Source organism: Bacteroidia bacterium, assembly GCA_033391075.1.
Taxonomy (GTDB): domain Bacteria; phylum Bacteroidota; class Bacteroidia; order J057; family J057; genus JAWPMV01.
The window spans coordinates 7,899,239-8,014,581 of the sequence record JAWPMV010000001.1; the positions used below are offsets into that span (position 1 = coordinate 7,899,239).

The 115,343-nt window shown below is 43.5% G+C and carries 86 protein-coding genes (2 of these 86 running past the window's edge); 47 read left to right on the plus strand and 39 right to left on the minus strand.

The genetic code is table 11. The features are described from left to right. A protein-coding gene (gene secA / locus R8P61_31400) for a preprotein translocase subunit SecA (protein ID MDW3651629.1) crosses the window boundary here: on the plus strand, window positions 1-859 show its 3' portion. The gene continues 2,429 nt to the left of window position 1, outside the view; only the last 859 of its 3,288 coding nucleotides appear in the window; its start codon lies off the left edge, out of view; it ends in the stop codon at window positions 857-859. A gap of 272 nt (window positions 860-1,131) precedes the next feature. Here secA and R8P61_31405 read toward each other — a convergent pair whose 3' ends face one another. The 3 genes from R8P61_31405 to R8P61_31415 form a co-directional block, all read right to left on the minus strand. Then, a complete protein-coding gene (locus R8P61_31405; GenBank protein ID MDW3651630.1) occupies window positions 1,132-1,446 on the minus strand; it encodes a BPTI/Kunitz domain-containing protein in 315 nt (104 codons plus the stop codon). Window positions 1,447-1,522: 76 nt separating this feature from the next. Continuing rightward, a complete protein-coding gene (locus tag R8P61_31410; protein MDW3651631.1) occupies window positions 1,523-4,615 on the minus strand; it encodes a proprotein convertase P-domain-containing protein in 3,093 nt (1,030 codons plus the stop codon). A gap of 1,409 nt (window positions 4,616-6,024) precedes the next feature. Beyond that, window positions 6,025-6,450 carry a type II 3-dehydroquinate dehydratase gene (locus R8P61_31415; protein ID MDW3651632.1) on the minus strand — a complete coding sequence of 142 codons (426 nt, stop codon included), beginning with the start codon at window positions 6,448-6,450 and terminating at the stop codon, window positions 6,025-6,027. Window positions 6,451-6,505: 55 nt separating this feature from the next. On the opposite strand from R8P61_31415, the gene xerD reads away from it, so the two are divergent. After that, window positions 6,506-7,408, plus strand: a complete 903-nt coding sequence (gene xerD, locus R8P61_31420; protein MDW3651633.1) for a site-specific tyrosine recombinase XerD — start codon at window positions 6,506-6,508, stop codon at window positions 7,406-7,408. Window positions 7,409-7,564: 156 nt separating this feature from the next. After that, window positions 7,565-9,682 carry a PQQ-binding-like beta-propeller repeat protein gene (locus tag R8P61_31425; protein ID MDW3651634.1) on the plus strand — a complete coding sequence of 706 codons (2,118 nt, stop codon included), beginning with the start codon at window positions 7,565-7,567 and terminating at the stop codon, window positions 9,680-9,682. Here R8P61_31425 and prmC read toward each other — a convergent pair. Next, window positions 9,661-10,548: a peptide chain release factor N(5)-glutamine methyltransferase gene (prmC, locus tag R8P61_31430; protein MDW3651635.1), complete on the minus strand. Its 888-nt coding sequence runs from the start codon at window positions 10,546-10,548 to the stop codon at window positions 9,661-9,663. The two genes, R8P61_31425 and prmC, sit on opposite strands and share 22 nt — an antisense overlap. Before the next feature lie 349 nt (window positions 10,549-10,897). On the opposite strand from prmC, the gene R8P61_31435 reads away from it, so the two are divergent. After that, window positions 10,898-11,776, plus strand: a complete 879-nt coding sequence (locus R8P61_31435) for a hypothetical protein (protein ID MDW3651636.1) — start codon at window positions 10,898-10,900, stop codon at window positions 11,774-11,776. A 400-nt stretch (window positions 11,777-12,176) separates the two neighbouring features. Here R8P61_31435 and R8P61_31440 read toward each other — a convergent pair whose 3' ends face one another. The 5 genes from R8P61_31440 to R8P61_31460 form a co-directional block, all read right to left on the minus strand. Next, window positions 12,177-13,409 carry an MFS transporter gene (locus R8P61_31440; protein MDW3651637.1) on the minus strand — a complete coding sequence of 411 codons (1,233 nt, stop codon included), beginning with the start codon at window positions 13,407-13,409 and terminating at the stop codon, window positions 12,177-12,179. A 92-nt stretch (window positions 13,410-13,501) separates the two neighbouring features. Then, on the minus strand, window positions 13,502-14,311 hold the full coding sequence (locus R8P61_31445; protein ID MDW3651638.1) for a hypothetical protein: 810 nt from the start codon (window positions 14,309-14,311) through the stop codon (window positions 13,502-13,504). An 86-nt stretch (window positions 14,312-14,397) separates the two neighbouring features. Further along, window positions 14,398-15,450 carry a sugar phosphate isomerase/epimerase gene (locus R8P61_31450; protein ID MDW3651639.1) on the minus strand — a complete coding sequence of 351 codons (1,053 nt, stop codon included), beginning with the start codon at window positions 15,448-15,450 and terminating at the stop codon, window positions 14,398-14,400. A 22-nt stretch (window positions 15,451-15,472) separates the two neighbouring features. After that, window positions 15,473-16,627, minus strand: a complete 1,155-nt coding sequence (locus R8P61_31455) for a Gfo/Idh/MocA family oxidoreductase (GenBank protein MDW3651640.1) — start codon at window positions 16,625-16,627, stop codon at window positions 15,473-15,475. Window positions 16,628-16,696: 69 nt separating this feature from the next. Then, window positions 16,697-18,487 carry an ABC transporter substrate-binding protein gene (locus tag R8P61_31460; protein MDW3651641.1) on the minus strand — a complete coding sequence of 597 codons (1,791 nt, stop codon included), beginning with the start codon at window positions 18,485-18,487 and terminating at the stop codon, window positions 16,697-16,699. A gap of 41 nt (window positions 18,488-18,528) precedes the next feature. Between R8P61_31460 and gldA the strand changes: the two genes are divergently transcribed. From gldA to R8P61_31495, 7 genes are all read left to right on the plus strand, one after another. Continuing rightward, entirely contained in the window at window positions 18,529-19,461 is a 933-nt protein-coding gene (gene gldA / locus R8P61_31465; GenBank protein MDW3651642.1) for a gliding motility-associated ABC transporter ATP-binding subunit GldA, read from the plus strand. A gap of 4 nt (window positions 19,462-19,465) precedes the next feature. Further along, window positions 19,466-20,170 (plus strand): ABC transporter permease, encoded by a 705-nt coding sequence (locus R8P61_31470; protein ID MDW3651643.1) that lies wholly within the window; start codon window positions 19,466-19,468, stop codon window positions 20,168-20,170. Window positions 20,171-20,258: 88 nt separating this feature from the next. Continuing rightward, window positions 20,259-21,947, plus strand: a complete 1,689-nt coding sequence (locus R8P61_31475) for a Gldg family protein (protein ID MDW3651644.1) — start codon at window positions 20,259-20,261, stop codon at window positions 21,945-21,947. Between the two features lie 42 nt (window positions 21,948-21,989). After that, window positions 21,990-23,489 (plus strand): acetyl-CoA carboxylase biotin carboxylase subunit, encoded by a 1,500-nt coding sequence (locus R8P61_31480; protein MDW3651645.1) that lies wholly within the window; start codon window positions 21,990-21,992, stop codon window positions 23,487-23,489. 32 nt (window positions 23,490-23,521) lie between these two features. After that, on the plus strand, window positions 23,522-24,256 hold the full coding sequence (locus R8P61_31485; protein ID MDW3651646.1) for a DUF434 domain-containing protein: 735 nt from the start codon (window positions 23,522-23,524) through the stop codon (window positions 24,254-24,256). A 34-nt stretch (window positions 24,257-24,290) separates the two neighbouring features. Beyond that, window positions 24,291-24,749: a hypothetical protein gene (locus tag R8P61_31490; protein MDW3651647.1), complete on the plus strand. Its 459-nt coding sequence runs from the start codon at window positions 24,291-24,293 to the stop codon at window positions 24,747-24,749. Window positions 24,750-25,280: 531 nt separating this feature from the next. Further along, a complete protein-coding gene (locus tag R8P61_31495) occupies window positions 25,281-25,706 on the plus strand; it encodes a rhodanese-like domain-containing protein (GenBank protein MDW3651648.1) in 426 nt (141 codons plus the stop codon). A gap of 31 nt (window positions 25,707-25,737) precedes the next feature. Here the strand turns inward: R8P61_31495 and R8P61_31500 are convergent, their stop codons facing one another. The 3 genes from R8P61_31500 to R8P61_31510 all read right to left on the minus strand — a co-directional run bounded on the left by R8P61_31500 (window position 25,738) and on the right by R8P61_31510 (window position 30,889). Continuing rightward, on the minus strand, window positions 25,738-28,956 hold the full coding sequence (locus tag R8P61_31500; protein MDW3651649.1) for a sialidase: 3,219 nt from the start codon (window positions 28,954-28,956) through the stop codon (window positions 25,738-25,740). A gap of 218 nt (window positions 28,957-29,174) precedes the next feature. Beyond that, on the minus strand, window positions 29,175-29,660 hold the full coding sequence (locus R8P61_31505; GenBank protein MDW3651650.1) for an NUDIX domain-containing protein: 486 nt from the start codon (window positions 29,658-29,660) through the stop codon (window positions 29,175-29,177). 5 nt (window positions 29,661-29,665) lie between these two features. Beyond that, window positions 29,666-30,889 (minus strand): S-adenosylmethionine:tRNA ribosyltransferase-isomerase, encoded by a 1,224-nt coding sequence (locus R8P61_31510; GenBank protein MDW3651651.1) that lies wholly within the window; start codon window positions 30,887-30,889, stop codon window positions 29,666-29,668. A 252-nt stretch (window positions 30,890-31,141) separates the two neighbouring features. Between R8P61_31510 and R8P61_31515 the strand changes: the two genes are divergently transcribed. Continuing rightward, on the plus strand, window positions 31,142-32,251 hold the full coding sequence (locus tag R8P61_31515) for a hypothetical protein (protein MDW3651652.1): 1,110 nt from the start codon (window positions 31,142-31,144) through the stop codon (window positions 32,249-32,251). Window positions 32,252-32,365: 114 nt separating this feature from the next. Beyond that, entirely contained in the window at window positions 32,366-32,674 is a 309-nt protein-coding gene (locus R8P61_31520) for an RNA-binding protein (GenBank protein MDW3651653.1), read from the plus strand. A gap of 5 nt (window positions 32,675-32,679) precedes the next feature. On the opposite strand, the gene truA is transcribed toward R8P61_31520, so the two are convergent. After that, window positions 32,680-33,456 (minus strand): tRNA pseudouridine(38-40) synthase TruA, encoded by a 777-nt coding sequence (gene truA / locus R8P61_31525; protein ID MDW3651654.1) that lies wholly within the window; start codon window positions 33,454-33,456, stop codon window positions 32,680-32,682. A 38-nt stretch (window positions 33,457-33,494) separates the two neighbouring features. Here truA and R8P61_31530 point away from each other — a divergent pair, with 38 nt between their 5' ends. Further along, window positions 33,495-33,968 carry a DUF4293 domain-containing protein gene (locus R8P61_31530; GenBank protein MDW3651655.1) on the plus strand — a complete coding sequence of 158 codons (474 nt, stop codon included), beginning with the start codon at window positions 33,495-33,497 and terminating at the stop codon, window positions 33,966-33,968. 165 nt (window positions 33,969-34,133) lie between these two features. Further along, window positions 34,134-34,442: an isoamylase early set domain-containing protein gene (locus R8P61_31535; GenBank protein ID MDW3651656.1), complete on the plus strand. Its 309-nt coding sequence runs from the start codon at window positions 34,134-34,136 to the stop codon at window positions 34,440-34,442. Window positions 34,443-34,503: 61 nt separating this feature from the next. Here the strand turns inward: R8P61_31535 and R8P61_31540 are convergent, their stop codons facing one another. Both R8P61_31540 and R8P61_31545 read right to left on the minus strand, forming a co-directional pair. Further along, window positions 34,504-36,951, minus strand: a complete 2,448-nt coding sequence (locus tag R8P61_31540; GenBank protein MDW3651657.1) for a hypothetical protein — start codon at window positions 36,949-36,951, stop codon at window positions 34,504-34,506. Window positions 36,952-37,174: 223 nt separating this feature from the next. After that, entirely contained in the window at window positions 37,175-37,615 is a 441-nt protein-coding gene (locus R8P61_31545; GenBank protein ID MDW3651658.1) for an Hsp20/alpha crystallin family protein, read from the minus strand. A 272-nt stretch (window positions 37,616-37,887) separates the two neighbouring features. Between R8P61_31545 and R8P61_31550 the strand changes: the two genes are divergently transcribed. The 7 genes from R8P61_31550 (at window position 37,888) to R8P61_31580 (ending at window position 45,789) form a co-directional block, all read left to right on the plus strand. Continuing rightward, window positions 37,888-39,231 (plus strand): saccharopine dehydrogenase C-terminal domain-containing protein, encoded by a 1,344-nt coding sequence (locus tag R8P61_31550; protein MDW3651659.1) that lies wholly within the window; start codon window positions 37,888-37,890, stop codon window positions 39,229-39,231. A 150-nt stretch (window positions 39,232-39,381) separates the two neighbouring features. Continuing rightward, entirely contained in the window at window positions 39,382-40,392 is a 1,011-nt protein-coding gene (locus R8P61_31555) for an alpha/beta hydrolase (protein ID MDW3651660.1), read from the plus strand. A 599-nt stretch (window positions 40,393-40,991) separates the two neighbouring features. After that, window positions 40,992-41,861 carry a hypothetical protein gene (locus tag R8P61_31560; GenBank protein ID MDW3651661.1) on the plus strand — a complete coding sequence of 290 codons (870 nt, stop codon included), beginning with the start codon at window positions 40,992-40,994 and terminating at the stop codon, window positions 41,859-41,861. A gap of 938 nt (window positions 41,862-42,799) precedes the next feature. Beyond that, window positions 42,800-43,231 (plus strand): hypothetical protein, encoded by a 432-nt coding sequence (locus tag R8P61_31565; GenBank protein ID MDW3651662.1) that lies wholly within the window; start codon window positions 42,800-42,802, stop codon window positions 43,229-43,231. 2 nt (window positions 43,232-43,233) lie between these two features. Then, window positions 43,234-43,908, plus strand: a complete 675-nt coding sequence (locus tag R8P61_31570) for a hypothetical protein (GenBank protein MDW3651663.1) — start codon at window positions 43,234-43,236, stop codon at window positions 43,906-43,908. A 38-nt stretch (window positions 43,909-43,946) separates the two neighbouring features. Further along, complete coding sequence (locus R8P61_31575) at window positions 43,947-44,771, plus strand: sensor histidine kinase (GenBank protein MDW3651664.1); 825 nt, start codon at window positions 43,947-43,949, stop codon at window positions 44,769-44,771. Between the two features lie 349 nt (window positions 44,772-45,120). Continuing rightward, the gene (locus tag R8P61_31580) at window positions 45,121-45,789 is read left to right on the plus strand and encodes a response regulator transcription factor (protein MDW3651665.1); all 669 of its coding nucleotides are present in this window, start codon (window positions 45,121-45,123) and stop codon (window positions 45,787-45,789) included. Between the two features lie 249 nt (window positions 45,790-46,038). Here R8P61_31580 and R8P61_31585 read toward each other — a convergent pair whose 3' ends face one another. From R8P61_31585 to R8P61_31595, 3 genes are all read right to left on the minus strand, one after another. Further along, a complete protein-coding gene (locus R8P61_31585; protein ID MDW3651666.1) occupies window positions 46,039-46,989 on the minus strand; it encodes a CFI-box-CTERM domain-containing protein in 951 nt (316 codons plus the stop codon). Window positions 46,990-47,214: 225 nt separating this feature from the next. Continuing rightward, a complete protein-coding gene (locus tag R8P61_31590; protein MDW3651667.1) occupies window positions 47,215-48,030 on the minus strand; it encodes a 2,3,4,5-tetrahydropyridine-2,6-dicarboxylate N-succinyltransferase in 816 nt (271 codons plus the stop codon). A gap of 925 nt (window positions 48,031-48,955) precedes the next feature. Further along, window positions 48,956-49,639, minus strand: coding sequence for a carboxypeptidase-like regulatory domain-containing protein (locus R8P61_31595; GenBank protein ID MDW3651668.1), 684 nt, complete (start codon window positions 49,637-49,639; stop codon window positions 48,956-48,958). Between the two features lie 144 nt (window positions 49,640-49,783). Between R8P61_31595 and R8P61_31600 the strand changes: the two genes are divergently transcribed. The 10 genes from R8P61_31600 to R8P61_31645 all read left to right on the plus strand — a co-directional run bounded on the left by R8P61_31600 (window position 49,784) and on the right by R8P61_31645 (window position 62,009). After that, window positions 49,784-50,740 (plus strand): GSCFA domain-containing protein, encoded by a 957-nt coding sequence (locus R8P61_31600; GenBank protein MDW3651669.1) that lies wholly within the window; start codon window positions 49,784-49,786, stop codon window positions 50,738-50,740. A 626-nt stretch (window positions 50,741-51,366) separates the two neighbouring features. Further along, the gene (locus R8P61_31605; GenBank protein ID MDW3651670.1) at window positions 51,367-52,533 is read left to right on the plus strand and encodes a DNA recombination protein RmuC; all 1,167 of its coding nucleotides are present in this window, start codon (window positions 51,367-51,369) and stop codon (window positions 52,531-52,533) included. Window positions 52,534-52,698: 165 nt separating this feature from the next. Next, complete coding sequence (locus R8P61_31610) at window positions 52,699-53,682, plus strand: beta-ketoacyl-ACP synthase III (GenBank protein ID MDW3651671.1); 984 nt, start codon at window positions 52,699-52,701, stop codon at window positions 53,680-53,682. Window positions 53,683-53,784: 102 nt separating this feature from the next. After that, on the plus strand, window positions 53,785-54,726 hold the full coding sequence (locus tag R8P61_31615; protein MDW3651672.1) for a hypothetical protein: 942 nt from the start codon (window positions 53,785-53,787) through the stop codon (window positions 54,724-54,726). 147 nt (window positions 54,727-54,873) lie between these two features. After that, complete coding sequence (gene efp / locus R8P61_31620; protein ID MDW3651673.1) at window positions 54,874-55,440, plus strand: elongation factor P; 567 nt, start codon at window positions 54,874-54,876, stop codon at window positions 55,438-55,440. 26 nt (window positions 55,441-55,466) lie between these two features. Then, window positions 55,467-55,976, plus strand: a complete 510-nt coding sequence (gene accB, locus R8P61_31625) for an acetyl-CoA carboxylase biotin carboxyl carrier protein (protein MDW3651674.1) — start codon at window positions 55,467-55,469, stop codon at window positions 55,974-55,976. Between the two features lie 50 nt (window positions 55,977-56,026). Beyond that, the gene (accC, locus tag R8P61_31630; protein ID MDW3651675.1) at window positions 56,027-57,382 is read left to right on the plus strand and encodes an acetyl-CoA carboxylase biotin carboxylase subunit; all 1,356 of its coding nucleotides are present in this window, start codon (window positions 56,027-56,029) and stop codon (window positions 57,380-57,382) included. Between the two features lie 79 nt (window positions 57,383-57,461). Then, complete coding sequence (locus R8P61_31635; GenBank protein ID MDW3651676.1) at window positions 57,462-59,297, plus strand: hypothetical protein; 1,836 nt, start codon at window positions 57,462-57,464, stop codon at window positions 59,295-59,297. A gap of 95 nt (window positions 59,298-59,392) precedes the next feature. Continuing rightward, entirely contained in the window at window positions 59,393-60,394 is a 1,002-nt protein-coding gene (locus R8P61_31640) for a tryptophan 2,3-dioxygenase family protein (protein ID MDW3651677.1), read from the plus strand. A gap of 205 nt (window positions 60,395-60,599) precedes the next feature. Beyond that, the gene (locus R8P61_31645) at window positions 60,600-62,009 is read left to right on the plus strand and encodes a tetratricopeptide repeat protein (protein MDW3651678.1); all 1,410 of its coding nucleotides are present in this window, start codon (window positions 60,600-60,602) and stop codon (window positions 62,007-62,009) included. Here R8P61_31645 and R8P61_31650 read toward each other — a convergent pair. From R8P61_31650 to R8P61_31660, 3 genes are read right to left on the minus strand one after another with little or no spacing between them, the layout of a single operon-like run. Next, window positions 62,006-62,941: a hypothetical protein gene (locus tag R8P61_31650; GenBank protein MDW3651679.1), complete on the minus strand. Its 936-nt coding sequence runs from the start codon at window positions 62,939-62,941 to the stop codon at window positions 62,006-62,008. The two genes, R8P61_31645 and R8P61_31650, sit on opposite strands and share 4 nt — an antisense overlap. Window positions 62,942-62,944: 3 nt before the next feature. Next, entirely contained in the window at window positions 62,945-63,817 is an 873-nt protein-coding gene (locus R8P61_31655; GenBank protein ID MDW3651680.1) for a DUF58 domain-containing protein, read from the minus strand. 34 nt (window positions 63,818-63,851) lie between these two features. Further along, window positions 63,852-64,646 carry a thymidylate synthase gene (locus R8P61_31660; protein ID MDW3651681.1) on the minus strand — a complete coding sequence of 265 codons (795 nt, stop codon included), beginning with the start codon at window positions 64,644-64,646 and terminating at the stop codon, window positions 63,852-63,854. A gap of 182 nt (window positions 64,647-64,828) precedes the next feature. On the opposite strand from R8P61_31660, the gene R8P61_31665 reads away from it, so the two are divergent. The 9 genes from R8P61_31665 (at window position 64,829) to R8P61_31705 (ending at window position 72,601) form a co-directional block, all read left to right on the plus strand. Next, on the plus strand, window positions 64,829-65,344 hold the full coding sequence (locus tag R8P61_31665) for an acyl-CoA thioesterase (protein MDW3651682.1): 516 nt from the start codon (window positions 64,829-64,831) through the stop codon (window positions 65,342-65,344). Between the two features lie 87 nt (window positions 65,345-65,431). Further along, window positions 65,432-66,061: an aquaporin gene (locus R8P61_31670; protein MDW3651683.1), complete on the plus strand. Its 630-nt coding sequence runs from the start codon at window positions 65,432-65,434 to the stop codon at window positions 66,059-66,061. Between the two features lie 338 nt (window positions 66,062-66,399). Continuing rightward, window positions 66,400-66,696, plus strand: a complete 297-nt coding sequence (locus R8P61_31675) for a hypothetical protein (GenBank protein MDW3651684.1) — start codon at window positions 66,400-66,402, stop codon at window positions 66,694-66,696. Between the two features lie 617 nt (window positions 66,697-67,313). Next, window positions 67,314-68,147, plus strand: a complete 834-nt coding sequence (locus tag R8P61_31680) for a MoxR family ATPase (protein MDW3651685.1) — start codon at window positions 67,314-67,316, stop codon at window positions 68,145-68,147. Between the two features lie 98 nt (window positions 68,148-68,245). Further along, complete coding sequence (locus R8P61_31685) at window positions 68,246-68,662, plus strand: hypothetical protein (protein MDW3651686.1); 417 nt, start codon at window positions 68,246-68,248, stop codon at window positions 68,660-68,662. Window positions 68,663-68,692: 30 nt separating this feature from the next. Continuing rightward, window positions 68,693-69,136, plus strand: a complete 444-nt coding sequence (locus tag R8P61_31690; GenBank protein MDW3651687.1) for a hypothetical protein — start codon at window positions 68,693-68,695, stop codon at window positions 69,134-69,136. A 30-nt stretch (window positions 69,137-69,166) separates the two neighbouring features. Then, window positions 69,167-69,703 (plus strand): hypothetical protein, encoded by a 537-nt coding sequence (locus tag R8P61_31695; GenBank protein ID MDW3651688.1) that lies wholly within the window; start codon window positions 69,167-69,169, stop codon window positions 69,701-69,703. 172 nt (window positions 69,704-69,875) lie between these two features. After that, the gene (locus R8P61_31700) at window positions 69,876-71,099 is read left to right on the plus strand and encodes a VWA domain-containing protein (GenBank protein MDW3651689.1); all 1,224 of its coding nucleotides are present in this window, start codon (window positions 69,876-69,878) and stop codon (window positions 71,097-71,099) included. Window positions 71,100-71,161: 62 nt separating this feature from the next. Next, complete coding sequence (locus R8P61_31705) at window positions 71,162-72,601, plus strand: pentapeptide repeat-containing protein (GenBank protein MDW3651690.1); 1,440 nt, start codon at window positions 71,162-71,164, stop codon at window positions 72,599-72,601. Window positions 72,602-72,666: 65 nt separating this feature from the next. Here R8P61_31705 and R8P61_31710 read toward each other — a convergent pair whose 3' ends face one another. Then, window positions 72,667-73,542, minus strand: coding sequence for a hypothetical protein (locus R8P61_31710; GenBank protein ID MDW3651691.1), 876 nt, complete (start codon window positions 73,540-73,542; stop codon window positions 72,667-72,669). A gap of 224 nt (window positions 73,543-73,766) precedes the next feature. Then, a complete protein-coding gene (locus R8P61_31715; GenBank protein MDW3651692.1) occupies window positions 73,767-74,618 on the minus strand; it encodes a hypothetical protein in 852 nt (283 codons plus the stop codon). A gap of 290 nt (window positions 74,619-74,908) precedes the next feature. Between R8P61_31715 and R8P61_31720 the strand changes: the two genes are divergently transcribed. Further along, on the plus strand, window positions 74,909-82,447 hold the full coding sequence (locus R8P61_31720) for a ThuA domain-containing protein (GenBank protein MDW3651693.1): 7,539 nt from the start codon (window positions 74,909-74,911) through the stop codon (window positions 82,445-82,447). A 234-nt stretch (window positions 82,448-82,681) separates the two neighbouring features. After that, a complete protein-coding gene (locus R8P61_31725) occupies window positions 82,682-90,676 on the plus strand; it encodes a ThuA domain-containing protein (protein MDW3651694.1) in 7,995 nt (2,664 codons plus the stop codon). Window positions 90,677-91,162: 486 nt separating this feature from the next. On the opposite strand, the gene R8P61_31730 is transcribed toward R8P61_31725, so the two are convergent. The 16 genes from R8P61_31730 to rpsF form a co-directional block, all read right to left on the minus strand. Further along, window positions 91,163-94,138 carry a CHAT domain-containing tetratricopeptide repeat protein gene (locus R8P61_31730; protein MDW3651695.1) on the minus strand — a complete coding sequence of 992 codons (2,976 nt, stop codon included), beginning with the start codon at window positions 94,136-94,138 and terminating at the stop codon, window positions 91,163-91,165. 124 nt (window positions 94,139-94,262) lie between these two features. Beyond that, window positions 94,263-96,599, minus strand: coding sequence for a S8 family serine peptidase (locus R8P61_31735; GenBank protein ID MDW3651696.1), 2,337 nt, complete (start codon window positions 96,597-96,599; stop codon window positions 94,263-94,265). Window positions 96,600-96,725: 126 nt separating this feature from the next. Further along, complete coding sequence (locus R8P61_31740) at window positions 96,726-97,580, minus strand: hypothetical protein (GenBank protein MDW3651697.1); 855 nt, start codon at window positions 97,578-97,580, stop codon at window positions 96,726-96,728. A gap of 13 nt (window positions 97,581-97,593) precedes the next feature. Further along, a complete protein-coding gene (locus R8P61_31745) occupies window positions 97,594-98,202 on the minus strand; it encodes a sigma-70 family RNA polymerase sigma factor (GenBank protein MDW3651698.1) in 609 nt (202 codons plus the stop codon). Window positions 98,203-98,564: 362 nt separating this feature from the next. Then, window positions 98,565-100,019, minus strand: a complete 1,455-nt coding sequence (locus R8P61_31750) for an arginine deiminase family protein (GenBank protein MDW3651699.1) — start codon at window positions 100,017-100,019, stop codon at window positions 98,565-98,567. A gap of 112 nt (window positions 100,020-100,131) precedes the next feature. Then, entirely contained in the window at window positions 100,132-102,024 is a 1,893-nt protein-coding gene (locus R8P61_31755; protein ID MDW3651700.1) for a tetratricopeptide repeat protein, read from the minus strand. A 208-nt stretch (window positions 102,025-102,232) separates the two neighbouring features. Continuing rightward, window positions 102,233-105,226, minus strand: coding sequence for an amidohydrolase family protein (locus tag R8P61_31760; GenBank protein ID MDW3651701.1), 2,994 nt, complete (start codon window positions 105,224-105,226; stop codon window positions 102,233-102,235). A gap of 107 nt (window positions 105,227-105,333) precedes the next feature. Further along, on the minus strand, window positions 105,334-106,308 hold the full coding sequence (gene rsgA, locus R8P61_31765; GenBank protein MDW3651702.1) for a ribosome small subunit-dependent GTPase A: 975 nt from the start codon (window positions 106,306-106,308) through the stop codon (window positions 105,334-105,336). Continuing rightward, a complete protein-coding gene (locus R8P61_31770; protein MDW3651703.1) occupies window positions 106,286-108,049 on the minus strand; it encodes a PDZ domain-containing protein in 1,764 nt (587 codons plus the stop codon). The genes rsgA and R8P61_31770 overlap by 23 nt, the downstream gene beginning before the upstream one ends. Before the next feature lie 337 nt (window positions 108,050-108,386). Further along, window positions 108,387-109,010 (minus strand): hypothetical protein, encoded by a 624-nt coding sequence (locus R8P61_31775; GenBank protein MDW3651704.1) that lies wholly within the window; start codon window positions 109,008-109,010, stop codon window positions 108,387-108,389. Between the two features lie 10 nt (window positions 109,011-109,020). After that, window positions 109,021-109,464: a hypothetical protein gene (locus tag R8P61_31780; protein MDW3651705.1), complete on the minus strand. Its 444-nt coding sequence runs from the start codon at window positions 109,462-109,464 to the stop codon at window positions 109,021-109,023. A gap of 30 nt (window positions 109,465-109,494) precedes the next feature. Beyond that, on the minus strand, window positions 109,495-110,139 hold the full coding sequence (locus R8P61_31785) for a hypothetical protein (GenBank protein MDW3651706.1): 645 nt from the start codon (window positions 110,137-110,139) through the stop codon (window positions 109,495-109,497). A gap of 175 nt (window positions 110,140-110,314) precedes the next feature. Then, entirely contained in the window at window positions 110,315-110,881 is a 567-nt protein-coding gene (locus tag R8P61_31790; protein ID MDW3651707.1) for a hypothetical protein, read from the minus strand. Between the two features lie 154 nt (window positions 110,882-111,035). Next, window positions 111,036-111,482 (minus strand): 50S ribosomal protein L9, encoded by a 447-nt coding sequence (rplI, locus tag R8P61_31795; GenBank protein ID MDW3651708.1) that lies wholly within the window; start codon window positions 111,480-111,482, stop codon window positions 111,036-111,038. Window positions 111,483-111,490: 8 nt separating this feature from the next. Beyond that, a complete protein-coding gene (gene rpsR / locus R8P61_31800; GenBank protein MDW3651709.1) occupies window positions 111,491-111,763 on the minus strand; it encodes a 30S ribosomal protein S18 in 273 nt (90 codons plus the stop codon). 22 nt (window positions 111,764-111,785) lie between these two features. Then, window positions 111,786-112,166 carry a 30S ribosomal protein S6 gene (gene rpsF, locus R8P61_31805; protein ID MDW3651710.1) on the minus strand — a complete coding sequence of 127 codons (381 nt, stop codon included), beginning with the start codon at window positions 112,164-112,166 and terminating at the stop codon, window positions 111,786-111,788. 108 nt (window positions 112,167-112,274) lie between these two features. Here rpsF and R8P61_31810 point away from each other — a divergent pair, with 108 nt between their 5' ends. The 4 genes from R8P61_31810 to R8P61_31825 form a co-directional block, all read left to right on the plus strand. Next, window positions 112,275-113,222 (plus strand): hypothetical protein, encoded by a 948-nt coding sequence (locus R8P61_31810; GenBank protein ID MDW3651711.1) that lies wholly within the window; start codon window positions 112,275-112,277, stop codon window positions 113,220-113,222. A gap of 20 nt (window positions 113,223-113,242) precedes the next feature. Next, a complete protein-coding gene (locus R8P61_31815; GenBank protein ID MDW3651712.1) occupies window positions 113,243-113,680 on the plus strand; it encodes an OsmC family protein in 438 nt (145 codons plus the stop codon). Window positions 113,681-113,756: 76 nt separating this feature from the next. After that, complete coding sequence (locus R8P61_31820) at window positions 113,757-114,572, plus strand: pirin family protein (GenBank protein ID MDW3651713.1); 816 nt, start codon at window positions 113,757-113,759, stop codon at window positions 114,570-114,572. A 26-nt stretch (window positions 114,573-114,598) separates the two neighbouring features. Continuing rightward, window positions 114,599-115,343, plus strand: partial view of an AraC family transcriptional regulator gene (locus R8P61_31825; protein MDW3651714.1) — the 5' portion only. The gene runs 125 nt beyond the window's last position; 745 of the gene's 870 nt are visible here — the first part of the coding sequence; it begins with the start codon at window positions 114,599-114,601; its stop codon lies off the right edge, out of view.

Below are 115,343 nucleotides of genomic sequence, written 5' to 3' on the forward strand. Positions count from 1 at the left end.
TGAGGTGATCTACCGCCGCAGAAGGAATGCCCTTTATGGTGATCGGATCAAGATTGACCTCGACAACATGCTCTACGATTTCTGTGGCGCCCTGATCAATTCTCGTTTGGATATGACGGATGCAGAAGGATTGAGAATGGATACCATTCGCTATCTATCTGTAGATCCTGAGATCACAGAAGTTGAATTGAATGATAATACGGAGGATCAACTCACAGAAAAAGTTTACGAAAAAGCTCAGGCATATTATAAGCGCAAATCAGCAGTCCTGGCTGATACCTTGCATAAAGGAATTGCCCGAATCAAAAAGGATAATCCTCAGATTGAGCAAATCCTGATTCCTTTCTCGGATGGGAGCAAGCAACTGCGTATCGTTGTTCCGGTTGACAAAGCACTTGAAACAGAAGGGAAAGCAGTAGTGGATGAATTGGAGAAAGTAGCGACACTCTCCATTATTGATGATAAGTGGAAGCACCACCTCAGAGATATGGATGAGCTTCGTACTTCCGTTCAGAACGCTGTTTATGAGCAAAAAGATCCATTGCTTGTCTATAAATTTGAATCTTTCCAGCTCTTCCAGCAGATGCTGACAGAGGTAAATCGTCAGGTTCTTTCCTTGCTATTCAAAGCCGATCTTCATGTTGGAGAGCAGCAGCAAAAGCAAAAAGCTGAGCCTCGTCGCGATGACTTCAGTAATCTAAATACCAAGCATGACTCTGCCCTTAATGAGAAAAAACGGCAGATGGAAGCTGAAAGAAAAGTGATGGCAGCAGCCGGAGGAGGAGAGCGTCAGCCGCAGCGAAAACTCAGTAGAGCAGAAAGACGCGCACAGGAACGTAAGGCAAAAAAGAAGAAATAATTCTCTTACGAAATAGAGCGGTTAAGCCTTTCAATTTGACCGTTCATGCAAAAAGGGGCCGAATCAAGCGATTCGGCCCTTATCTTTATGTCAACAGGTTAAAGTAAAGAATGAGCAAGGGTTAGGGTTGACTCATCCGCAAGGATTTGAGTCCCCTAATTTTTTTATGCCTATAGCTAAGGTATATGTGTTCTGGAGCGCCCCTGTTCTCGTGTTCTTGAAAAACTACATGAAAACAAGAATACCAGAACACAAGAACACAAGAACACGTCTTACTCTTTAATCTCTCCCTGATCCTCCATACAGATTTTACAATCCTTCAGCGTTTCAAAAGGAACTACGCCATCGCAACCTCCCCAGCTAAAGGATTCACATTTTTTGGTTTTAGGACTATAGTAATATCGGGTAAAGGCAGCTTTGCAACGACCGGGATCCGGACTGAGTAAACAACGAGATTTTGCTGATTCTACGATTCCGCTTTCTGTTGAGGCTGCTCCCTCAGGCTTTTCGGTGATTTTCTTTTTGCAAGCAGTAAAGGAAAGGAAAATAAATCCCAGTATGATGGGATAAGTAGTAAATAGTTTCATCTTGCTTTCTTAAATGTAAAAAAGGGCTGAGCAAAGCTTAGTTTTGCCCAGCCTTTTCTAGTGTGATGTTTCTTCGTTAGGGAGTCCTAACCAGTTTCTTGTTCCAGCTTTCAGTAGCTGATTGGAGATTGAGGAGATAAACCCCTTCACCGAGTTCGCTAAGATTAAGTTCTTTTTCTATAAGTCCTCTTTGCCAGCTGCCGCTGAAAATAAGTTTACCTTCCAGACTGTAGAGACTGTACTTTAAGTCTTCCATAGCTGGACTTGGAAGCTGTATTTTGATCTGGCCCTGATTGGGGTTTGGGAATAGATTAATAACTCCTCCCAGTTCATCTTCCAGACCGGTTTGAAAGTCAGTGCCAAAGGAACGAACTTCATTCGCCGCCTCTCCACATTCATTTATTCCTACCACTCTCCAGAAATAATTGGTTCCATATGCCAGGTCCGGTGTGGTCCAGCTCGTATCCGTAGTTACCTGAGAGTTGAGGATATTGGTGAATGCATTGTCGGAGGCAATTTCTACCCGATAGGAATTGGCATTGTCGACCGCATTCCAGATGAGAGTTGGATTGATACTTCTTCCTCCAATCTGATCATCCGGAGAAACCAGGCTGATATTGGGTACATCTTCAACATGCACTATGATATTTTGACTTCTGTTGTCAAAGCCATTAGCTGCTACAATTTCAACCGTATAATCTCCAGCCGCATTGAAACCAAACAGACGACCATTGGCCGTTGAATTGGCTGTACCTGAACTGGGATCAAAACTTGCAGCGGCTCCCAGTGGGAGATTATTAGCTGTGAGGCTGATAGGAGCTCCCTGGAAGGAGTTTCCGAGCGTCAAGCTAAAGTCAACGGTATCTCCCGCACAGATTTCTACTTCTTCTGTACTTATTGCAAAAGAGCTTCCTGTTACGGTGCAAATCTCCAGGGTCCACTGGTCCAGGCTTCCCCCATCTCCATTTGCATTATCTTCTACTTCCAGGGTCCAGAGTCCATTGATGGATTCTCCTACGAAAGCCGATAGGCTTTCCTGAGGTTGGAAGGTTCCGGAGATAGCAGGAGATGTCGTATTGCAGATACCTTCCAAAACGGAATAAGAATTAAAAGCATCATCATCAAAGCTTAGCAAGAGATTGCCTTCATCACAAAAAGGTTCTGCATAAACCGTTACGGAAGTCCCCGCGGGCGAAATCAAGCGAATGATTAGGTCTCCCACCCAGGTATGGGTGATGCCCAGGTTGCTGATTTTTATTCCACTGACTGTGCCATTATCCTGAACCAATTGAGCAGAATTTACCGTACTGGTTCCATTCGGGCTGATCGTAATTCCGAGATTACTTACTGTATAGGGATCACAAAAGAGAGCGCCTGTAGTAAAACTGAAGGTACTTGACCAGGCACTCTCTCCACATGGATTCGTGCTTCTGACTCGCCAGTAATAAGTAATTTCTTCCTGAAGGACACCGCTGGAAATCTGGTAACTATTCGCGCTCAGATTGCTGCCACTCGAAAGGATATTGAGGAAGTTACTATCGCTACTTACCTGCACCTCATACTCCATGCCTGCCTGATTTACCCATTCAAGACTAGCTACTGTAGATACATTGGTCGCATCGTCAGCAGGAGAGCTGGGGCTAGTCGCCACCGGACTTACATTGGTCGCGTTGATTGTCAATGGGGTAGTGGAGTTTTCAACACCATCTGTTGCATTGATGTCAAAATTCACAGTCCCATTGTATCCCATCGGTACCTGAACACTGAGACTGGTAGTTCCTCCAGCTACTATAGGGTTTTGGCTAAAGGTTCCACTAAATCCAGCAGGTAACCCACTTAAGCTTAAGCTGACATTTCCAGTGAATCCCTGTCCCGCTTCCAGACTGAAAACTACTTCAGCAGGCGAACAAGTGCTTGCAACTGAAGGGCTAGCCAGAATCGCATTGGCACAATTTCTCCCATCAAGAACTTCAACTCCGCTGCCTGTTGGGTCCAGCCAGTCACTGAGTCGAGTACTTGAGCTTCCTGCTCCGGTCCATGATCTTCTCATCCAGCCGAAAGAATCGTATTGGCTATTATTACAGGCAGCCAGTCCTCCGAAAAGCTGACCGATTACTTTTCCATTTTTATCAAATAAGGGAGCACCTGAAGAACCTCCTTCGGTGGTCCCCATATCCCAATCAGAAACAACAATGTAATTAGAATTGGGATCGGAATTTCCACCTTGGGTACCTATAAAGGTGTTGTCATATTCAAAACTGATTCTCTTCTCGTCTGTATTTGGGTGATGGACACAAACTACGGAGTCTGTACTAAAGCTGGTAGAGATGTCCCATCCTGCGAAATAAGCATTAGCTGCAGGATTGATCGGATCATCTAATTCCACAAGTGCAAAGTCTGATCCTGACCATCCGGCTCTGTAGATTGCTCCGGAATTTGAAGTTGTCAGGGTTCCATTACCATTTCCCCCACTAGGACCACTACCCGGAGTACGGCATGTACTATTTTGGAAGTTCCAGTAAACAACCATGGATGGGGCATTTCCTGCAGTTACTCCACAGTGATCAGCCGTCATGAAAAAAGGACGACAATCCTGGGCAGTATTGTTCACCAGGAAACCCGTACAAAAAGTACTTCCATTAAACCCATAGACCCCTACGGATTGAATGATGTCTCTATATCGGTCGATGATTCCAAGTCCATCTGCTGCCCCACAGATGACATCTATATTGCACGAACCTGAAAGCAGAGTCGAGAATCCCAAAAAGTCATGATTGATAGAATTGAGGGTCAGTTGAAGATTACTTTTCTGTGCTTGAGGTATTTGAACCTCTATAACCAATTCCTCTCCCTTTAAAACCGGTGTCCAAAGCTGGGCATGGTCTTCATTATCTGATGGGGTAAAAGGTCCCAAAATCTCTTTCTTATCGGGAGTATAAAGAATCATGCTTCCTCCTTTGGGCATTTGATAGGAAGTAAATCCCAGATTGAGGGATTTTGCACCCGCAGAAGAAATGCGCATCCTCCAAAGGCTATTTCCATTAGGAAGAACTTCCCAATTTCCGTGAGTGGAAGGCTTGATATTGCTATAAACAGTCTTGGCGAATTTAGGGGCACGTCCGGGAGCTCTTCTTTCCATCTCCTCTTGCATAAGAGCTTTGTTATCCATCACTGGTAAGCTATGGAGCTGTACCTTGCTGAGTGGAAATTTCGCTTTCGCTATTCGAGGATCATTTTGACTAAAGAGCGTAGAGCAAAAAAGGAGGGACGTTAGCAAACAGGTTAATAAATGCTTCATGTGGATTGTAAAAATTTTGATAGCAGGTTCGGCTTTATTGTAAGTATGGGACAGTTGACTTTTCATTTTCCCCTATGTAAAAAGCGAAAATCCAAAATGCTAGCAGAGTAGAAACCAGCTATTGAAAGACATGATTAAAACTTTGTATACCCCTGTTTCCCCCAAGCTGCTATTTAGAAGTCAAGAAACAAATTTAGTGAATAGGATTCACATTTATCTATGGCGAAATCTTAGGCATTCTAAAAAACCATTTAGCCCTGATTTTAGATGCTTGAACACGAAAATTGACTACTTATACAATATATACTGGTAAAACTAATGGATATTTTTACCTTTGAATTAACAGGTTAAAGTAAAGAATGAGCAAGGGTTAGGGTTGACTCATCCGCAAGGATTTGAGTCCCCTAATTTTTTTATACCCACCCGTAATTAATTCTGTTAATAAATTCCAATATAATAAGTATCCTTCCTGTGGTAAATTTGCTGACTGATAGCATTAGATTCCCATTCACTCAGTATTTCGGACATCTAAGCAGCAAAAATGCCCATTAAAGCAAAATAGAGCATCAAATGCAGCTTTTGCCTGTATATTTGTATCAACAGGTTAAAGTAAAGAATGAGCAAGGGTTAGGGTTGACTCATCCGCAAGGATTTGAGTCCCCTAATTTTTTTATGCCTATAGCTAAGGTAAATGTGTTCTAGTGCGCCCGTGTTCTTGTGTTCTAGAAAAGACTACCCGAACACAAAAATACCAGAACACAAGAACACGAGATTTCCTCCCTTCCAAGTCCGGCTTCCTACATTAGGAAAATTGTTTAAATAATTGAACATTCTTTTATGTAAACAAAAATCCATCTCTTTCTCAAGCCTGATTTCCTTTCCAAACCGGATTTTGTACAACCAACCCTAAAAAATGCCCATTCATGCACTTTCACATATCAAAAGCGGCTTTTGCCTGTATATTTGTATCAACAGGTTAAAGTAAAGAATGAGCAAGGGTTAGGGTTGACTCATCCGCAAGGATTTGAGTCCCCTAATTTTTTTATGCCTATAGCTAAGGTAAATGTGTTCACGTGCACCCGTGTCCTAGTGTTCTTGAAAAGACTACATGAACACGAGAACACTTCCTCCCCCTCCAATCAAAAAGAAGAATGCGCATAATCATTATGCCCATTCCCCTTCATGCGCTATCAATAAATTCAATGAAAGTCTTGACTTATTTTGCAAATATGCTGCGATCAATGCTTGAGTTGAATTTGATCCAATAAGCATTTTCCCATTTATTCCTCTCTCAATCCCTCAACTGCTAAAAAGTATCCTTTTGTCCCCATACCGGAGATCATGGCCTTGCATACCGGGCTGATAACGGAAGTATGTCTGAATTTCTCTCGGGCAAAAATGTGAGAAATATGGACCTCAATAATGGGAATGGAAAGCATGCCCAAAGCATCTTGCAAGCCATAACTGTAATGAGCAAAGGCTCCAAGATTTACCACCATGCCATTGAGTTCGCTGTCATGAAATGCCTCCTGTATGCGATCAATCAGAACTCCTTCTGAATTGGACTGAAAATAATGAATGTCCATATCCGGATATTTGGCTCGGATAGCAGCCAGAATATCCTCGAAAGTTTCAGAGCCATAAATATGTGGCTGGCGTTTGCCGAGCATATTCAGATTGGGGCCATTGATGATCAGAATCTTCATGATAATTGGAAAAGGTGGTTCGCTGGGCTAATTTAGGAGATATTTCTCAGAACTCATGACCTGGAAAGATGCCATACGAGAATACGAGCTGCACCTCAAAGTAGAAAGAGGTATTGCAGAAAATTCTCGCAAGGCATACCTGACCGATATTTATCGCTACAGAATCTGGGCAGAAGAGACCGAGGGCATCCTTTCCCCTAAAGATATCAGGCTCGAAAACCTCCGAGAATTTTTGGCCTACCTGCTTGAAAAGGTAGAACTGAGTGAGAGAAGTCTGGCCCGAAATATTTCTGCTATCCGCTCCTTTCATGGCTATTTGTTTATGGATTCCTGGCTGGAAGCGGATCCTAGCGATTTATTGGAGTTGCCTCGTTTTGGGAGAAAAATGCCGACTGTATTATCGGTTCCCGAAGTAGAAGCCATGCTCGCGAGTGTAGATATGAAGAAGCGAAATGGCGTCCGAAATCGGGCTATGCTGGAGATGCTTTATGGCGCAGGTTTACGTGTCTCAGAACTCATCAATCTGCAAATCCCTCGCATTTTCTTTCAGGAAGGTTTTATACAAATCATTGGCAAGGGAAATAAAGAGCGATTGGTTCCCATCGGTGGACCTGCCCTGGATAGCCTGGCTGTATATGTAAAAGAGGTGAGGGGCCAATTACTGAAAGCCAAAGAAGATTCAGGTTTTGTGTTCCTCAATAAAAGTGGGAATCAGATTTCCCGCATCATGGTGTTTAAAATCGTCAAAGAAGCGGCACTCGCGGCGGGAATTAACAAGAATATCAGTCCGCATACGTTTCGACATTCATTTGCTACGCATCTGGTCGAAGGGGGCGCTGATTTGCGCGCCGTGCAGGAAATGCTTGGGCATGAGTCTATCACTACCACAGAAATTTATCTGCATATGGATAGAGAGTATTTGCGGGAGGTGCATACGCTTTATCATCCGAGGAAATAAGGCAAAACCACAAAGTCTTTGTCATTACGAGTCCAAAATTTGGGCGAAGCAATCTCCTTGAATACAAAGAATTATTTGAAAGAAGGAGATTGCTTCTCCCGAGGATCGGGATTGCAATGACAGCTGTGCTGGATTTTTATTTTATAGAATCTTCCTATGCGCTATTACTATCTCATCATTTGCATGCTGCTGACCTCTTCTTGTGAGCGGCCGAAAGAAAGCTATACAGATTTCTCTCAGTGGGACACCTACAGCGGCGATCCTTCAGGAGCCAAATACTCTTCTCTCGATCAGATCAACAAAGACAATATTCAAGGACTAAAACCTGCCTGGGTTTTTCGGACTTCCGATATGCTGGAATCTCCTCGGACACAGATTCAGTGCAATCCTATTATTATAGGAGAAATCATGTATATCATAAGTCCGGGTCTAAAGCTGATTGCGCTGGAAGCTGAAAGTGGAAAGGAAGTCTGGACCTTTGATCCTTATCCTGGAGAAAAAAGTTCGGGGACTATACGAGGCTTAACTTTCTGGGATGATGCCGAAGGAGGAAAGGTTTTTTATGTGGCAGGCAGCTACTTATATCAATTATTTGCCCAGAGTGGAGAGATAAATGAGATGTTTGGAGAAGTAGGTCGAATTGATTTGAGGAAAGGCCTGGGAAGAGAGCCCGAAGATCTTTGGGTGAGTGCTACGAGTCCCGGCATTATATATGGTAATAATTTCATCCTGGGGACTAGGGTAGGAGAAGGGCCGGGAAGTTCGGCTCCCGGCCATATTCGTGCTTATAATCTCAGGAGTGGAGAAATTGACTGGACCTTTCATACCATTCCTCAGCCCGGAGAATTTGGCTATGAAACCTGGCCACCAGAAGCCTGGAAAGAGAGTGGGGGAGCGAATCCCTGGGGAGGTTTTAGCCTGGATGAAAAAAGAGGATGGATATTTTGCGGAACGGGTTCTGCGGCTTATGATCATTGGGGTGGGGATCGAATTGGAGACAATCTCTTTGCAAACTGTATTTTGGCGCTGGATGCAGAGACAGGGAAAAGAATCTGGCATTATCAGGTCGTACATCATGATATATGGGATTATGATTTGGCTTCTCCCCCCAATCTTGTTCAGCTGAAAAAGGGGAATACGCTCATTGACGCTATCGCTCAACCCACAAAAATGGGACATCTCTTTGTGCTGGATAGAGAAAGCGGACAAGCCATCTTTCCAATAGAAGAAGTTCCCGTTCCTCAAAGTCGTATTCCCGGAGAACAAACTTCGCCTACCCAACCTTTTCCACATAAGGAATTGAGATATGGGCAGCAGAGATTTACAAAAGCAGAGGCCACGGACTTGAATCCTGAATCAAATGAGGAAGTAAAAGCGAGACTGGAAGAAATGATAAGCGGGGATATCTTTTTACCCCCAGATACGATTGCCAGTGTGACCCTCCCGCAGTTCAATGGAGGAACAGACTGGGGAGGAGCAGCCTATGATCCTGTGAATCGCCTACTTTTTGTGAATACAAGCAATGAGGCAGAGTCTATTGTAATGATTCCTGCTAAACAGGAAGAGGGATTAGATGAATACAGCTATGGCAAGAGGCTTTTTAATGCCTACTGCTCGAGTTGTCACTCCATGGGGAATGCTACTTCTGTTCCCGCTTTATCTCATTTGAAGGAAAAGGAAGAAGCAAGCGCGCGAGCATATATGGACAAAGTCTTCCAGGAAGGTAAGGGACAAATGCCTGCCTTTACTACCTTATCTAAGGCTGAAAAAAGGGCTATTCAATCTTTTCTCCTGGAGTTGGGAAAAGAGGAGGCTGTTGAAATTGGCGAGCAGGAAAAAGCTCCCAGACCCTGGCTGGATAAGGGACATCAGGAGATGAAAACCAAAGAGGGCTACCCGGTTAACATAAGACCCTGGGGAAGTTTGACAGCAATAGATTTAGATAAAGGGAAAATTAAATGGCAGGTTCCTTTGGGCACCTATCCTGAGCTTGAGAAAAAAGGTTTTCCTCCGACGGGTACTTTTAATATGGGTGGGCCTTTGGTTACAGCTGGAGGACTGGTTTTTATTGGGGCGAGTATGGACGAGCGCTTTCATGCCTATGATAAAGATACAGGACAACTCCTTTGGGAATTTCAATTGGATGCAGGAGCTTATGCAAGTCCGGCCAGCTTTTCTATTGGAGGAAAACAGTATATCGTAATAGCTGCTGGAGGTGGAGGGAAACCGGGTACCAAAGCCGGCAATGCCTATTATTGTTTTGCCCTGGATTGACTTGCTCGTATCATCCGATCTTTCCCTTGCATATCTTTTTTGAGCATAATCTCTGTAAAGCCATATCTTTCCAGTAGTTCAATCATTTCTTTTCCATAATCCTCATGGATTTCAAAAAAGAGCAGGCCCGCTGGGGAAAGCTGGGAGCTAGCCAATTGAGTGATCTTTTTATAAAAGCGGAGGGGATCTTTATCAGGAACAAACAAGGCCAGGCCTGGCTCATGGTCTTTAACTCTTTTTGCCATAATCTCTTTTTCTGCTTCTGGTACATAGGGAGGATTACTTAGGATAATGTCCCATTCACCCAAAGCCCCCGCTTCCATATTGAGTATATCGCTTTCCTTAAAATTCACAACACTATTAAAGAGGGCTGCATTTTCTCTCGCAACTTCTAATGCTGTATGTGAAATATCCATGCCCGATACCTCACTTTTGATACCCAGTTCTTTTAGTTCCAACTCCAAACTGATCGGAAGACAGCCACTACCTGTGCCTATATCCAGAATGTTTGGTTCGGCCATTCCTGCCTTTTTTATACTGTCTCTTACCCAAACCAATAGCTCTTCTGTTTCTCTGCGTGGGATGAGGACTGAAGGATTTACCAAAAAGTCTCTGCCATAGAAATGAGCTTTCCCCAGAATATACTGAATGGGTTCATCCTTGAGCAAACGCTTTACCCTACTTCTGAGGGCCTCAATTTCCACCTGCTCCAGTTCAAAATCCGGCTGAGAAATAAATTTTTCATCCCATGTTTCCAGTAAAAGTCTGGCTAACATATAGGCTTCTTCTCCAAAGTGTTTATCGAGGAGAAAATGCACTTTCTGTTTAGTGAGGCTATATTTTGCCGGGAAATCCAGTTCTTCCATTTCCTTGCAAAGGTGCTTGTTTTTTTCTGCTGAAAAAATTCTTTTTAAAAAAGAGGGGGGGGATTTTTCTCTCTGTTTGTATTAAAGTCAGTTAATCATTCTACACAGCTTTGGCACAGCTGTAAAGTCATACAGTAAGAAGCACAGCTCGCTTTGAACTCATATGGCGGCACATTATAAATAAGCAGGGCAGTCTGCTACCACTGCCCTGCAACTCTTTCCAAAGAGAGATTCAGGTAGCGAGAAAATAAAAGGAGAACATTCTCCGTTTCTAATATCAACCACATCATTAATTAATAATACTGCATGGAGCACGGCTACGCTTAAACTTGATTAAACATACGGAATCATGATAAAGCAAGTGCTTATAGTCACCCTACTATTTAGTGTTGTAGCAGCAGGTTATTCCCAACCAAGTATCAGACCCGAAGATCATTTTTGGCGCAAGCGAATCGTCAACAGGATACCCCTGAACGAGAAAATGAACAAACCTCTGGTATTTCATGAATCTCCTTTCTACGGAAATGAAGGGAAATTTAAGGAAACTGATGGCCTGATAGCTACTTTATTGAATGGGGTAAAAGCCGGAAAATATGTCGCATATCATCCAGAGACCTGGGAAAAGATCATGAATTACGAAGATCTTGTCGCGAGGATGGTAGAATTTGACCAGGCTCTGATGGGTTCGGATGAAGGCTTTGACGATGAATCGGACAGCTTTGAACAGCCCGTAAATGAAGAAGATGAGTGGGGGAGTAGTGAAGAATGGACCCTGGGAGAAGAAGAAGCCGAAGAATGGGCAACCCCTTTTGATGAAGGAGATGCCAGCGAAGGTCAGGGGAAATATTTTGATTCCACTGAGCCGGACCTCGCCCAATACGAAGAAGTAATCCATCTGGTTGAAGACTGGATTTTTGATAAAACCCGCTCTGATATGCTTCAGGTCCCTAGTTTCTTCGAAATTATCTGGACCGATCCTACGGGCTCCCTGCCAGAGAAAGTATTGGCGCGTTTTGCCTGGAAAGATGTGAAGGAGCAGTTGGATATGGCGCAATGGAAGAGTCGCTATAATGATGCAGAGGCACGCTCCCTAAGAGAAGCATTTGAGCTTCGTCTCTTTCACTCTATCATGATCAATGTTGGAGGAGAGCCGATCCGCAGCTTGCAGGAAGCCGAGCGCCGCCGCCAGGAAATAATAGAATTTGAGCACCATCTCTGGAGCTACTAAAAATATAGTTGGAAGTTAGAAGTTCGCAGTTCGTTTTCTGGACTTCGGTCCAGAAAACCGAACTTTCTACCCAGCCTGACCTAAGTCTTTGCTCTTAAGGTCTAAACTCACAGCAAACATTCATTACATTTCCTTCCAAATTATAAAAGGGGCAGATGCAAATCTGTCCCTTTTGATTTTGTGTTAAAGAAGCTTCGATAAGTCAACACAAGTTCGTGTCATCCCAAGCCCCGTCGCGGGACCTAAATTAGGTGCCAGAATAAACTATTAAAGTGAGGATTGGTAAATCTGAAGTCAGGAGATTTAGACCCTTCCACTGCGGTCAGGGTGGCAGCGATGGTTCAAAAAGAAAAACCCCCGCCAAATAGCGAGGGCTTTTGTATTGATATACTTTAAGAAACTAGGCAGCAACTGATTCTGCTGCAGTTTCAGGAGTTTTATTTTTCATCCAGAAATAAAGGATACCGAATAAGACAATCAGGATTCCAGGGAACATGATCATAGTAGCCAATGTTTCTTGTCCGGTAAAGAGCTCTAATGCTCCTTCTTCCAATCCTTTTGCTTCACCCATGGCGCGATTGGTATCAATCCATCCACCGATGATCGGCTGGAAGATAGCTGATGAGAACATACCCATAGCTCCTACGATAGACATACCGAGTGCACCTGATTTTGGGATATATTCTGCTATAAATCCAATCATATTTGGCCAGAAGTAAGCAATACCCAAAGCGTAGATTACAGCTGCAACATAAGCCATAGGTCCGGTTTGCGTACTAAAGAGGAATACACCGATAGTCGCAAGGATCGCTGATCCCAAGAGTACTCCTGTTGTATTGAATCGATGAACAGCTTCTCCACCAAAGTAGCGAGCTACTGCCATAAGTCCGGTAACAAGGGCCAGGATGATCATAGGTTCTGCACCACTTTCTGCAAGGGTAAGCTCAACCCACTGTTGAGGACCGAATTCTGAAATAGCAGTCAATGCCATACATGCAAGCATGAAGAGGAATAAAGGAGTCAACATAGCCTGGAAGTTTCCAGCAGTTGATGCCGCTTCTTCTGATCTTGCTGAAGGCCAATCTTGTCCAAAGAATAGGTATGCATAAATAATAGTAGGTATCATGATAACCCAGATCTGAGTTTGCCAGGGAAGATCCATTCCGTTGGGCCCCATCAGCTGAGAGATCAAACTACCAATAACGATACCTCCTGGGAACCACATATGAAAGCGGTTCATCATTTTACTCATTTTTACCCCGGTATAACTATCGGCTATCATAGGGTTACATGCGGCTTCTGTACATCCATTTCCTAATCCTATCAGAAGGGTAGAAACTAGCAACATAGAATAGCTACCAGCAAAAATGGTTAGAAGAATACCCAGGGCATGAGCAACAAAGGCAAATTGCATAATGACCTTTCCACCTACCTTGTGATAAATTAACCCTCCGATGATCATGGAGATCGGAAAGCCTAGAAACCACATGGAATTAATGAATCCCAGTTGCTCATTACTTATACTGAGCTCGGCTCCTAATTGTGGAAGAATACCCGCCCGTATACTAAAGGAAAATGCGGTAGTAATCAGGGCAAAGCAACTCCCATAAAAGAGTCTTTGTTCGTTTTTCATATTGAGTAGTTAATAGTTTTAATAGATTTTTTATGTAAAAGGAGAGACAAATCTCCCTGTTGTTCGGAAATTACAGATTTTGTAACAGATTTTCAATTTGTTGCACTTGGACGATTCTTGTAATAGGTTTCTCCGTCTATGGTAAAAGTAGTAGTGAGGGTTGAAGCCTTGGAAGAATTAAGAATCATCGCACCTTTTGCAGAGAAAAGGTCGCCCCAGTCGTACATCCTTTTGGACTTTTTCAGCTTACTGAACTTGCCCGAAGTTTTCAAATCTCCCATTTTGGCCAAATCTGATACTTCGATTGATAGCATCACATCTACTCCATTAGGAGGATTTACGATCGTGAAGGTTCGGACGAGTGTGGTCCTATTGGGGTTAGGCTTTTTTTGTAAGTCATATTCCGGATGTTCTTTAACCAGAAAACTTCTTCCATCTTCCAGGCTAAACTTATAGATCAACTCTAGTTTATCATCCACTAACTCATAGCCATCATATTTCACGGATTTAAGCAGAGACTTATTCCCCTTTTTTACCATCCAGACCGCCTGTGTACCGGGATTCTCTACATAATTGAATCCATCTGTAATCATCTCTTTGATGGGAGAATTGGTATTGACAAAAGCGGAGCCTTTCCATACCCGCATGATAGAGCAAGTGCTGGTATCATAGGCCAGCCAGAGACTTTTGTTGAGGGCAACAACCACTCGACCAGGCTTTTCCTCCAGTCCTGCTTCAAAAACCCAGGGGTTTACCGGCCGGCTCTGTTCCCGTTCAGCCAAATCTACTTTTTCGGCTTTTACTGTCTTCTCCTTTACTTTTTTCTCTTTTTTCGCTTTGTCCTGTGCAAGTACGGCTACTGATAGCAGAACAAAAAAGATTAAAAATGTAGTTCGTTTCATAGTATAAAGTTACATACAAAATAGCCGCTAGGCCATATTTATCAAAAGATTCTATGGGTCTAACGGCTATATCTTGTAGCTATTTTTTACAAGCCCAAAATTTTGCGGTTGGCAGCTTCATCTGTTCCGCCATCTGCAAAGTCATCAAAGGCTTTTTCTGTAACGTTTATGATGTGTTCGGCAATGAATGGTGCACCTTCCTGAGCGCCTTGCTCGGAACTCTTGATGCAGCATTCCCATTCCATCACTGCCCAACCGTCGTATCCGTATTGGCTAAGTTTACTAAAGATGGCGCCAAAATCGATCATGCCATCTCCCAGGGAACGGAATCTTCCCGGTCTTTCGGTCCATCCCGCATATCCTCCATACACACCTGCTCTTCCCGTAGGATTGAATTCCGCATCCTTAACGTGGAACATTTTCAGGAATTCATGGTAAATGTCGATATGCTGTAGGTAGTCTAATTGCTGGAGCATAAAGTGGCTCGGATCATAGAGCATATTACAGCGAGGATGATTTCCGGTCGCTTCCAGAAAGCGCTCAAACGTGAGACCATCGTGAAGGTCCTCTCCCGGGTGGATCTCATAGCAAACGTCTACTCCGACTTCATCAAAAGCATTCAGGATGGGTTTCCATCTTTTGGCCAGTTCTTCAAAAGCAGCTTCGATCAGTCCGGCTGGTCTTTGAGGCCAGGGATAAACATAAGGCCATGCCAAGGCTCCTGAGAATGTAGCATGTGCATTGAGTCCCAGATTTTTACTGGCTCTGGCAGCCAATTTCATCTGATCCACCGCCCAGGCCTGACGAGCGCTGGGATTATTTCGAACCTCTTCCGGAGCAAAACCATCAAACATCACATCATAGGCAGGATGAACAGCTACCAATTGTCCCTGGAGGTGGGTTGATAATTCAGTGATTTCAACACCTGCATCAGCTGCTATACCTTTGATCTCATCTACATAGGTCATACTTTCTGCAGCGAGTTTCAAATCTATCGCCCTTCCATCCCAGCTAGGAACCTGAACTCCTTTATAACCGAGACCAGCGGCCCATTCGCAAATGCTTTTGAAATTATTGAAGGGAGCTTCATCTCCCATAAACTGCGCCAGAAAAACGGCGGGTCCTTTTATCGTTTTCATTAATCTTTCTTTTTAGCTAGGGTTAAACAACGAACTTGTGCCACTTCTGATCTGACTTACTCGAAGCCACGACATTTTCAATGAATGCCATTCCTCTTACTCCATCTTCTACACTGGGGAAATCCAGGTCAATTGCGCTCGGCTCTCTTCCTTCTACACGAGCGCGAACAGTTCGGGCAAAGTTGCGGTAAATATTGGCGAAGGCTTCAAGATAGCCTTCCGGATGTCCTGCCGGTACACGGGTATGCGCCTGAGCAGATTCAGATAAATCCCCGACTCCTGTGCGGATGATTTCTTTACGTTCCTGGGTTTTAAGGATCAGGGTATTGGGCTCCATTTGGTGCCATTCGATCCCTGCATCTTCGCCATATACCCGAATATTAATGCTGTTTTCTTCCCCTTGAGAAATTTGCGAGACATGAAGTACCCCCTTGGCTCCATTATCAAATCTAAGCAGGACATTACCATCATCATCTAGTAAACGACCTTCTACAAAGGCTGTAAGATCCGCACACATTTCTGTGATCTTTAGGCCGGTGATAAATTCGGCAAGATTCTCAGCATGTGTACCAATATCTCCCATCGATCCAGCTATGCCCGAACGCTTGGGATCTGTTCTCCAGGCGGCTTGTTTTTGATCGCTGCCTTCCAGGAAGGTGGATAGCCATCCCTGTGGATATTCTACCACTACTTTTCTGATCTTGCCCAGCTTACCACTCTTGACCAGATGGCGGGCCTGTTTGACCATAGGATAGCCTGTATAGTTATGGGTGAGGGCAAAACTAAGACCGGTACTTTCTACCAAAGCCTGCAGCTCTTTGGCTTCAGCCAGAGAGAAAGCAAGAGGTTTGTCACAAATGACATGAAAGCCATTTTCCAGGGCCATTTTTGCAGGGGGGAAATGCATATGGTTGGGGGTAACGATGGAGATGAAGTCCATGCGTTCTCCTTCCGGCAATTCCTTTTCCTTCATGATCATTTCTTCAAATGATCCATAACAACGATTGTCAGGAAGGTAGAAATCTTTGCCCGAAGCTTTAGATTTTTCGGGATTACTGCTGAAGGCTCCACATACAAGTTCGATTTCTCCGTCGAGGGCTGCTGCCATGCGGTGTACGGCGCCAATAAAGGCTCCTCTACCACCACCAACCATGCCCATTCGCATTTTTCTGCTCATTGTAGTAATAGGGTAAATGTTGTTTTAATTGGTAAATCGGGGCTTTAATATAGAAAAAAAACCTTAGTCCTAACGGATAACTTTGAAATCGTTAAGGATTAGATGGTCAATTATACTATAAGTCTCCGCTTCATTGAATCTTTTGTGGATTGCCAGCTTCTTTGTGGGGGCATACAGAAAGATACAGGGTTTTTCATCATAAAGGATTTCCTGTATGCGATTTACCATGACTTCTCTTTTTTCTTTATCCGATTCTGTACGGGCTTTCAGGATCAAATCATCGGCTTCTTCATTGGCGAAACCATAGATGTTATCTCCTTCCGGCCAGTTCTGAGAATAGAAAAGCTGGTGAAAGTCATAGGGCAAATGACTGGAACCCAGGGCGAGCATACCCATATCATAATCATGGGTCCAGAGTTTCTGCTGGACGACCCGGCCTGTTACTCCATCCGGATTGCAGTTGATGCCTACTTTGGCCAGTTCTTCTTTGATTTTATTGGCGAAGCCGACCAGGGTTTGGTTGTTGGCAGGATAAAGGAGGGTAAATTCAAAATCGACCTGTTTACCATTGATTTCTTTATCTCTGATCAAATCACCATTCGTATCTGTCCAGCCTGCTTCTTCCAGCAATTTTTTCGCTTTTTCCGGATCGTGATTGTAGAAGGAAAGATTGGGATTATGGTCCTGGCTCATCTGACTGACCGGCGAAGCCACGCGAATAGCAAATCTTTCATCCCCAACAAAAGAAGTGATCATTTCTTCTATGGGAAGGGCATAAGAAATGGCCTGCCTTACTTTTTTCTCCGTAAAAAATGGAGGACGTCCGGCAGAAGTCGGTTTATGATTGAGGGGTAAAGAGACAAAAGTGGCTCTTTCTTTACTTTCCAGGCGGTAGTTTTTTCCTACCAGTTCATCATCTATCAGACGCTTGAATGACTCTGTTCCCATTTCGGCTACATCGATCTCCTCTCCCGCCAATTGCAATTCAAGGGCATCTGCATCTCTAAGGAATTTGAAACTAATAGAGGGAGGAGTGGAATGGTGATAATAACTTTCTTTGGCATTCCCCCAATAATTGTCTCGCTTCTTAAGAACAATCATCTGTTCATCGATCCATTCTTCCATCATATAAGGTCCCGATGCAGAATTGATATATTTCTTCTCTTTGCCGTATTCTACTTTATTGAATTCTTCTGCCCAGGCGATTACCTTTGCATTCTTTTCAAGGCTGGCATCCTCATACATATCCTGCACGCTAAATGGATCGAGCAGGCCTTTGGGATCATATACCCTTTTGTCCATGATCTGAAATACTCCCAGCATATCCAGATTATTGATATAATATTCAGTAAAGAGGAAGTTGACCGTTAGGGGATTTTCAGAATCAGGAACTATATTTTTAAGGTATTCTCCATACACTTTTTGTGCAGGATTATTTGTCAAAGGACAAGCAGCTGCTTTGTAGGAAAAGAGGATATCTTCGGCAGTGATCTGTTTGCCATCCGGCCATTTGGCATCTGGGTCAAGTTCTGCTGTAAACTGGGTTCCATCTTCGGACAGGACCGGCAGTTCTTTTAAGAGTATGGGAACCATTTTCCCTGTGCGTACATCCAGGTCAATCAATTCCTGTGAAATGAGGTCCAGGATTCTATCGCGAACCCGTGTACGACCATTTGTGGGGTGGAGGGAAGAAGGCTGAGCAACGACCTGAACCACTACATCATTTGACTTCTGACCAGCGTAAATAATGCTATTACCTGTATAGGTATAATCGCCTTCCGTAACGCTTTGAGAAGTTTCCTTACATGAAAAAAACAGGGCCAGAAAAAGGCCGATCAAAAAAAATGCTCTCCCGTTCATACTATTTTGTAGTTTTGGTCTAAAATACAGAAAATCGACGAATGTCCGTTTCCGTAAATCATCTTTCTAAGGTATATGGTAGCCAGCGCGCAGTGGATGATCTGAGCTTCGAAGTAGAAGCCGGAGAGATCCTGGGATTTCTAGGCCCTAATGGAGCCGGAAAGAGCACTACCATGAAAATCATCACCTGCTTTTTACCTCCTACTGAAGGAACGGTAAGTATAGATGAATTCAATATACAGGATCATCCCCTGGAGATCCGCAAAAGGGTTGGTTATTTACCCGAGCACAATCCCCTGTACCTCGACATGTACGTACATGAGTTTTTGGAATTTGTGGGAAGAATCTACAATCTCGGGAAAGCTGATCGAAAGCGGCGTATACCTGAAATTATCGAAATGACAGGTCTGGGGAGAGAGCAACACAAAAAAATAGGGATGCTTTCCAAAGGCTATCGCCAGAGAGTGGGACTTTGCCAGGCTTTGATCCATGATCCTGAAGTGCTGATTCTCGACGAACCTACTTCCGGTCTTGATCCCAATCAAATTGTGGACATACGACAGTTGATCAGGGAAGTAGGGAAAGATAAAACCGTCATCTTTTCCTCCCATATTTTATCGGAGGTAGAGGCTATTGCAGAAAGGGTCTTGATTATTGATCGGGGAAAGATGGTTGCCGATGCGGCCACCGATCAAATCAGAAAGCTCAGCAAAGACGAAACGAAGATAGAAGTAGAATTTGAGAAGGCAGGTTTTGATATGTCGGTAGTGGAAAAGATAGCAGGAGTGAGTAGGGTAGAAACTGCTGGCGAAAATCTTTTTCAAATCTATTCGGATTCTGAAGTCGATATACGCAGGGACTTGTTCCAAATCTGTGTCGAACAGGAAAATGTTATCCTTTCTCTCAACAAGCAAACCTATACCCTGGAAGAGGCTTTCCGCAAACTGACAGGAAGTAAACAAACAGAAGCATAGCTCCATGAATGCTATACTAAGCATATATAGAAAAGAAGTAGCCAGTTTCTTCAACTCTCTGATTGCCTATGTGGTGATTGGTGTTTTTCTGATTGGTGTAGGGCTCTTCTTTTGGGTTTTTGAAGGCAATGTCCTGGAGACCCGTGAGGCTTCCATGCAATTGCTATTTGAAGCCGGACCTTATTTCTTTTTGTTCCTGGTACCGGCCATCACCATGCGAGCCTTTGCCGAGGAGATCAAAAGCGGGACCATCGAATTTCTGGCTACCAAACCGATCAGCGACTGGCAGATCATTTTAGGAAAATACCTGGCCGCCATCTTTCTGGTCTTCTTTTCCATCTTGCCAACAATCATTTATTATTTCAGCCTATCCAGTTTGGGAAATCCTCCCGGAAATCTGGATACAGGCGCGATCATCGGTTCTTATATAGGCCTATTTTTTTTAGGCAGCATTTATGCGGCCATTGGTCTCTTTACTTCTGCCTTATCTGAAAATCAAATCATCGCCTTCATACTGGGACTTTTTCTCTGTTTCTTCTTTTTTCAGGCCTTCGATCTCTTTGATGGACTGACGAAAGTCGGCATACTTGCCCATTATGAAAGCATAAGTAGAGGTGTGATCGATACCCGGGACTTGCTGTATTTTCTCAGCTTTGTGGGAATCGCTCTGGTCGCTACGAAATGGGTATTGGAGAGGAGGAAGAAATAAATAGGTGTTAGCTGTTTTGCGTGTTAGGGTATTAGCGTTTAAGACCTCTCTAACACCCAAACACACTAACACACAAACACAACTTTAAATGTCCAAGACATTAACATACATCCTGATCATCGGAGGGCTTGTCCTCCTGAATGTCTTCAGTGATAGTCTTTTTCAGCGGATTGATCTGACAGAGGAAAAGCGCTATTCGCTTTCGGAGGTAAGTAAAGAAACCATGGATTCTCTGCAATATCCCATGCAGGCCATGGTCTATATGGAAGGAGACTTCCCTCCCAATGTTAGGGCGTTGCAAGAGGCGTTGCGCACGACCCTCATCGAACTGGATCAGTATTCGGGAAGGAATCTGGAATATGAATTTATTCTCCCGACTCCGGAATTGGAAAATGAATTTGTCCAAAGAGGATTTTTCCCTTTAGAGGTTGATGTGAAAGTATCAAGCGCGGAAAGACGAAAGCAGAGAGTTTGGCCTTTACTGAGGTTGAAATATGGAGAAAGAGAGACCTTTGTGGATCTCTTGAAAGGAAGTACGGTCATGACTGCTACAGGTCCTACTCCCAGTTTCTTAAAAGCGGAAGCTGATTTGGAATACAAACTCATCTCTGGAATGCGAAAGATTAGCAGTTCGAGAGCCGGGATTGTTTTATTTCTGGAGGGACATGCTGAGAAGAAGATAGAAAGCTTACCTGAATTGAGGGCTTCTTTGGGAAGTAATGGCTATCAATTGGCCACCTTTAACATGAATAATCCCCATGAAGGTCGTATTCCTCCGGTAGCTGATGTCGTAATGATTATTCAGCCCGAAACTCCTTTCTCTGAAAGAGATAAATACGAATTGGATCAATACCTGATGGGAGGAGGCAGTGTGTTGTGGATTATGGACAATGAGCGTGTTGACCTGGATGTATATGAAGGACGCTCCACCCAAACAGAACTTCGGGAACTCAATCTGGATGATATGTTCTTCCAGTATGGCTACAAGATCAACTATGACCTGATTCAGGATCTTTCCAGCGGCTCGATAGAACTTTTTCAGGAAACAGATGGGAGAGGAAGTTTCTCAACCGAGAAATGGGTCTTTCATCCGGAAACCTATGCTTTCCCTCAACATCCTATCAGTCGAAATGTAGATTTGGCTCTGGCGAGATATCCTGCAAGCATAGATACCCTTGCAGTTAAAGGTTCAGTGAAAAGATCTGTTTTTTATCAATCTTCTCCTCAAAGTAGATTAGCAAAAGGAATTCAGTTTATCAATGTTGTAGCTTATACTCAGGATCCTTTACCACCTCAGGCATTTAATGAAGGTCCCAAGATCATGGGTCTTTTAAGCGAAGGAATTTTCACTTCTTTATTTAGAGGGAGAGATGTTCCCGCTGATTCTTTGACTCCTGCGCTTGCTCAGCCTCCTTTCATCGAACAAAACAATCCTCTTTCGACTGGAAAAATCGTCGTGATTTCAGATGGAGACTTTGTTTCCCCTAAAAAATTCCGTGGTCAAAGTCAGACTCCGGATGGACGGAGCTATCCCATGCCTCCCGACAACAAAATTCTGGTCATGAATGCGGTCGATTATCTCGCGGGTGATATTGCATTATCCCGGATTCGTTCCAAGGAGGTTATCGCAAGAATTTTGGATGGAAAAGAAGTAGAGGCAAACACTAGCCTCATGCAAGTGTTAAATATAGGACTGCCAATCTTGCTGCTGTTGATTTTTGGTGTGATTAGATATTATTTCCGAAAACAAAAGCATGCAAAGCTAGCAATTGATTAACTTGCGCCTTGAAAACAGGAGCCGCAACCTAATATTCACTTCATGGGAAAGATTAAAAAATTACTTATCGCAAACCGAGGGGAGATTGCCTTGCGCATCATGAGAACTGCCCGGGAAATGGGAATCAAAACAGTTGCTGTTTATTCAGAAGCTGACAGAAATTCTCCTCATGTGCGATATGCCGATGAAGCATTTTTATTAGGACCTCCTCCTTCCACACAATCTTATCTATTAGGCGAAAAAATCATAGAAGTTTGCAAGCAAGCAGGCGTAGATGCCATCCATCCCGGCTATGGGTTCCTTTCTGAAAACTCCTCCTTTGTTCGTTTAGTTGAAAATGCGGGAATCACCTTTGTAGGACCTTCAGCGGAAGCCATGGATTTGATGGGCGATAAGTTATCGGCCAAGCAAGCTGTAAAAGCATATGATGTTCCTTTGGTACCTGGATTGGATGAAGCGATTACCGATGTAGAAGAAGCTAAAAAGATCGCCGTTGAGATTGGTTTTCCGGTACTGGTGAAAGCATCTGCCGGTGGAGGGGGAAAAGGAATGCGGGTCGTAGATCGCGTAGAAGATTTTGAAGACCAAATGAAACGTGCTGTTTCTGAAGCGGAAAGTTCCTTCGGAAATGGAGCCGTTTTCATCGAGAAATACCTGGCAGCACCTCGCCATATTGAAATACAGGTCATGGCCGATTCTCATGGCTATACCACTTACCTTTTCGAAAGGGAGTGTTCAGTCCAAAGAAGGCATCAAAAAGTAATAGAAGAAGCTCCGAGTGGCGTTTTGACTCCTGAATTGCGCAAGCAAATGGGAGAAGCTGCAGTCGATGTTTGTAAAGCCTGTAAGTATGAGAATGCTGGAACCGTGGAGTTCCTGCTCGATGCGGATATGAGCTTCTATTTTTTGGAAATCAATACCCGTCTTCAGGTAGAGCATCCGGTTACAGAAATGATCACTGGACTGGATTTGGTGCGGGAGCAAATTCGAGTAGCAGAAGGAGAAGCCTTAAGCTTCAAGCAGGAGGAATTAGAAATCAATGGACACTCCATTGAAGTTCGCGTGTATGCGGAAGATGCGAGAAATAACTTCCTGCCGGATATTGGTACCTTGCATGTCTATAAGAGACCTCAGGGATATGGAATTAGGGTAGATGATGGATTTGAGGAAGGCATGGATATTCCCATTTATTATGATCCCATGCTGGCCAAATTGATCGTACATGCGGAAGATAGAGAGGCAGCCATCCGCAAAATGATTCGCGCGATTGATGAGTATGAAATTTTGGGCGTGCAGACGACCATGGATTTTGCCCGCTTTGTTATGGAGCATGAGGCATTTACCAGTGGAAAATTTGATACCCATTTTGTAAAAAAACACTTCAAACCCGAATACCTCGACAAGGAATTGACGAAGGAAGAAGAGCAATTGGCAGCTTTAGTTGCTACTTTGGCCTATGAAGAAAGTGAAGGGCCAAGAGTAGAAAGTAATCAGGCTCATCCCTACAGGCAGCAAAGTGCCTGGCAGATTAGAAGGTCCTAGATCTTCTCTCGCTATAAATACTAGCTTAGATAATGTCTCATAAGCAAAGACATCGGGGACAAAACTCGAAGGATCCTGCACTTTTCACAGAAAAGTTCATTGAGATTCTCAATCAGGCCGTGGATCATCTATCCTGGCTGATTAGCCGAGGCTACTCTGATAAATCTGCTTTGAAACTGGTTGGAGATCGATTCAAATTGAGGCAAAGGCATAGAAAAGCCCTGTACAGAGCTTATTGTACAGATCAGGCCCGCGAATCCCGAAAATCTAAAGAACTTTCCCTCCATCAATTGGCCGGGCAGACCCTGGGCATAGATGGGTATAATTTATTGATCAGCATTGAAAGCGGACTAGCCGGAGGATTGGTTTTTGAGTGCAGGGACGGAACTTATCGGGATATTGCCAGTATCCATGGTACGTACAGAAGGGTAGAGGAAACCTTACCTGCTTTGAAGTTGATCGGACATTCCATCCGGGAACTCGGCATAGAAAAATCCTGCTGGTTTCTGGATCAACCCATTTCCAATAGTGGTCGACTTAGACACATGATGTTGGAAATTTCAGAAGCTCATGGTTTCGGTTGGGAGATCGAACTGGTCAATAATCCCGATAAAGCAATCGCAGAAAACAAAAACTGGGTCGCTGTATCCTCGGATGGATGGATTTTGGACCAATCTTCAAAATGGTTTAACCTCAATCGCTACATCATAGATCAGATGCCTGAGGCGAATGTCGTAATTCTCTCAGGCACAGAGCAACATTCTTAGCCCGGATCAGTATATTTACAGAAGAATTTCCACTATGCAATTATATACCTGGTTTTATTCCTTATCCGAAGCTTTGAGTCCTGAAAAGGAAGCTGCTCTGAAGGCTGATTTCACCCAATTCCTCTCTCAATGGAAATCGCATGGTGTCCCTGTGGAGGGAATGATCGAAATCCGTTATGGGCAATTTGTTGTAGTAAAATCTGATTCCTCAGATAGCCGACCTTCAGGTTGCTCGATTGATAGCTTGAAAAGGGCCGTTACTTCTATTCTGAATCATCATGGCCTGGAAGTGCTTGATCCCGCTCACGTTTTCTTCCGTCAGGGAGATGGTAGCATCTCTCAAACTCATTTCCGCGAATTAGGAGCTTTGGCTAAGTCCGGATTACTCACAGCGGATACCATTGTTTTTGACAATTCATTGGGACAAAGTGATGATATGAACCGCTGGGAAGTGAGCCTGAAAGATACCTGGATGAAACGGGTCTTGAACTAGGAAAACCTATAGGTGTGTATATGTATGAGTGCCTGGGAGTTGAAATAAACGCTTGGCAGCATAAGTGCATTTTATTTAGAATCCCATCCTGCTGATTTACAGCTGCTTTCCCTTCTTTTTTCAAATTTTTTTCAAATTTTCATTTAGAAAGCTTCTGCTTTCCCTACTAATAATTGATCAAGCGAGAGAATGATCAAGTTCTTTTAAAGTCGAGGCATTCGCCTCGCAATGGGAAAAGCTAATTGTTAGGGAAGCAGGTGCCGGTGCTACGGTTCCGGTACTTTGCTTTTTTTTCTACAGAAAATCAGTTTCCTCAGAGAGAGGAATAAAAATATATCGTTATAAGCCCTTGCTTTAATTTTTCTTGGTATTGCTGTCCGTTACATGAAAATGTGGCGGACATTTCTTTGTTCCGGCAAAACTATAGGCAAGAGTATCAACAGGATGAGTAGGTAGAGGATATATTTTCAATTCTCAAGTCCTAAAATCTCAAAATTTCCGATATTTGAGAAAGACAATCAATCAAAGAATATGAAAAGCATCTACACTCTCACAACGATCATACTATTAGCGTTTAGTCTAATATCCTGTCAGGGGCAAGAAAGCAAACAAGAAACTAGTCAGGCTCCCGCCAAAGAAGAAACCAAGGCACCCGAAGGCATCATCCATCGAGTAGGGGTGGCCGATTTCAAAGCTGCCATGACAGATGAAATCCAATTGGTGGACGTTCGCACGCCTGAAGAATTTGAAGCAGGACATATTGAGTCTGCCCTCAACTATAATATCAATGGAGCGGATTTCGCTAGTCAGGTCGAAGGTCTGGACAAGTCGAAGCCGGTTTTGCTTTACTGCAAAATGGGAGGCAGAAGTGCTCGAGCTGCCAAACAATTGAAAGAGATGGGATTCATGACCCTATACGATTTGGAAGGTGGCTACACCGCCTGGAGTCAGGAATAAAAAAAGGAGGCCCTGAGGCCTCCTTTTTTTATCATTCTTTATGCATCACCAAGGCTCCGACTCCCTTCTCTTTCAGAAGGTTTAAGAACTCAGCAAAAGCACCATTCATAAAATCCTCATAGTCTGCTTTTTGATTGCTGAGGCTTTCATGCAGGAGATCGTGTACGGCTATATGTTGATCTGTAGGTTTGTAGTCGGCTACGGCAACCGCTGAGGCCAGATAGTCAATCCGCTCAGTAAGTTTGGTCGGATAACGAACCATATCCTGACCGGTACCGGTCGTCTGTAATTGATACATCTCATGTTCCATCGCTTGCAGGCTGCTATCCATTTTCATGATCTCGGGCAGTAAGTCGCTATGTTGATCTGCCGCTTTTAGGCTAGCATGCAAGTCCAGCAATTGTCTTCTACTCAGTTCAATCGAATTGATCATTTCTACCACTTGATTCATATCAAAATGAAGCTTTTCCATGAGAGCTGTCTGAGCAGCTATATCCTCCATACTTCCTTCTGAATCCGGATCTTTGAGAACCTTGAGTTCCTGAACCTGGCTTTCCTCTCCAACTTGAAGATGAACTTTATAAGTACCCGGAGGAACTTTTATTGAAAAAGGAGGGAAGTAGGCAGAACGAGTTCTTTGCTTGCTCAGGGGGATCCAGTCTGCATAGATTGCCGGTGTGCGGAAAACGATCGCGTCTGTATTCTCTCCATTGAAATTCCACCATACGCGATTGATGCCTTTTTTCGCTTTGGGCTTCAGCGTTTTTACTGTATCTCCTTTGCTATCTGTAATATGTAGCTGGACGGCTTTTCCGCTTTCTTTCATCCAGAAATTGAGGCTGGCACCGACTTTTGCATCTTCTCCTGCTGAGGCAGTTGGGAAAAACTGCATATTCGAAGCTGCGGGCTGAAATCTATAGGCCTGCCTTGGGGCAAAGAGGTGAGCATCTTTTGCGGCTACTTCGGCTGTCATTTGCTGAACCGGGCTGAGGTCATCCAGGATGTATATTCCCCGTCCATAGGTACCGATCACCAAATCATTGAAATGCTCCTGTACATCGATCCAGTACATAGGCGTATGAGGAAGATTAGCCATGAGGCTCTGCCAGTTTTCGCCATCATCATAGGAGGCATAGAGTTTGCTCTCCGTCCCCAGATAAAGCAATCCTTCGCGTTTTGGGTCCTCCTTGATGTTTCGGGTATAGTTCAGATTTCCTTCATCTATGCCATTGGTGATCTTTTGCCAGCTTTGCCCATAGTCGCTGGTTTTGTACACATAAGGCTTGAAGTTGCCTACCTGATGAAACTCTATGGTCATATAAGCTTTACCCGCATCCCATTTTGAAGCATCGATATTTCTTACGACTCCCAATTCTGGCAAATCCGGAATATTGGCAGTTACATTGGTCCAGTTTTCGCCTCCGTCTTTACTCACTTGAACCAGGCCGTCATTGGTGCCTACCCAGAATACTCCTTTTTGGACCGGAGATTCCTCGAATGCATAAATGACATTCATATTTTCTACTGCAATATTATCTCCCGTCAAACCTCCCGAGAATCCTTGCTTACTTTTATCATTCATCGTCAAATCCGGGCTGATAACTTCCCAGCTTTGTCCTCCATTGGTGGTCCGGTGAATGTGCTGACTTGTTACATAGATCGTATTATTATCGTGGGGAGAAATAAGTAGGGGAAAAGTCCATTGGAAACGGTATTTGAGATCCTTGGCAGAACGTCCTGCTGTGTATTCAGGCCAGACTTCTACCTGTCTGAATTGCTTGGCTTTTTCATTAAAGCGCGTAACTACTCCACCCAAGGGACCCCGACCGGATGCACTTGACCACACGATATTGTGATCGCTAGGGTCCGGAGTTGCAAACCCACTTTCGCCCCCACCGATATCATACCATAAACCTGTCGGAATAAAACTGGGACCGAAGCCTCCGCCTCCTTTGGTACGGCTAGGCCCCTTCATAGCAGGGCCGTCCTGGCGATTGGTCAATACATTATACGGAATGGCATTGTCAGTAGTAACATGATACAGCTGCGCAACGGGAATTTGTACCCGCATCCAGGATTTTCCTCTGTTGTGAGAAATGGAAAGTCCCCCATCTCCAACTACAATCATGCGATTGCCATCTGTAGGATCAATCCACATTTCGTGATGGTCCCAGTTAGGCTGAGAATTAGGGCCTCCCGGCTGTAAAGTTTTGCCCCCATCAATGCTGGTAGAAAAATTGGCCCAGAGGAAATAGATTTCATTGGGATTGTCGGGAGAAGCAGCACAACGAGTATAATAGGCTTGTCTTCCTCCAATGTTTCTATTGGCATTTACCATGTTCCAACTCTTCCCCTTATCATCCGAGCGCCAAAGTTCTCCCGTATCGGTTTCCTCTCCATTGAAAGGCACGCCATCTCCGGTTTCGATTTGGGCATAAACGCGATTGGGGGCAGCTGGTGTAGTAGCTAAAGCGATTTTCCCCATAGGCTTCTGGGGAAGGCCTTTATTTAGTCTCGTCCAGGTCTTACCTGCATCTCTGGACATGTGTACCCCACTTCCTGGCCCACCACTGGTTCGATTCCAGGTGCGAAGCTTAAATTCCCACATACCTGCATAAAGAATGCGAGGATTAGTGGCATCCATAGCTATATCTGAGGCGCCCGTATTTTCATCTACAAAAAGGCTATGCTCCCAGCTCTTTCCTCCATCCATACTCATAAAGACTCCACGATCTTTCTGTTTAGCATAACCATGTCCCAGGGCTGCTACATATACGATATCGGGATTTGTGGGATGCACCAGAATCCGGCCTACTCGTCCACTATTTTCGAGGCCGATATGTTCCCAGCTTGCTCCGCCATCCATAGACTTCCATATCCCGTTTCCGATAGAAACATTGGAACGAATCCAGGGCTCTCCGGTGCCAGCATAGACAATTTCGGGATCTGAGGGAGCAACTGCCAAGGCTCCGATAGCATGGACGGGCTTATCGTCAAAGATAGGCTTCCAATTCAAGCCACCATCTACGGTTTTCCAGATTCCTCCGGTCGCTGCCCCTACATAATAGGTGAGGGGATCGCCTGCAATCCCTGCAACCGAACTTACCCGGTTTCCGACAGGACCTATATGGCGATAATGAAGTTGAGATAGATCTCCTTTTTCAAAGTTTTGGGCCTCTAGCTGAGGCAAAAAAAGGATGAGACATAGCATAGCTAAGCCGGCGCGTTGTAGCTGTAGTTTTGTGCGCATATGTATTTGTGATTTTAGTAAGCCTAAAAGGTAAGGAGAATTCAGAGAAGGTGAAATCTCTTTTGTCTAGCAGGGGAGGGAATAGATCGAAAGAATTGTCATTTCAAGCATGGAAGCTGTCTGGGTATGTGTGCCGAGAAACCCTGAATTTGATCCGAAATGAATACAGGATCTCTCAGCCCGCAGGCCATTCTCGGGCCGAGCTTCGAGATAAGGCTTTATAAAAGCTCAATGCCTTCTATCTCTTCCCGAAAGGAAAGCAAATTCATATCTGCATCATATTCGGCATTGAAGAAGAAGGCTTTCCCATTTTTGAGGTATTGGTAGATTCTCCGGTCTGCATCAGGATGGGGAAAATCTGAAAGCTTATCCAAATCTGCCCAATGCAATTCTCCTTCATCGCAGGGAGGAGCAGGCTGCCAGGGGATTTCAGCCAGATATACCGGACAATTCCAATTGTAGTTGCCTGGAGAAGTTTCAATCAGACTTCCGAGGTATTTGATTTCGCTTACTTCGATTCCTGTTTCTTCCCGGGTTTCTCGTATCGCGCAAGCAGTAGGATTTTCATGTGGATCAAGTTTTCCTCCTATAGGTGTGAAATAACCTTTATGGGGATTTTTTTTTCTCTTTAATAAAAGGACCTGATCTCCGCTTTTCAGGATTACCAGTACTGCATTTCTCTTGATTCCTGGGGAAACTTCCATAGGAGTTAGGGTAAAAGAATGGAACTATCCCCATAGCTGAGGAATCTATAATCATGATCCAGGGCTGATTGATATATTTCTCGCCAATCTTCGCCTACCAAAGCTGCTACAAGGAGGAGGAGTGTCGTATCAGGCATATGAAAATTCGTGATAAGCCCCCGAGAAAGTTTAAAGGAATAGCCCGGCATGATGAGAATGGAGGTAGAGGCATATATGCGCTCGTGTCCGTGGGTTTCCATGAAAAATAGGATAGCGTCCAAAGCTTCTTTCACCGAAATATCTCGATCCGCTTTTTCATAGGCCTCCATTTTTTCAATATGAAATGGATGACTAGCCTCTATTGACTCCTTTCCTTCCAGGATTTGCAAGCCCATCCAGTACAAGCTCTCAATCACCCGCATAGAGGTGGTTCCTACGAGGATAATCTTCCCAACGGCTTCCCGAATCTTCAGGAGACTGCTATGCTTTAGGACAAATTGTTCGCGATGCATATCATGCTCAACTACCGCATCGGATTTGACCGGAAGAAAAGTCCCTGCACTTACGTGGAGGGTTACAAATTCCTGTTCAACTCCTTTCGCCTGCAAACCAGAGAGCAGCTGATCGGTAAAATGCAATCCAGCCGTAGGAGCGGCCACTGCTCCAGACTCTTTTGCATAAACGGTTTGGTACTGTTCTTCATCACTGGCTTGAGCATCCCGTTTGAGATAAGGCGGAAGAGGAAGGTCTCCGCTATGATTCAGGATTTCTGCAAAAGGGATATCTGCATCCTCAAAGCTCAATTGGACCAAATCCTGCGCTCTATCCAGCAATTCTGCCTTGATCAAAATCTCTTTTCCTTGTATCTGCAGCTTTTTCTCCAAAATTTCACCCTCTTTCCATCGCTTTTTCCTACCTATTATACATTTCCAACTACAGTGGGACTTGGCCTGTATGGCTTGTTCTACACTCGCCGGTTCATGAGGGTTGAGCAGGAGGATTTCAATTCTCGCTCCCGTTTTGCGGAAAAACTCCATACGGGCATGGATGACTTTGCTGTCATTGAAAACCAACAAATGCTCTTCTGTCAATATATCAACTACCTCTTTAAAGCTATGGTGCGCTATTTTCCCTTGCTGGTAAAGCAGCAATTTTGATTCATCCCGTTTTTCCAGGGGGAATTTTGCGATCCGTTCTTCGGGCAATTCATAGGTATAGTCGGAGATCCGTATGTCTTTCAACTCTTTCATTGGGGGGCAAAAATAGGAAAAAGTGTTCTAGCGTTCTAGTGTTCAGGTGTTCTTGTGGGGGGAGCTATGGTATAAGCGTGTTTTAGTGTTGAGGGGTTATCGTGGAAAATACCTTGCGCCTCTAACTTCCGTACTAAAACACTGCAACACATTCCCTCCCACCAGATCCCGAGAACACATGAACACAAGAACACCTTTCCTTTTCATTTCTCCTTTTTCCGTTGTTTCTTTAGAATACGTATAAGAAATACTATGAAAAGCTACGGAGACGCTAGAAGAATACTGGGACTGGTTTACATGGGACTGATTAGTCTATTGTTGCTGGGCCTGCTTATAGGAGATACTATCTATCTCACTATGATGCCCTTTGAGGGATTTTCAGATTCCCAATACATCTTTTTATTCCTGCTTTCATGGTTCCTTTTGAGCTTCCCGTTTGATTTGCTGGGGGGATATGTATTGCCGAAAAGGTATGGAAGGAGCATAGAAGATTTGGGACCCTGGTTGTTGAAATGGATAAGAGGAGCAGGTGTCCAACTTTTATATTTTGCGATCAATGCCTGGGCCTTGCTAGGGGTTACAGATCTTTTGGGCTTGTGGGGAGCTGTAGGTTGGTTTGCGATACAGATGATTGTGATTGGAAATCTACAGGTTTGGATGGCGAGAGCTGTTGCCCATTTCCCCGATAAACCAGAGAATGATAGAGGCAGGCTGGTGTTATATCTGGAGAATACAGATAAAGCCTTTACGGGAGGAATTGGAGGAATACCAGGAAATGAAGTGTTGGTTATGCCTACCTATTGGAAAGGGAAATACTCTGAGAAAGTACTGGAAATGCTGCTAACCCGTAGGCATGGAGCCATTTTGAGCAAGGGGCACGGAAGAGGATTTTTGTGGGCCTTTCTCTGGAATATGCTGATTTTTATTGTTGCGGCTCATCTGGGAGGGCTTACAATAGGAACCTTTGAATCCCTTTTCAGCACGATCGCTTATTTTAGTCTCTTTTCTATTCTGAGTTTATTTGGTCCCCTGGTCTGGCTGAGTCGAAAAGCTGTATATGAAGTGGATCGTTGGACCTATTATAAAGGTGCGGATGGAGATGTTTTGCGTGAATCCTTTGCCCTTACTTATCAGCTTAGGGATTTACCGGACGAAAAGCGGGCCCTGGCCGGAATTACACAGCCTATTCCTACCAAAGATGAGCGGGTACAGAATATGCAAACCCAAAAAGATATCAAGGGAGGATGGAACAGTGCCTATCTTTCAGTTTTTCTTTCTTGGTCGGGAATCAACCTGCTTTCGCGCTCTCTTCCTGTTCTTGCAGGTCGTCCGGAACTCTGGGTCTTGTTGCCTTGTGATTAAATTCTGATTAAGAGGTAGATTTTTTTAAAAAATTTGAGCATTTTTTTCTCTGAAAATTTATATTGCGAGAGGTAGTATGGAGCCAAAATTGGAGCCGCTTTATCCTACAGCTTTATGGAAATTTACATTTACAACCTGGACCGCAGCACAGACGAGGATGAATTGCGTGAGTTGTTTGAAGAATTTGGGGAAGTTGATTCTTGCGTAAAACGAAAGCATCCCGATCCTGAGAAAGATAGTTTTTCTGCTATTGTGTCTATGCCCTATAAATTGGAAGCTGATGAAGCTATCGATGAGCTACATGGGGAGACGATAGATGGTCGAGATATAAGAGTATTGGCCTTGCCTGATTCTGTCATAGAAGAGGCGAGGGGAGACGAAGACGAAGAGGATACCGAAGGGCAGAAATGGGTCTTTGAATAAGTCTCTTAGGTATAGCTTATCTCTGAAAAACTTCCTTCCGGATAATTTACCTCTGTGAGAAACAGGCCGCAGGCTTCGGCACTGGGCCCAGCTGCTCTGCGATCCTTTTCGAGTAGGATTCGCTGCATATCATCTGCTGGCCGTTTCCCCCTGCCTATTTCGAGGATAGTTCCTACCAGCCCTCTTACCATGCCTCTCAAAAAACGATCCGCCTGTATATGGAATAGAAGAAGTTCTCCTTTTTCCTCCCAATAGGCATGATCTATCCGGCAAATATTGGTTTTGTTATCCGCCCGTGATTTACAGAAACTGGCAAAATCTTCATGTGCCAGGAGAGTTTTCGTCGCCTTCTCAACAATATTCATATCCAGATCATGCCGCAGCCATAGGGCAAATTCCTGATGAAAGGGGGATTTGTTGCGGCTACACTGATACACATAAGCCCGACTGATGGCATCAAAGCGAGCATGAAAATTCGGAGAGCTTGCCTGATGGATATGGTTTATGGAAATGTCCTTGGATAGGATGCCATTGAGGCTGTGTCGCAGGCTCTGAGGAGGAATACGGTCCAGATCGAAATGTACAATGAGTTGGCGGGCATGGACCCCTGCATCCGTTCGTCCTGCTCCTAAAACAGAGATTTTTTGAGATAAGATGGTAGAGAGAGCCTTTTCCAATTCTTCCTGAACCGTAAAGGCATTATCCTGGACCTGCCAACCTGCGTAGTTGGTTCCCTTATAACTGATATCCAAAACATATCTCATGCTAGTTTCCTTTGGCATAAATTTCATACCTTTGCCGACGATTCACAAAATTAGCAATGATCCAGAGAATACAATCAATTTTTTTGGTGCTGGCTGTATTGGCAAATCTTGCAGTCCTGGCCCTTCCTGTCTGGCAGTCTGATCTGGGCGCGAGTACAGGTACCATAAATGCCTTGATGTTTGATGCGGAAGGTACAGAAGCGGACCTTCAGTTTTTTGAACATACAGAAAGCGGAAGCAAAGCTTTACATACGGGCTTCTTTGCTATGCTCGTGATCTCCTCTTTGCTCCTACTCTTCACGATCTTTAAATTCAATGATAGACCTCAACAAATCAAATTGGCGTATATCGGAATCATTTTGATCTTTGTGGAGATCCTGTGTGTGCTGCTGCTGGCTCAGTCTGGCGCAAATGCAAATCCGCTTCCCGGATTTGCTGGCCCGGTACTTGCAGTGATTTTTGCCTGGTTGGCAGCTCGATATATCCGTAAGGATGACGATTTGGTCAAATCTGTTGATCGTATCCGCTAGGATGTTTTAAATTCCCCAAAATAGACTGGAACTTCTACTTATTTGAATACATCTTTGTTTTAATTAAAATGAAGAAAAATTAACAATTTGTTAAAATAATATTCTTATTTTTGCAATTATTATTAAAATCAATATCGATAATTCTCTTTTTAACAATAGACACAAATGAGTATTAGCAAGAAAGTACTGAAAAGTAAGCCCGTAGTAAAAGTAACCTTCAAACTCCCTAAGAAAGTTGTAGGTACGGCAAACGAAGTCGCTTTGGTAGGAGACTTCAATTCCTGGGATACACGTGCAGAATTGATGAAAAGCCTCAAAAGCGGAGACTTTTCTACTACTGTAGAACTTGAGAAAGGCAAAGAGTACCAATTCAGGTACCTTATCGACGGATCAAAATGGGAAAACGACGGTGAAGCTGATAAATTCGTAGCATCTCCTTTTGCAGATGCCGAAAATTCAGTGGTTGTTTTATAAGAAATGAAATTCAAAAAAAAGCCCGACTCATTTGAGTCGGGCTTTTTTTGTAGATATTTTCTTATTCAATAATAATCTTTTTGAGTAGTCGGCTTTTTGGTCCTCTCAGATTAAGGATATAAACTCCTGCTGGAAGGTTTCGAACTTGCTGAAGAGAGATTTCCTGCACCTGGCCTGCTTTGAGTTGGCCAGAGTATAGAGGGCTGAGTTCCTGTCCGCTAATTGATTGTAGCGAAAGCGTGAGGAACTGATCTTCTTCGACCATGAGTTCGATATGGCCATTGAGTCCAATTGGATTTTGCATCTTCAATTGTAAGAGATTTTGGGCCTCAATAGAAAGCTCTATCGTCTGGCTATAGCTTTGGAGGCCGTTTCTTCCGATCTGATTGAGTCGAAATGAATAGGTGCCTCCCGGTAAAGATGAGGTATTGAATGTATACAAGCGTTTGCCAGAATTGAGTTCGAAAGAGCTTTGCTCTCCTATTTTATAGAAGTTATTGCCATCTCTGCTCGCCTCGATTTCAAACAAGACTTCCTCTTCACTATCTTCTAATACCCAATCCAGTTCAACGGCTTGCTCATGAATTTCGCGAGCGCTGAAACTAAGGACCTGAGGGCTCAAAACTGTTTCCACACCGAAGGCAGAAGTATTTCCATTGGGATCAGTGGCAGTAGCCGTAATAATCGGCTCTGCAGCTGTAATCGTAACAGCAAAGGTTTCATTTACTACATAAGCCCCTGTACCGTCTGTTGCTACTGTGCTGGTTCCAATAAAGGTTTTTCCCTGTGCGCTGGTCGGACTGGTAAAAAACTCCAGCCTGTAAGTAGTGCTAGGGGCACTATTAAATGTTCCGGCTATGGTAGTGCTAGCTCCGGTCGTAAAGCCTGTCAGGACAGGAGCTGCCTGTAAATTATTTCCACCACTCAATTTTATGCCCTGTACAGGATGGTCGTAGATGCTGTTGTTGAGAATGCTATGTCTGAGGGTGCTAGCACCATTGACTTCGACTCCTCCCTGGAGATTATTAGCAATAAAGTTGCCTTCTCCAGCAGCTATCCCTCCAATTTCTGTATCCAGAGCCCCGGTATTCATCAAAACGCCTCTACCTGTATTGGCCAGATTGAGTAGACCAGAAAGATCTGTTCCGATATAATTATGTTTGATAATCGTTAGGTCTCCTCCTGCACCGCCTATGCTGATTCCATTGGTTCCATTGCCTGAGATGACATTAGCTCCCGCAGCAGTAGCATCTCCAATGATGGTATTTTCTGCACTGGTGATAGCGATTCCCGAAGCTCCATTTCCTACAGCTGCAGTCCCATTGATGTCGGTGCCGATGAAGTTGCCGTAGACATAATTGGTATCTGTGGCATTGAAACCTATACCTGAGGAAATGTTTCCTGAAATAATGTTTCGTGAAGCAGCTGTAGTGCCTCCGACGATATTCTTTTTGGCACCATTGCTAAAATCCAGGCCATTTCCGCCATTAGCTAATGATCCTGTGCCAGCAGCATTTGTACCGATAAGGTTGCCTCTTACTTCATTTCCTATAGAAGTAGCAGTGGTGATACTTATTCCATTGCTAAGGTTTCCAGAGATAAGATTGCCCTGACCTGCGAGGATTCCTCCAATCAGGTTACTGTCTCCTTGAATGGTAATACCATTCGTCAAATTTGCGACAGCTGTATTTCCTCCAATATTGGTTCCTATATAATTACCATAAAACTCAGACTTACTTCCCGAATGGTCTATTCCTACCCCATTTCCTGAGATGAGGTTGAAAAGTGTGCCCGTTGTTCCTCCAACGGTAATCACAGTACTCATGAAAGTGCTGATCCCGGTACCATTGGCTATAGCAAGCGTGCCATTTGGATTTGTTCCAATTCTGTTTCCTGTGATAGAAGCAGTATCTACCAGGGTAAATCGGATTCCATACAGAGTATTCCCGGAAATTACATTTCCATCTCCTGCATTAGTGCCACCGATTGTAATATTATCTACATTCTGGGCCTCTATACCTGCGGATGCATTCGCTGAAGCAGCTGCACCAGTTGCATCTGTACCAACGAAACAGCCACTGATTTTGGTGTCATTGGCTAAAATCACAATGCCGCTAGCTGTACATCTGTTTACGATGATTCCTCTTATATGGGAGCCTCTTGCTGTAGCGCTAAGGTAAAATGCCCAGGTAAATAAATTTTGGGCATTGATTTCTATAACCGGTGCGAAAGCCGCATAAGCCGGATCAGAACTTCCATCTACAAATACAGAGTCCGTAATATTGGGAAGGACTGATAATAAGGTAATCGTTTTTGTCCCGACTCCACCAATGTTGAATTCTATCGTATCCAAAGCGGCGGGCGTAATGGTGTTTGCATCCAGTATTGCCTGGCGCAATGTTCCGGCACCCGCATCACCTACATTGGTAACGGTATAAATTGTTGAGTAGAGAGTACTTGAAGTTAGGGTAGTAAAGATGAGAAAAGCAATAATCTTTCTGAAGCTCATACGTCAAATTAAATAAAGCGTTCGCATGTCCTGAATTGAGCAAAGAAGATAGGGGGATGTAATATTCTACACGCAAAGATACGAAAAAATGCGGATACTGCCTAAGCAATATCCGCACACCACACAACCATGAAACACATTTAACTCAAATCTACTTCGCTAATCCCTCGTCCGCTTTATTATACTTATTTTATATGTTTGTACTTGTTTGTTTATCAGTATGTTAGCTGATTTCTATCTGCCTTGCAGGCTTGGGAAGAGCCTCTTCTCTTTTGGGGAGCTGAAGGTACAATACCCCATTCTCAAACTTCGCTCCGATTTTGTCAGTATCGACGGTTTCGGGCAAGGTGAAAGAACGCTTGAAGGCACGAAAGGAAAACTCTCTTCTTGTATACTTTCCGCTCTCCTCTTTCTTCTCCTCTTTTTGCTCTATTTCTGAAGAGATGGTCAGTAAATCTTTGTCAATAGAGATCTTGATGTCATCTTTTCCAAGGCCGGGGATAGCAAGCTCCAGAGAAAAATCGGTTTCGCTTTGCTTGATATTCACGGCAGGCAAATTGCTTGCAATGGGCCTGGCGTTGAAAAAGTCATCATTCAGGATTTCATTGAATATACTGTTGAAAGTAGGGAATCCGTTGCTTCTGTTTCTTACTGCCAATTTCATATCTATCTGTTTTTTTAAGTTTTACGTTTTTGATTACACCAGACAGAGAATCAATTCCGGTGCCATGGGCCAAAAACTGCTAAGCTGGCACTTTTTGGGAAAATTTCATGCCTTTTTGGCAGCATTGCGTAAAATGTAATGCCAAAATGGCACCCATTGTGTCCTCCTCTACTTATTTCAAGCAGATTGTGGAAAAAGCAGAGCATCTTGTCCTCACTTTTTTCGTTCTAAATACTAGCTTTGCATTTGGTATTTATCACACTCTCATCTCAATGAAGCAAATCCTAATCATTGGCGCCGGACGTTCGGCCAGTACACTTATCGACTATTTGCTCAAAGTTTGTCAGGAACACGATTGGCGCATTCTATTAGGAGATTTGAATGTCGAATTGGCAAAAGAAAAAATCGGAGGCTCTGCTTTCGGTACAGCTTTTACGTTTGATGCCCACAATGAAGCTGCAGCCGATGAAATGGTGAGTAAAGTGGATTTGGTGATCTCCATGTTGCCGGCCCGTTTTCATGGATTGCTGGCCAGGCCCTGTCTCAAGTACAAAAAGCATTTTATTACAGCTTCTTATGTAAGTGAGGAAATACGGGAGATGGATAAAGAGGCCAGAGAAAAAGGCCTGCTCTTTCTCATGGAGTGTGGGCTTGATCCGGGCATAGACCATATGTCAGCCATGCGTGTGATGGATCAGATTCGTGCCAAAAATTTGGAACTCAAAGGCTTTGAAACCTTTACCGGAGGACTGATTGCGCCGGAAAGCACCCTCGACAATCCCTGGGAATATAAATTTACCTGGAATCCCCGCAATGTCGTTCTGGCCGGTCAGGGTATCGTGAAATTTATCCAGGAAGGACGCTATAAATATTTCCCCTACCACAGACTCTTCCGCCGAATAGAAATGTTGCATGTGCCTGAATACGGCTATTTCGAAGGCTATGCCAATCGCGACTCTCTCAAATATCTGGATGTCTACAAACTGAGAGGCATCAATACCTTATATAGAGGAACCCTCAGACGTCCGGGCTTCTGCAAGGCCTGGGACATCTTTGTGCAATTGGGGGCCACTGATGATAAGTATGAAATGGAAGGGGTAGATAAAATGACCCATCGACAATTCATCAATTCTTTTCTCTCCTATGATCCCCACAATTCCGTAGAGTTGAAACTGGCGCATTATATGGGCCTTGATTTGGATGGGGAAGAGATGTTTAAATTGAAATGGCTGGGACTTTTCAAAGAGGAATTGATTGGTTTGGAGAAAGGAACGCCTGCACAAATTTTGGAACATATCCTCAAAAAATCCTGGACCCTCAAGGAAGAGGATAAGGATATGATCGTTATGTTGCACTTGTTTGACTTCATAGATCAGGGGAAAAAACGCAGGGTTCAATCTCATATGGTGGTCAAGGGAGATGATTCGCTCAATACCGCCATGGCTAAAACCGTAGGCCTTCCCATGGCCATAGCCGCCAAGCAACTTTTGCTCGGAAATATAAAAGCCGAAGGCGTCCAGATTCCCGTCGTTCCGGAAATCTACAATCCCATCCTGGATGAGCTCAGCTTATTGGGGATAGATTTTGTAGAACGTGAAGTGGAATTGGTAAATTGAGACTTCAAAGTAATACTAAGGCGGCGAGGGCCATCAAAATTCGGTGTTCGGGGCCGGGCAGTGGGGAGGCTTTAGAATTTTGACGGTTTTTGCGCCACTTTTTTCCGTAAAAAAGTGGCAGAAAGCCCAAAAAACAATCCTAACAAACTTATGCGCTACTTCAAATGGTTTCTCGGAATACTAGCCCTCATGCTACTCATCTTTGCCCTGGGACCCAGACCTGATACCCCCAAATTTGAAGAAGAAATTCCGGCTGTTGATGTTCCTATGGACAACCTCAACTTATTCCTCAATGCTGTTGAGCGATTCCACAAAAACCTCAAGCCCGACAATCAGGCACGTATCATTTGGGCAGATACCAATTATGAGCAAACGGAATACAGCCTCTTGTACTTGCATGGCTTTAGCGCCAGTCAGGAAGAAGGAGCCGCCATGGCCAAAAGTGTGGCGCGTAGATACGGCATGAATCTCTATCTGGCACGTTTGCAAGCACATGGTTTGGCCGGAGAAGATGCCTTGCTGGAATACAGAGCTGATAGTGTATATTTTACCTCCATTGCTGCTTTGGGCATGGCGAAAAAAATAGGCAGGAAGGTCATCATCATGAGTACCTCTACGGGAGGAACCCTGGCCTTGAAACTGGCTGCCGATCATCCCGAAGCTGTAGATGGCCTCATCTGTTATTCCCCCAACATCCAACTTTTTGATACCAGTGGAGAAGTACTGGTATGGCCCTGGGGATTGTCTCTGGCGAAAACTGTTTCCGGTAGCGATCACCGGGAATTTCCAGCCGATGAATACACCCAGAAATACTGGACCCACAGATACCGCATGGAAGCCGTTGAGCAATTGGTGGTGCTGATGGATCATACCATGACCCCCGAAACCTTCCAGGCAGTAAAAGCACCTTTGTTTTTAGGCTACTACTTTAAGGATGAAGAAAATCAGGACAAAGTAGTTTCCGTCCCTGCCATGCTCGACATGTATGAGCAATTGGGTACGAATGAGGCCAAAAAGAGAAAGATTGCCTTTCCAGAGGCTGGCGATCATGTTTTGGCCAATCCGAGGAAGTCAAAGTCTTATGGTGAAGTGAAGGAGGAGACTTTTCGTTTTGTTGAGGATATTTTGGAAATCTCTCCATTGGATATAAATTCTAATTAATTCCTTTTATAGTACTTTTCTTTATGTTTTGTTAGGCTTTTTCTTCTTTTCATCTAAGGAAAAGAAGAAAAAATCAAGCTGCTGCAAAGCCGCGCGCATATCCGACCCCCGCACCCGATGCAGCAGCCTGGCCCCGGCGCGCAAGGGAAACGTGTTGAGGTGTTAGGGTGTTAGTGTATTGGCGTTGAGGTGAATCCAAATAAGCATACTAACACACTAATACCCTAACACCTTCCCCTTCTCCAGGCGCGCAGGATCGGCAGCGCCAATCGGGAAAAGGGGCGGCTCAGTGCGGCTGGCTTTGGGCGCTGCGATTTTTGACTCCATCTTTTTCTAAAAAAGATGGAAAACACCCTCAAAAAGAAATCTCAAAAAATAAAAAGGCTTAGTTGATAAAGAAAAGAAGACATTGAATAAATCAATATCTTTTCGCTTCTTTGCCACCAGAATTCATTCCCCCCTCGTTTTACACACACACCTTTATAAAAGAATGCTGCACTTGCGGAAAATGTACCTTCCGTGAGGGTGACTTATCGTTCTTTTCTAAGTCTCTATTATCGAGTAATTGTTCAATCAAACACAAATAAAAATCATTTAACATGAAAAAACTATCGAGTCTATTGATCGCTTTTGCCTTAATCGGGGCAATTGTTACAGGATGTGAAGAAGAGCCGCCCGCACCCGCGAACGGACCAACTCTCGCAAATAATACCGGTGCAGGTAATGTGGTAGATGCTGCTGATGTTCCCATCAATACTGAATTTATTGTTTCCATTATCACTACTGCAGGGGATGCGGATATCACGGAGATCGTAGTAGAAGAAAATGGAAGCGCTATCGATGCAGGAAGAGTTACTCTGGACGGAACAGCTGCTGGAGGAAACCCTAGTCCTATCGGGCCAAACTTCGCTAGCGGATTTAACTGGGACATTGGGATTACTACTTCTGATGTAGTAGACGCTACCAATTCCTACACCATCCGAGTAACTGATGCCAATGGTCTTTCTGATGAGCTTACCGTAAGCATCACGCAGATCAATGCTTTGACTGAAACTACCATGGTTCTCTTGCAGAATCAGGGAGGACCTGCCGGACAAGGAGGACTTGACCTTAATACCGGTACACAAACAGGTACGCAGGCTACAGATACAGATGCTGATATCCGCGATATGGGTATCGATATCAACCTGCCAAATGATCAAAACTGGATCCAGAAAATCGGTGTGATCAACAATTCAGAAATTGCTGTTCCAGATGCAAGCTTTGACTATGATGCTGTAGCGAGTACGGCTCAGCTTCAGGCAGCTTTCGAATTGGGAACTGCCATTACCGAAACAGCTGAGAAGGTACAAGTTGACGATGTATTGCTGGTAAAAAGCGAAGGTGTTTATTTCGCGATCAAAGTTACCGCAGTAAACCCTACTCCTGCTGACAATAACGACGGATACGAATTATCTGTGAAGCAATAAGCTTCCCGGATCTAAACCCAGTATAATTGGCTCGCTACTTTTGTAGTGGGCCATTTTTGTTTTTTGTGTTGGTTTTTATGGCTTTTTTCCACCTTTTTAGAAAAGGTGGAGCCAAAATCGCAGAGCCCAAAGCCAGCCTCACATGCCGCCCCGTCTCCCGATGGGCTCTGCAGGGCCATCGCTCTGGGTGGTGGGTTCGGGGTGTTTGGATTCCTGTATTTCAAAAACGCCAACACCCTAACACACAAATACGCTAACACGTCCCCCCTTGCGCGACGGGGCCTCGCTGCTGCATCGGGTGCGGGGGTCGGATATGCGCGCGGCTTTGCAGCAGCTTGATTTTTGCTTCTTTTCATCTAAGGAAAAGAAGAGGAAAACCCAAAAAAGAAAATCAGAATCCTCCCCCAAAAAGAAGGATAAAAAATAAGCCTATGGCAATAACACTCCCCAAACCCCAATAAGTGTTAAAATTCGTATATTTCAACTATTATTACTTTTTAAAAGTAGATAATAAACCCTTAGGTGAACAAAACGATCGGAGAAAAATGTGCAATAAGCTCAAGGAACACCCCTTTATTACTTCCAAATTATAAGGATCAGAGAAAGCAGGTAGATCAACCCCTTTATACAGGTATTTCTACCTGATTTGGGCGTGGATAATTTTATCTAAGGATCATGGGCTTTAGATTAAGCCCTAAGGCGGATTTTTAAACTAAACTATTTATACTATGAACTGGAAAAACCTATTTTTTATTAGCACCGTCTTTTGGGTAGCGGTATTTTTTGTATCAAATTGTACCCAACAAAGCGTCCCTAAGGGTGAAGACGAAGTGTTTGGAGAAAAGATTGCTATTTGCCCACCTCCCGAAGGAGCTACTAAAAAAGATTCCATGAGGTGTGAGAATATCCAAGCGCATATAAACGGATATAAAAATTTTATGGAAGAGACTAATGTTGAAGTCTCCTCTACACTTCCTGATCCTATACAACAACCTTCTTCTACCCATGTTCACGATACAGTAGTTATGTGGAGTACACTGCAAACTGAAATGGGTTTGCTTAGGGGGTTTCAGGTGGATATTAGCGACTTTACGAACATCGTAAGATATGCGAGGCAAATCAAACGCAAAAGTGGAGGTAAAAAATCCATAGATTCAGTATATGTTATGCTTGCTATAAATCCCAGCGAAACAGGAAGGCAAGGTTATCGGATCAAGTATCTGGATTTTTACTTCCAGGCTGTTGAAACAGATAATGAAAGTGGGAAAAGTTCCCTTATAACCTTTTATCGACCTGAGAGTTATATGGACACTTCTGGCTTTGAAGACTTTCCCAAACCCTGTCCTTTTTCTTGCCCTCCTGGTGAATAATTATGGATAATCTATACACACAAATTCTAGATGGGTTAGAAAGAGCAGGCTTGATTCTTTTAATCTTGTCAGTAATTGTTTGGGCTGTTAGATATGTAGTTTTACCCAAGTCAATTAAAATATTGGGAATCTACTTGCTGTTAAATTTGGTTGTTCAAATAGTTGCCGATCAGCTCTGGCAAAGAAGCATGAATAATTTGTATTTATTGCATCTGATAACCCTTCTGGATTTTGTGTGTTTATCTTTCTTCTTTAAAGAGATTTATCTTAACTACGAAAAGTTCAAAGAGTATTTTTACTATATAATTGGAACAATAACTACCCTCCTGATTTTAAATTCTATATTTTTAGAACCACTTGACTTTTTTAACAGCAATGCAAGAATCCTCGTTCAGAGTATCTTAATTACATATGTGATTATGTATTTATTCGATGCTTTTGGAAAAGTAGATTTTTCGAAGCGTGAAGAACAGGTAATCAGTTTAATTTGCTTTGCTATTTTGATCTATTATGCGGGAAGTTTATCTACCTATTTATTTAGTCAATTTTATTCTGAAGAAATTAAAGAAGGTCTAAGGCCAATATGGGTGATTAATGGCTTCTTGACAGCTCTTTTCCAATTTATATTATTGATGGGAATAATTAGATTAGGATTCAGACCAAAAATACAAGCATAAGGATTTTTGCCAGACCAAAAGGGGATGGCGTATAATTTATGGAATCTACCAATGACTTAATTCTTCTTGTAGCAATTGGCAGTGGCATTATGCTCCTGCTGGCTTTAGCTTTTGTCCTCTTCTTCAGCTTTTCCCAAAATAAACTGCGCAAAGAACAATTCAAGGCCCAGGAAGCCAAGCTGCAGCATCAGGAACAGTTGCTGCATAGTAATATCAAGACCCAGGAAGAGGAGCGGGAACGCATTGCCAAGGACCTGCACGATGAAGTGGGCTCAAAACTCAATGTGATCCACCTCTATTTGCACCAACTTCTCAAGAAACAACCGGAAGCCAAAGAAAGTGTCAGCGAGATGATTACGGTACTCAAAGACACCATACAAACCTCTCGCCGCATTTCGCATGATTTGTTGCCGCCTACCCTGGATAAATTTGGCCTGGCGGTAGCCATAGAGGAATTGTCAGAAGTGGTGGAACAGGCAAATGATCTGCAGCTTCAGTTGGAGTTGGAGGGAGAACGGCCGCAAGGGATCGATAAAATTGTGGAGATTAATCTCTTCCGTGTATTGCAGGAATTGATCAGCAATACCCTCAAATACGCAAAGGCCAGTGAAGTTCGGATTAAGCTCTGGCAAAATGAGGAAAAAGTCATCCTCAACTATGCCGATAATGGATTGGGATTTGATCCGGACAAAAAAGAACACCAAAAAGGCCTGGGCATGAAAAATATAGAAAGTCGCCTGCAAATGATCGGCGCTGAGCTGGACCTCAAAAGTTCGCCCGGAAAAGGCGTACAAGTGCAGATAGAAAGTAAGTTGAATCCAGCTGAAGTAGAAGAGCAGGCAAAAGTAGCAGCAAGCACTTAAAACGGACCTGTCATTGCGAGCCTGTAATACAGGCGAAGCAATCTCCTTAGCTCTAAATAATTTTTCGGAATCAAGGGGATTGCTTCGCCGAAGATTTCGACTCGCAATGACAGCTTGAGCTGAGGTCTGTTTTCCTACTTTTCAATAAAAGGGAGTCATAAATAAGGCGCGCTGGGGATGCAACGAAAACTCAGCGGACGGAAATGCGGGTAGGCTCGGTTTTTTCGTTGCGATTTTGGGCAGCTTTTCTAAAAAGCTGCGAATAGAACCCTCATAAATAGGCCTAAAATGAAGAAAAGAGACCTAAAAGCTGCGAAAAGAACCAATAACAATCCAAAACACAAAAAATATGATACACGTAGCCATAGCCGATGACGAAGTCCTATTCCTAAAAGGGCTCAAAATCCTTATATCAGACTTTGAGGAAATGGAAGTCATCCTCGAGGCCCACAACGGCAAAGACCTCCTGGAAAAACTGGAAGCAGAGGAAAAGCTTCCGGATATCCTTTTACTCGACCTCAATATGCCGGAAATGAATGGGGTAGAGACAGCCAAACAATTGCAGGAGAAGTATCCCTCCATTCGTTTTATCGTGCTTTCCACTTATTTCAGCAAATCCTTCATCATCAACATGATCGAATTGGGAGCTGCTGCTTACCTCCCCAAAAACAGCCTGCCCGAAGAAGTAGAGGCCAGCATTCGGGAGGTCTATGAAAAAGGATTCTCCTACAATGATAAGGTGATGGAAGTGATCCGGGAAAATCTCGTCAAAAAAACCCGTCCCAAAATCGCTTTTACGCCCGAGCTCACCGAAAGAGAGAAAGAAGTACTCCAACTCATTTGTGAGCAATACACAGCCGGAGAGATTGCCGAAAAACTATTCATCAGCCCGCGTACGGTAGAAGGCCATCGCAACAACCTCTTACAAAAATTCAATTGCCGCAATACGGCAGGATTGGTCGTCTATGCCGTGCAAAATAAACTGGTTCATATATCTCCGGATGCGTTCTGGGGATGATGGACATCAATTTATCTGGCCCGATGATAGTAATCCAATGTCATTAAGTTTAGTCTATATAAAGCAAAGAAGTTCGCAAAAAACAGCATAGGCTGTCATTGCGAGCCTGTTCAACAGGCGAAGCAATCTCCTTGACTTCAAAAGATTATTTGCATTCAAGGGGATTGCTCTCGTCGCCAGTTCGCATCAAAAAACATATGCCTGTACTTCCGCAAAAGTACAGGCATACTCATAAGATAATTTTTGCTTCTAGTACAGCTTTTCAGCCGCATATTCCCTGGCCATTTCATCCAGGGAATCCTCCAGCAGATAAACCGCCTTTTGGTACTGCTTAGTCAGCAGCAATTGCTTAAAAGGCACCATTTTATCCAGATAAATTTTCGTCAGAATAGTCTGTGAATTAGCCTTGCCTTTAATCAGCGAAGCAATCAAGGGAGAAATGAAATAATACATCTCATAGAGCATAGCGCCTTTTTCGTATTTCAATAATTCTTTATCCCGGAAAGATCGATAGAAATCCAGTTCTGTTTCCTGACTTTGGGCTTGGGCCGAAAGGGTAGTGAAGCAGTCTTCGCCACCTGTTCCTGGGCCTGGGCCAGGACAGGAAGTTGGGCAAGGTCGAGGGAAATTCAGAAACACCTGATCATAGGCTTCATGTTGGACATTAAGCTTATTCATAAGCCCTTTCACCAAACCCACCTTCATTCCCATATAATATTGGATAAAGGCACAGTCTGTATCATCCAGTAAATTCTCCAGTTTTTCTTTCCCAAAGAAATTTCCGCGAATCACTTTTTTATAAACGGCCTGGGAATCTCTTTCAACTATATGCTGCACATAATTGCTCATCAGTTGGGCGATCTCTTTGAGTGAGTGAATCTTTCCATTGCTATCATAATATCCGCCTTCCTGTAGCAAAGCTTTGGAAGCCATGTCGTATTCAGAAGTGTTGGTGCAGGGGATGAGAAAGAGCAGCATACTAGCGGGATTTTTGCTGTCTTTGAGACCATGCATAAAGCGGATGCCCTTGATCGCCGGAGCGCTAAAAAGCACCTCTTCAAATAGCTCCCGGGAAATCTGAAAGGAGTCTGGGAATTCGGGATAGGCAGCCTGATAGGCTTCGGTTTGTGCCTGGAAGTTTTTTTCCGTGATGAATCTCCCTACCTCAATGGCTTTTTGTGGGTTTTGCGATTTTTTCATGTTGTTTAAAATGTTACATAAAGATTGCTCAAAATAAATTAGGGAATAATTCAGGGGGATGAAATAGCTGTTGAAATCTTTTCGTGTGTGGTATGTCGCAAGACCGTAGGTGGGGATTGCTATCGTCGCCATTTCGATCCCGATCCTTTCTGTCTCAATATTTTCCCCAAAAAAGAAAAGGCCAGTCCCGAAGAACTGACCTTATATATCATTAACCCATGAGGCTTACACACTCACGCCAAAATCTCTCAAGGCATCATTGAGCGAAACTTTCTTATCTGTCGAAGGCTTTCTTTTCCCAATGATCAACGCACAAGTTACCTGATAGGTGCCTGCTGGAAATTCTTTGGAAATGCTACCGGGAATCACTACGCTTCTTTCGGGTACATAGCCGCGGTATTCAATAGGTTCATGCCCAGAAACATCGATGATTTTGGAAGAAGCTGTCAGCACTACATTGGCCCCCAAAACTGCTTCCTTGCCCACACGTACCCCTTCAACCACAATCGAACGGCTTCCAATAAAGGCATCGTCTTCGATAATCACGGGAGCTGCTTGTACGGGCTCCAATACACCTCCGATTCCAACTCCACCACTCAAGTGTACATTCTTGCCGATCTGTGCACAGGAACCCACTGTGGCCCAGGTATCGACCATGCTTCCTTTTTCTACATGTGCACCGATGTTCACATAACTCGGCATCATTACTACACCCGGAGAAATATAAGCGCCATAGCGAGCCGTTGCTGGAGGAACTACCCGTATGCCTTGTGCTTCATAATCTCTCTTAAGCTCCATTTTGTCATGATACTCAAAAGGAGGGAGCTCGATGGTTTTCATTTTCTGGATGGGGAAATAAAGGATCACGGCCTTTTTTACCCAATCGTTTACCTGCCAACCTTCAGCAGTTGGTTCGGCGCAACGCAAACGACCTTTATCCAATTCTTCGATGATATGCCTGATGGCTTCCTGGGTCTTGGTTTCTTTGAGTAAAGCTCTGTTTTCCCAGGCGGCTTCTATTTGATTTTTTAACTCTTGCATGGCTCGTTTGATTTTATCTGATCAATTAGCTGAATTTTCCTGATTTTCGCGGCGCAAAATACAAGATTCAGGCGAAAAAAAAAGCAGTCCCTCTTTTGGGGACTGCATCAAACAAGCATGATACAATGCAAACACACAATCTAGTTCTTTATATAAGGCCTGCCTAAAAGCATAAGCCTGCTTCCCGAAGGAAGTATTTTTCTAATATGTAGGCCCTTGATTCTGGGCCGGGGAAAATTGCCGAGGAATTGGAAATCTATGCGATTGAGAGCCTGTTGGCACATTTCGCAGCTTTTCGGCTTTGAATTATTTAGAGAATAAGAACGCGCTTATTTGTTATTTAGATAGGGAGAGTAGGGGGAAGTCACCTCTTAGAATTAAAAATTTATTCATCTTTTTTTGAGCATGAGTTAGCTTGTTTTTCTTCTTCTTTTCCCTTGATGGAAAAGAAGCAAAAGATCAAGCTGCTGCAAAGGGGAGGTGTTGGAGTATTAGCGTGTTAGTGTGGTAGCGTTTGCGGAATACAGGAACCCAAAAACCACCCAACCCAATACCTAAGCGCGATGGCCCTGCAGAGCCCATCGGGAGCTGGGGCGGCATGTGCAGCTGACTTTGGGCTCTGCGATTTTTCCCCCTTTTTCTAAAAAAGGGGAAAGACTTCTTAGAAACATCATCCATTATAGAAAAACCTACAAATAAGAAAAAAGAAAGAGACAGTTCGGCTTCTCTCACTGTGACACAATGTGTTTTAGCTGTTACAAATAAATGTACGAAACTGATCCCAAAGCAAGGCGCGCTAGCCCTGTAGAGCCCATCGGGCGCTGCGATTTTTCCCCCTTTTTCTAAAAAAGGGGGAAAGAAACCCTAAACCATACTTAAAAAAATATGTCTCAGAGAAAATCTGGCAAAAAGAAGCAACGCTTCACTAGTCCTGCCAATAATTCAGGTCCTTATTCTTCTTCTTTCGCGTTCGATTGACGATATGCTGCAACAATCGCGTCGCGGCTATGGGGTCAAATCCAATGGTAGGTACGAGATTCTGGGTACGATAATAATCGTAATACATTTGGCGAGCCACCATGAGGCGTTCATTTCCGTCCACGGGCAGGGTCGCCATAAGGGTATGCAGCTTTTCCGGATCGAGATTATCCCGGGCAGCTTTTTCTTCCGGACTTTCCAGTACATCCATATTAATCACGGCTGTACGCAATTCTTCCGGCGTATCATAAGGAAAGATATAAACCGTATCTATGGTAAGGCTATCTTCGAGGAGATAATTTACAACATACAGATATCCACTGCTGAGGTCGCCTTGATATTCTTCCAGATAGTCTCTGACGATCAATTTACTGTCATGATACCCAATGTGGCTGAAGTAGAGCGTATCTGCAGATCCTACCGGAATGCTGTAAAATCCTTCGGAATTACTGATGGCGCCCCGACGGGTATGATTGACTTGCACCCGCACGAAGGGAACGACTTCGCTAGAGGTTTTACTGATCACCATACCGGATATCTGATAGATCCCATTATCCTGTGCTTGCAGCAATTGAGGCATAGCTGCAGCGATAATGAATAGGATCGGGAGGAAAAGGGACGAAAATCTCATATTGTAAAGATAGTGGAAAATGCCGCTATTTGGAAGAGTTCGGTGTACAATTACAACGAATGCATTTGGCAGATGGTTTATCAATAGATAAATTACTTTCCATTTTTCCTTAATAGTTGTACAAAAGGCGACAAAGGTTGCATCATGAAGTTCCGTACCGAACTCCCCCATAAGGCCTCTTCCTTACAGATTGATCATCAAACAAAAATCCTCTCTCTGGGCTCTTGTTTTGCTGATCGGATCGGCCAACGCATGCGGAAAAATAAGTTTCAAATCCACATAAATCCCCTCGGTATTTCCTACAATCCCATTTCGCTTGGGAGGATGTTGAGCTGGATGATGGGGAAAGAAGAATTGGATGAAATTCGCTACCATGAGCAAAGAGGGCAATACTTTTCCTTTGACCTGCATTCCTCCTGGGCAAGAGAAGATAAAGCTGATCTGGAGAAAGACTTGGCCGAAAAGCGTCAGTTTTTGGAGAATTACCTGAAAACAGCGGATGCAATTATCCTGACTTTTGGCACCGCTCGTGTGTATCGCTCACTCGAAAGTCAAAAAATCGTTGCCAACAATTATGCCTTTCCGGCCGATATGTTTCAGAAGGAATTGCTGAGTCTGGAGGAAACGAAAGCCAGCTATGAGAACTTGATTCAGGAATTGAAGGTCTACAATCCAGATATACAGATTTTGCTTACGGTCAGTCCGGTTCGGCATGTGCGGGATGGTTTAGAGGAAAATGCGGTAAGCAAATCCCTCCTTCGCATCCTCTGCCATCAATTGGAAGAATCTCAGGCTTTCATCCATTATTTTCCGGCCTACGAAATCATGTTGGATGATCTCAGGGACTACCGCTTCTACGAAGCCGACCTCATTCACCCCAATGAACAAGCGGAATCCTACATTTGGGAAGTATTTTCCAAACGCTACTTGAATGCCTACAGTCTGGACCTACTCGAAAAGATTGCAGCCATTCAGCGCGACCTTGCCCACAAGGCCTTTCGCCCGGATTCCGAAGCTCATCAGAAATTTCTCCAAAAGCTTGAGCAAAAGATCGCGGCTATGCCGGATTATTTGGACTTTGAGGAGGAGCGTAGGAGCTAAACAAGCGTGTCATCCCAGACTCTGTCTAGGGAGCTTGTATTCTCATTACACCAAATAATACATGATCTCTCAGCCCTCATGCCCTCTCGCATCCCAACTTCGAGATGACCTGTGGTTAGGCCTGCGGGACATTTCGTCCCGTAGCGGATGGGTAAAGGGAGATCCTCCCACTCCGGTCAGGGTGACAGCTGCGCTTGATACAAATCTTGTCATCCCGAGGCTTGGATACGCCTTGGCTCCAGTGCGCCGAGGGACCTTGTATTCTCATTACACCAAATAATACATGATCTCTCAGTCCTCATGCCCTCTCGCATCCCAACTTCGAGATGATCTGCGGTTAGGCCTGCGGGACATTTCCATTTGAAGGGAAACGTCCCGTAGCGGATGGGTAAAGGGAGATCCTCCCACTCCGGTCAGGGTGACAGCTTTGCTTATTAGGAGATGACAATCCCTCCCGGCTCCTGCGCGCACTCCTTTGTTTGTTCAAACAAGGGAGTGTGGGCTTGAGGCGGTGGGTCCAGTAAGGTAATCCTAAAATATTTAGATAATCGCTCATTTTTTTAGAAAAAATACTAATTTAATGGGCGAATATTTTGTCCCACAAAATTAATACCTACCCAAATCCTATGATAGATTGGCTTTCTTTCGCTTTGGGAATCTCTCTTGGACTGCTGCTGGCTGGCATAGCCTTGATATGGATGCTTTATCCTCGCTATAGAAAAGAGCGAGAAAAGGCCATTCAACTGGAACAGGAAAAGGATCGGCTTTCTACCCTTGTGGATCAGGTGACCGAACAAAGTATGCAGTTTGAAAATGTCGCCAATCGCGTATTGGAGCACAACAGTCAGAAACTCAAAGAGCAAAACCAAGAAAACCTCCAGCACATCCTCAATCCCCTCAAGGAGAAAATTCAGGCCTTTGAGAAAAAAGTGGAGGATACCTACCAAAAAGAAGCGAGAGAAAGGCACTCATTAAAAGACCAGGTCAAAGAACTGCATAGCCTCAATCTGCAGATGACAGAAGAAGCCCGCAACCTCACGCGAGCCCTTAAGGGAGATAGCAAAGCGCAGGGAAATTGGGGTGAAATGATTTTGGCGAAAGTACTCGAAGGTAGTGGACTAAGAGAAGGAAAAGAATTTGTGGTGCAGGGCAAAGACATGCAATTGCAATCCATCAATGGGAAACGTCTGCAACCGGATGTGATCATCAATTTGCCGGATCAGAAACATCTGATTATCGATGCCAAGGTTTCCCTTACTGCCTACGAAAGATTTGTAGATGCAGAAGATGAGATTCGGCCTATTCATATCAAACAACATCTGGATTCGGTTTCCAAGCATATAAAAGAGTTGAGCGATAAGCACTACCATGGACTGGATACCCTCAATAGTCCGGACTTTGTTTTGATGTTTATGCCGGTAGAACCTGCTTTTAGTATAGCTATTCAGGAAAAACCAGAACTCTTTGCTTTTGCATGGGAAAGAAAAATCGTCCTGGTCAGTCCGACTACTTTGCTGGCTACCTTAAAAACAGTTGCTTCTATTTGGCAAATAGATCAGCAAAACCAGAATGCACGGGAGATCGCTCGTCAGGGAGGAGCTATGTATGATAAGTTTGTGCTTTTTGTAGAGGAATTGGAAAAATTGGGGAAGCATATAGACCGTACCGCCGAATCCTATCACCAGGCGAAACAGAAACTCAGCCTCGGTAGAGGGAATCTCATTTCGCGAGCAGAAAAACTTCGGGATTTGGGCGCGAAAACCAATAAAAAACTGGAATCTCCACCTTCTTAAGCAGGAATCCCTAGTCCGATAAATCGTCCTTTATTACCTCCTGTGAAGCCTTTAGGCCTAAAGGCCAATTTTTTCTTGCTATTGTAGGCTTTTCTTTTCAACTTGAGCCACTTCCTCGCCTAAGGATCGTATTGAGTGTGTGGGCGGAAGCAAAAAAGAATTAGAATGAAAACTCTGGCAGCTATAACAGCAGTGGGCGGATATGTCCCGGATCGTGTGCTCACTAATAAGGAATTGGAGACCATGGTTGAAACCAACGACCAATGGATTCGGGAAAGAACAGGGATAGCAGAGAGAAGGATTTTGGAGAAAGATCGTGCTACCTCTGACATGGCAGTAGAAGCCATCAAAAATCTGCTTGCAAAAACCTCCTACGGTCCCGAAGATTTGGACCTCATCATTTGCTCTACCGTTTCTCCTGACCATGTGCATCCGGCAACTGCCAATATTATCGCAGATAAAGTAGGCGCTACCAATGCTTGGGGCTTTGACATGAACGCCGCTTGTTCAGGTTTCTTATATGCAATCAGAACCGGTTCACAGTTTGTGGAGAGTGGGATGCATAAAAGAGTATTGGTAGTAGGTGCAGATACCATGAGTATTCGCATCGATTACGAAGACCGAAATACCTGTATCCTTTTTGGTGATGGAGCAGGGGCGGTTTTGCTTGAGCCAAATACCGAGGGCTATGGCATCGTTGACTCTGAATTTGAAATTGATGGTAGTGGCGCCAAATACCTCAACCAAAAAGCGGGAGGAAGTGCGCATCCGACTTCTCTGGAAACCTTGCAAAACAAGGAGCATTTTGTGCACCAGGAAGGAAAGACCGTTTTCAAATATGCGGTAAAAGGAATGGCGGATATTACTGCAGCCGTAATGGAAAGAAACAATCTCGAAGGAGATGATATTGCCTGGCTGGTTCCTCATCAGGCAAATAAAAGGATCATAGATGCGACGGCAAATAGAGCCGGAGTACCTGCCGAAAAGGTGATGGTCAACATCCACAAATTTGGGAATACCACCAATGGTACCATTCCTCTCTGCTTATGGGAGTGGGAAAATCAACTAAATAAAGGAGACAATCTGATGTTGGCTGCTTTTGGAGGAGGATTTTCCTGGGGAAGTATTTACCTCAAATGGGCCTACTAAAAAGATAAATAATAGAGTAAAGAAAGAGGGATCGCTTGCGGTCCCTTTTCTTTTGGCTTGAAATTTCTCCTCCTTTCAAGGATATTAGCAAAAAATCCCTGTGTGAGAATCCTTACTTTCTTTCTTATCTCCTGCTTCTTCTTTTCCTGTCGTTATGATCAGGACTTCAATTTTGTGCCCAAGACCCAGCAGGCCTTTTTTCTCATGGATGATAATGGGCAAAGGGAATTGCGACTTTATGAACCGGAGGGAAATATCTTTCTCAATGACTGGGGCTCCAGCAAAGGTTGGAATAATCCCGCCGATATAGCAGGATCAGGGGGAAAGTTATGGATCAGTCTTCCCGATCAAAACAGCCTGCTGCGATACGACATCGAAAAGGATGAAAGTGATAACTTTTCTCTGGGCAATTTTACTGCACATCATCTGTCTATAGGGGAAAGATATCTGCTGATGTCTGATACCCTTGCCAATCAATTGGGATTCTTTCACCTCAAACGAGAGGAACTTACTACCATTGATTTAGATCAGCAGCCTGGCAAGGCTGTTTACAGAAGTACCAAGTTTTACCTTATACTAGGGGAGAAAGAGTTAGGCATTTACAATGAACTGGCCCTGGCCCCTTTAGAACTTATCAGTTTTGAACGGGAGATATTTGATGTCCTCATTGACAACCGTTTCAGCACTTGGGTCTACACGAGGGATACGGCCAACTATCGCACAACAGTGAGTTGGAATAGCAATGCCATCGACCTCACGGCACAAGAAGTGCCACAATCCAAAGTGCAGCACAGTCCCTATCTGCAAGCCACTTTTGAAAAAGAATTTACAGGCCTGGTTGGGATGGCTGAGGGGAGATTGCTCAATTTCCCCGCTCCTGATGCAGATGACTTTGAAGCTGATTTCTTTGAAGGGAATGCTTATTATGTAGCAAATGACAGCCTTCGGCAACTAAATTTGTCAGAATCTCAAATCCGTGTGCTGGGACCCTATTCAGGCACTTTCCGCAATAGCTTCTTTTACCTGGCAGCAGATGAGAACTAATTGCTCTCAGGCTTTTTCCTCGGCTCTAGATTCTCGGACTGTAAAATAAAGTCCCATATTTGGGCTCTACATTCGCATATTTTATTAATTTGCGAGCGTTTTGCCAAAAAGGCATGCTATTTAAACAGAAAGATACGCTTATTATATATGGCTAATATCTCAGATATAAGAAACGGGCTCACCTTTAAGTACAATGGAGATATATATTCAGTTGTAAGTTTCCAGCACGTAAAGCAGGGACGAGGTGCTGCCTTTGTTCGTGTAAAAATGAAAAGCTTGAATACCGGTAAAGTCATTGAAAATACTTTTAACAGTAGTGCAAAGATTGATGACATTCGAGTAGAAAGAAGAAAGTATCAATTTCTTTATGAAGATGGAGAAGCACTGGTATTCATGAATACTGAAACTTACGAGCAAATCAATATCCAAAAAGTCCAGATTGAAAATGTGGATTTGCTGGAAGAAGGAGAGATGGTTGAAGTCTTGTTTAATACCGAGGATGACTTGCCTTTGACTATTGATCTTGCCAAGCATGTAGTACGTGAAATCACTTATACAGAACCCGGATTAAAAGGTGATACTGCTACAAATACTCTTAAACCTGCGCGGATTGCATCCGGAGCAGAAATTAGAGTACCTTTGTTTATTAACATTGGCGATAAGGTAAAGATCGATACCGAAAGCCGTAGCTATGTAGAACGCGTTAAAGAATAATTTTTTCCCCGAATACTTTTATTACTATGGATTTCAAAGAAATTCAGGACCTGCTTAAGCTGGTTAACAAGACTACCCTAACGGAAGTAGAGATTGAACAAAAGGATTTCCGACTGAAAATCCGGAGAAAAGCCCCGGATAATAAAGTGGTTTACCAAACAAGTCAGGAACCCGCAACTATCGTTCAGCCTATGATTACTGCTGCACCTACTCCTGTGGCCCAGCCAGAGGCGAAACCTGCACCAGAAAAACCCGCAGCGCCTGAAGCCCAAAAAGAAGAAGCATCCAGCGATCTGATTGAATTCCGTTCGCCTATGATCGGAACCTTCTATCGCTCCAGCTCTCCGGATACAGATGCATTTGTCAAAGTTGGGGATTCCGTTGAGAAAGGTCAGGTACTCTGTATCGTTGAGGCAATGAAACTCTTCAATGAAATTGAATCTGAGTTCTCTGGAAAAATAGTTAAGATCATGCTGGAAGATGCCCAGCCGGTTGAGTATGATCAGGTACTCTTCCTTATAGACCCTAATGGCTAATTTCGTTTCTAATCCGATTGGGTAAGCCCTAAAGAAATCGAAACTACTTTATGTTCAAGAAAATTCTCATTGCAAATAGAGGAGAAATAGCCCTGCGTGTTATCAGAACCTGCAGGGAAATGGGCATTAGCTCAGTTGCTGTTTACTCTAAAGCAGATAAAAATAGTCTGCACGTTCGTTTCGCAGACGAAGCCGTTTGTATTGGACCCGCTTCCAGTACAGATTCCTATCTCAATATGGCAAATATTATTTCTGCCGCTGAGATTACTGGTGTAGATGCGATCCATCCCGGTTATGGATTCCTGGCAGAAAATGCTGAGTTCTCTCAGCTTTGTGAGGATCATGGAATTAAATTTATCGGACCTAGCGCGGAAGTTATCAACTCCATGGGAGATAAGGCAACCGCTAAAGATTCGATGAAAAAGGCCGGTGTTCCTGTAGTACCAGGTTCCGATGGCCTCCTTGATTCGATAGAACAAGCCAAGGAGATAGCTGAAGAAGCCGGATATCCGGTTCTCCTAAAAGCTACTGCCGGAGGAGGAGGAAAAGGGATGCGTAAAGTTTTTGCACCTGAAGAAATGGAAGATGCCTGGAATTCAGCTTCTTCTGAGGCGGGTGCAGCCTTTGGTAATGCAGGCCTCTATCTCGAAAAATTTGTTGAAGAACCTCGCCACGTTGAGATCCAGGTAATGGCTGATCAGCATGGCAATGTATATCACCTCGCGGAAAGGGATTGTACCATTCAAAGAAGACACCAGAAACTGGTGGAAGAATCTCCCTGTCCGGTACTTTCTGAAGAAACCCGTCAAAAAATGGGACAGGCAGCTGTTCGTGCGGCTGAGTCTGTGAGATATGAAGGTGCGGGTACCGTCGAGTTTCTCTACGACAAACACGGAGATTTTTACTTCATGGAGATGAATACCCGTATTCAGGTAGAGCATCCTGTGACTGAAGAAATTTTCGATGTGGACCTTATTCGTGAGCAAATCCGGGTAGCCGCAGGAGAAGTGCTGGACAAGCCTTACAAAATGCTTGAAGGCAGATGCTCTATGGAAGTTCGGATCAATGCTGAGGACGTATTTAATGATTTTCGCCCTTCACCTGGCATGATCGAATATTTCCATAAGCCCGGTGGGCACAAGGTTCGTGTGGATACGCATGCATTCTCTGGTTATATGATCCCTCCCTATTATGACTCTATGATTGGGAAATTGATCGTTTCCGGTCCTACCCGCGAAGCCGTTATCGCAAAAATGGCCCGCGCACTGGACGAATTTATCGTGGAAGGAGTAAAAACAACCATTCCTTTCCATAAGCAATTGATGCAGGATGATAAATTCAAGACGGGAGTTTATGCAACGAGTTTCCTGGAAAATTTCGAATTGGATCCAGATGTAGATGAATAGGCAAACTGCTGTTCGTCTATTCTCGTAAGCTATGTATAAAGATTCTGGGCATCTTGGAGATGCCCACTAATATCCTTCTATGACGACGGACAGAATACGGGTATACCAGGAAGGAATAAAACGACTGGAAGAAAAGCTTGAAGGGGAAAACAGGAAATATAACCTCTTTGCTTATGGTCGTGCAGTAATATTTATCCTGGGTATCACAGCTTGCTATTTCCTATTCAAATACGATTACGCACTCGGGATTTTCGGAGGATTCGCTGTCCTGGCGGGCTTCCTCTACCTGATCAAAATACATGCAGAGCTGGCAGAGGAAAGAGAGCATCTCAATCGCCTGATCAGCATTCGCCAAACGGAAATCGAGGCCCTGAAAGGAAATCGGGAGGAGTTGGATGAAGGAGAGGAGTATATCAACTCTGAACATGCTTATTCCTATGACCTCGATATCTTTGGCAGAGGGTCTATCTTTCAGGCGATCAATCGTACCGGAACCATCATAGGTCGTGGACAATTGGTGCAGGAACTGGAACAGCCTTCTCAGGATCGGGAATTGATCCGACAAAGACAGCAAGCCATCGCAGAGCTGGCAGAGAAAAGTGAGTGGGGCCTAAATTTCCAGGCCCTGGGTGTCGGTAAACTGGAATCCAAAGACGAGACACAGTCCATTTTACGCTGGTTAAATGAGGAAGCCTATTTTAGCAAGCATTCGGTGTATCCCGCTTTGATGTGGATTTTACCCGGCCTCTTTTTACTGGCTTTCCTTTTATGGTTAATACCTGATATCTCTTTTCTTTCGCCGATTTTCGGAGACTTTCGTTTACCTGGCTTGATTCCGCTTCTTTTGTTTTTTGCTCAATTGGGAGTAATAGGACAAAACCTCAAGCGAACAGGAAAAGAACAGGTCCTGGTGGGCAAGAAGTCTCATATTCTCAATAAATATGCTGCTCTCCTAAAAGAAATTGAGGGACAGGAATTTACTTCTCCTTTACTCAAATCAGAACAAGAAGGACTGGTAGCAAGTGGAAAGCTGGCCTCTGAGGCAATTGCGGATCTGGGAAATCTAACCTATATGCTGGACCAGCGCCTCAATGCATTTGCGGGAATCTTGCTGAACGGAACAGTGCTTTGGGACATCAAATACATGATGCGCCTCGAGAAGTGGAGAGAAAGACATAAAGAAGAACTTCCTCGCTGGTTTGAAGTGATTGGAAAATGGGATGCTCTTTTGAGTTGGGCACGGTTTCAATACAACCATCCCGACTTTGTAGTGCCTGAAATCTCTGAAGGCGACTTCATGATGGATGCCAAAGAGCTGGGACATCCTCTGCTTGATCCGATAAGTCGTGTGGACAATGATATGAACCTGGCCAAGCCCGGTGAGTTTCTCATCATTACCGGAGCGAATATGGCTGGGAAGAGTACTTTTCTGCGGACGGTAGGAGTGAACCTCATCCTGGCTATGAATGGAGCCGTGACTTGTGCCCAGAGTTTCAAGTTTGCTCCGGTAGAAATGCTGACAAGTGTCCGGGCTACGGATTCATTACAAGATCATGAGTCTTATTTCTATGCAGAATTGAAGCGACTGAAAATGCTCATCGATAAACTAAGAGAGGGCAAGCCGATTTTCATTATTGTAGACGAAATGTTGCGCGGGACCAATTCACGCGACAAACAAGAGGGCTCCCGGCAGTTTATCATGCAACTGATGGAGCTCAAAGGCGTGGGGATGATCGCGACCCATGACCTCTCCCTGGGAACCCTGCAAGATGAGTTTCCTGACTATGCAAGAAATAAACGCTTTGAAGTCGATATTACTGACGGCCACTTGAGCTTTGATTATAAATTGAGGGATGGAATTTCTCAGAACCTCAATGCGACCTTCCTGATGAAGAAAATGGGGATCATGCCTTAAACCCTTAAGGCATAAATTTGCGGCCAGGAAGAGGAGAAATTGTCCTCAAATCTGCCGGACAATCGACTATATTTGGGTACTGATAAAAGAAACGCATGTCAAATAAAGACTGGAAACACCAACTCACCGATATATTGGGGCGCCTGAGTTTATTGGAAGAAAAGTACTCAGGTCTGGGACAGGATTTGCTTGCCTACCTCGATGGACTTTATTACTCCAATGGCCTGAATTACTGGGAATATATTCACCTGGAAAGTTTGCTCGGCTTACAAACCCCTCGGACCCCTTTTCCGGATGAGGTCATCTTTATTACCTATCACCAGATGACGGAGCTGATGTTCAAGTTGGTAAAACTGGAAATAAAAGCTCTCACAGATGAAAGAGGGGAAGAGAGTGAGCATTTGAAACTTCAGAACTGGCACAAAAGGATCGGACGGGTAGTTAACTATTTCAAACATCTTTGCAATAGCTTCGACATCATGCTCACGGGTATGGATCGGGAAGAGATGAGAAAATTTCGCATGGCCCTTCTCCCGGCCAGTGGTTTCCAATCTGTGCAGTTTCGGGAGATAGAAATCATGAGTACAGGATTGGAAAACCTCATTCCCACAGAAAAAGATACAGGAGAAAAAAGTATAGAAGACCGCTATCCCAATATCTACTGGAAAGCCGGAGGAATCGACTCAGATACAGGCAAGAAAACCATCACCCTCAGAACCTTTGAGGCCAAATACGATGAAGATCTTATTCAATTAATTGAGACTTATGAAGGGAGTAATGTGGAGGCCTTGTATAAAAATTCTTCCCGGGAAATTCTTGAAGATGAGGAACTCAAAGAACTCCTACGAAACTATGATGTCCATATGAACGTATTCTGGAAACTCAGTCACTTGTCTGCGGCTTCCAGGCATTTGGTACAGGAAAATACGGCGGTAGAAGCCACAGGAGGAACTAACTGGAAAAGTTTTCTGCCTCCTAAATTTCAAAAGATAATTTTTTACAAAGATCTATGGAAGGAGGAAGAGTTGGACGATTGGGGAAAGGCAGCCATAGTGAAACATTTCCAGAAAAGTATTTCGAGTAAATGGATGAAATGAGCCCGCGGCCATTTTAGTGACATGAATTTATCCCCAAAAGCTTAATTTGGCGTATATATTGCTTCAAAAGATTAGGGAAAGTAGTCTGTTAGATACGTAAAAATCAGAAGTTAAACAAGTGGTCTCTTATCTATATCTCTGCTATATTTGTTACAGTTCATAGATGTAGAATGGTCGAGGTCTTTCTCAGGTATTCTAGTATATAATGGAAGAATTTTTCAGGAATAGTGATTTCGAGGAACAACAAACCCGGGCAAGTGTCAGGGAGTTTGAAAATATGCTCTTGGAAGACTCTTTCTTCTTTATTGACCTGGGAAAAGTAGAGGTTATCTATAACTATTATTTTCAGACCAATGAGCTTCACAAAGCTCGCAAACTGGTCGATTTCGCTTTACAAAGTCATCCTTCTTCTGGTGCCCTGTATTATAAGCTGGCCAAGCTCGAATTTGAGTACGGTCACTATGGTAATTCACTCGCACATATCGATACGGCCTTGAGCTATTCTCCCCTTCAAATTGATTATTCAATTTTCAAGGCTGAGATTCTCGTTAGGTTGGACAGGAATAAAGACAGTCTCGATCTGATGGAAGAGGTCTTGGGTATCTCCACCAAACCGGAAGAGATCTACATGACCATGGGTAATTTAGCCCAAATCTCAGGAGATCCTGTAAAGAGCGAAGAGTATTATAAGAAATCCCTGTCCATCAAGCCGGATTTTGAAGAAGCCGTTTACGAACTTGCTTTTCTTCTGGAGTCTGAAGATCGACTGACGGATTCTATTGCCTTATATGAATCTTATCTCAATGATTATCCCTATTCCGAAATGGTTTGGTATAATCTGGGTGTCCAATATAGAAAGACCGGCAATTATGAAAGAGCCATAGAGTGCTTTGATTATTGTCTCGCTATAAACGATGAACTTTCGGCTGCTTACTTCCAAAAAGGACAGCTACAAATGGACCTGGGACGTTATCAGGATGCCCTGCAATCTTTCCTGGAAGCAAATTCCCTAAGTCCTTATGACGTACATACGCTTTTCCATGTAGCAGATTGTTATGAAAATCTGGATATGTATCGGGATGCAATCCGATATTATACCAAAACCTCTCAGGTAGATCCGGATTTTCTGGATGCCTTTATCGGGATTGGATATTGTTTGGAAAAGCAGGAGAAATTCCTGGAAGCAATCCATTATTATGAGAAAGCATTCAAGCTGGATGATGAAAATCCGGATGTATGTATGTCCATAGCCAGCTGTGAATTTAAACTAGGCAATAAGCATAGTTCCTATATGTACCTGGAACGTGCCATTCAGTTGAATCCTCAGGATATCTCTATCTGGCAGGATTGGTCCAGCCTTTTGCATGAGCATACGCAATATGAAGGGGCGATCTCCTTTCTGGAAGAAGGGCTTAAATACAATCCCTCAGAGGCAGAACTCTATTTTCAGTTGGCAGCTTACTGTCTGGAATCCGGACACCGTAGCAAAGGCCTCAACTACCTGGAGCATGGCTTATTGCTAGACTATCAGGCCCATTACTACCTTTTCCACGTGGATGCCAGCCTCAAGCATGAGCCTGAGGTGATGGAACTGATTCGAATTTATAAGAATTAGAGTTTTTTGTTCCTCAATTCGCGGGCTCTTTCCGCGTAAACATATCCCATTACATTTTTGAGTTGCACCAGGATATTGGTGATCTGATTGGGCTCAATCCTTTCGCCCGCATATACAGACTTATCGGCCAACTGAGCCGCTTCTACGAGTACTTGTTGTTGCTCCAAGCTGAAATCCGCTCGCCCTTGAAGAGCTTCTTTAAACTCGGTAGTTGTCATGGATCGATAGCCGGATAAATCTTCAGGATCTAAAAAGCCTTTCCACAACTGCGTCAAGCGATCAAAAAGCTTGGGTTGATCATGCAGATTTTCCAGTTCACGGAGTTGGCGTTTGAAGGATTGCCAGTCAAGTCGGTTTCTGCGGATTATGAGGTATTTCCTGATAGGTTTCCGGAGGAGGAGCAAAAATCCCAGCATAAGGCTGATGATTCCACTAATCAGCAAAAACATCCGAAAATAATTGGGCGGATCTTCCATGCTCACCAGGCCGTCCTGTATCGAAAATTTACTTCTGTCTTCGCCTCCGGTTACGCGTCGATTGAGCCTGATGGAATCTGTTTTAACAAATCTCCGAACCGTATCATCACCCATATAATAGGCATAGGGCAAACGCAAAGCCTGACGATCCTGCAATTGGAAGCTGCGGACTTTATATTCCACTACATCCCAGGAATAGCCGTCCAGGGTTTGGGTTGGTTCGGGTTCAAAGGAAACCAGTTCAAAAGGAGCGAAGGCTCTGGGCTCCGGGAAAATCACAACCACATCAGAGGGATGTTTTATCGCCATTCTTACACTCACGGGTTTGCCTACAGCCATAGTATCTTGCTGAAATTCGAGGCGTGCCTGAATTTCCTGAGCATGTAGTTCTAAGGGCTGTCCCGGGAATATCCAGAAACTGAGCAGCAAGGATATGTAGATCGCTTCTCTCCTCATGAATTATGCCTTCAAGCGATTTCTCTTTTTAAAATAGCTTTCGAGAACGGGGATATAATCTTCCTGGGTATTGACCGAAAGCATATCCATCTTGTTCTTTTTGCAAAGGGTTTCCAGATTTTTTTCCACCTGCATGAAGCTTTCGTTCAATTGCTGACGATAAGCTGCATTTCCTGCATTTAGCCAGGTTTGTCTTCCGCTTTCTATCTCAAGGACCGGGATCGTACCTGTTCCCATCTGAAAGACTTCATTCGGGTGAAAAAGACGAATCAGAATTACTTCATGCTTTCTACCCAAGTGTACCAGTGCGCGTTCATAATTGTCATCCAGAAAATCTGAAATGATGATCAGAATACTTCGTCTTTTGAGGGTATGTTTGATAAACTCCAGGGCGAAGTTGATATCTGTTTTTTCGCTTTTATTGGTATTGGTAAGGACGCCTCTTACGATTTTGAGGATATGTTTTCTCCCTTTATTGGGTTTGTAAAACTTCTCCATGCGATCAGAAAAGGTCGCCAGTCCAAATTTATCGTTATTCTTTAGGGCAGAGAAAGCCATGATAGAAGCGATCTCCATGCCGATCAGTCGCTTGTTTTCATCCTGGGGTCCGAAGTCCCCCGAGCCACTTACATCAAATAGTACGAAAAGGGTTTGTTCACGCTCTTCGCGAAACTTTTTGATATATACCTGTCCGGTTTTGGCAGTTACGTTCCAGTCGATGGTTCTGATATCATCGCCATACTGGTAGAGTCGAACCTCATCAAATTCCAGTCCCTGACCTTTGAAAGCAGTATGATACTCACCAGCAAAGGTACTTTCCACCATCTTACGGATCTTGATTTCGAGCTTGCGTACCTTCCTGAGGATATCTTTCATATAGGCTGTCTAAGGTCTGTCTGTGTTTTTTGGATTAAACGGCTATAGGAGCTTTGATAAGTGGATGTGGATCGTAATTCTTTAAGGTAAAGTCTTCGTATTGAAATTCAAAGATAGATTTGACTTCGGGATTAATATGCATTTGGGGTAAAGCCCGTGTATCTCGGCTGAGTTGCAGCTTTACCTGATCAAAATGATTGTGATAAATATGTGTATCCCCAAAAGTGTGCACAAAATCTCCCGGCTCAAGATCGCATACCTGTGCCATCATCATCGTCAACAAGGCATAGGAAGCAATATTGAAAGGAACCCCTAAAAAGAGGTCAGCACTTCTTTGGTAGAGCTGACAGGAAAGTTTGCCATTTGCCACATAAAACTGAAACATGGTATGGCAGGGAGGGAGCGCCATGTTTTCTACATCGGAAACATTCCAGGCACTGACGATATGTCGGCGGGATTGAGGTTTGTTTTTGATCGAATCTACAACTTGAGAAATTTGGTCAATAGTTGCTCCATTTGCTCCTTGCCAACTTCTCCATTGTACACCATAAACCGGTCCCAGATTTCCCTCTTCATCTGCCCATTCATTCCAGATTCTCACACCATTATCCTGAAGGTATTTTACATTATTGTCTCCTTTCAAAAACCAAAGCAATTCATAAATGATCGACTTCAGATGCACCTTTTTTGTGGTAACAAGAGGAAATCCTTCCTGTAGGTCGAACCTCATCTGATGTCCAAAAATACTTCGGGTTCCCGTTCCGGTCCGGTCTCCACGATCCGTCCCTTCATCCAATACTTTCTGTAATAAGTTCAGGTAATTTTGCATGATGTCTTTTAAGGTGTTGGAGTTTTGAAGTGCGGACGTGTTGTAGGGTGATTTTTAATCAAAATTTTACTATTTAACTATAACACTACAACACATGCCTACTACAACACTCAATCCCTTAAAATTAACAAATATTTTGTCGTCTTTTGTGCTATAGTAGATTGACCTGACAAAGAACGAACATGAAGAGCAAAAAAGTATCAGAATCCTACACGCAAAGTTCCGAATTAGTTCTTCCCAATGACACCAACAACCTGGGAAAACTCATGGGGGGGAAGCTTTTGCACTGGATGGATATCATTGCAGCTATCTCTGCCCAGCGAGCAACTAATCGTACGGTAGTAACAGTTGCTGTAGATTTTGTAGAGTTTAAAGCGAGTATTCCTTTGGGTGCTGTAGTGGTCCTGGAGGCAAAAGTCACGCGAACTTTTAATACTTCTCTGGAGGTACGGATAGATGTAGCCTATGAAAACCTTCAAAAAGGTGAGCGGATGCATAGCAATAGTGCGTACTATAGCTTTGTGGCGGTGGATCAGTCGGGTCAGCCCATTCCTGTCAATCCCATTGAACCTGAGACTGAGGCAGAAAAAGAGCTATATGAAGGAGCTTTGAGAAGACGGGAAATGCGCTTGATGTTGGCGGGACGGATCAAGCCTGAGGATGCCACGGGCTTGCAGGAGATTTTTAAAAGTCTATAATTACGAAAATCGAATAAGGTGACCTCCTCTTTCATATAGGGTCGAAACTATATATAAGTTACTATTACTCACTAACTATCATTTAAAATGAGAAAGTATTTAACCGAGTTTCTGGGTACATTTTTCCTGGTCCTCACCATTGGATTGGCAGTCGGGGCTGGCACTCCTTTCGCTCCTATAGCAATTGGATCTGCTCTGATGATCATGGTCTATATGGGAGGACACATTTCAGGTGCACATTACAATCCTGCCGTTACCCTGGCTGTACTTATTCGGGGGAAGATTGACATCAAGGATGCCGGTATCTATTGGGTATCTCAAATCCTCGGAGGAGTAGCTGCTGCCGCAGTAGCTGGCATGTTGGTACAGGATGCTGATTTTACCTTTCTGGTAGCAAAAGCCGGATCAGCAACACCGGTTCAAGCATTAGCCGTTGAAATCCTCTTTACCTTTGCCCTGGCACTGGTGGTATTGAATGTCGCTACCGCTAAAGGAACAGAAGGGAATTCCTTCTATGGACTTGCGATCGGTTTTACGGTTTTGGTTGGAGCTTTTGCCGGTGGTCCTATATCGGGAGGTGCCTTCAATCCAGCTGTAGGAATCGGACCCAACGTAATCAATGGCGGATTTGCTGACCTTTGGATCTACATTGTTGGCCCCTTAGTGGGCGGAGCCCTTGCAGGCTTTACCTTCAATTTTCAGAATGAAGAGAAATAAGAAAAAAACTTAAAAGCTGATTGTGGGAGGGAGCTATGCTTCCTCCCATTTTTTTTGTCTCAGCTGAAGTTTTCGCAAATAGTATTGGTCTTGACAAAGCAAGCCAGAGGAGGATTTTGTATCTTTAGTAGCATAATAGTTCATAACAGATTTCTCAAAACTAAGGGATGTAGTAGCGGATTTTTGCTACTGCATAGACACTGAATCTATACCTTAATCTGTTATGAAAAACTTCCTTTCTACTTTCCATAACTCACATTTTATTCCCCTTTATATGGCTATCATAGCCATCCTGACTCCTTTTACCTGATTTAAAATCATCATTCTATTACGATAACATGGATAGCTCAATCTCTTACTCAAAAAGCCTTGCTATTGAACTTTCACAGTCCAAAGACCTGCTACTTTTTCCTACTCGAAATTATGAACGGATTACCCTTCAACAAGACTATACGAAAGAAGGTTTTTGGGAAATTCGGAACTCTCGCGGCAAGCGAGTAAAGTTCGGGATAGTGGAAGCAAATCGACAGGATATTTCTATAGAAAGCCTGGAAAATGGAGTGTACTTTTTAAGTCTGTACAAGCTGGAAGGAGATGATGTGAATCGAACCAGTTTTATCAAATTTGCCCAATAAAAAAACAGGTGCAGAAACAAAATCTACACCTGTGCTTTCTAGCGATAACAAGGTTACAAGAACCTTAGGGCTACTAAGGTTACATTAGCAAAATTGTCTAATGTTTGTGTTGAGGTAAATTTTTCGGATCAGACTGATTCTTTAAATCACCAGAGGAAAAATACATCATCAATACCATTAAAGGAACTTCGGGCAATAAGGAAAAAAGCCTGTTCTTGAAAAACGCACCCCAAAACGCTAGTAAAAAGTGTTAGTACGTCTATGTAAGAAATTTTTACCCAACAGCAAATCTAGGCTAAATTTTGATTTATGCCTTACTCAGGTAATATCTTGACAAGAATTGTTGATTTTTTAGGAAATATAAACGGTAAGAATTTCTTTAATCACGAGAAGATATAATTATGATTTATCATAAATAATTGATTTTCAGAAGATTATATATTTTTGTGTTTTCTTTCTTGGCGGCAAAAAAGTTTATCAGGGCTAAAAAATGCATGTTAGATGTGCGAAATAGCCTGCGAAAATTTGAGATAAAACGCAGAATTCCTTCAGAAGCCTCTCTTCCTTTTCGTCTTTCGTCAGCTAATGGCTATTTTTACTCCCAAGAAAGCTATTCTATGAAATTTGAAGGAAGTTCTACCTACGTCGCCACCCGTGAATTGCAAGTTGCTGTAAATGCTTCTATCCATCTTCAAAAACCTCTGATTGTCAAAGGGGAGCCCGGAACCGGAAAAACCCTGCTTGCAGAGGAAATTGCCCAGGCTTTGGGAAAGCGGATGATCAGCTGGCACATCAAATCGACTACCACCGCCCAACAAGGCCTTTATGAATATGATGCTGTATCCCGTTTGAGAGATTCTCAACTGGGCTCGGACAAGGTTGAAGATATTGGCAACTACATCAAAAAAGGTAAGTTATGGGAAGCCTTTGAAGCAGAGGAGCAGGTAGTATTGTTGATCGATGAGATTGACAAGGCCGATATAGAATTTCCCAATGACCTTTTACTGGAGTTGGATAAAATGGAGTTTTACTGCTACGAGCTTCAGAAGAGTATTGGTGCGAAGCATCGTCCAATTGTTATTATTACTTCAAATAATGAAAAGGAACTTCCCGATGCCTTCCTTAGAAGATGCTTTTTTCACTATATCCAGTTTCCGGACGAAGCAACTATGAAGAGAATCGTAGATGTTCATTATCCCCAATTGGACCAAAAACTACTCAATCGCGCCATGAAGGTCTTCTATGAGGTCCGCGATATCAAAGGAATGAAGAAAAGACCTTCTACCAGTGAGCTGATTGACTGGATCAAACTATTGATCCTCGAACGCATTTCCCTTAAAGACCTGGAAGCCGTTAACCTCAAAGAAAACCTCCCGCCTTTCGAAGGAGCCCTGATCAAAAATGAACAGGATTATGATTTGATCGAGCAACTTCGCAAATGGGGCCGCTAACATAATTTTTCAGAGATATTTAGAATCAGGTTACGATTTTTCCCTTCAGGATACTAAAGGGAAAGAATTCATCTTGCCTTCGATTTAGGTCTCTGGAAATGAAGAAAACGGCTTTACTATTAATCTGTTCCCTGCTACTGCATGTGCCACTGCTTGCCTGCCCACAGGACGAACTCAAAGAAATGAAAACCAAGATGGGTATCCTGCAAAACAACAAAGGAGTTCCCACGGCTTTCAAGCAGCTAGGAAAAACAGCTTTTTATGCAGCAGTCTGTCAGTACTTTCATCCAAAGACTGGTATGTGTTTAAAAGATGCCAGGTCCTTTTCACTCGAACAGATACAGTCAGCACGAACAAAAGCCCTCATTCGTTTTGAAGACGCGCTACGATCAGGAAAAGGCGTTAACCTTATGCCCTCAGACCTTTATCAACAGGCAATGGATCGTTACCCGGGTTCACGATTAGAAGCTTTGATCAAACGCTTCAAATTCTATTTGGGAAGTCTTTCCCTATAGGAAACCCCTTAACCAATAATCTATTAAGAAATGAAAAAGATTCTGATCCTCTCCCTCCTGATGTGTGTTGCTTTTGCTTTGCAAGCACAAAAATCGGTTAAGATCTCTTCTAAGGTAAAATACCTGAAAAGAAATCTGAGTAAAGATGCCAAAGTCAGTTCTAAATTTAAGGCTGTATTAGGACCTATTATACTAGCCAATGATGATGACGATTGTACACCTCCTCCCTGTACAGGAATCATTGATCCCTGGACCTGCGAATGCTATTCTGATATCGTTGATCCCTGGGAAGAAGATAAAATCGTTGCCAAAATGAAGGCCATTCAGAGGTTTGAGCAAGGATTGAAAATGGGTGAGGGAGGTTCTATCATCATGATTGGAGAATATAAAGCTGCCCAAAAACGTTTTCCAGGTAAGTCCTTAAAGGCAATGGTCAATCGCCTGAACTACTATGCAGACGTAGCAAGTAAATAATCCTATTTATTCCTAAAAACACACGAAATCATGAACAAAATAATCAGCATCCTCAGTATTCTCTTTATTCCATTAATGATGAATGCTCAAACTGTATATGAGGTCGAAATGGTGGCTAATAATACCGTAGAAGTTTCCGGAAATCTTTCTGATGGTGTCCAAATCTCTGACCTCTCCTGGGCCTGGAACAGCTCCGTAGCCTGTTTTCCTGCTACCCAGTCACAAAAATTCACGGGAAATCACGTACTCTATAAATCTGTGATTCCTAAATATTCCGAATTGGAGATCACGGTCATCCCCAAAGACAAAAAGGCCAATTTTAGCATTTATGCCTATGAAATTGGAGTAGGGGGCGATCGTATTGTACCCAATTTGCCTTCCTGTATCCGCTGCGAAGCTGACCACAAATGGGATCGTCCCTGGAAAGGCAAGGTGCAGAACCATACGCGTACCGTCAAGAATCTTGTAGCCATCAATCGGCCCTACCAGGTAGTAGTAGGGGTAGTTGGAGCGAATGGACTGAGTGAAGGTGAGTATACTTTGCAGTTTAAGTTGAAGAGCCGATAGGAAAATCGTCTTAGTGTTTTAGGGTGTTAGCGTGTTTGAGTTCGTAAAGAATACGGATATTAAAATAACGCTAACACCCTAATCCTCTAATACACTAACACATCAAAAGCCTTCAGCTTTGTTTTCCACCCACCTTCTCACTAATTTTAATGATCCAGAAATTCGGATCATTATGTTCCTAAAATTCTTCTTTTTATTGCGCCAATATGGGATCAGAACTTCTCTAAAGGAGTATCTGCATCTGATGGAAGCCCTTAAGCAGGATTTGGTTGAGCCCGACCTGGAGCAATTTTATTACCTGGCACGTACGATCTTGATCAAGCATGAAGGCCAATTGGATGCCTTTGATGTTCTTTTTGGTCAGTACTTTCAGGGTAAAGAGGGTATGGCCGATGATTTTTGGGAAGAAGTGCCGGAAGAATGGCTAAAAGCGGAGTTGGAAAAGCATATCAGTCCGGAAGATTTGGAGGCCATTGAAAAAATGGGAGGTTTGGATGCGCTTATTCAGCGCTTCAAAGATCTGATGGCTGAACAGGATGAAGCCCACCAGGGAGGAAATAAGTGGATTGGTAAAGGAGGAACTTCTCCTTTCGGAGCGGATGGCTATAATCCTGAGGGCTTTAGTATCGGACAGAAAAAAGGCAAGCACGGCAATGCCATCAAAGTATGGGACAAGCGGCGTTATGCCAACCTCAATGATAAAGCAGAACTCAATACCCGGAACATCAAACTGCTACTGAAAAGATTGCGGGTGCTGACGCGTGAAGGAACCCCCAATGAACTGGACCTGAAAGATACCATTCGCCGTACCTCTGAAAATGCAGGTATGCTGGACATCAAAATGAGGCCCAGTAGAAAAAATCGGGTGAAAGTTTTGATGCTGCTGGATGTGGGAGGCTCAATGGACCACTATGTCGAGCTATGTTCTCAATTATTTACCGCCGCCCGTCATGAGTTTAAACAACTGGAATTTTACTATTTCCACAATAGCGTGTATGAATATGTCTGGAAAGACAATACACGCAGGCATAGTGAAAAGACTTCCGTTTGGGAACTCATCAACAGATACAATCGCGATTATAAAGTGATCTTTGTAGGAGATGCTGCGATGTCTCCGATCGAACTTATGTACAAAGGAGGTAGCGTAGAGCACTGGAACGAAGAGCCCAGCTTACTCTGGTTGCAGCGCATGAAAGATCATTTTGAATTCATGGCCTGGATCAATCCCACGGCTGAATATGAGTGGAGGTATTACGAATCGACCTTCATACTGCGAAAATTCTTTGCCTATCGCATGTTCCCCATGACCCTCGAAGGCATCCAATCCACCATGAAGGCCCTCAATGATCAGCGGATCAGGCATGGGAATGAAGAGGATACTCGGCCATATCAGTAGGCTCTGCCAGGAAAATTCTATCCTTGATTTAGCTTTTACTTTGAGGAGATAATATTATAGAAATGCAGGAACACCCCCTTCTCAAAAGAAAGATTTATCTATTCTCTCGAATGCAGTTTGTAAAATTTTTGATACTCCTTCTACTAATAGGAGCATTTCATTTTGAAGTTTTTCCGCAAAACAGCCAGCCTGATACAGTGGGGGATTTTGAACTGGTGAAATGCGACCTAAACGAAAAGAATCTAAGAGGCCAAAATCATAAAGGCTGTTTTACAAAAGCTAATTTTAGACGAACCCATTTTCAAAAGAAGCAGTCATTTGCTAATAGAAATTTTCTCTCTGACGTAGATTTTTCTATTGCTAAATTTTATGGTGAAGCTAATTTCATGGGGGCAACTTTTGATCAAGGAGTTAAGTTCTCAGGTACTAGATTTGAAGATGTCTCCAAATTTTATGAAGTCCGATTTAAAGGCAAATCACATTTTGGATCTACAGACTTCCAAGGTAATTCTGATTTTTTGCGATCAGAATTCGAAGGACCTGTTTCTTTTGTAAATACAAAATTTAAGGAAGCTCCAGATTTCATAGAGGTAAAATTCAAAGATGATGTCTCTTTTGAAAGGACACTTTTATCAGATGGTACAGATTTTAGAGATGCTGAGTTTTTTGGTGAGGTAAATTTTTCGTACGCGAATATTGGCAAGTGCAGTTTTCAGAATATTTTGTTACCAAAGAGACTAATTTTTCATGAAACGACATTAAGCAGGCTGTTGGATTTGTCATTTGTCCGAAATAATGAAAATGCAAGAGCTCCTATAGTTTTATCTAAAACTCCAATAGATAGCTTGAAATTTGATTACTCTCAGTTTTTTTTAATTAATGGGACGATTAGAATTCCTTATCCCTTCTTGAAGAAAGGTTCGGAAAGGGAGATGAAGATTGTTTCAAAAGAGGAAATTGAAAAAATGTACTTTGATATAATGAGAATGCAAAAGAGGTATAATTATGTCGAAGGATACCAATATGCAGATTTAGATTATCAAAAATGGAAACTAAGTACAGGCTTTTTCTATGAAAAATTTATTATTCTTCCAATAAAGAAGAGATGGGATAATTTTGGCTATAATAAAGACTTAATCTTTACAAATACATTTATCCTTTTTTCCATATTTTTCCTAATAACGATTTCACTCTTTCCGTATTTGGTTACTAAAGTATATAATCCTGCAAGCTTAAAGGGTTTAAAGGATAGTCTCAATAAAAACAGACATGATTACAAAAAGTTGATTCAATATCTTAGATTAATTCCATATGCATTCTACTACACCTTAATTATATTTTTCGGGTTAAGAATGGAATTGAACAATTTTATGATTGACGGAAATCCCAACCATCACAGCTACAATTTAAAGAAGAAACTTTTAGGGGGGTATATTTTAGTGATGTATGCTGTGGGTCTAATTTGTACTGCATACTTAGCTCGCTATGTAATTTCTTCCTAAAAAAATTCCCGACCTGTTTTTCACAGGCCGGGACGTGTATGAAGAAACAATTTACCCCAATGTTTTTAAAAGGCTAATAATGCTTTCAGGCCCTCCATAGGAATGGACTCCACGTACATACTCAGACCGATTCCCATTAGCACGGCAATTGCGGCTGCTGTGGCTGTATAAAAATTAGATCTGGAAGGCTCTCTTTGCTTTCTTTTTAGCATACCTTCATATACGCTCAGCCTATTCTTCTCCTCTCTACTCATAGAAAGAGGTTTGTAGAGGCTACTTTCATGGTCTTCGAGGAAATACAATCCCCAGGGCAACTTCCCACTTTCGATATCCTGAATGTCGAATGGCCATTTGAAATGATCCTGCTCTATATCGTATTTCAATCTGTAGGCACCGAAACGCGGAAAACGTTTTTGGACACGTACCAGGGCTTGTTGAATACTGGCTCCTTTTGCAAGTGCTTTATAGAAGGTATTGGCCAATCTGTGAGAACGTCTGTCTCGTTTTTGTGTTTCCGAAATCATGACTGCAGGGATATCTCTCCGCGCCAGCATATCCAGCAAACGAGGAGTTGCACATCCATTTAGGTAGACCAGCTCCAGATTTGGGAGCAAATCAATTACCCGTGATAATTCATCGATATGAATATGCCATTCGGATTTTCCTGCTTCGATTCTTAGATGTTCACTTTCTGCATGACCACTAAAGTGCAGAACTTTTACCCGTTCCTGGTAATACTTTCTCCCAATAAAATCTGGAAAGAAGTAGGTGTTTACTACAGGATCTTTGTGAACAACTTCAAACAAAGGTTTTTTAGATCCGAAAGAGAGAATCTTTGATATACGCTGTCTTTCATTAAAAAGGTAATTCAGTCTTTTGCCTTTGCGAGAGCTATTTACGCAAGCTAGATAGACGATCGGTTTTTTGGTTGTCATTTCCATGGATACAAGAGCTTTTTGTGTAAGATGAATGTTAAAGGTGATCCATCATTGAGAAGTATGGAAATCCGCAAAAATCTAAATGATCCCTGTAGAATCTTTTGCTTTCCGCTTCATCAGTCAAACGACTAGTCAAAAAGATTTACACCAAAAAGGACCGAAAAAAAGAAATCCCGGCATTTCAAGCTTGCCGGGATTAGTCAAATAAGGATGTTTAAAAACGATATTTAAAAGGCAAGGAGATTGCTTAGACCTCCCGCTTCATCTTGTCCGAAATAGATCAGAGCAAGAATGAAGGTAATAGCTGCAGCAATGGCAGCAAATCGATACGTGGAAGAATAATCTTCTTCTCCCTGTTTTACATAATTCGAAATGGGAAGAGAAATTCCTTCATGATCCCGGTGTGAAATGGGTTCATACAGCTGGCCTTCATGTTCGGCCAGATAATAGAGCCCCCAGGGAATCTTTCCGATTTCCAGTTCTACGGGCCAGTCAATTACATCTGACTCAATTTCGTAGTCTAATTTAAAGGAACCGAATTGAGGGAAAACTTCCTGAACGCTGAGTAAAGCCTTTTGTACAGATGCGCCTCTGCTAATCTCTTCATAGAAGGTGCTGGCAATGTCCATACTTCTTTTGTCTTTACTCTGTGTCTCGCAGACCATGATCGCCGGTACATCACGCCTTACCAGCATGTCCAATAATTTCGGGGTGGCGCATCCATGAAGGAAGACCAACTCGAGATTTGGCAGTAAGGCAATGAATTTCGACAGCTCATTTACATGAAGGCTGGTTTCTGCTTTTCCGGATTCAACACGCAGATGCTCGCTCTCGGCTTCGCCCATAAAATGCAGGACTCTGATCCGATCGAGATCGTAGTTTTTGTTGAGATAGTCGAAAAAGTAAGAATTGGCGGACGGGTCTTTGATGACGGGTTCAAACAACGGTTTCTGGCGACTAAAAGAGAGGATATTCTGAATAGCCTTTCTTTGTTTTACCAAATACCGAATACGCTTGCCGCTGCGAAAACTATTAACGCAGGCAAGATACACGATGGGTGTTTGGGCCGTGTAAGCCATGGTGCTAGGGCTTAAATTTGGATTACAATTAAGAACAATTACGATGCATAAATTATCAAAGCTGTGAATGAAAAGAGGGTGAGAATGCGCGAGCTGTAATTTATCCTGTATGAACGGTAAGATAAATCAGCAATTTTTAGGAAAATATAAGTCGATCAGCCGTATCTTTGTACCATAGGGGACAATCTTTTTAGGGAAACTATTACAGGGATACTTTTACACATTTACGGTGTAAAGAGCCTTTGCCTATATGGGGTATTTTATTGGCAGAGGGCAAATGAACACGAAGAATGAAAAAACTTTACCAGCTAATCCTTTGTCTGGGTTATGTTTGCTGGATTTGCTTGCCTGAATACTCCTTTGCACAATGTGGCAATGGAAATTTCAAAGTCTTGCACTACACGGAGACTTCCGGTTATAATCACAACACCCGGAGTCAATCCTTGTCCATGTTTCAAGCTATCGGGAGTGCCAATGGATTTACCGTTACCAATGACCAAAGTGGAGCGGAATTCAATTCTCTGGCAAATCTACAGCAATATGCAGTAGTCATTTTCTCCAATACTTCCGGCAATAATATTCTCAACGCTACCCAAAGAGCCAATTTCGAATCCTATATTCAGGCTGGAGGCAGCTATATGGGTATACATGCGGCCTCAGATACCTATCGCCATAGTTCGGCAAATGGAGGGTCCCGAGGTACCTGGGACTGGTATGCGGAAAATGTCGCAGGCTGTAGTGTCCAGGAAAGCCCCAACCATACCAGCCAAAATCACAACAATAATATGACCCAGCAGTCTCCTGGACATCCTACTTTAGTAGGTTTGCCCAGTCCCTGGAATAAAACAGAGGAATATTATTATTGGGAAAATGGATACCTCAATTCTTCTTTTACTGAAGTTCTGAGAGTGAATCGCACGGGAGGGGCGAGCTATGATGCAGAACGAATGACCACTCATATAAAGGAATTGCAATGGGGAGGGAGAGCATTTTATACTTCCTTAGGTCATGCGCAAAGCAATTTTACTTCTGACCAGAATTTCAGAACCCTCCTGACCAATGCTGTCAGTTGGACTGCTGCGCCGAATACAGGAGGTGGAGGCTCCGGACTTAACCTTTCTGCCAGTATCAGCAATGCTAGCTGTGAGTTGAGCAATGGAGCCATAGATCTGAGCGTAAGCGGAGGCTCAGCTAGCTATTCCTATACGTGGTCCAATGGATCGAATAATCAGGACATCAGCAACCTGGCACAAGGTAGTTACAATGTCCTGGTAGATGATGGAAATGGCTGTACAGAACGCGATACATTTGTCGTGGGGAATTCTGCTTCCAAGCCCTTACTTAACCTCAATATTGGCCAGAAGATCTCCTGTTTTGCTGCAAATGATGGCGAGATAAATAGTACCGTTTTAGGCAATGGAGCTCCTTATTCTTACATCTGGAATACAGGCGCTACCAATCCTGATCTTACAGGCATTGGTGCCGGTACCTATCAATTGATTATCACTTCAGTTGCAAATTGTAAAGATACTGCAGATATCATCTTGAGCGAGCCTGCTGCATTGCAGTTAACTCTGCAAATACAAAGTAATCCGAGTTGCGGAAATCCGACAGGAGGAGAGATACTGGGACAGGCTAGCGGAGGAAGCGGGACCTTGTCCTACCTTTGGAACACCGGAGCCAATACCAGCTTGATAAGCGGATTGGATTCGGGAAGATATATACTCACAGTAACAGATTCAGCCCTCTGTAGCATACAAGATTCTGTCCAGTTGAGTTATTCCAGTTTTGGATTGACCCTGACGGAAACTCAGTCTATCGATTGTTTTGGAGGAAATGAAGGAGCAATAACGCCTAGCCTTTCTGGAGGCAATCCTCCCTTCAGCTATTCCTGGAACAATGGCCAAACGACAGCTGTTGCCAGCAATCTTTCAGCAGGATGGCAGGTATTGACAGTGATCGATAATGATGGCTGTACAGAAAGAGATTCTTTGCTCCTCAATCAGCCGGACTCACTCCAAACGGGACTACTAATTGATCAGAATATCGAGTGTTATGGTGAAGCAAATGGAATATTAACTTCAACTCCTATCGGCGGTACAGCTCCATATAGCTATATCTGGAATAATATTGCGGGAGTTGATAGTCTGAAAAATCTGGATACGGGTCTTTATAGACTGGAAGTTTTGGATGCAAATGGATGTAGTGCGATAGATAGCATCAGACTGGATCAGGCGGATTCCCTAAGCTTACAATTTCAGATTGCCCAGGAAGTTTCCTGTAATGGCGGATCTGATGGTCAAATTCTGAGTATAGCTGGTGGAGGGGCCTTACCCTATAGCTATAGCTGGAATTCTGGTCAAACTACAGCAGATTTAAATGCGATCCCTGCCGGGAACTATACCTTATCCCTGACAGATGCTAATAGTTGCCTGCTTCAAAAATCTATTAATCTCAGCGAACCCACTGCCATCAATGCAAGTCTGAATCTTGTCCAGGAACTTAGCTGTTTCGGAGGAATGGATGGCCAAATGTCCGTTAGCATCAGCGGAGGAAATCCTCCCTATACGTATAGCTGGTCTTCAGGTGCTACGGATAGCATTGCAAATAATCTGAGTGCGGGTATGCAAATTCTGGAAATCAGAGATAGTAATAATTGTCTGTGGACAGATTCTCTCCTGATGCCTGAACCAGCAGCTTTGCAATTAAGCCCTCAGATCCTTCAGGCAGCCAGTTGTAATGGTGCGGCCAATGGGGAAGCCAAAGTAAGTGTAAGCGGTGGAACAATGCCGTATTCCTACCTCTGGTCTTCCGGCCAAACGGATTCTGTAGCTACTGGACTTATAGCCGGGATTTATCAGCTCATTGTTACAGATGCAAGTGGATGTCAGGATTCCGTAGATGTGACTGTCAATAACAATATCCCCTGGTCTCTGAATATATTACAGACAGCACAGATCAATTGTTTTGGAGATAGCACGGGAGGATTGAGTGTGGAGGTGCAAAATGGAAATGGCTTTGAACCCTTTAGTTTTTTATGGTCGAATGCGGCTACAGATAGTAGTTTGACAGGCCTTCCGGATGGATCATATAGTGTTACGGTTACAGATAAAGATGCTTGCCAGCAAAGCAGTAGTTTTCAGCTACAGGCACCAGATTCGCTGGTAATACAATTATCCCTGCAGACCCCTATCTCATGTTTTGGAGCCACTGATGGGGTTCTACTTGCTACCCCCAGCGGAGGAACGGCTCCTTATAGTTATAGTTGGAGCAATGGGCAAAGCGGGGCTTCAAACAATGGAGTAGGAGCTGGTATGATGCTGTTGACAGTTACCGATGCGAAAGGCTGTGTTCGAACAGACTCTATACAGGTCAATGAACCCGCAAGCATTTCCATCAATTTCCAACTTCAAACAGCAATTTCCTGTAATGGCTTATCAGATGGTGCACTCCTCGCAACTCCCAGTGGAGGAAACTCTCCTTATACCTACACCTGGGCTGATGGACAAAGCACTCCTATTGCTAGCGGTTTGGCTTTCGGATGGCAAGCTATTCTTGTACAGGACGCCAATGGATGCCAGGTTCAGGATTCAATTCTCCTACTCGAACCTTCAGCCATAATTGCAAACCTTAATTTGGTTCAGGAAGTTAGCTGCTTTGGGGAAATGGATGGGCAGATGTCCGTGACTGTTAGTGGAGGAAATCCCGCTTATACCTACAATTGGTCTTCTGCGGCGACTGATAGTATCGCAAATAATCTGAGTTCAGGTATGCAAATCCTTGAGATCAGAGATAGTAATAATTGTCTTTGGACAGATTCCCTACTCATGCCGGAACCCGCAGCCCTGCAATTGACTCCCCAGCTCCTTCAAGCTGCCAGTTGTAATGGGGTGGCTAATGGAGAGGCCAAAGTTAGTGTCAGTGGGGGGAGCAGACCTTATAGCTTCTTATGGTCCTCCGGTCAAACTGATTCTCTTGCGAGCGGACTCATGGCAGGAATTTATTCGGTTATCGTGACGGATGCCAATGGATGTCAGGATTCGGTTGATGTAACGGTCAACAATAATATCCCCTGGTCGCTGAACCTTCTCCAAACAGCGGGAATTGATTGCTTTGGAGAAAGTACAGGAGGACTGAGTGTAGAAATCCAAAATGGAATTGGAGCTGAACCTTATTCTTTCCTGTGGTCAAATGGCGCCACTGATAGTAGCCTTGTAAACCTTCCTCCAGCTTCCTATACGGTCACCGTGACAGATAAAGATGCTTGTCAGGCCTCTGCCAATATCAGTCTACAAGAACCGGATTCTTTAGATCTTCAACTGAATCTGCAATCCGCCATCAGCTGTTTCGGGGCCGATGATGGAATTGTGAATGCAGTACTAAGTGGAGGTACAGCTCCCTATACCTATGCATGGAGCAATGGGCAAAATGGAGTGCTAAACAATCCGGCAGGAGCAGGAATGCTGGTCTTAATAGTTACGGATGCTAATGCTTGTACAAAATCGGATTCGATTCTTTTGAGTCAACCGACAGCTTTAACCATCAATTTCCAAATACAAAATCAAATCTCCTGCAATGGATTGTCCGATGGAATCGTGGAGGCGCTTCCCACTGGAGGAACTTTACCCTATAGCTATAACTGGTCAAATGGGCAGAATACAGCAGTCGCTAGCGGCCTGGGAGTAGGTTGGCAGCTCCTACAAATTCAAGATGCAGCGGGATGTACGTTTACTGATAGCATCTTCCTGGCTCAACCTTCCGCGCTGAATGTCATACTAAGTGAAACTTCTTCTATCAGTTGCAATGGCGCCCTGGATGGGGAACTTCTGGCAACTGCTTCCGGTTCACAAGCTCCCTATACCTATCAATGGAGCAATAATGTATCTACTCCTTTGAATAGCAATTTGGGAGCGGGTCTGTATTCGGTCATCGTACAGGATGCAAACTTGTGTTTAGATACTTTGACCTATAGCCTCAATCAGCCAGATTCGATTCGGATTGATCTTCAGCTAACACAATCTATTCTTTGCGCCGGAGATGAAGATGCCGTGCTTAATGCTTCAGTTAACGGAGGTAGCGGGCCATATACTTACAATTGGTCCAATGGAGCTATAACTTCCTTTTTAACCAATCTCGGACCCGATACCTATTCGGTGACCGTAGATGATGCGAATGGCTGTCGGGATTCTGCAAGCTTTATACTAAGCCAACCAGATAGTCTGGATTTAAGCATTACGGGATTGCAAAATGTGAGTTGTGCAGGAGGTATGGATGGGAGTGCAACTTTGATTGTAAATGGAGGGAATCCTGCTTATTCTTATTTGTGGGGGAATGGAGCGAATACCCCTTCGGTCAGTAATTTGGCAGCAGGTCTTCAAACAGTCCGGGTTTTTGATACCAATGGATGTACCGATAGCCTGCAGTTTTTGCTGGATGAAAATCCGGCTATACAAGCCAGCATAAATGTAGATCAGGAAATTTCTTGTTTTGGTGGGAATGATGCCATCCTTTCTCTAACAGCTAGTGGAGGAGTAGGAACCCTGACCTACCAATGGAGCAATGGCAGTAACAACCAAACGGCCAGTGGCTTTACCGCCGGGATTGCAAGTGTGTTAATCTCGGATAGTTTGGGTTGTAGTATCAACCTGAATCAAAATTTAGTCAATCCCCCGGCCCTCCAGTCTCAGCTGATTTTACAACAGCCTCTATCTTGCCCGGGGGTATCGGATGCATCCTTACTCATTAGGCCCTCAGGTGGGACAGCTCCCTACAGCATTTTGTGGAACAATGGATCTACAGACAGCCTAATCAGTAATTTGTCAGCCGGACTGTATAGCCTTGTCGTAACAGATAGCAAAGGCTGTACAGAAAACCTGGATACGCTTTTACAGGCTCCCACAGTAATCAGTAGTACACTTAACCTAAGTCAGGCAATTTCCTGCAATGGAGCCATGGATGCCAATATTGATCTGAGTATCAGTGGCGGCTCTCCTGCCTTTAATTTTTTATGGCAAGACGGAAATACGGATCAAAACCGCATAGGAGTCGGAGCGGGGACCTATACCGTCGAAATACAAGATGCCAATAGTTGTTTACAAAGAGATACGATTATTGTAAATGAACCGGCTTCATTGACAGCACAATTGAACCTCATTGATAGTGTGTCATGTGAAGGTATGCAGGATGCAATTGTAGAAGCTATAGTGAGTGGAGGTACAGGCAACTATACCTTCCTCTGGTCCAATGGAGAGACGGGATTTCGTGCAGAAAGTCTGGCTGCCTCTTTTCAGTCTGTAGAAATCAGAGATGCCAATAACTGTATTTTTATCGATAGCCTGCTTGTACCGGAACCGCTAGTTTTGACAAACACCTTCAGCAATCTTGATCCGATTAGTTGTAATGGAGCTGCTGATGGGGCTATTCTGGCAAATGTAAGTGGAGGAACACTTCCCTATCAGTATAGCTGGAACGGACAAATCGGGGATTCCGTGGCGACTAACCTATCGGCGCAGCAGCACCTATTGGAAATAGTAGATGCCCGGGGATGTAGGTTGAGAGATAGTATTCTTCTTAATCAGCCTGAGGTAATGGCCTTGAATCTGGTTCTGATTCAGGATGCCAGTTGTGAAACAGCAAGCGATGGAAGCGCCCTGGCTGAGGTCAGTGGGGGACTCGCTCCATATCAGTTTAGCTGGAGCAATGGATCGAGTTTGGATTCCTTATCAGGCGTGGGTTCTGGGACCTATACGGTTCTGGTTCAGGATTCATTAGGGTGCGCGATTCAGGACTCAATACAGATCGGAGAGAACCTTAGTTGGACTGCGGAAATATTCTTATTGGATTCTATCAGTTGCTATGGTGGGACGGATGGAGAAGCTAGTGTGAGTTTGGATGTATCCAGTACAGGTTTCACTTTTCTTTGGGATAATGGGGAAATGAATGATACGGCTATATCTCTTCCCGCAGGAATTCAGCATGTAGTAGTGCTAGATAGCTTTTCCTGCGAAAGGACCTTGAGTATTGAACTTCCTCAACCGGATTCTTTGGATATTTTCGTAAGCATAGTATTTACAGAGCCTGGCCAAAGTAATGGTGCTATTAGTATTGACTCTATCGCTAATGGGAATTCTCCTTTCAGTTTCCAATGGTCTACAGGAGCTACCACAAATCAGATCAGCAATTTGGCTGCAGGTCAATATGATGTTCAGATTATAGATAATAAAGGCTGTGAATCCTATCGCAGCTACAGCATAGATACCACTGCCTTTGAATGGGAAAATTTTGAGGCCATCCCTGATTTCGCCCGAAATCGAGTTCAACTTATCTGGTCAGCAAGAAGGGAAATCAATAACAAAGAATTTACCATAGAAAGATCTCTGGACAATATCCTTTTTGAACAACATATGGAGATACCATCGGCTGGAGATTTTATTGGATTGAGGTCTTATGAAGCCTTTGATCTTACACCCCTGCCCAATAAGAGCTACTACCGGATCAAGCAAAGCTTTTTCAATGGTCGCTTTAGCTACTTCTCCCAAACCAGAGAGGTTCTTTTCTGGGACTTTAGCCCTGGGTTTTTGGTCGCTTATCCCGTTCCGATGAATCAAGGGGAGGACTTGAATGTAGAGCTTGAAATGAAGGACGATTCTGAAACTACTCTCTTCATTATCAATACGCTGAACCAGGAGGTTCATCAACAAAGAATAGAGAATCCTGCTGAGAGGCAAATCCTTGCTTTGCCAACTTCAGGATTCAGTCCGGGACTCTACTATATTCTGGTAAATAATGCTACGGAGAGATATTCTTTCTCATTTCAGATAGAAGGCTAGAAAGAGGCCTCAATTCCTTAGTTGTTAATTCTTATGCATAAACGGTTAAATTATGGGTGAATTCTAACAGGCTCCCACTGAAATAAGCCTTAACTTTGTAGAAAGAAGATTTGAGGTATGTTAATAGGATTACTACGGTAAATTATCTTTCCTTCAATCTATTTTAGACAAGAGTCTTTGTTTTTAAGAACCCATAAGAAGCGCCATCAGAAAAAAGCCTGAAGGCCACCTAATATGCATTACAATTTGCGCAAGTATATTCACCTTGCCTTACTACTCAATCTTGCCCTCATCGGGACCTACCTGAATGCCGGAGCTCAGTGTGTAGGCGCATTTAAAGTTTTGCACTATACTGAAACTTCTGGAGTAAATCACAATACGAAGGTCCAATCTCTCGCACTTTTCCAAAGTATCGGATCAACGTACAACTTCATTGTTGTAGAAGACAGTACAGGAGTAGAATTCAATACGCTGGCAAATCTCGAAACCTATGCAGTAGTCATTTTCTCAAATACATCGGGAGATGCTATTTTGACTCCTGCCCAACGAGCCAATTTCGAAGCTTATATCAATGGAGGAGGAAGCTATATGGGAATCCATGCAGCTGCCGAAACCTATCGGCACACCTCTGCACTAAGTAGCGGGGTAGGAGTTTGGGACTGGTTTGCTGAAACCGTCAATGGAGTCAGTGCACAGGAAACTCCCAAGGCTACCAGTCCTGCCAAGACAGATGTACTGACCCAGGAACCCATAGCTCAGGCTTATTTTATAGGGATACCAAATCCCTGGACGAAAACAGATGAGTTTTACTATTGGGAAAATGGATACCAGAATACAGCCTTTCTGGAAGTACTGACGGTCGATTCTACAGGAAGCCAGACTTATGATGTTTCCAGAATGGCGGCACATGTTTCTGACCTGGCAACAGGCGGGCGTGCATTTTATACGACCCTGGGGCACTCTCCCGCTGATTTTAGCAGTGATGCCGACTTTCAGAATTTTATGCGGAATGCAGTCCTTTGGACTTCAGCTCCCAATATTGACATTACGATTGGTACGGGCCTGACCGTGACAGGTGTAGTAACGGATGCCAGTTGCGATACCGATGATGGAGCCATTGATATTACCACTACAGGTGGTTCTGGAACCTATACCTATAATTGGTCTAATGGAATAAATACAGAAGATGTTTCAGGCCTGGCTCCCGGAGAATATGGAGTGTTGGCAAATGATGGACAAGGCTGTTACGGATTGTTGGTTTTTGATGTCGAAACCGGACCTTTCCCGATAGTAGATATTGATACCCTGCAGGAAATTGATTGTAATGGTGTTGCAGATGGATCTCTGATCGCCAATGTAAGTGGGGGAGGAGCTCCTTTTACCTATGCATGGGATTCTGGCCAGACTACAGCTACCATTAGTGGGCTGGGACCTGCAACTTATGAAGTAATCGTTACGAATGATGCAGGATGTAAGGATACAGCTCAGGCGACACTTTCTGAGCCACCAGCCTTAACCCTGGGAATTACACAAACGCAATTTATCCAGTGTTTTGGTGATGTAACAGGTGGCTTACTTGGAACAGCAGGAGGAGGAGTAGCACCTTATTCCTATTCCTGGAGCAGTGGCCAATCAACTGCTGCAGTGAATGGCCTGGCAGCAGGCAAATACGTGCTTACGGTTACAGATGCCAATCTTTGTACGATCAAAGATAGCCTGACAATTACCCAACCCACAGAATTAAATATCAGCCTTTCTGAGACCCAATCAATTTCTTGTTTTGGATTGGCTGATGGAGAAATAACTTCTACAATAAGTGGAGGAACCGGACCGTATACTTATGCCTGGTCCAATGGCGGAACAACGGCTATCATCAATGGTCTGGATACCGGAAAATATGTCTTGACGCTTACGGATGCTAATGGATGTGTTGCAAAAGATTCCCTGACTTTGACTCAGCCGGATAGCCTGATCGCTACCGCCTCTATTACAAATCAAATTAGTTGTTTCGGAGCTAATGATGGTGCCGGACAAGTTGTGCTTACAGGAGGGACAGCTCCTTTTACCTATGTTTGGAGTTCTGGCTCAACTGCAGCCACCACCAATAATTTAGGTCCTGGTACCTATATCATTGACATCACCGATGCCAATGGTTGTACGGCAAAAGATAGCATCACCTTAGTTGAGCCGACTTTATTGACACTCAGTCTAAGCGAAACCAATAGCATTGACTGTTTCGGAGATGCAGATGCTGAAATTACAGCAACCGCAGGTGGAGGAACTCTGCCTTATACCTATAGTTGGGACAATGGAGCAAATACCTCTGTGATTTCGCCCCTCGATACCGGGAAATATGTACTCACCCTGACCGATGCAAACAATTGCATTGTTAAAGATTCACTAACCATTACCCAGCCGGATACCTTAACAGTAACTGCATCCATCCAAAGCATCATCAGTTGTTTTGGAGCCAATGATGGAGCTGTAACATCCGTAGTAAGTGGGGGCACAGCGCCTTATATCTATAGTTGGACAGGAGGGGCAGCTACTGCCTCAAGTACGAATCTTGGACCTGCGACCTATGTCATCAATATTACAGATGCAAATGGATGTACCGCTATAGATAGTGTAGTGCTTACTGAACCCGCAGCCTTGACAACTACCTTAACAGAGAGTCAGGCAATTGATTGTTTTGGAGCCGCTACAGGAGAAATTACAGCAGTCGTAGGAGGAGGAACAGCTCCTTTTACCTATGCCTGGGATAATGGACAGACTACAGCAATTGCTTCGAACCTGAGTGCGGGCAAGCATGTTCTCACAGTTACCGATGCCAATGGATGTATAAAGAAAGATAGCCTTACGTTGACTGAGCCGACTTTATTGACACTCAGTCTAAGTGAAACCAATAGCATTGACTGTTTCGGAGATGCAGATGCTGAAATTACAGCAACCGCAGGTGGAGGAACTCTGCCTTATACCTATAATTGGGACAATGGAGCAAATACCTCTGTGATTTCGCCCCTCGATACCGGGAAATATGTACTCACCCTGACCGATGCAAACAATTGCATTGTTAAAGATTCACTAACCATTACCCAGCCGGATACCTTAACAGTAACTGCATCCATCCAAAGCATCATCAGTTGTTTTGGAGCCAATGATGGAGCTGTAACATCCGTAGTAAGTGGGGGCACAGCGCCTTATATCTATAGTTGGACAGGTGGGGCAGCTACTGCCTCAAGTACGAATCTTGGACCTGCGACCTATGTCATCAATATTACAGATGCAAATGGATGTACCGCTGTAGATAGTGTAGTGCTTACTGAACCCGCAGCCTTGACAACTACCTTAACAGAGAGTCAGGCAATTGATTGTTTTGGAGCCGCTACAGGAGAAATTACAGCAATCGTAGGAGGAGGAACAGCTCCTTTTACCTATGCCTGGGATAATGGACAGACTACGGCCATTGCCACCAATCTGAGTGTGGGCAAGCATGTTCTCACAGTTACTGATGCCAATGGATGTATAAAGAAAGATTCTCTTACGCTTACTCAGCCAACAGAGCTGATTGTGAGTCTGAGTATAACGAATAACATTTCCTGTTTCGGAGGAAATGATGGAGAAATAACGGCTAGTGTTTCAGGTGGAACCTTAGCCTATACCTACTCCTGGGACAATGGCCAAACTACGGCTGTTGCCTCAAATCTGAGTGTAGGAAAGCATGTGTTGACGGTAACGGATGCCAATGGATGTGTGAAGAAAGATTCCGTCATTTTGGGAGAACCTACCCAATTGATTCCTCAAGTTAGTATCAGCAATCAGATTAGCTGCTTTGGTGCAAATGATGGAAGTGCATTGGCGGGCGCTACAGGAGGAACAGCACCTTATTCCTATTCCTGGAATACAGGAGCGACCACAGCCGCAATTACAAATCTGGGACCCGGCACTTATATCGCTACGATTACCGATGCGAATGGATGTACTGAAATAGACAGTGTTAGCCTGGTCGAACCTCCGCAATTATTAGTAGGTCTAACCCTAAGTGAGGAAATCAGTTGCTTTGGGGAAATGGATGGTGAAATCGTGGCAAATGCCAGCGGTGGAACCTTACCCTATACCTATTCCTGGGATAATGGCCAAACAACTTCGATCAATGGAGGTTTGGGCATAGGGAAATACGTTTTGACCTTAACTGATGCCAATGGTTGTGTAGTTAAAGATTCTTTGACCCTTACACAGCCTGACACCCTGATTGCTACGGCTTCTGTTGCTACGATCATCTCCTGCTTTGGAGCCAATGATGGAGCTGTACAGGCGGCTGTTGTAGGAGGGACAGGCCCTTATACCTATTTGTGGAACAATGGACCTACAACGGCATTGAATCCCAATTTGGGACCAGGCAGCTATATCGTAACGGTAAATGATGATCGGGGCTGTGTGGATATCGATACCGTTGACCTGAGCGAACCGCCAGCCTTGACACTAAGTTTGGCAGAAACCCAATCCATTGATTGTTTTGGATTGACTACAGGAGCCATTAGCTCAACAGTAGGTGGAGGAACCGCTCCTTATACCTATGCCTGGGACAATGGATCTACGATGTCAGACCTCCTGGGACTAGCTGCCGGGAAATATATATTGACTGTAACGGATGCGAATGGCTGTACGATTACAGATTCTTTGGAGCTTGTGCAGCCCGATAGTCTTATCGCAACGGCAAGCGTAGTAAATCAGATAAGTTGTTTTGGTGCAGCAGATGGAAGCGCCAGTGTAGCCCAAAGTGGAGGCACGGCTCCTTATACCTATGTTTGGTCCAATGGACAGAGTACAGCAACAGCTACTGCTCTTAGTCCTGGAACTTATACAGTAACGGTAACAGATGTGAATGGATGTACAGACACCAGCAGTGTACTCATCACCCAACCGCCGATCCTTCAACTAAATATGGTGGAAGCCCTTGAGATCAGTTGTTTTGGCGAAACGGATGGAGCCATTAGTGCGTTTGTTTCTGGTGGGACACCATTTTATACCTATGCCTGGGATGATGGCCAAATCAATCAAACGGCTATAAATCTTGGGAGTGGTTGGCATTATGTAACAGCTACCGATCAGAATGGTTGTACGATCAGAGATAGTTTATATCTGGATGAACCTGCCCCTCTTGTAGGTAATATTGCAGAGTTGAACTCCATTTTGTGTTATGGAAATAATAGCGGAGTTCTACAGGCAAGTGCTGGTGGAGGTAATCCTCCCTATGACTATCTCTGGAATACAGGATCTCCCAATGCGATCATCAATAACCTGCCCGCAGGACAGTATTCGGTGATTATTACAGATGTAAAGTCTTGTGTTGATACCGTAACCTTTGATCTTCAACAACCAGATAGCATAATAGTAAGTACTACGATCACACAGACCATCTCCTGTAATGGAGCAAGCGATGGAGCTGTCGGTTCTCTGGTAACTGGAGGAGCAGCGCCCTATACCTATTTGTGGTCAAATGGAGTTACCACTTCTGATTTGATCAATGTACCCGCAGGTTCCTATGGCTTACTGGTTACAGATGCAAATGGATGTACAGGGGTAGCACTGGTGAATATCAGTGAACCTGCACCTTTAACCATAAATTTCAACAATACTCAGAATGTGAGCTGCTTTGGTGGTGCTGATGGGGAAGCTACAGCAGTAGTGAGTGGAGGAACGGCTCCTTATACCTATGTATGGAGTAATGGTCAAACGACTATGACTGCCATGAACCTGGCGGTGGGAACTTATACAGTAGTTGTTACGGATGATCGCTCTTGTGTAGATAGTGCGACAGTTGTCATTACTGAGCCTACTGCCTTGACGGCAACTTTAGGTGTCAGTCAGATTATCAATTGTAATGGAGGTAATGGTGGTAGTATCACAGCTACGCCTATGGGAGGAACCGCTCCTTATACTTACCTCTGGAGCAATGGACAAAGTACGCAAACAGCTATAAACCTGATAGCCGGTACCTATACCGTTACTATTACGGATTCTTTAAACTGTAGCTATGTAGACAGCCTGAATATTTCAGAACCCACAGTATTAAGGTCGACGCTCATGGAGGTCGCACCGATAAGCTGCCAGGGACAAACGGATGGTAGCTTGCAGATAGTTGCAGATGGAGGAACAGCTCCTTACAGTTACCTCTGGAGTACTGGATGGACCGGCGATATAATCACCGGATTGGGAGAAGGCTTTTATTCTGTAACAGTTACAGATTCTTTGGGTTGCACCAGCACATCGGATACGATGTTTGTCGCTCCTCAAAGTTTGCAGATAGAGATTGTTGTTTTAGATAGTATTGACTGCTTTCAAGCGAAAACAGCTTCCCTTACAGTAAATGTTCAGGGAGGAACCCCAAATTATATCTTTGATTGGTTTGATGGTTCTACAACCCAGGATAGAAGTGGATTGGGAGCCGGAACCTATAAATTGACAGTTATTGATGCCCGGGGTTGTTCTCAGGCTGATAGTGTTGTAATAGTCAGTCCTCCAGAATTGACCTCAACGATGAATCTTTTGTCGGATGCTTTATGCTTCGGATCTGCTGATGGACAGGCTGAAATTCTTCCAGCTGGGGGATCACCTCCTTATAGCTACCTCTGGTCAAATGGAGATACCTCTGCCATAGCAGATAGCCTTCCCGCAGGGAGACATTATGTTACCCTCACGGATGACAGGAATTGTGTACTCATGGATAGCGTGGATGTGGGTGAGCCTACAGCATTGAGTGCTGTGATGGCAGTTGTCAATCCCATTACCTGCGCATTAGGAGCTGACGGACAATTATCTGTAACTCCATCCGGAGGAACAGCCCCTTATACCTATCTCTGGAGCGATGGGCAAACAGATTCTCTGGCTATAAATTTGGCAGCCGATACCTTTAGTGTGGTGATTACGGATGCTAATGGATGTACACTGGCAGATACCCTGATCCTCACCGATCCTGCTCCGCTAAGTTTACAGATCGCTCAAACCCAATCCGCCAATTGCGGACTTGCGAATAATGGGGAAGCCCAGGCTACGATAGCTGGAGGAATTGCGCCTTATACCTATCAATGGGATAATGGACAAACAACGTCAATTCTTCAGAATGTGGTTCCTGGTCAATACCTGCTTACCGTAACTGATTCTTTGGGATGTACGATCACGGACTCTGTAACTATTACAGAAGAAGTACCCTGGACAGCAAGTATAAGCATAGTTGATTCCGTTACCTGTAGCGATACAAATGATGGAAGTGCCAGGGTGGATCTGGATGTCCCGAGTACCGGATTTAGCTTCAACTGGAGCAATGGGCAAAACACCCAAATAGCTACAGACCTGGGGCCAGAAATGTACATCGTGAAAGTACAGGATCAGTTTGGATGTGATACAACTTTAGGCATTCAAATGAATCAACCGGACTCCATAGAGATATTTGCCTCTATCATTCTGGCAACTCCCGGGGAGTCTAATGGCTCAATCAAAGTAGATAGCCTACGGAATGGCACAGCTCCTTTTGACTTCTTCTGGTCCAGTGGAGATACAGATTCTTTGGCGAGCATGCTTGCTCAGGGAACCTATTTCCTCAATCTAGTAGATGCTAAAGGCTGTGAGGTACGACAGGAATTTCAGGTGGACACCACCACTTTTGCCTGGGAAAACTTCGAAGCCAGACCTGATTTCAACCTCTACCAGATACAACTGATTTGGTCCAGTTTGAGAGAGGTCGGAAATGAGAAATATACGGTTGAAAGATCTATCGATAGATTGGCCTTTACGCCTATTTTGGAACAGCCTTCCGGAGGAGATAGCTTTAGCACCCAATCCTATGAAGACTGGGATGAGACTCCGATTGAAGGTAGAAGTTTCTATCGCATCAAGCAGACCAGCTATAATGGCTATTTTACCTACTATTCACAGATACGGGAAGTATTCTTTGGAAATGAAGAACCCGGATATGTACTGGTATTCCCGGTGCCTGTGGTTCGTGGGGAAGATCTACGAGTTGAATTTGAAATGAAGAATGTGAAGAGTACAGAGATTCTCCTACGTAACTCTGCACATCAGGAAGTATATAAACTGACTGTTCCTCTTCCTGAGGGTCGTCAATCCTTTGAGATACCAACGGAAGGCCTGAGTCCCGGACATTACTACATACTGGTAGGAAATGGTGACGAAGCCTATAGTGCTCAGTTGATTATAGAGGATAATTAAAAAATAAGGCCCCACATTTTTGTTTGTGGGGCCTACCTCCAGGTTATAGGTCAAGTAATCTGTCTATGAAAGGTGATAAGGTTTGTTCTGGATTAAGAACAAGAGCTTCCTGTGTTTGATCTGTGTGTGTAGGGATATATTGTTGAAAGGACAGATTCTCAATCCTCTATCTTTTGTGTTTCAGATTATGCTGGATAAAAGGGGGAATGTCAGTACAATCGGTTCTGACATTCCCTTTCCCTAACAATTAGCTTTTCCCTTAAAAAAGAACGATGATCTCGAAAGAGGCAATCTTCTTTGCTGGACACATCAAGTTTGGGTTTCTGAGTCAGCTTGAAGCTTTGGGTACCTGATTCGATTGCAGAAATAAACTCTGCAGATTCATCTACCTAACGGGGCGTAGAGATTTTTTACATCAGATAGATTAAAAAAAGACAAAAAAAAAGCCCGAAACCTTCAGGTTTCGGGCTTGCAATATCAAAATACTTATCCGTTAAACTTTTTATTTCGATTGATGAGGACAAGACCAATGCTACAAGCCATGAGTAAAGAGATGCTCAGAAGCAGGTAGCGAAGGATGGGGGAAGGGGGATTGATCGGTGCGGTGGAACCAATTACGGTGGGAGCTGCCCAGTAAAAAGGAGGTCCATAGCTACTTCCTTCCCGATTCATACTGATCTTGGCTTTTTGCAAGGCCAGGGCTTTGTTATCTCCTTCGATAAGGTTTTGGTAAAAACGCTTCATCAGCTCGGCATTAGATGCATTTTGCACACTCCATAAGGTTGCAACAATACTCTTCGCACCCGCATAGGTAAAACCTTGGGCCAAACTCGCAATTCCCTCTCCCGGCAGTAATTCTCCTGCCTGGGTTTCACATGCACTCAATACCACCAGTTCTGCATCCAGATTCAAATTGTAGAGATCGCTGAGATACAATCGCTCATTGTCGATATTATCCTCGACAGGCTGGAATGCGAGATAGCTGTATTTGCTATTGTATTTATTGAATATACCGTGGGTACCTAAGTGAATAAAGCGATAGCCTGGAGCTTCTTTAATGAATCTTCCCAGTAGGCCTTTCTTTCCCCCAGTAGGAAAAATCTCTCCACCCAATAATTCCTGAATCCGCTGAATTTCATCTTTACTCGCTAGCAAAGGGATCAAATCAGCACTTGAATCCGGCTCGCTTCTCCCTTTGAAGAAATCCAGACTCATCAGCTTCTGTTCTTCTGCACTCAAGTCCTGTTTGGCTAAAGGCGTAAAGTCCGGGGCAAAAGCCAGGAATCCTTTTTGGAACCATCCCGCTGAGCTTTTGCGATTCACTCCTTTCAACCAAAGTTTTGCTGAGAAGTCATAGCTCGCAGCCATTTCCTTTAGTAAAAATGGATACAAACTTACTGGAAGGTTTTCCTTTGGCTTCTGTGTAAGCAAAGCATCTATAGGCAAATAATAGATTTCTCTATCCGGAATGATAATCGAATATTTCCATTTATCCTTATCCCAAAGTTCTCCTATCAATTCCTCAAACAACTGATTCCCGAGACAATCAAATAGCTTCTTCTGCTCTGCGGGAACTTCATTGATCCAGTATTCTGTATGAGGGAGTAAGGCTGCATATTCCTGTATCTCATCTTTCATGGGACTTATTTCCCTCAACTCGATGTGATTTTTACTCAATGCAAAGGCAAACCATTTATTATCTCCAGCGAAATACTCAATCATCAAGGTCGAATCTCCCAATTGAGCCTGGATTTCCGCTACATTCACCAGTTCCGTATCGTATTTGATGCGGTAATAATCCGGATACTTTCTCCCAAATTCTTCAATAAGAGCAGCCAGTTCTCTTTTCTTCTCCAGAATCTCTTCCAGGACTTCTTTATAGCTCTCATCTGCTTCCTCCATCTGGTCTCTCTGCTGCTCAAAAATCGCAATCTCTCTTTTTAACTGGTTTTCATGATCGAGTGCTTCCTGGGGAATGTCCGCAAAAGATTTCGCCTCTTTATCGATCATAGAAGCATATAGCAGGGTGGCTTTCGCTTTTTCAGACAATTGAAAGGCATAAGCATTATTTCCCTGATAAAATGCTACTTCAATGGCTCCTTCATAGGTAGGATAAACCTCATTCATGAGAAACAATTTGGACTCCTGCTCCTGAAAATTGGTGCGAAGTTCATCAATGAGTTTTATCGCCAGGAAGTAGTGATCATTTGCTGCTTGTAAAGCTTTGGGATTCTGATCTGCCAGATATTGCTGGAAAAAGGTTTGAGCCTTGGCTCCCAGGGTCTCTATCAAAAAGCGATTGGAAGCATCTCCTTCTAATTTATCAAATGCAGGTAATTGAGTAAGGTCGGTACTATCATGTGCTTTTACCATAAGGGAAAGCGCTTGCTGATAATAGGTAAAGGCTTCCTCAAATTTCCCTTCTTTTCTATATACATCACCAATACCGGTCAGGCTATTTCCGAGGAAAATTCTCCCTTTAGCCGAATTCGCAATGGTTCTGTAAATTTTTTCTGCTTGCTGATAATTGTCTATGGCTGTTTCATATTGATCTTTTTCAAAATAAATCAAGGCTAGATTTGAATACGCGCCAGCGCGTATAAATTTGTCCCTGGCAGATGCCGCGATTGTTTTTTCGTAATAATTGATGGCTTCAGGAAGATTCTTACCGAGGTAATACATATTGCCAAGGTTCATATAGATTTTCTGGATCCAGATTCCTTTGGCTTTGTCTATACTCAGTTTCTCTACTTCCTTCAGGTGAGCAATTCCCTGCTCATGTTCTTTTAGCTTTTCGAAGATGACTCCTCTTTGATTTCCGCTTTTTACCTGCCAACTATATTTTTCAATTTCGCCATAGAGATTCCAGGCTACCGTATTGAAGCCAAGTGCGCCATATGGATCACCTTTATCAATATGTAGCTGTGCGGCTTCATGGTATAAATAGGCTTTAAAGAATGTGTCATCTTTATCGAGTACACCGATTTTAGAATTGACTTCAATGAAGCCCTGATCTAATAGCTTTTTTGACTCTTCCAGGCGAAGCAATTGTCGATTTGCCATAGAAAGATTCGCATAACATTTTACAATATTATGATTTCCCGGAGGCAGGCTATCTTTTCGGATTCGAAGGGCAATTTGGTACAATTGAATGGCATTTTCCTGATACTTCAGGTTTAATGCACGTGTAGCAAGTTTGTACGCAAAATCTGCATGTTCAAGGGTGTAAATTTGCTCGGAGCATGACGAAGAAGCAAGCAAGTCAAAAGCAGCTTCATAGTCTGCGAGGGCTTTCTTTTCAAGAAGAATTTGTTCTGCTGGATCCTGGCTGTTTCGAATAGAAGTAACGTATTGTCCAGCTTGTCGGTACAGGGAATCTACGCTTTGTGTACAATCATTGGCATACATTCCCAGATGGCTTTGGATTATTATCCAAAGCAGAAAGGGCATTCTGTGTTTCATTTGCTTGGGTATTTACAAGGTCTTCTAAATAACTCCTAAAAGCTGTAAATATTGCCAAGACAAAAAGGTCGAATCATCTTTTAGACAATTCGACCTTTTCTTTTTTCCCAAATACGGAAGAAAATTATGGGCTTCTTCTCAGGACAAAATAGGCCAGAATGAACATGATAATGAGGATCAAAATTATCCACCACCAGTAGTTGGCTGTGGGGGTATCAGTTCCAATTTTTATCTTGACAACAGCTTCGGAACATACAGAAGAAGCTGAACAAATCTGGTAGGTAAAGCTTACTTCTTTATCAGAGGCCTGAGGACTAAAACTGATGGTCCCGTCAGCATTCACGATTGCTTCTCCATCAGCCGGATCTAATGCCTGTGTGATTGTAGGCAGGAGTCCAGTCGAGGGACAATCGTTGAGCCTGACATCAAAACTCAGGCTTTGTCCATTTGCTACCAGATACGCATCTTCTCGAGCGAGAGGGACATTATTACAATCGTCAATGAGGACCTTTAATTTCCGGTTATCATCAATCTTATTTGCAATCCCGGCCTCTACGATAGAGTAATCAGGATTTTTGGAAGAAGCATCAAGGTTTACAGCAGCGGGTGCACCTGGACTTTGGGCTTTTGCTACTGAAATAGGATGTGATAATACCGCTGTAACAAAAGGGGCAGCCATAGAGGTTCCAGACATGATTCCATAAGAACCACCATTTACTGTGCTTCGAATATTTGTACCAGGGGCTGCTATTTTTGCAATGAAATCCGAAAAATTGGATGTTGCTGCAAGGCTGGTATAATTTTCATCCATAGCTCCTACAGCCAAAATAAGTTGAGGATAGCTTTCTGCGAATGCTGCTGGCCAAAAAGGATCGGTTTTTAAGTCATCTCCATTGTTTCCTGTGGAAGCGATAATTTGTGTTTTGGCTACACTCGTTTGCAGGCTGGCAATAACCATCCCAAGGAGTTCAGATTTAGGACCTTTGTAGCCCATACTGATATTGATGAGATCAGCTTCTTCCAGCGCTGCATAGCGAATTCCACAAGCCAAATCGAAAATCCGGGTATCATTTCCGTTTTTCCCTACCTGAATACTAATAAGCTCGATAGGTAATTCGGGGATGAAACCTGTGATGATCCCTGCAACATGAGTACCATGAGAAGAGGAGCCTTGTATGTCATAAGGATTATCATCGTCAGCATAAAAATTATATCCTTGTGCTTGATTGTCGCTCATGCAAGCGATTTTACTGGGATCAGTACTAAAGTGCCCCTTTAGATCCGGATGATCCTTATCTATCCCCAGGTCAATAACTGCTACTTTTACAGGAGCAAGATTACTCATGTCCAGACTCGTTTCCAGACGGATATTCAAGTCAGGTCCCGCTCCAATACCTGGACTTGGATCGACCAGATAGTCATACCCCAGCTGGACATTATCACTTCCTCCTCCTACAGCTTCAACCTCTCCACATGCACTGGTAAGTAAGGAGACAGGGCCTACTACTTGATCTCCAAGTGAGTCCTGAAAACTTTCGGGGAAATGATAAAGACTGAACTCATCACATAAGCAGCCTTCTCCAGTTATAGGAGTTATGCCCAATTCCTCCATTCGTCTACGGACTCTTTCTCTTCTCAATGTGGTCATATTCGGGTCTAGTCGAAGTATTGCCCTAAGCTTGCCTGTATTGTCCCTGGCAGATTCATGACTTTCATTGCCCGGACTTACTATCAGCCTGATATTTACAGCTCTTGTATAGCCAAAGTTTGGACTCTGTCCATGCTCAAGTTGAACCGTATACTGTCCTGAATCGGTATAGGCTACAGCTGGAATGCTCAAAATATTTGAAGGTCCTCTTTGGATAATTGTAGCTCCACCATTGGCATCAATTTTAGACCAGAGATAATTATTCCCAGCTGCTCCGGGGCCGGCTGGAGTAGTGTCTTCCTCAACTACCAATTCTACCGAGTCTCCCAGAATAGCACTTGCTTTCACATCTGGACCAAAGGATTTCTGTGGTGTGAGGGTAAAGTTGGGATTAGGAGGCGTTTGGATAAAAACGGAAACATCTGACAGGCTAAGTCGATTTAAGCTTACTGCCAGAAAAGATACAGATGGCGGCAAGCTGATAGCGGTTAGAAAGTTATCAGTTAATTCAACCGTGCTTAGCGCTGTCAGTTGAGTGCGGGGATCATATCCATCAAAAGTCCCTCGCAAATTATTTTCTGCTAAACTCAAGGCAATGACCTGGCCATTCCCATTTATATCAACTCCTGACCAGGTAGATGCTGGTGATCCCAGATCCCAGCCACGAACCCAGCGTGAGCCGTTTGTATTGTTATAAATAGTTACCAGAGCGAGTGAGTCCTGGGGATTGACTGGAGTTACTTGTTGAGCATATAACTGTGAGCTCAGTCCTACAAGTATGACTGACAATAGAAGTGCGCGTAGTTTCTTCATCAGATTGGTTCTGTTTATGTTTCTTATCCGGCCGGGAAATTGCGTTCTGTCCGGCCTATTCAGTACTTAGTATTCCCGTTGTAATGCTTTGTAAGCAAGAGGATTATAGCTAAAAGGAAAGAACTTTCAAAGTTCCTTCCCTAAAGGTTCCAGGCTCTTGAGGAGGCTGTTGTCCAGTTCTGCACAACTATATCCTGCCTCATTCTTAGTTTTTATTTTCTGCAAGCTTGCTTCATAGCCTGCTTTATTTTCTTGTTTTATCTGGAGCAAAGCCAGGTTCTTGAGGACCTTGCACTGAAAGGCATCGGCCTGTTCTTGCTCTGCACTGAGTCGCATCAGAATTTTCTCTGCTGCCTGATCATCTCCTGCCTGAGAGAAGGTCAAAGCCTGTACCAAATGATAATTTGAGGCTTCCGGAGCTTCAGATAAGAGGGAATCCAGGCTAGTTAGGACCTTGTCGTACTGTTGAGCTTGTAGGAGGGAAGAAAGATAGACATCAAATTTCTCTTTTTCAGCCCCTGAGGGCGCTCCTGCCGTATTGCTCAGCATCAGATTGAGTTCCTGGGCGAAGCTGTTTTGGACTTCTTGTGAAAAATCTGGTCCCTGAAAAAGGCTATTGATAATAGCTCCGGCTATCAGGAGAATACAAGCAGCGATTGCGATTCGATAGAGCAAACTGCGGTTTGTACCTTGTTTTTCTTCCCTGGCAGGCCTGGGATCAAATTGCACTACTTTCGCCTCGGCTTCTACCACAGATGTATCTAATTTGGTAGTATGCCACGATTCCTGGAAAGCTTTCATTTGCTTGATCCCTGCTTCCCGACTTTCCGCTTCTTCCAGAAAAGCTTCCCACTCTTCATATTCATCTGCGAAATCCGGATTGTTTTGCCGCTGATCTTCAATCTGTTCTTTGACAGAATCCGATGCGGAGCCCTCAAGGTAAGTGATCAACTCGTTTAAGGATATTTCTTGATATTGCATAATTGGCTTTTCTTTATTCGTCCTTGAAGTAATTAAGCAGCTCCTTGCCCTTGTCCCCCAAAGCCTTCCGAAGTTTCGGTAGTGCTCTATCTCGTAACGACCGTGTTTTGCCAGGAGCCCAATTCATTTCTTTTGATATTTCTCGATTTTGCATGTTGCCAAAAAATCTTAGTTCTATGTAGGCCCGCTGGTCCGGAGACAGATCTTCTATGCAGTCCCGCACGTGTTGAAAATCCATGTCCAGGTCCAGTTGAGCCATCGTGTTTTCGACTACTTCAGGCAGGCTTTCGGTTGCTATCGGGTGATTGGGACGAATATATTTATCGTATATATAGTTCTTCGTGACCCTTCCCAGCCATTTTTTGAAGTAGTTGTCTGGTCGTTTTGCTTTTTCCTGATCCTTGTCCAGCTCTTTTTTTAGCTTAAAGAACATCTCCTGTTTGATATCTTTTACCTCTTCCATGTTTTTGACCATGGAAATGGCAATAGAAGCCAGGTACCTGTCATACTTATTGAGCAGGTATTCGAGTATCCTTAAGTCTTTGGTTTTGCGATAGTAAGCAATGAGCTCCGGATCAGACTTGTGAGCGAAGTCCTTCGGAGAAAGTGGGTAGTTTTGCACAGGTAAATGGTTCTGGGTATCCTTATCATTTAAAGATAAGAACTTTGGTCTATCTGGCAAAGACTTGACTTTCTGGTGTTTTGGAGCTGTAAATTTCCCCATAAGGCTAATTGTTCTGTTCAGGTTATGTGAGCGTTTACTTGGTCCGTAATGCTATTTCCTATATGGCTATGATCATCATAGAATCATCCGTTCAATTAGCTAACGGGCAGGGGGAGTTTTTTACATCAGGGGAGGAATAAAAAATGTGCGCATGCGTTCTGGTGTTCTTGTATTATAGTGGGTAATTTCTCTATCAACTACCGCACTACAACACTAAAACACCAATCGCTCAAGAACACCAGAACACCAGAAAACGTATTTTATTCTCTCACAAGCGGCATCGTCAAACAATGCGGCCCACCATTATCGGTGCGAATCTCATTAGAGGACATGAGTTGGAGGTGTGAATGCTCGCTGTAGGAGGCGAGGTTTTCTTTTAAGGCATTTGTGGTGATCTCATTTCTGTGGTAAGCGACCGTACGGAAAGGGCTAACAGTAAAGACGTTGCCAGCCATATTGTGCTGTTCGAAGAGGGCAACCCGCAAATGCTCGAAAGGGGTGACATAATTGTCAGGAGAGCCACCGATCCAGGTGATCATATTAGGATCGATAAGATCATCTTCGATCAATTGATTCAGGAAGTATTTCGCAGGACGTGGATTCCTTTCCACCTGCCCCGTCTTATTATAATGATCGCGTTCATATACTTCTGTTCTGCCTGCAAATTCAAAGTGTTCCTGAGAAGGAATCCGGCTTAAGTCCGTTTGAATTACTCCCATGGTATCTCTGAGCCAGCGTACAAATTTCTGCAGTACTTCTTTGGGAGTACCAATTTCGCCGGGATCAGGATGCCCAAAAATATAAGGCATAGCAATGGCTGCCTTTGGGCCGACCATATTGAAGACAGTATCCAGGTGAATGAAGCCTCGTAAATCAGGTACATTCACCAAATAGACCTTTTGGATCTTTTTGCTTTTATCTTTTTCGAAAATCTCTTTTACCAGAAGTTCAAATGCCTGACGGGTGGTACGATTGGAATAGAGGTATTCATATCTCCCGACACCTATTGCGATTACTTCTTCACTCAAAACGAGAATATTTCCTCCTTCCAGCAGCAAATGCTCATGCAGACCGCTGGCTGTATAGTCGGATTCTATATCCCTGACCAGCTGAACCATATCCAAAAAGATGGATTCCGGTCCAAACTCCGGATGGTATTTGAAGAGTGAGCGAACCAATGAAGGCTCAGGTCTCCTTCTTGCGGATGCCATGGAGGTGATGATCACTCCGCTTGCAATGGTGGCAGAAGAGTCCCGCATCCACATCAATTCTCTTTTGGGAGGAATGATGATGTGGGGAAGTTTGCCATTGTTAAGGGTGAGCTTGCGGGGATATCCTTCTATGAGGTCGCGAACGATCTTTGCCGGTTCATAATTCTCCAATTTGATCCCTCTTGCCTGCAAATGATCCACATACATATCTGCCGTCTTGTATAAGGTATCCTGAAGGATCTTATAACGTTGGCGATAATCTGCTCCATCAAAAATATCTATGAGGAGGTCTCGCAATTCGAGTACATTCTCTGCTCCGATTTCTGCCTCGATAAAACTCTTGAGTGCGTGATGGTCTTTTTTTAGTTCTGAATAAACCCGGGGATTGGGGCCCATCAAATGATGATCTCCGGTCCAGGGAATGATGTGTCTATGCTCTGCTCCGGGGGTATGAACGAGAACTTTCTTTAGTTTACTGTATTCAGAAGTAATCGAGGGCTTCATAAAGGAATCGGTTTTAGAGAATAAACTCCAATATAAAGCAAAATGTATGGGAAAATCAGGAAATTCCGGAATCTTTTTTACCTGAAAAAAACAGATAGGGGAGGGGAGCCCCTTATTTATATTTCTGGATCAGACTTTTGAATTCCGGTTCATTGCGGTAGGTGCGGAAAGCGGAGTAGAAATACACATAGCGATCCATCTTCAATCCATTTTTCAAAGCGATCTCCAGATTTTCATAGAAAAGGTTTCGCTCCTTCTGATCTGCATATATCGCTGCAAGCACTCCATAAGCTCTCGCCAAATCGTACTGCTTTTCGCTCAACTCCAATACGATCTCCATATCACTGATGGCTTCACTGAAGCGCTTCATATTGTAATAAAGGAGTCCTCTATTGTAATAGGCCTCGGCATAATCCGGCTTAATACGTATGGCATCATTGAAGTCATTCTCTGCTGCTTCCTGCTGACGAATCCGCGGCTGGGCATGGATATATCCACGCTCATTATAAGCTTTGTAGTTTTGCGGATCTATACGCAGAATGTGATCGTAATGGTCTCGGGCCTTCTCATAATCTTTGAGAAAGATGAAACACTTGGCAAGTCGACTATCTACTTTGATATAGCTTTCATCTTCTTTCACCTGAATCAGGGAGAAGTATTTAACGGCTTCTTCAAATTCTCTTCTTTCGAAATGTCCCATACCTCTCGCCCAGTAAACTACATCTTCAATGGCCGAACTGATGAAGTCATTTTCTCCTTCAAAAAGATCATTGGCCATATTGAGGATCATACTTCCCTGTGTGACTGTATCGGAGCGGGTGGTATACAGATATTGAAAAGTGATGCTGGTTTCATCAGGGCCCATCTCTTCCAACTCTCCCCACATAGCCAGATCTGCACTTGTGCGGAGGATCATTTCTTTTACCGAACCAAAAGCCGGGGGACAATCAGCCTCCTGAATCTTTTGGAATTGGAAATCACTGCCAGGATAGGCATCTGTATCTGCAAACATCTCCAGTCGACGCTCTATGGCTTCCACATAATTGGGGTCACCTGCTTCGCAAGAACCTTTTTGGTTGAAGGGAAGCTGGAGAATATTAAAGGTCTTTCTATCAGAGAAAACATAATCCGAATAGTCTTCATTCATAAGACCTATTCCTTTGGATACTTTCTCCGGAACTCCCAGTAAGAACATGGATAGGAAGATGAGGGCTCCGATTAGAAAACCTGACCCAATCATCTTGATTGTTTCTCTGCGGTTTTCTGTTTTCTCTACCTGATCCTGGATCATGGGCCGGGCCTGCACTTCACTTTCAGGAAGTTTCCATTCTAGTCTTTTTTCATTATGCTCAAGGACATACATTCCCCAATCCAGTTTGCTGGTTCCATTATGAAAAGGCTTGCCCTTCCAAAGCATCTGATCCTGTTCAAAATCGTAGCTGACTTTTTTATAGTCGAAACGATTGGCATAATTGTCTTTGACCAGGCGGAAAGAATCCTGAATACTTCGTCCTTTGGAAAGGCCGGAATAGAATGCGTGGGCTATTTCTTGTGAATATCTTCTTCCTCCCGGTTGAACCTCAGTCATCAGAAGTGCAGGTATGTCCATTTGGAGCATAAGATCACGAAGGTGTGGATCTCCACATCCATTCATAAATACACACTGCAATCCTGGAAGTTTACCAAGCAGGCTAACAAATGCTTCGGCCCTTACCTTTTCCTCACCTCCATCATTTCTGAAGTGAAGTCCACTTCTATCCTGAAAACCGGCTATATGGACAACGGATATTTCCTCATTGAAAGCATGCTTGAAAAGCTGCTCGTAGAGGAACATTCCTTTGTCAGGATTTTCTTCAATAATGCGGAAATTGGTTTGAGAACGGCTGTTTTTAAAGATATCAGAAATAGCTTTCCTCTCCTGATTAAGGAGTTTGGTACGGCGCTTATCTTGATGCGAATTAGCGCTAGCAAGTAAGATAATAGGTATGTCGCTACTTCCTTGCATAAACAGGGTTAAAGGAAACCGCTGGGAACCACCAAGTTATATAAACCGAATGCATTCTCTATATTTCTACGTTTCAATGGCGAAAAAATTCCATTGAATGGCCTCATTAGCCGATAAAATACGCTTTTTTAAGCAATTTTCAGTAAATGAGACTTTTTCGCGGATCATCAATCCGGATTTTTAGAAAATTTAAAGAATTTGATTGATTCTAGCGTGTTAGGTCTCTTAACCTATATATTCTTCCGTTTTTAACAACTCTATCTACGTTCCAGGCATCAGAAATGTTTGTCAGAGGATCTCCGTTTACAATCACAAAATCAGCCAGTTTTCCGGGCTCCAGGCTCCCCAGATCACGATCTACCCCTAAAGACTCTGCTGCCCGGATCGTAGAACTTTGCAGTGCTTCAAAGGGGCTAAGTCCTGCCTTTACATATAGCTGCAACTCTGTATGAAGGCTCCAACCATAAGGCAAAATGGGTGAATCTGTCCCAGAAGTGATTTTTCCTCCGGCATCCAATAATTTTCGCAAATGGGCAAATTCCGAAGGCAACTCATTCCTCCATCTCGGCAAACTTTTCTCCTTCCATACATTCAGAAGGTCTCGAAACTCTTTTTGCATATCCCAGGTGTACAATTCCTGGTAAGTTTTATGTTTAAGAATTTCCGGATTTTCATCCGAATGAACAATCAAGCCTCCTGTCAGTGCCAGGGTTGGGGTGAGGTACATACCTGACTGACTCAAAATCTCTGTCACATCCTGATAAGAAACACTTGTCTCGGATTGTTTGAGAGAATATCCTCTTCGACTCGTTGCCCTCACATGTTCTACGGCATCCACTCCATAAGCTGATGCAGGATATATTTCATGCGAGCTCACTGGGAGTCCCCATGAATGGGCGGTTTCAACGACCATTTTTTGAGCACTATCCGGTAGCCTGACATAGGTTTTTACCAGATCATACTCCAATCTCCTTGCCCGTTCGAGTTCTCTCATCAGCTGGGCGGGATTTAGCATGGCATTGCCGACCTCATAGTATATCCGGCTGCCGTCGGTTAGGTTACCCGTAAAGAATAGTCTGGGACCGGGTCTTTGCTCCGAACTCCAGGATTCTTTTCTTTCTCTTGCATCATAGGGATCTCCGCCTACCTCTCTGACAGAAGTAATCCCATAGGCCAGCCATATTTTTCCCAGAAGCTCCCCGCCATAGCAGGTTTGATGCGTGTGGGTGTCGATAAGGCCGGGAATGATGGTCCGGTTAGAGGCATCTATGATTTGCATGCCTTCCGGATGATTCTTTATAGGGGTAATCTCTTTGATGCGATTTCCCTCTACGAGGATATCTACTTTATTTCTGTATTGGGTGCTTTTTCCGTCAAAAAGCTTTCCAGCACGAATGACATAGGTGTCTTCGGGAATCGCTCTTTTCCAGGTGAAGGCAAGCGGAATTTCATTTTCCTTGCCATCTGTTATATCGATGCGTTTTAACCTATCAGTAGCCAGATAAAGGAGACTTTTTCCATCTCCACTCCAACTAGGGCTATCCGCCAACTCTTCCGTAATCCTGAAGGCTTTACCCGTAGGATTGCCCAAAGAATCTACAGCCTGTATCCAAAGTTGTCCTTCCTGAATGAAGGCCATATGTTTTCCATCAGGTGACCAGATGGGACCATTATTGCCACGTGTTCCCAAAGGCTTTCCTTCAGAAAGTTGCAGAGCTCTTTCGGCTTTTGTTTCTATAGAAATCAGGGTGGCTTGATTCCTGCCTTCTCTAAATCTTGCTGAATATCTTTTTAGCTCAGAAAAAACGACATTTTCGCTATTGGGAGACCAGGTAGGAGCACCCGGACCGAAAAGCCCTTCTTTCAATACTTTCGCTCTTACATTGCTGAGGGTAAGTACCTTCAAATCGGTAGGTCCGATGAAGTTCATTCTGCTTACATTATAGTAAGCAATTTTTTCTCCGTCTGGTGACCATGCCGGATAAATGATTCCATCTTCTCCTCGGCTTAGTCTTCTATCTTTTTCTGTCTCCAGATTATAAACCCAAAGGTCCATCGTGCCTTTTCTGTCTGAAACAAAGGCAATTTGTCTGCCATCCGGGCTCCAGGTAGGATCCAGGTCAACAGCTGGGTCATCGGTAATCTTACGAGCATTGCCTCCGATTTCCTGAATCCATATATCACCCAATGCGGAAAAAAGGATAGACTTTCCATCGGGAGAAAGTTCCGGAGATCGGATACCCATAGGAATTTGGGCGTTCTGGTTATCGAAGTCGTAGGTCTTACGCGTATAGGCTTTCCTCCTAAAATCAACATAGGCCGTAAAGTCAATGCTGATGTAACTTTCCTGGCCCAGCATACGACGACAAATCTTCCCATCAGCAGTATATACCAATTCGCTATCAGATAGCCAGGAGCCTCTGAAAGGAAAAATATCTTTATTGGAAGTTTTCAAGGTATCAATGTTGCCCTGGCTGATGCCAATTCGCAATTGATGGGTGAGACCGTCTTGAATAGTGTGCACAATCAATTCCTGACCGGAAGGGCTCCAAAGGGGCATGCCGATCTGGCCAGTCAGACTGGGTAGGCGAGAAATTCTTCCTTCAGCATCTTTCAAGGAAAGCCCATTGACTCTATCCACAAAGGCGATGCTTTTTTCATCGGGCGAATAAGCGGGATAATATTCATCCCCAGGACTGGAGGTTATCTGTTTCCAGTTTTTATTTGTGAGATCAATTTCCCACAAATCATAATTGCCTTCTCTGTCAGAAGAACAAATGATTTTATTGCCATCGCTGGACCAAAAGGGTTCTCGATAGTCAAAGGAACCTTTGCTATGCTGTTGCAGATCTGTTCCATCTGCTTTGATGGAATAAATGTGAAAATTACCGTCCAGGTAGGAATGAAAGGCTATTCTGCTTCCATCCGGAGACCAGTTGGGTAAGTGGCTACCACCTAATTCGCTTGTAATGGGCTTCGCAATTCCTCCATTTACAGGTAAGACCCAGATTCTGCCCTGGAGATCCATGGCCAGTGTCTTTTTGTCTGGAGAAAGAGAAACTGCAATATTCGTCCCTTGCTGTAAAGCAATCAGATCTCCCGGCTCTGGGCTTTCTTTTACCGGAGCTTCATCACATGCAGTGTAGATCAGTATGCTGGCAAGGATGAAAAATAAATTGGCAAATTGTTTTATGCCTTTCATTTCCTTTATCTGAGGTCTAATTAATTGGGGCAATTTAAAAAAATATGTGAAGCTTCCCGTGAAAGCTGTGCTGGATTATTCTCTTTCCTGTATGGACAGTGCAGGAATCAATCCAAATCGAGTATTTCCCTACGCATTTTTACATAATTTTTATACCGACTGTCAGGAATTTCCCCTTTTTCCCACGAGTCTTTAACGGCACAAGCCGGTTCTCTGGTATGACTGCAGTCACTAAATTTGCAATCCGACATCAATTGGAGGATTTCAGGAAAATAGTGGCCGAGGTCTTCTGCGGTAAAATCAGTAATTCCCCATTCTTTAATTCCGGGGGTATCTATAATATATCCCCCTCCGCTAAGGGGATGCATCTCTGCATAGGTAGTTGTGTGTTTTCCTTTTTGGTGATAATCTGAAACTTCTGCAGTTTTTATATCCAGCTGAGGATCTACCAGGTTTATCAGGGTACTTTTTCCCGCTCCTGAATGTCCTCCGATAAAACTTCTTTTGCCGACCAGGAGTTCATTTACCTTCTCGATGTATTGATCATCCAGGGCAGACAACTGACTTACGGAGTATCCTACTGATTCATAGGTTTCAACGATTTTTGCTAATTGTTCTTTCTGCTCTTCGGTCTGGATAAGGTCCAGTTTGTTGATCACTATTTGGACCGGGATATGATAGGCTTCTGCAACAATGAGAAACCTGTCTGCAAAACCGGTAGAAGTTCGGGGAAAATCAATGGTAAATAGCAGAATAGCCTGGTCGATATTGGCAGCAAGAATATGGACCTTATGATTATGGCCGATGGCTTTCCTTAAAATATAGTTCTTGCGAGGCAGAATCTCATAAATCACTCCTTTCCCTTCTTCATCTGTAAGCGCATATCTGACTTCGTCTCCTACAGCCACAGGATTGGTAGCGATGAGGCCTGCAATCCTGAATTTTCCTCTGATCGAACATTCTATATGCTCGCCTTTCTCATTCAATACTCTGCTGAAAGATCCTACTGACCGAATGACGGTTCCACTTTCCAGCTGAGTCGGAATTTCCGGCTGTTCTTTACGCTTTTTCTTCTTTGACATATGTTGAGGGCTGAAAAAGTTCTACCTTCTGCCATGAGGCCCGATTTAGCAATTGCTCCGAACTCGGATTTGCAAGGGGCATAAACTGCGGAACCATAAAGCGCTTTTGAACAATGAGAGGAACAGAAACCTGGTATAATTTATTTCGATGAAAATAGTGAAGTTCTACCTCAGATTCTTCGGCAAAATAACCCAACAAGTGTTCCAAATCTTTTTTGATCTTCTTTCCGTTTATGGCAATAATCTCATCTCCTTTATTTAGACCGGCCAGAGCTAAGGGACTTGCCGGCAATAAGTTTTCGATTTTTACCCCTATTTCGCTGAGGTTGCTGGATTTAAGTCCCCAGACGATTTGTTCCAGTCTTTCAGGAGGAGATTCAATCAATTTGAGCCCCATATATTCCCCCATCTCTGAGAGAGGCTCTTGCAGGTCGGCTATTCCTGAGATGTATTTTTTGAAAAATTCGGTAAAAGATTCTCCGCTGACATCTTCCAGCGCTTTTATATAATCCTCTTTGGTGTATCCTCGGTTTTCTTTGGTGACTCTGTGATAAAGGAGTCCTACAGCAGTATCGAGAGATGCCTTATTAGCTGTTGCCTTTCTGATTTTTCCATCGATCAGCATAGAGACAATATTTCCTTTGGTATAAAAGGAAATCCGACGATTGGGGATGCCTTCATTGGTGTAGCCATTGACCCAACTGTCGAAACTGGCCTGCTCTAGTGAAATGAATTCCTTCCCTCCCATGCTATAATGTCTCCTCAATTCTCCATTTATAGCTTCTATCCACTGCTTGATATTCCAGACCTGAGATTTCCAAAGCATCAAATCGCCATAGTAGGTAGTGATCCCTTCTGTGATGTAGTGCAATTTGGAATAGTTGCGTTCATCGTATCTATAGGGATACATATCTGCCGGGCGAAGGGCTTTTACATTCCAGGTATGAAAAAGCTCATGGGAAGAAATCTCCAAAAAGGATTTATACATAGGACTTTGCATAAGTCTATGTCCAGGTCCCATGGCAATGACGGTCGAATTGTAGTGCTCAACCCCATGCCGATATGGATAGGGAAGCATGACATAGAGGTAATGGTACTCCTGCACCGGAAACTCTGCAAACATTTTCAACTGAGCTTCTGTATAGGCCCGAATGTCCTCCTCCATTTTGTTAAGGGCAGGTTTACAATCTCCCTGAAACCAGAGAAACATAGGAATCCCTGCTACTTCAAACTCATGTTTGATGAGCTTTCTCCCTGCAAAAAATGGTGTGTCTACCAATTGATGGAAGTTCTCAAAGTAGTAGCCTTTGCCTTGCTCTTTCAGGGCTCCTCCAATTTGGTAGTCTTCCGGAATTAAAAGATCCAGGGTACATGGCTCGTCAATTTTTTCTTTTTGATAAAGAAAGAGGTTGATCCCATTTATATAGAGGCCTTCCTGATCCAGGTAAGAACCTCCGGCATCAGAATTATTGCAATAGTATAGGTAGGAGATCGTAAGGGTTGTGCTTTCCGGACACTGAACCTCCCAACTATGTGTTCCCAGTTTTTTTACAGGGAGTTTTTGATCTTCATCATTCCAGACTTCCACATCCGTGATGAGTCGCTCATATTCCTGCAAAATATATCTTCCCGGTCTCCAGGTAGGGAGATGGAAAACCTGACTACCTTTTTCACAATGTGTTTTTAGGCTTAGGCGGATACATTGCTGGATAGAAGAGCTGACATCAAGAGTATAATGCATCTTGTTTGAGTATTGGGTGCCTAAATTACTCAAAAAAGCCTTGCCATTTCAATAAGCTGATTGATTGCTTTTGAAAGCTTTGATTTTTTTTTCCTGCCTTTAAGTGCGTTTTAGAACGATTTTCGAAATTTTTTTCAAAAAATTTAAAAGTGGGGTGACCTGTGAAGATTATTCCTGTCTACAAATTGAACGAGATTTTATTCTCGTTTCGTTTTAGGGCGTTTTCATGGCTGTTGCCCCATCGTTTAGATGGGGCGCTTTTTTTTATGAAAAATCTCCCATATTCTGAGGCCAGAGGATGGGAGATTTAAGCATGTTAGCCTCTTCTTTGTAGAAATTATTCCTGATGATTACAGCCTCTCATGCATCCTATGTGAAAGTAGTGCCGTGCCATGAGTGCTCTGTGTTGGCAATAGCTCAAATTATCCCTTTCGCAGCTTTCCAGAACTTTCTCAAACTCATCATTGGCTTCCCGATCACAATAGCGGAGACAGTTACTTTTCGCCTGAGCCTCCTCGAACTCTTCAGTATTGTTTGCAAAGAATAAGAGTTCGTTTAAATCACTGATTTGAAAAACATATCCCTTTGAGAGTTCCTCATGAATTTGCTGTAGCAAAGTCTTTATTTTCGAATTGCCTTCAGCTACATCAATACCGCTAAGCAAGCTATACTTCCGGATACTCCTTGATGAAGCTTTTTCAAGGAAGTTTTCAATTTTCGGGTATTTCTCGTGGATATTGAGAAGCCACCAGAGATCCTTCTGATCCAGGTTTTTCCTTCTATCCTCGATCTTTTGTTCTAGTTTCTGCTCGGCTTCGAGAAATTGATGGAAAGCATCCAGGCTGAGGAGTTTTTCATTGAGTTGTTCTTGGGTAAGAATTTCCTGAGTTATTTCAACTTCTGGCTGACAGGAAAAAAGGAGTATAAGGCAAGTTGTTAGAATATAAATTGTGTTTTTCATGTTTATTCTCTTAAAGATTTTCCGGGGAAAGGAGGTTTACGAAATGGGCATTGTCATAGAGATAATGTTCATCTAATTTCTCCTTAAGTAATTCAAAGCTCTTTGTGAGAGAGGATTGCTCCTGGATAAGATCGATTCCGGTCAGGAAGTTGTACTTCTTGATTTCTTCCTTTTTGGCGAGTCGTAGAAAATCATCATGCTGTTCATACTTCCCATGAATACTTTGTATCCATTCTGCATCTTCCTGGCTAAGTTCAGAAGTGCGCGTTTCGATATTTCTCTGAAGTTCATGATAGGCATATACAAAGGCTTGATATTCCTTCATGTCCATGACTACTTCAGATAATTGATTTTCATTCAGGCGAATCTTACCCAGGGGCTTATCGATACTTTGGCAGGAGAAAAGCATGCATAGAGTAGAAACTAGCAAGCTGCTGATAGAAATTTTTTTCATAAGAGTTGAGCTTAAAAATGGATAAGGAAACTATTCTTGTTGACTACAACCGCTCAGACAACCCCTCAGGTAATAGGTAAATGCGAAACGGGCTTCTTCTCTACAAAAAGACTCAGGTTCGGATAAGCCTCCTACAGGTTGCATACATCTGTTATAGATCAGTTGTCGATATTGTGCGGCTGAACCCATGCACCAGACAGAGCAACCGAGTGCTGTTTTTTCTGCTTCTCCAAAGATGTTTGATCCCAATTGGAACATCACATCCTCCAGGTCTGAAGCTTCGTATCGAATTTCCTCTTTTAGCTTGCTTAGGAAAATTTCAAACTTTTGCAGGGAAATAGAATTTCTGGTGAGCAAATCAATTCCTGTTAATTTTTTGTAGGTGGAATAAAGGTTTTCGTCAGCTGCTGCACGAAAATCTTCGAGCAAGGGATAGTTTTGATGCATACTTTTAACGAGTTCAAATTCCTTTTTACTGATCTCTCTTTTCTTTTTGATGATGGCCTGGGTCTCAAGCCGAAATTCTGTGAGATATCCCTGGTATTCTTCTGATTGGGCCAAATGATACAGGAGTTCTTCTTTATCAAGCAAAGGTTTTTCCGGAAGGATCTCATTTTCACAGGCGAAAAAGAGGATGCTGATAAGGGCAAGGCTTAATAATTTTAGTGTTCTCATATGTAAATTGATTTTGTGTTGACTATTCCTGGCTTCCTGTTAGAAAGGAAGAGCTATCTTGATTGAAGCTGAAGGATACGCTCCTCCTGGCCTTACAAAATGCTTTGACCAGAGAGGAGTTTCAAGGTCCCCGGATCGGGATACTTGAATGGATCAAAAATCGGATAGCATTTTTTTAACAATCCCCCATGCATTCAGTGAGGAAATAGAAATAGCGGATTTCAGCTTCTTCTTTGCATTCATGTTCATCCCCTTTTCCCGCTGTACAGGCATTCATGCTACTCAGACGGCTATGTTCTGCCCGTATGATGCACCATTCTTTGCAGCTCCAGCTTTGGTAGCCTTCGGAAACTTCTTTTTGATAAGAGGGGAATAGTTCTTCTGAGGGAAAAGCTTTTAGGCCTTGATCCAAAAGAACTGAGTGCTTTCTATTTTGGATGTTGACTCCTTCCAGAATTTTGATTCTGCCAATCTTCTTCAATCGTAGGATATCCTCTGCATTTCCTTCTTTGAGGAACTGATCAATCTGAGGATAGATGTGGTGGAGTTCTTCCAGAAATACCTGCTCGGATGGAGTGAGGTTATCGAGCTTGTCTGCAATATCCTGGAGATGTATGCTTAAAGTTGATGGCTGAGATTCTTGCTGATGGACTTGAAATGTTTCCTCTGAAAGTTGGTGGCAAGCGGTACTCAATAACAAGCCACAAAGCAGGAGGCAAAAAAGATTCTTCATGTGTTTCATGTTCTTGGTTTAAAGCGATTCTTCAGAGATCATGTTAAAAGTTGATCTCATTAGGATATGACCCCAAAGCCAGGAGCTATGTCAACACGGGGGGAAATTTTTTGCAAAAAAAAAGCCCGACCAAACGGTCGGGCTTTTATATAGGTAGAGTTTCTTAGTTCTCTTTTCTGAGGACTTCAATTTGAATCTCAGCTTTGACTTCTTTGTGAAGGTGAACTGTAGCAGTGTATTCGCCAGTAGTTCTGATATCTTCAAAAGTCAGAGTCTTACGATCAATTTCGTGTCCAAGTTCTTTCAGCTTGTTTACTAACTGAATGCCAGTAACAGATCCGAAGAGTTTTCCATCGGCACCTGCGAGGGTTTCGATAGTGATTTTCAAACCTTCCAGTTTAGCAGCTTCTTCTTCAGCTTGTTGCTTTACGAATTCTTGCTTGTGGGCAGCTTGTCTCTTCTTTTCATCTAAAGCTTTCTTGCTAGAGGCAGTAGCCAAAATAGCAAGGCCTTGTGGGATCAGGTAATTGCGTGCATATCCAGGCTTTACCTTTACAACATCATCCTGATCACCCAGGTTTCTTATCGGTTGTTTTAAGATTACTTCCATGTCCTTACTTATTTCAACTCGTCAGTAACAAATGGTAAAAGTGCCAAATGACGGGCACGCTTGATAGATACGGAAAGTCTGCGCTGAAATTTCAGGCTGGTTCCTGTCAAACGACGAGGAAGAATCTTTCCTTGATCATTTACAAACTTCAAGAGGAAGTCTGGATCTTTGTAGTCAATATAAGTGATGCCAGCTTTCTTGAAACGGCAGTACTTCTTACTTCTTTGCTTTGACTTAATCCGGTTGGACGCCGTAGGCCCAATAACTGGAGATTTTGCCATAATAAAATGTCTTTCTGATTAATTAAAATGTCTTGGCTTCTTTGCGGAGGCCAAAGCTTTGGTCACGACGCTTCTTGTTATAAGCCAGCGCGTGCTTTTCCAATTTTACGGTTAAATACCTAATTACCTGGTCGTCGTAGCGATACGTTTGCTCGAGCTTAGGAATAATAGCTCCTGGAGCATTAAACTCCATGTAAACGTAAAAGCCGGACGTCTTTCTCGCTATGGGATAGGCTAACTTGCGTACGCCCCAGTGCTCTCTATTGTGCACGGTCCCACCATTGTCCTTAATCAGATTGACGATTTTGTCAACTGCCTGTTTCTGTTCGTCCCCTGACAGATCGGGAGTGAGGATGAACGTCGTTTCATACTCGTTGTTAAACGATTTGGGTGTTATATCCATAATTTTATTAAAACGGACTGCAAAGGTAGTATAAATTTTTCAAATAAGCACGTAGCTTTGAGGAATTAACGATATAGCAAAATAGTCCTTGTATATTTGAGTCAGCGTATGAAGATCTCAGGCTTTAGTTTTGTGAAAAATGGAGTAAAACTCTATTTCCCGATCCGAGAGGTAATCGAATCGGCTTTGCCGCTGGTGGATGAATTTATCGTAGCGGTAGGAGATTGTGATCCCGATGATAGTAGTCGGGCTGAGATTGAAGCCATAAATTCTCCTAAAATAAAAATCATTGATACAGTCTGGGACCTGGAAGCTTATCCAAGGGGTATGGAAAATGCTCATCAAACAGACATAGCTAAAAGTCATTGTTCCGGTGATTGGCTACTCTATCTGCAAGGAGATGAATTGATTCATGAAAAGGATTATGCGGCCATCCGGAAACGCTGTGAGGATTTGCTGGAGGATCGGGAGATCGAAGGATTACTCTTTAAATACAATCACTTCTGGGGAGATTATGATCATGTACACAGGTCTCATGGCTGGTATAGAAGGGAAATACGGATCATTCGCAATGATCCGGAAATTCATTCCTGGGAATCGGCCCAGTCTTTCCGCCGCATTCCTGATTTTGAGGGGAAAAACTATCGACAGCAAGAAGGCACACATAAATTGAAAGTAGCGGAAGTAGATGCGCACATCTATCACTACGGATGGGTCCGTCCTCCTTCTGTTATGCTCAACAAAAAGAAAGCCCTGGATACGATTCATAAAGGCAGCGAAAGGGTAGGGGAAATCTATAAAGATGCTCCAGTCCAATTTGACTATGGCGATATGAGTCGCATTCCAAAATTCAAAGGAAGTCATCCTGCTGTTATGCAGACTTTTATCCATAAATTTAACTGGGGCGATCAACTCCGATACGATAATTCGAAGCCAGATCGACCTTTATTCAAACACGAGAAACTAAAGTACCGTATCCTGAGTTGGATAGAGAATAAGCTCATGGGAGGAAGAGGCATTTTCGGCTTCCGCAATTACCTCCTCCTCAAAAAATAATTTTGCATTAAATCAATCTCATGGCAGATACAACAACTAAAGTCGTTTATAAAACCAAAACCAGCTGGGTCGAAAAACTCGCTTTCGACAACCAGATAGATCAACATAGCTTCCGTATCGATGGAAATGGCCCCACGCCAGAAGGTACAGGTCCTAGTCCTAAAAAAATGCTGCTTACTTCTCTGGCAGCCTGTACAGGGATTGACATTGTTTCTATGTTGGAGAAAATGCGCGTGCCGATTACAGGCCTGGAACTGGATACAGAAGCTGATCTTACAGAGGAGCATCCCAAAGTATTTTCCGAGATTCGTTTGACCTATCGAGTATTTGGAGAAAATATCGATCGGGCGAAAGTGGAAAAAGCTGTTCAGCTCTCCAAGGAAAAGTATTGCGGAGTATCAGCTATACTGGAAAAGAATTCGCCGATCAAAATTGAGATTGAGTACGTAGAAGCTTAGGCATTTTTTACCAGTGATGGTCTTTTTCTCACCTTTTAGTAGGCTAATGGTACCTCTACCTTTGGCTGAAAAGGATATGAGAAAGATTCGCAAAATTCAGTCTCCCCGAAACCACATACAATTCATCGTTTATCCAGAAGATAGAGAAGCGATGAAGCCCTTTGTCTTTTTCGATGCTGGTAATATGCAAAGAGAGGATGAGGGCCTGGAAATTCATACCCATCCCCATTCCGGCATAGGGATCATTACCTATTTTCATGGAACGGATCTTCATCATGGAGATAGCGGAAGCAATGAGGGAATTATCCGGGGAGGAGGTGCTCAATGGATCAGGGCTGGAGGAGGAGTTTGGCATGAAGAAAAGTACAGAAGACCTGCTGGGAAATCGGAGGGCAAATGGAAAGCTTCCATTCATCAATTGTGGATGGCGCTGCCTCCTGAATTCGAAGAAAGGGAAGTTGAGTACAGCAATCTGCAGCCAGAGGAGATTCCTTCAATTGGGCAGGTAAAGGTTTTGGTAGGGGAATACCAGGGAGTAAAAGGGAAAATCCATACCCCTTTCGATATGAGCTACCTGGACGTATCTCTGGATGCAAAAGAAGAATGGGAAATTCAACTTCCGGCCACCCAAAGCAAAGGCTTTCTTTTCCCCCGAAACGGAAATCTTTTTATTGAAGGGGAAGAAATACCCAATCAGCGTATGGGAATTCTGCAAGAGGGGACAGGAACTCTATCCTTGAAAGCTGGAGCAGAAGGAGCAGATTTTGTCTTGCTGAGTGCTGCTCCCAGTCAGCATCCTTTGGTGATCTCTCGTAGTTCTATTCATACAAATAAAGAGGCTTTGGAGAGAAGTATGCTTCGGATACAAGAAATCGCAGAAACTGTATCTTAGGGAAATGCAAGATTTCAAAAGCATATATGTCTGACATCATATTCCATAGATCAAGTGAAAAAGGAAGAGGGCTTCCATTCGCCATCCTTTCCAGTAGCCAGGAACCGATGCTGGAGGAAGACCTCTTTACTCCCTCATTGCGGGATTTTCATGTAGTCTTTTGGTTTAAGAAAGGCGTAGGGAAATACTACATTGATTTTCAGGAATATACCTATAAGCCCAATACGATTGTAATGGTTTCCAAAGATCAGGTTCACTATTTTGAAAAGCCTGAACAAGATTGGGAACTTATTTCTATTCCTTTTCTCAGTGACTTCATCTACAGAAATGACAATGACCTAAGGCATTTGTTCAATTTCAATATTTCTTGCCATCTGGAAGGTCAGCAGATTTTGCATTTGAAAAAAGAAGATGCTGACTTTCTGAAGGATATAGTTAGTTATTTGCGACTTGTGTATTATCAGTGGGTAGGCAAAGCGCAGCAAGACGCTTTTTACCACTGGCTTTGCATTTTCCTCATTTATTGCGAAAAATTGCAGGAAAGCCCTCCCACAGAACTTTTGGAAGGACAGGGAGATGATACCCGACTGCTGTTGGATTTTCTGGAGATTCTGGAAACACATTATAAAGAAGAAAGAAGTGTGGGCTTCTACATTGAACAGCTCAATATTTCCCTGAAAGTACTGGCCCGGATTACTCAGGAGCGATATAAAATCTCTCCCAAGCAAGTTATCAATGAGCGGGTAATGCTGGAAATGAAACGGCAACTCA

Coding starts and splice junctions, on each gene's coding strand:
- R8P61_31405 (MDW3651630.1), bottom strand. CDS start 1,446: ATGAAACTATTTACTACTTATCCCATCATACTGGGATTTATTTTCCTT.
- R8P61_31410 (MDW3651631.1), bottom strand. CDS start 4,615: ATGGATAACAAAGCTCTTATGCAAGAGGAGATGGAAAGAAGAGCTCCC.
- R8P61_31415 (MDW3651632.1), bottom strand. CDS start 6,450: ATGAAGATTCTGATCATCAATGGCCCCAATCTGAATATGCTCGGCAAA.
- xerD (MDW3651633.1), top strand. CDS start 6,506: ATGACCTGGAAAGATGCCATACGAGAATACGAGCTGCACCTCAAAGTA.
- R8P61_31425 (MDW3651634.1), top strand. CDS start 7,565: ATGCGCTATTACTATCTCATCATTTGCATGCTGCTGACCTCTTCTTGT.
- prmC (MDW3651635.1), bottom strand. CDS start 10,548: ATGGAAGAACTGGATTTCCCGGCAAAATATAGCCTCACTAAACAGAAA.
- R8P61_31435 (MDW3651636.1), top strand. CDS start 10,898: ATGATAAAGCAAGTGCTTATAGTCACCCTACTATTTAGTGTTGTAGCA.
- R8P61_31440 (MDW3651637.1), bottom strand. CDS start 13,409: ATGAAAAACGAACAAAGACTCTTTTATGGGAGTTGCTTTGCCCTGATT.
- R8P61_31445 (MDW3651638.1), bottom strand. CDS start 14,311: ATGAAACGAACTACATTTTTAATCTTTTTTGTTCTGCTATCAGTAGCC.
- R8P61_31450 (MDW3651639.1), bottom strand. CDS start 15,450: ATGAAAACGATAAAAGGACCCGCCGTTTTTCTGGCGCAGTTTATGGGA.
- R8P61_31455 (MDW3651640.1), bottom strand. CDS start 16,627: ATGAGCAGAAAAATGCGAATGGGCATGGTTGGTGGTGGTAGAGGAGCC.
- R8P61_31460 (MDW3651641.1), bottom strand. CDS start 18,487: ATGAACGGGAGAGCATTTTTTTTGATCGGCCTTTTTCTGGCCCTGTTT.
- gldA (MDW3651642.1), top strand. CDS start 18,529: ATGTCCGTTTCCGTAAATCATCTTTCTAAGGTATATGGTAGCCAGCGC.
- R8P61_31470 (MDW3651643.1), top strand. CDS start 19,466: ATGAATGCTATACTAAGCATATATAGAAAAGAAGTAGCCAGTTTCTTC.
- R8P61_31475 (MDW3651644.1), top strand. CDS start 20,259: ATGTCCAAGACATTAACATACATCCTGATCATCGGAGGGCTTGTCCTC.
- R8P61_31480 (MDW3651645.1), top strand. CDS start 21,990: ATGGGAAAGATTAAAAAATTACTTATCGCAAACCGAGGGGAGATTGCC.
- R8P61_31485 (MDW3651646.1), top strand. CDS start 23,522: ATGTCTCATAAGCAAAGACATCGGGGACAAAACTCGAAGGATCCTGCA.
- R8P61_31490 (MDW3651647.1), top strand. CDS start 24,291: ATGCAATTATATACCTGGTTTTATTCCTTATCCGAAGCTTTGAGTCCT.
- R8P61_31495 (MDW3651648.1), top strand. CDS start 25,281: ATGAAAAGCATCTACACTCTCACAACGATCATACTATTAGCGTTTAGT.
- R8P61_31500 (MDW3651649.1), bottom strand. CDS start 28,956: ATGCGCACAAAACTACAGCTACAACGCGCCGGCTTAGCTATGCTATGT.
- R8P61_31505 (MDW3651650.1), bottom strand. CDS start 29,660: ATGGAAGTTTCCCCAGGAATCAAGAGAAATGCAGTACTGGTAATCCTG.
- R8P61_31510 (MDW3651651.1), bottom strand. CDS start 30,889: ATGAAAGAGTTGAAAGACATACGGATCTCCGACTATACCTATGAATTG.
- R8P61_31515 (MDW3651652.1), top strand. CDS start 31,142: ATGAAAAGCTACGGAGACGCTAGAAGAATACTGGGACTGGTTTACATG.
- R8P61_31520 (MDW3651653.1), top strand. CDS start 32,366: ATGGAAATTTACATTTACAACCTGGACCGCAGCACAGACGAGGATGAA.
- truA (MDW3651654.1), bottom strand. CDS start 33,456: ATGCCAAAGGAAACTAGCATGAGATATGTTTTGGATATCAGTTATAAG.
- R8P61_31530 (MDW3651655.1), top strand. CDS start 33,495: ATGATCCAGAGAATACAATCAATTTTTTTGGTGCTGGCTGTATTGGCA.
- R8P61_31535 (MDW3651656.1), top strand. CDS start 34,134: ATGAGTATTAGCAAGAAAGTACTGAAAAGTAAGCCCGTAGTAAAAGTA.
- R8P61_31540 (MDW3651657.1), bottom strand. CDS start 36,951: ATGAGCTTCAGAAAGATTATTGCTTTTCTCATCTTTACTACCCTAACT.
- R8P61_31545 (MDW3651658.1), bottom strand. CDS start 37,615: ATGAAATTGGCAGTAAGAAACAGAAGCAACGGATTCCCTACTTTCAAC.
- R8P61_31550 (MDW3651659.1), top strand. CDS start 37,888: ATGAAGCAAATCCTAATCATTGGCGCCGGACGTTCGGCCAGTACACTT.
- R8P61_31555 (MDW3651660.1), top strand. CDS start 39,382: ATGCGCTACTTCAAATGGTTTCTCGGAATACTAGCCCTCATGCTACTC.
- R8P61_31560 (MDW3651661.1), top strand. CDS start 40,992: ATGAAAAAACTATCGAGTCTATTGATCGCTTTTGCCTTAATCGGGGCA.
- R8P61_31565 (MDW3651662.1), top strand. CDS start 42,800: ATGGAAGAGACTAATGTTGAAGTCTCCTCTACACTTCCTGATCCTATA.
- R8P61_31570 (MDW3651663.1), top strand. CDS start 43,234: ATGGATAATCTATACACACAAATTCTAGATGGGTTAGAAAGAGCAGGC.
- R8P61_31575 (MDW3651664.1), top strand. CDS start 43,947: ATGGAATCTACCAATGACTTAATTCTTCTTGTAGCAATTGGCAGTGGC.
- R8P61_31580 (MDW3651665.1), top strand. CDS start 45,121: ATGATACACGTAGCCATAGCCGATGACGAAGTCCTATTCCTAAAAGGG.
- R8P61_31585 (MDW3651666.1), bottom strand. CDS start 46,989: ATGAAAAAATCGCAAAACCCACAAAAAGCCATTGAGGTAGGGAGATTC.
- R8P61_31590 (MDW3651667.1), bottom strand. CDS start 48,030: ATGCAAGAGTTAAAAAATCAAATAGAAGCCGCCTGGGAAAACAGAGCT.
- R8P61_31595 (MDW3651668.1), bottom strand. CDS start 49,639: ATGAGATTTTCGTCCCTTTTCCTCCCGATCCTATTCATTATCGCTGCA.
- R8P61_31600 (MDW3651669.1), top strand. CDS start 49,784: ATGAAGTTCCGTACCGAACTCCCCCATAAGGCCTCTTCCTTACAGATT.
- R8P61_31605 (MDW3651670.1), top strand. CDS start 51,367: ATGATAGATTGGCTTTCTTTCGCTTTGGGAATCTCTCTTGGACTGCTG.
- R8P61_31610 (MDW3651671.1), top strand. CDS start 52,699: ATGAAAACTCTGGCAGCTATAACAGCAGTGGGCGGATATGTCCCGGAT.
- efp (MDW3651673.1), top strand. CDS start 54,874: ATGGCTAATATCTCAGATATAAGAAACGGGCTCACCTTTAAGTACAAT.
- accB (MDW3651674.1), top strand. CDS start 55,467: ATGGATTTCAAAGAAATTCAGGACCTGCTTAAGCTGGTTAACAAGACT.
- accC (MDW3651675.1), top strand. CDS start 56,027: ATGTTCAAGAAAATTCTCATTGCAAATAGAGGAGAAATAGCCCTGCGT.
- R8P61_31635 (MDW3651676.1), top strand. CDS start 57,462: ATGACGACGGACAGAATACGGGTATACCAGGAAGGAATAAAACGACTG.
- R8P61_31640 (MDW3651677.1), top strand. CDS start 59,393: ATGTCAAATAAAGACTGGAAACACCAACTCACCGATATATTGGGGCGC.
- R8P61_31645 (MDW3651678.1), top strand. CDS start 60,600: ATGGAAGAATTTTTCAGGAATAGTGATTTCGAGGAACAACAAACCCGG.
- R8P61_31650 (MDW3651679.1), bottom strand. CDS start 62,941: ATGAGGAGAGAAGCGATCTACATATCCTTGCTGCTCAGTTTCTGGATA.
- R8P61_31655 (MDW3651680.1), bottom strand. CDS start 63,817: ATGAAAGATATCCTCAGGAAGGTACGCAAGCTCGAAATCAAGATCCGT.
- R8P61_31660 (MDW3651681.1), bottom strand. CDS start 64,646: ATGCAAAATTACCTGAACTTATTACAGAAAGTATTGGATGAAGGGACG.
- R8P61_31665 (MDW3651682.1), top strand. CDS start 64,829: ATGAAGAGCAAAAAAGTATCAGAATCCTACACGCAAAGTTCCGAATTA.
- R8P61_31670 (MDW3651683.1), top strand. CDS start 65,432: ATGAGAAAGTATTTAACCGAGTTTCTGGGTACATTTTTCCTGGTCCTC.
- R8P61_31675 (MDW3651684.1), top strand. CDS start 66,400: ATGGATAGCTCAATCTCTTACTCAAAAAGCCTTGCTATTGAACTTTCA.
- R8P61_31680 (MDW3651685.1), top strand. CDS start 67,314: ATGAAATTTGAAGGAAGTTCTACCTACGTCGCCACCCGTGAATTGCAA.
- R8P61_31685 (MDW3651686.1), top strand. CDS start 68,246: ATGAAGAAAACGGCTTTACTATTAATCTGTTCCCTGCTACTGCATGTG.
- R8P61_31690 (MDW3651687.1), top strand. CDS start 68,693: ATGAAAAAGATTCTGATCCTCTCCCTCCTGATGTGTGTTGCTTTTGCT.
- R8P61_31695 (MDW3651688.1), top strand. CDS start 69,167: ATGAACAAAATAATCAGCATCCTCAGTATTCTCTTTATTCCATTAATG.
- R8P61_31700 (MDW3651689.1), top strand. CDS start 69,876: ATGTTCCTAAAATTCTTCTTTTTATTGCGCCAATATGGGATCAGAACT.
- R8P61_31705 (MDW3651690.1), top strand. CDS start 71,162: ATGCAGGAACACCCCCTTCTCAAAAGAAAGATTTATCTATTCTCTCGA.
- R8P61_31710 (MDW3651691.1), bottom strand. CDS start 73,542: ATGGAAATGACAACCAAAAAACCGATCGTCTATCTAGCTTGCGTAAAT.
- R8P61_31715 (MDW3651692.1), bottom strand. CDS start 74,618: ATGGCTTACACGGCCCAAACACCCATCGTGTATCTTGCCTGCGTTAAT.
- R8P61_31720 (MDW3651693.1), top strand. CDS start 74,909: ATGAAAAAACTTTACCAGCTAATCCTTTGTCTGGGTTATGTTTGCTGG.
- R8P61_31725 (MDW3651694.1), top strand. CDS start 82,682: ATGCATTACAATTTGCGCAAGTATATTCACCTTGCCTTACTACTCAAT.
- R8P61_31730 (MDW3651695.1), bottom strand. CDS start 94,138: ATGAAACACAGAATGCCCTTTCTGCTTTGGATAATAATCCAAAGCCAT.
- R8P61_31735 (MDW3651696.1), bottom strand. CDS start 96,599: ATGAAGAAACTACGCGCACTTCTATTGTCAGTCATACTTGTAGGACTG.
- R8P61_31740 (MDW3651697.1), bottom strand. CDS start 97,580: ATGCAATATCAAGAAATATCCTTAAACGAGTTGATCACTTACCTTGAG.
- R8P61_31750 (MDW3651699.1), bottom strand. CDS start 100,019: ATGAAGCCCTCGATTACTTCTGAATACAGTAAACTAAAGAAAGTTCTC.
- R8P61_31755 (MDW3651700.1), bottom strand. CDS start 102,024: ATGCAAGGAAGTAGCGACATACCTATTATCTTACTTGCTAGCGCTAAT.
- R8P61_31760 (MDW3651701.1), bottom strand. CDS start 105,226: ATGAAAGGCATAAAACAATTTGCCAATTTATTTTTCATCCTTGCCAGC.
- rsgA (MDW3651702.1), bottom strand. CDS start 106,308: ATGTCAAAGAAGAAAAAGCGTAAAGAACAGCCGGAAATTCCGACTCAG.
- R8P61_31770 (MDW3651703.1), bottom strand. CDS start 108,049: ATGCATTATACTCTTGATGTCAGCTCTTCTATCCAGCAATGTATCCGC.
- R8P61_31775 (MDW3651704.1), bottom strand. CDS start 109,010: ATGAAAAACACAATTTATATTCTAACAACTTGCCTTATACTCCTTTTT.
- R8P61_31780 (MDW3651705.1), bottom strand. CDS start 109,464: ATGAAAAAAATTTCTATCAGCAGCTTGCTAGTTTCTACTCTATGCATG.
- R8P61_31785 (MDW3651706.1), bottom strand. CDS start 110,139: ATGAGAACACTAAAATTATTAAGCCTTGCCCTTATCAGCATCCTCTTT.
- R8P61_31790 (MDW3651707.1), bottom strand. CDS start 110,881: ATGAAACACATGAAGAATCTTTTTTGCCTCCTGCTTTGTGGCTTGTTA.
- rplI (MDW3651708.1), bottom strand. CDS start 111,482: ATGGAAGTAATCTTAAAACAACCGATAAGAAACCTGGGTGATCAGGAT.
- rpsR (MDW3651709.1), bottom strand. CDS start 111,763: ATGGCAAAATCTCCAGTTATTGGGCCTACGGCGTCCAACCGGATTAAG.
- rpsF (MDW3651710.1), bottom strand. CDS start 112,166: ATGGATATAACACCCAAATCGTTTAACAACGAGTATGAAACGACGTTC.
- R8P61_31810 (MDW3651711.1), top strand. CDS start 112,275: ATGAAGATCTCAGGCTTTAGTTTTGTGAAAAATGGAGTAAAACTCTAT.
- R8P61_31815 (MDW3651712.1), top strand. CDS start 113,243: ATGGCAGATACAACAACTAAAGTCGTTTATAAAACCAAAACCAGCTGG.
- R8P61_31820 (MDW3651713.1), top strand. CDS start 113,757: ATGAGAAAGATTCGCAAAATTCAGTCTCCCCGAAACCACATACAATTC.